Origin of the sequence: Pseudomonas sp. CFII68 (assembly GCF_000416195.1) — a bacterium.
In the GTDB taxonomy this organism is placed as follows: domain Bacteria; phylum Pseudomonadota; class Gammaproteobacteria; order Pseudomonadales; family Pseudomonadaceae; genus Aquipseudomonas; species Aquipseudomonas kilonensis.
Genome location: NZ_ATLN01000114.1, coordinates 1 through 109574 on the forward strand (window position 1 = coordinate 1; position 109574 = coordinate 109574).

The 109574-nt window shown below is 61.1% G+C and carries 94 protein-coding genes and 2 pseudogenes; 53 read left to right on the forward strand and 43 right to left on the reverse strand.

Features of this window, described 5'->3' with window-relative positions; all coding sequences use genetic code 11:
* Window positions 1-113: 113 nt before the first annotated feature.
* A complete protein-coding gene (locus CFII68_RS06565) occupies window positions 114-1697 on the reverse strand; it encodes a peptide chain release factor 3 (RefSeq protein ID WP_018611329.1) in 1584 nt (527 codons plus the stop codon).
* Window positions 1698-2028: 331 nt separating this feature from the next.
* Here CFII68_RS06565 and CFII68_RS06560 point away from each other — a divergent pair, with 331 nt between their 5' ends.
* The 6 genes from CFII68_RS06560 (at window position 2029) to CFII68_RS06535 (ending at window position 11293) form a co-directional block, all read left to right on the forward strand.
* Window positions 2029-2745 (forward strand): ABC transporter permease, encoded by a 717-nt coding sequence (locus CFII68_RS06560; RefSeq protein WP_018611332.1) that lies wholly within the window; start codon window positions 2029-2031, stop codon window positions 2743-2745.
* Between the two features lie 26 nt (window positions 2746-2771).
* Window positions 2772-3674, forward strand: a complete 903-nt coding sequence (locus CFII68_RS06555; RefSeq protein WP_018611334.1) for a glycine betaine ABC transporter substrate-binding protein — start codon at window positions 2772-2774, stop codon at window positions 3672-3674.
* Window positions 3675-3689: 15 nt separating this feature from the next.
* Window positions 3690-4343, forward strand: coding sequence for an ABC transporter permease (locus CFII68_RS06550; protein WP_018611336.1), 654 nt, complete (start codon window positions 3690-3692; stop codon window positions 4341-4343).
* Window positions 4340-5497, forward strand: coding sequence for a betaine/proline/choline family ABC transporter ATP-binding protein (locus CFII68_RS06545; RefSeq protein ID WP_018611338.1), 1158 nt, complete (start codon window positions 4340-4342; stop codon window positions 5495-5497). Before CFII68_RS06550 ends, CFII68_RS06545 begins: the two co-directional genes overlap by 4 nt.
* A 480-nt stretch (window positions 5498-5977) precedes the next feature.
* Window positions 5978-7141 carry a type III PLP-dependent enzyme gene (locus tag CFII68_RS06540; RefSeq protein ID WP_018611340.1) on the forward strand — a complete coding sequence of 388 codons (1164 nt, stop codon included), beginning with the start codon at window positions 5978-5980 and terminating at the stop codon, window positions 7139-7141.
* A 1626-nt stretch (window positions 7142-8767) separates the two neighbouring features.
* Window positions 8768-11293: a sulfite reductase flavoprotein subunit alpha gene (locus CFII68_RS06535; RefSeq protein ID WP_177325055.1), complete on the forward strand. Its 2526-nt coding sequence runs from the start codon at window positions 8768-8770 to the stop codon at window positions 11291-11293.
* Between the two features lie 153 nt (window positions 11294-11446).
* Here the strand turns inward: CFII68_RS06535 and CFII68_RS06530 are convergent, their stop codons facing one another.
* Window positions 11447-12988, reverse strand: a complete 1542-nt coding sequence (locus tag CFII68_RS06530) for an alkaline phosphatase (RefSeq protein ID WP_018611344.1) — start codon at window positions 12986-12988, stop codon at window positions 11447-11449.
* A 273-nt stretch (window positions 12989-13261) separates the two neighbouring features.
* Here CFII68_RS06530 and CFII68_RS06525 point away from each other — a divergent pair, with 273 nt between their 5' ends.
* On the forward strand, window positions 13262-14884 hold the full coding sequence (locus CFII68_RS06525; RefSeq protein WP_018611346.1) for an MFS transporter: 1623 nt from the start codon (window positions 13262-13264) through the stop codon (window positions 14882-14884).
* A 42-nt stretch (window positions 14885-14926) separates the two neighbouring features.
* Here CFII68_RS06525 and CFII68_RS06520 read toward each other — a convergent pair whose 3' ends face one another.
* From CFII68_RS06520 to CFII68_RS06505, 4 genes are all read right to left on the reverse strand, one after another.
* The gene (locus CFII68_RS06520) at window positions 14927-17404 is read right to left on the reverse strand and encodes a TonB-dependent receptor (RefSeq protein ID WP_018611348.1); all 2478 of its coding nucleotides are present in this window, start codon (window positions 17402-17404) and stop codon (window positions 14927-14929) included.
* 97 nt (window positions 17405-17501) lie between these two features.
* On the reverse strand, window positions 17502-18461 hold the full coding sequence (locus CFII68_RS06515) for a FecR domain-containing protein (RefSeq protein ID WP_018611351.1): 960 nt from the start codon (window positions 18459-18461) through the stop codon (window positions 17502-17504).
* Window positions 18458-18979 carry a sigma-70 family RNA polymerase sigma factor gene (locus tag CFII68_RS06510; protein WP_018611353.1) on the reverse strand — a complete coding sequence of 174 codons (522 nt, stop codon included), beginning with the start codon at window positions 18977-18979 and terminating at the stop codon, window positions 18458-18460. The genes CFII68_RS06515 and CFII68_RS06510 overlap by 4 nt, the downstream gene beginning before the upstream one ends.
* Before the next feature lie 103 nt (window positions 18980-19082).
* Window positions 19083-19490: a response regulator gene (locus tag CFII68_RS06505; RefSeq protein ID WP_018611355.1), complete on the reverse strand. Its 408-nt coding sequence runs from the start codon at window positions 19488-19490 to the stop codon at window positions 19083-19085.
* 243 nt (window positions 19491-19733) lie between these two features.
* Between CFII68_RS06505 and CFII68_RS06500 the strand changes: the two genes are divergently transcribed.
* Together CFII68_RS06500 and CFII68_RS06495 are read left to right on the forward strand one after the other, a co-directional pair.
* Window positions 19734-21680 carry a DNA topoisomerase III gene (locus tag CFII68_RS06500; protein ID WP_018611357.1) on the forward strand — a complete coding sequence of 649 codons (1947 nt, stop codon included), beginning with the start codon at window positions 19734-19736 and terminating at the stop codon, window positions 21678-21680.
* A 678-nt stretch (window positions 21681-22358) separates the two neighbouring features.
* The gene (locus CFII68_RS06495) at window positions 22359-22688 is read left to right on the forward strand and encodes a hypothetical protein (protein WP_014338648.1); all 330 of its coding nucleotides are present in this window, start codon (window positions 22359-22361) and stop codon (window positions 22686-22688) included.
* 63 nt (window positions 22689-22751) lie between these two features.
* Here CFII68_RS06495 and glsB read toward each other — a convergent pair whose 3' ends face one another.
* Window positions 22752-23660, reverse strand: a complete 909-nt coding sequence (gene glsB, locus CFII68_RS06490; RefSeq protein ID WP_014338647.1) for a glutaminase B — start codon at window positions 23658-23660, stop codon at window positions 22752-22754.
* A 301-nt stretch (window positions 23661-23961) separates the two neighbouring features.
* On the opposite strand from glsB, the gene CFII68_RS06485 reads away from it, so the two are divergent.
* Window positions 23962-24156: a hypothetical protein gene (locus tag CFII68_RS06485; protein WP_018611361.1), complete on the forward strand. Its 195-nt coding sequence runs from the start codon at window positions 23962-23964 to the stop codon at window positions 24154-24156.
* Between the two features lie 9 nt (window positions 24157-24165).
* On the opposite strand, the gene CFII68_RS06480 is transcribed toward CFII68_RS06485, so the two are convergent.
* The 4 genes from CFII68_RS06480 to CFII68_RS06465 form a co-directional block, all read right to left on the reverse strand.
* The gene (locus CFII68_RS06480) at window positions 24166-25185 is read right to left on the reverse strand and encodes a hypothetical protein (RefSeq protein ID WP_018611363.1); all 1020 of its coding nucleotides are present in this window, start codon (window positions 25183-25185) and stop codon (window positions 24166-24168) included.
* Between the two features lie 219 nt (window positions 25186-25404).
* Window positions 25405-26334: a ZIP family metal transporter gene (locus CFII68_RS06475; RefSeq protein ID WP_018611365.1), complete on the reverse strand. Its 930-nt coding sequence runs from the start codon at window positions 26332-26334 to the stop codon at window positions 25405-25407.
* Between the two features lie 314 nt (window positions 26335-26648).
* A complete protein-coding gene (locus tag CFII68_RS06470; RefSeq protein WP_018611367.1) occupies window positions 26649-27020 on the reverse strand; it encodes a general stress protein in 372 nt (123 codons plus the stop codon).
* Between the two features lie 342 nt (window positions 27021-27362).
* The gene (locus CFII68_RS06465) at window positions 27363-27635 is read right to left on the reverse strand and encodes a hypothetical protein (RefSeq protein ID WP_018611369.1); all 273 of its coding nucleotides are present in this window, start codon (window positions 27633-27635) and stop codon (window positions 27363-27365) included.
* A gap of 185 nt (window positions 27636-27820) precedes the next feature.
* Between CFII68_RS06465 and CFII68_RS06460 the strand changes: the two genes are divergently transcribed.
* Window positions 27821-28648: an NAD-dependent protein deacetylase gene (locus tag CFII68_RS06460; RefSeq protein ID WP_018611372.1), complete on the forward strand. Its 828-nt coding sequence runs from the start codon at window positions 27821-27823 to the stop codon at window positions 28646-28648.
* Window positions 28649-28764: 116 nt separating this feature from the next.
* Here CFII68_RS06460 and CFII68_RS06455 read toward each other — a convergent pair whose 3' ends face one another.
* Window positions 28765-29667 carry a LysR family transcriptional regulator gene (locus tag CFII68_RS06455; protein WP_018611373.1) on the reverse strand — a complete coding sequence of 301 codons (903 nt, stop codon included), beginning with the start codon at window positions 29665-29667 and terminating at the stop codon, window positions 28765-28767.
* Between the two features lie 274 nt (window positions 29668-29941).
* Between CFII68_RS06455 and CFII68_RS06450 the strand changes: the two genes are divergently transcribed.
* Genes CFII68_RS06450 through CFII68_RS06440 form a run of 3 tightly spaced genes read left to right on the forward strand, consistent with a single transcriptional unit; the run spans window position 29942 to window position 32534 of the window.
* Window positions 29942-30640 (forward strand): CoA transferase subunit A, encoded by a 699-nt coding sequence (locus CFII68_RS06450; protein ID WP_003200117.1) that lies wholly within the window; start codon window positions 29942-29944, stop codon window positions 30638-30640.
* Window positions 30641-30675: 35 nt separating this feature from the next.
* Window positions 30676-31341 carry a CoA transferase subunit B gene (locus CFII68_RS06445; protein ID WP_003180355.1) on the forward strand — a complete coding sequence of 222 codons (666 nt, stop codon included), beginning with the start codon at window positions 30676-30678 and terminating at the stop codon, window positions 31339-31341.
* A gap of 11 nt (window positions 31342-31352) precedes the next feature.
* Window positions 31353-32534 (forward strand): acetyl-CoA C-acetyltransferase, encoded by a 1182-nt coding sequence (locus tag CFII68_RS06440; RefSeq protein WP_018611380.1) that lies wholly within the window; start codon window positions 31353-31355, stop codon window positions 32532-32534.
* 244 nt (window positions 32535-32778) lie between these two features.
* Here CFII68_RS06440 and CFII68_RS06435 read toward each other — a convergent pair whose 3' ends face one another.
* On the reverse strand, window positions 32779-33492 hold the full coding sequence (locus CFII68_RS06435; RefSeq protein WP_018611382.1) for a FadR/GntR family transcriptional regulator: 714 nt from the start codon (window positions 33490-33492) through the stop codon (window positions 32779-32781).
* Between the two features lie 337 nt (window positions 33493-33829).
* Between CFII68_RS06435 and CFII68_RS06430 the strand changes: the two genes are divergently transcribed.
* Both CFII68_RS06430 and gudD read left to right on the forward strand, forming a co-directional pair.
* Entirely contained in the window at window positions 33830-35176 is a 1347-nt protein-coding gene (locus tag CFII68_RS06430) for an MFS transporter (RefSeq protein WP_018611384.1), read from the forward strand.
* A gap of 28 nt (window positions 35177-35204) precedes the next feature.
* Complete coding sequence (gudD, locus tag CFII68_RS06425) at window positions 35205-36548, forward strand: glucarate dehydratase (RefSeq protein ID WP_018611386.1); 1344 nt, start codon at window positions 35205-35207, stop codon at window positions 36546-36548.
* 153 nt (window positions 36549-36701) lie between these two features.
* Here the strand turns inward: gudD and glgB are convergent, their stop codons facing one another.
* The 3 genes from glgB to CFII68_RS06410 all read right to left on the reverse strand — a co-directional run bounded on the left by glgB (window position 36702) and on the right by CFII68_RS06410 (window position 44459).
* Window positions 36702-38936: a 1,4-alpha-glucan branching protein GlgB gene (glgB, locus tag CFII68_RS06420; RefSeq protein WP_018611388.1), complete on the reverse strand. Its 2235-nt coding sequence runs from the start codon at window positions 38934-38936 to the stop codon at window positions 36702-36704.
* A gap of 11 nt (window positions 38937-38947) precedes the next feature.
* Window positions 38948-42292 (reverse strand): maltose alpha-D-glucosyltransferase, encoded by a 3345-nt coding sequence (treS, locus tag CFII68_RS06415; protein WP_018611390.1) that lies wholly within the window; start codon window positions 42290-42292, stop codon window positions 38948-38950.
* A 169-nt stretch (window positions 42293-42461) separates the two neighbouring features.
* Entirely contained in the window at window positions 42462-44459 is a 1998-nt protein-coding gene (locus CFII68_RS06410) for an alpha-1,4-glucan--maltose-1-phosphate maltosyltransferase (protein ID WP_018611393.1), read from the reverse strand.
* 210 nt (window positions 44460-44669) lie between these two features.
* Here CFII68_RS06410 and CFII68_RS27765 point away from each other — a divergent pair, with 210 nt between their 5' ends.
* Window positions 44670-44834, forward strand: a complete 165-nt coding sequence (locus CFII68_RS27765) for a hypothetical protein (RefSeq protein WP_013692690.1) — start codon at window positions 44670-44672, stop codon at window positions 44832-44834.
* Between the two features lie 156 nt (window positions 44835-44990).
* On the opposite strand, the gene CFII68_RS06405 is transcribed toward CFII68_RS27765, so the two are convergent.
* Window positions 44991-45491: an MgtC/SapB family protein gene (locus CFII68_RS06405; protein WP_018611400.1), complete on the reverse strand. Its 501-nt coding sequence runs from the start codon at window positions 45489-45491 to the stop codon at window positions 44991-44993.
* A gap of 135 nt (window positions 45492-45626) precedes the next feature.
* Here CFII68_RS06405 and CFII68_RS06400 point away from each other — a divergent pair, with 135 nt between their 5' ends.
* From CFII68_RS06400 to mapR, 3 genes are all read left to right on the forward strand, one after another.
* Complete coding sequence (locus CFII68_RS06400; protein WP_018611402.1) at window positions 45627-45863, forward strand: DUF3203 family protein; 237 nt, start codon at window positions 45627-45629, stop codon at window positions 45861-45863.
* A gap of 288 nt (window positions 45864-46151) precedes the next feature.
* A complete protein-coding gene (ccoG, locus tag CFII68_RS06395) occupies window positions 46152-47564 on the forward strand; it encodes a cytochrome c oxidase accessory protein CcoG (RefSeq protein ID WP_018611407.1) in 1413 nt (470 codons plus the stop codon).
* Window positions 47565-47762: 198 nt separating this feature from the next.
* Entirely contained in the window at window positions 47763-49172 is a 1410-nt protein-coding gene (mapR, locus tag CFII68_RS06390; RefSeq protein ID WP_014338630.1) for a GntR family transcriptional regulator MpaR, read from the forward strand.
* A gap of 116 nt (window positions 49173-49288) precedes the next feature.
* On the opposite strand, the gene CFII68_RS06385 is transcribed toward mapR, so the two are convergent.
* Together CFII68_RS06385 and CFII68_RS06380 are read right to left on the reverse strand one after the other, a co-directional pair.
* Window positions 49289-50035, reverse strand: coding sequence for an SDR family oxidoreductase (locus tag CFII68_RS06385; RefSeq protein ID WP_003200090.1), 747 nt, complete (start codon window positions 50033-50035; stop codon window positions 49289-49291).
* 79 nt (window positions 50036-50114) lie between these two features.
* Window positions 50115-50993 (reverse strand): Dyp-type peroxidase, encoded by an 879-nt coding sequence (locus CFII68_RS06380; RefSeq protein ID WP_018611411.1) that lies wholly within the window; start codon window positions 50991-50993, stop codon window positions 50115-50117.
* Window positions 50994-51217: 224 nt separating this feature from the next.
* Between CFII68_RS06380 and ampC the strand changes: the two genes are divergently transcribed.
* Complete coding sequence (gene ampC, locus CFII68_RS06375) at window positions 51218-52366, forward strand: class C beta-lactamase (RefSeq protein WP_018611413.1); 1149 nt, start codon at window positions 51218-51220, stop codon at window positions 52364-52366.
* 176 nt (window positions 52367-52542) lie between these two features.
* Here the strand turns inward: ampC and CFII68_RS06370 are convergent, their stop codons facing one another.
* The 3 genes from CFII68_RS06370 to CFII68_RS06360 form a co-directional block, all read right to left on the reverse strand.
* Entirely contained in the window at window positions 52543-53091 is a 549-nt protein-coding gene (locus tag CFII68_RS06370; protein WP_018611419.1) for a DUF4174 domain-containing protein, read from the reverse strand.
* 267 nt (window positions 53092-53358) lie between these two features.
* On the reverse strand, window positions 53359-54144 hold the full coding sequence (locus tag CFII68_RS06365) for a sulfite exporter TauE/SafE family protein (RefSeq protein WP_014339233.1): 786 nt from the start codon (window positions 54142-54144) through the stop codon (window positions 53359-53361).
* A gap of 107 nt (window positions 54145-54251) precedes the next feature.
* Entirely contained in the window at window positions 54252-55001 is a 750-nt protein-coding gene (locus tag CFII68_RS06360) for a hypothetical protein (RefSeq protein ID WP_018611422.1), read from the reverse strand.
* A 297-nt stretch (window positions 55002-55298) separates the two neighbouring features.
* Here CFII68_RS06360 and CFII68_RS06355 point away from each other — a divergent pair, with 297 nt between their 5' ends.
* Both CFII68_RS06355 and CFII68_RS06350 read left to right on the forward strand, forming a co-directional pair.
* On the forward strand, window positions 55299-56450 hold the full coding sequence (locus CFII68_RS06355) for an aldose epimerase family protein (RefSeq protein WP_018611424.1): 1152 nt from the start codon (window positions 55299-55301) through the stop codon (window positions 56448-56450).
* 172 nt (window positions 56451-56622) lie between these two features.
* Window positions 56623-57444: an aldo/keto reductase gene (locus tag CFII68_RS06350; RefSeq protein ID WP_018611426.1), complete on the forward strand. Its 822-nt coding sequence runs from the start codon at window positions 56623-56625 to the stop codon at window positions 57442-57444.
* 179 nt (window positions 57445-57623) lie between these two features.
* Here the strand turns inward: CFII68_RS06350 and CFII68_RS06345 are convergent, their stop codons facing one another.
* Window positions 57624-59987 carry a DNA polymerase II gene (locus tag CFII68_RS06345; RefSeq protein ID WP_018611431.1) on the reverse strand — a complete coding sequence of 788 codons (2364 nt, stop codon included), beginning with the start codon at window positions 59985-59987 and terminating at the stop codon, window positions 57624-57626.
* Between the two features lie 335 nt (window positions 59988-60322).
* Between CFII68_RS06345 and CFII68_RS06340 the strand changes: the two genes are divergently transcribed.
* The 5 genes from CFII68_RS06340 (at window position 60323) to CFII68_RS06320 (ending at window position 64278) form a co-directional block, all read left to right on the forward strand.
* Window positions 60323-60763, forward strand: a complete 441-nt coding sequence (locus CFII68_RS06340) for a CBS domain-containing protein (protein ID WP_018611433.1) — start codon at window positions 60323-60325, stop codon at window positions 60761-60763.
* Window positions 60764-60832: 69 nt separating this feature from the next.
* Window positions 60833-61429 carry a paraquat-inducible protein A gene (locus tag CFII68_RS06335; RefSeq protein ID WP_018611435.1) on the forward strand — a complete coding sequence of 199 codons (597 nt, stop codon included), beginning with the start codon at window positions 60833-60835 and terminating at the stop codon, window positions 61427-61429.
* A gap of 11 nt (window positions 61430-61440) precedes the next feature.
* Window positions 61441-62085: a paraquat-inducible protein A gene (locus CFII68_RS06330; RefSeq protein ID WP_033062822.1), complete on the forward strand. Its 645-nt coding sequence runs from the start codon at window positions 61441-61443 to the stop codon at window positions 62083-62085.
* Window positions 62066-63724 carry an intermembrane transport protein PqiB gene (locus CFII68_RS06325; RefSeq protein ID WP_018611439.1) on the forward strand — a complete coding sequence of 553 codons (1659 nt, stop codon included), beginning with the start codon at window positions 62066-62068 and terminating at the stop codon, window positions 63722-63724. Before CFII68_RS06330 ends, CFII68_RS06325 begins: the two co-directional genes overlap by 20 nt.
* A 17-nt stretch (window positions 63725-63741) precedes the next feature.
* Window positions 63742-64278, forward strand: a complete 537-nt coding sequence (locus CFII68_RS06320; protein WP_018611445.1) for a membrane integrity-associated transporter subunit PqiC — start codon at window positions 63742-63744, stop codon at window positions 64276-64278.
* A gap of 104 nt (window positions 64279-64382) precedes the next feature.
* Here the strand turns inward: CFII68_RS06320 and CFII68_RS06315 are convergent, their stop codons facing one another.
* Window positions 64383-65012 (reverse strand): glutathione S-transferase family protein, encoded by a 630-nt coding sequence (locus tag CFII68_RS06315; protein ID WP_018611447.1) that lies wholly within the window; start codon window positions 65010-65012, stop codon window positions 64383-64385.
* Between the two features lie 192 nt (window positions 65013-65204).
* On the opposite strand from CFII68_RS06315, the pseudogene CFII68_RS06310 reads away from it, so the two are divergent.
* A pseudogene (locus tag CFII68_RS06310) lies at window positions 65205-65396 on the forward strand (hypothetical protein); the annotation flags it as partial.
* Between the two features lie 209 nt (window positions 65397-65605).
* On the opposite strand, the gene CFII68_RS06305 reads toward CFII68_RS06310, so the two are convergent.
* The 6 genes from CFII68_RS06305 to CFII68_RS06290 all read right to left on the reverse strand — a co-directional run bounded on the left by CFII68_RS06305 (window position 65606) and on the right by CFII68_RS06290 (window position 73156).
* Complete coding sequence (locus tag CFII68_RS06305; protein ID WP_018611452.1) at window positions 65606-66700, reverse strand: DUF1615 domain-containing protein; 1095 nt, start codon at window positions 66698-66700, stop codon at window positions 65606-65608.
* 141 nt (window positions 66701-66841) lie between these two features.
* Entirely contained in the window at window positions 66842-67816 is a 975-nt protein-coding gene (gene hemB / locus CFII68_RS06300) for a porphobilinogen synthase (protein ID WP_018611454.1), read from the reverse strand.
* 203 nt (window positions 67817-68019) lie between these two features.
* A complete protein-coding gene (locus tag CFII68_RS06295) occupies window positions 68020-68718 on the reverse strand; it encodes a glutathione binding-like protein (protein ID WP_018611456.1) in 699 nt (232 codons plus the stop codon).
* Between the two features lie 271 nt (window positions 68719-68989).
* Complete coding sequence (locus CFII68_RS27100) at window positions 68990-70156, reverse strand: alkaline phosphatase family protein (RefSeq protein WP_077506281.1); 1167 nt, start codon at window positions 70154-70156, stop codon at window positions 68990-68992.
* Window position 70157: 1 nt separating this feature from the next.
* The gene (locus CFII68_RS27105) at window positions 70158-71606 is read right to left on the reverse strand and encodes an FAD/NAD(P)-binding protein (protein ID WP_177325054.1); all 1449 of its coding nucleotides are present in this window, start codon (window positions 71604-71606) and stop codon (window positions 70158-70160) included.
* Window positions 71603-73156, reverse strand: a complete 1554-nt coding sequence (locus CFII68_RS06290) for an AMP-binding protein (protein ID WP_084483739.1) — start codon at window positions 73154-73156, stop codon at window positions 71603-71605. The genes CFII68_RS27105 and CFII68_RS06290 overlap by 4 nt, the downstream gene beginning before the upstream one ends.
* 985 nt (window positions 73157-74141) lie before the next feature.
* Between CFII68_RS06290 and CFII68_RS06285 the strand changes: the two genes are divergently transcribed.
* Window positions 74142-74816, forward strand: coding sequence for a hypothetical protein (locus CFII68_RS06285; RefSeq protein WP_018611465.1), 675 nt, complete (start codon window positions 74142-74144; stop codon window positions 74814-74816).
* Between the two features lie 136 nt (window positions 74817-74952).
* On the opposite strand, the gene mnmH is transcribed toward CFII68_RS06285, so the two are convergent.
* Together mnmH and selD are read right to left on the reverse strand one after the other, a co-directional pair.
* Complete coding sequence (mnmH, locus tag CFII68_RS06280; RefSeq protein WP_018611467.1) at window positions 74953-76056, reverse strand: tRNA 2-selenouridine(34) synthase MnmH; 1104 nt, start codon at window positions 76054-76056, stop codon at window positions 74953-74955.
* Window positions 76056-77090 carry a selenide, water dikinase SelD gene (selD, locus tag CFII68_RS06275; RefSeq protein ID WP_018611469.1) on the reverse strand — a complete coding sequence of 345 codons (1035 nt, stop codon included), beginning with the start codon at window positions 77088-77090 and terminating at the stop codon, window positions 76056-76058. The genes mnmH and selD overlap by 1 nt, the downstream gene beginning before the upstream one ends.
* Before the next feature lie 107 nt (window positions 77091-77197).
* Here selD and CFII68_RS27575 point away from each other — a divergent pair.
* From CFII68_RS27575 to CFII68_RS06265, 3 genes and pseudogenes are all read left to right on the forward strand, one after another.
* A pseudogene (locus CFII68_RS27575) lies at window positions 77198-77337 on the forward strand (nucleoside-specific channel-forming protein Tsx); the annotation flags it as partial.
* A 45-nt stretch (window positions 77338-77382) separates the two neighbouring features.
* Window positions 77383-78408, forward strand: coding sequence for a purine nucleoside permease (locus CFII68_RS06270; RefSeq protein WP_018611471.1), 1026 nt, complete (start codon window positions 77383-77385; stop codon window positions 78406-78408).
* A 223-nt stretch (window positions 78409-78631) separates the two neighbouring features.
* Window positions 78632-78913: a hypothetical protein gene (locus CFII68_RS06265; RefSeq protein ID WP_018611472.1), complete on the forward strand. Its 282-nt coding sequence runs from the start codon at window positions 78632-78634 to the stop codon at window positions 78911-78913.
* A gap of 61 nt (window positions 78914-78974) precedes the next feature.
* Here the strand turns inward: CFII68_RS06265 and CFII68_RS06260 are convergent, their stop codons facing one another.
* Window positions 78975-79577, reverse strand: a complete 603-nt coding sequence (locus tag CFII68_RS06260) for an NADPH-dependent F420 reductase (protein ID WP_033062826.1) — start codon at window positions 79575-79577, stop codon at window positions 78975-78977.
* Window positions 79578-79720: 143 nt separating this feature from the next.
* Here CFII68_RS06260 and CFII68_RS06255 point away from each other — a divergent pair, with 143 nt between their 5' ends.
* From CFII68_RS06255 to CFII68_RS06245, 3 genes are all read left to right on the forward strand, one after another.
* Entirely contained in the window at window positions 79721-80650 is a 930-nt protein-coding gene (locus CFII68_RS06255; RefSeq protein WP_018611476.1) for a LysR family transcriptional regulator, read from the forward strand.
* 230 nt (window positions 80651-80880) lie between these two features.
* Window positions 80881-81666, forward strand: coding sequence for a hypothetical protein (locus CFII68_RS06250; RefSeq protein WP_018611477.1), 786 nt, complete (start codon window positions 80881-80883; stop codon window positions 81664-81666).
* Window positions 81667-81752: 86 nt separating this feature from the next.
* Entirely contained in the window at window positions 81753-82340 is a 588-nt protein-coding gene (locus tag CFII68_RS06245; protein ID WP_018611479.1) for a hypothetical protein, read from the forward strand.
* Window positions 82341-82483: 143 nt separating this feature from the next.
* Here CFII68_RS06245 and CFII68_RS06240 read toward each other — a convergent pair whose 3' ends face one another.
* The 4 genes from CFII68_RS06240 to CFII68_RS06225 all read right to left on the reverse strand — a co-directional run bounded on the left by CFII68_RS06240 (window position 82484) and on the right by CFII68_RS06225 (window position 86018).
* Entirely contained in the window at window positions 82484-83200 is a 717-nt protein-coding gene (locus tag CFII68_RS06240) for an alpha/beta hydrolase (protein WP_018611481.1), read from the reverse strand.
* Window positions 83201-83264: 64 nt separating this feature from the next.
* Window positions 83265-84377, reverse strand: coding sequence for a M14 family metallopeptidase (locus tag CFII68_RS06235; protein WP_018611483.1), 1113 nt, complete (start codon window positions 84375-84377; stop codon window positions 83265-83267).
* A 140-nt stretch (window positions 84378-84517) separates the two neighbouring features.
* The gene (locus CFII68_RS06230) at window positions 84518-85297 is read right to left on the reverse strand and encodes an ABC transporter substrate-binding protein (protein ID WP_018611486.1); all 780 of its coding nucleotides are present in this window, start codon (window positions 85295-85297) and stop codon (window positions 84518-84520) included.
* A 286-nt stretch (window positions 85298-85583) separates the two neighbouring features.
* Window positions 85584-86018, reverse strand: a complete 435-nt coding sequence (locus CFII68_RS06225; protein ID WP_018611488.1) for a rhodanese-like domain-containing protein — start codon at window positions 86016-86018, stop codon at window positions 85584-85586.
* A gap of 101 nt (window positions 86019-86119) precedes the next feature.
* Between CFII68_RS06225 and ftrA the strand changes: the two genes are divergently transcribed.
* The gene (gene ftrA / locus CFII68_RS06220; protein ID WP_018611491.1) at window positions 86120-87079 is read left to right on the forward strand and encodes a transcriptional regulator FtrA; all 960 of its coding nucleotides are present in this window, start codon (window positions 86120-86122) and stop codon (window positions 87077-87079) included.
* Window positions 87080-87247: 168 nt separating this feature from the next.
* On the opposite strand, the gene cobF is transcribed toward ftrA, so the two are convergent.
* Both cobF and CFII68_RS06210 read right to left on the reverse strand, forming a co-directional pair.
* The gene (cobF, locus tag CFII68_RS06215; protein WP_018611492.1) at window positions 87248-88006 is read right to left on the reverse strand and encodes a precorrin-6A synthase (deacetylating); all 759 of its coding nucleotides are present in this window, start codon (window positions 88004-88006) and stop codon (window positions 87248-87250) included.
* On the reverse strand, window positions 88003-88581 hold the full coding sequence (locus CFII68_RS06210; RefSeq protein ID WP_018611497.1) for a histidine phosphatase family protein: 579 nt from the start codon (window positions 88579-88581) through the stop codon (window positions 88003-88005). The genes cobF and CFII68_RS06210 overlap by 4 nt, the downstream gene beginning before the upstream one ends.
* 299 nt (window positions 88582-88880) lie before the next feature.
* On the opposite strand from CFII68_RS06210, the gene CFII68_RS06205 reads away from it, so the two are divergent.
* The 11 genes from CFII68_RS06205 (at window position 88881) to CFII68_RS06155 (ending at window position 99016) form a co-directional block, all read left to right on the forward strand.
* Window positions 88881-89735, forward strand: a complete 855-nt coding sequence (locus CFII68_RS06205; protein WP_018611499.1) for a MurR/RpiR family transcriptional regulator — start codon at window positions 88881-88883, stop codon at window positions 89733-89735.
* Window positions 89736-89737: 2 nt separating this feature from the next.
* Complete coding sequence (locus tag CFII68_RS06200; RefSeq protein WP_018611501.1) at window positions 89738-90382, forward strand: isochorismatase family cysteine hydrolase; 645 nt, start codon at window positions 89738-89740, stop codon at window positions 90380-90382.
* Window positions 90379-91731 carry a glutamine synthetase family protein gene (locus tag CFII68_RS06195; protein ID WP_018611503.1) on the forward strand — a complete coding sequence of 451 codons (1353 nt, stop codon included), beginning with the start codon at window positions 90379-90381 and terminating at the stop codon, window positions 91729-91731. The genes CFII68_RS06200 and CFII68_RS06195 overlap by 4 nt, the downstream gene beginning before the upstream one ends.
* Entirely contained in the window at window positions 91715-92467 is a 753-nt protein-coding gene (locus CFII68_RS06190; RefSeq protein ID WP_033062818.1) for an N-formylglutamate amidohydrolase, read from the forward strand. The genes CFII68_RS06195 and CFII68_RS06190 overlap by 17 nt, the downstream gene beginning before the upstream one ends.
* A gap of 73 nt (window positions 92468-92540) precedes the next feature.
* Window positions 92541-93890, forward strand: a complete 1350-nt coding sequence (locus CFII68_RS06185; protein WP_018611507.1) for an APC family permease — start codon at window positions 92541-92543, stop codon at window positions 93888-93890.
* A gap of 110 nt (window positions 93891-94000) precedes the next feature.
* Window positions 94001-95017 (forward strand): arginine N-succinyltransferase, encoded by a 1017-nt coding sequence (locus tag CFII68_RS06180; protein ID WP_018611509.1) that lies wholly within the window; start codon window positions 94001-94003, stop codon window positions 95015-95017.
* 61 nt (window positions 95018-95078) lie between these two features.
* A complete protein-coding gene (astA, locus tag CFII68_RS06175) occupies window positions 95079-96113 on the forward strand; it encodes an arginine N-succinyltransferase (RefSeq protein WP_018611511.1) in 1035 nt (344 codons plus the stop codon).
* Between the two features lie 205 nt (window positions 96114-96318).
* Window positions 96319-97089 carry a hypothetical protein gene (locus CFII68_RS06170; protein WP_018611513.1) on the forward strand — a complete coding sequence of 257 codons (771 nt, stop codon included), beginning with the start codon at window positions 96319-96321 and terminating at the stop codon, window positions 97087-97089.
* Window positions 97086-97745: a hypothetical protein gene (locus tag CFII68_RS06165; protein ID WP_018611515.1), complete on the forward strand. Its 660-nt coding sequence runs from the start codon at window positions 97086-97088 to the stop codon at window positions 97743-97745. The genes CFII68_RS06170 and CFII68_RS06165 overlap by 4 nt, the downstream gene beginning before the upstream one ends.
* Window positions 97746-97772: 27 nt before the next feature.
* Window positions 97773-97964: a hypothetical protein gene (locus CFII68_RS06160; RefSeq protein ID WP_018611518.1), complete on the forward strand. Its 192-nt coding sequence runs from the start codon at window positions 97773-97775 to the stop codon at window positions 97962-97964.
* Between the two features lie 182 nt (window positions 97965-98146).
* Window positions 98147-99016: an oxaloacetate decarboxylase gene (locus CFII68_RS06155; RefSeq protein WP_018611520.1), complete on the forward strand. Its 870-nt coding sequence runs from the start codon at window positions 98147-98149 to the stop codon at window positions 99014-99016.
* A gap of 140 nt (window positions 99017-99156) precedes the next feature.
* Here CFII68_RS06155 and CFII68_RS06150 read toward each other — a convergent pair whose 3' ends face one another.
* Window positions 99157-100386 (reverse strand): acyl-CoA dehydrogenase, encoded by a 1230-nt coding sequence (locus CFII68_RS06150; RefSeq protein WP_018611522.1) that lies wholly within the window; start codon window positions 100384-100386, stop codon window positions 99157-99159.
* Window positions 100387-100563: 177 nt separating this feature from the next.
* Here CFII68_RS06150 and CFII68_RS06145 point away from each other — a divergent pair, with 177 nt between their 5' ends.
* From CFII68_RS06145 to CFII68_RS27995, 5 genes are all read left to right on the forward strand, one after another.
* Window positions 100564-101496, forward strand: coding sequence for a LysR family transcriptional regulator (locus tag CFII68_RS06145; RefSeq protein ID WP_018611524.1), 933 nt, complete (start codon window positions 100564-100566; stop codon window positions 101494-101496).
* Window positions 101497-101682: 186 nt separating this feature from the next.
* Window positions 101683-101982 (forward strand): DUF5629 family protein, encoded by a 300-nt coding sequence (locus CFII68_RS06140; protein WP_018611526.1) that lies wholly within the window; start codon window positions 101683-101685, stop codon window positions 101980-101982.
* Complete coding sequence (locus CFII68_RS06135; protein WP_033062821.1) at window positions 101969-103144, forward strand: lactonase family protein; 1176 nt, start codon at window positions 101969-101971, stop codon at window positions 103142-103144. Before CFII68_RS06140 ends, CFII68_RS06135 begins: the two co-directional genes overlap by 14 nt.
* A 156-nt stretch (window positions 103145-103300) precedes the next feature.
* Entirely contained in the window at window positions 103301-103480 is a 180-nt protein-coding gene (locus CFII68_RS06130; RefSeq protein WP_018611529.1) for a hypothetical protein, read from the forward strand.
* 174 nt (window positions 103481-103654) lie between these two features.
* The gene (locus CFII68_RS27995; protein WP_003180680.1) at window positions 103655-103780 is read left to right on the forward strand and encodes a hypothetical protein; all 126 of its coding nucleotides are present in this window, start codon (window positions 103655-103657) and stop codon (window positions 103778-103780) included.
* 147 nt (window positions 103781-103927) lie between these two features.
* On the opposite strand, the gene CFII68_RS06125 is transcribed toward CFII68_RS27995, so the two are convergent.
* Genes CFII68_RS06125 through CFII68_RS06115 form a run of 3 tightly spaced genes read right to left on the reverse strand, consistent with a single transcriptional unit; the run spans window position 103928 to window position 109409 of the window.
* Window positions 103928-104530, reverse strand: coding sequence for a glutathione S-transferase (locus tag CFII68_RS06125; RefSeq protein ID WP_018611533.1), 603 nt, complete (start codon window positions 104528-104530; stop codon window positions 103928-103930).
* A complete protein-coding gene (locus CFII68_RS06120) occupies window positions 104527-108168 on the reverse strand; it encodes an AAA family ATPase (protein ID WP_018611535.1) in 3642 nt (1213 codons plus the stop codon). The genes CFII68_RS06125 and CFII68_RS06120 overlap by 4 nt, the downstream gene beginning before the upstream one ends.
* Window positions 108165-109409, reverse strand: coding sequence for an exonuclease SbcCD subunit D C-terminal domain-containing protein (locus tag CFII68_RS06115; protein ID WP_018611537.1), 1245 nt, complete (start codon window positions 109407-109409; stop codon window positions 108165-108167). Before CFII68_RS06115 ends, CFII68_RS06120 begins: the two co-directional genes overlap by 4 nt.
* Window positions 109410-109574: the final 165 nt, after the last annotated feature.

The following is a 109574-nucleotide window of genomic DNA, read 5'->3' on the forward strand; positions in this document are numbered from 1 at the left end:
GCTTTCGCGAGCAAGCCCGCTCCCACAGTGAGTTATATATGCCCAGGATATGGGGCAGGCCATAAAAAACCCCGCAGCTTTCGCAACGGGGTTTCGGTTTCAACACTCAGCGCTTAGTGATGCTCGCGCGTCGCGCGGAATTTCACGTCCGGCCAGCGCTCTTCCATCAGCGCCAGGTTGACCCGGGTGGGGGCTAGGTAGGTCAGGTGACCGCCGCCGTCCAGCGCGAGGTTTTCCACGGCCTTGTTGGAGAATTCCTCGAGTTTCTTCTTGTCGTCGCATTCGATCCAACGAGCGGAATACACGGTGATCGGCTCGTAGGAGCACTCGACCTTGTATTCCTCTTTCAAGCGGCTGGCGACGACGTCGAACTGCAGCACACCGACGGCGCCGAGGATGATGTCGTTGCTGCGCTCCGGGAAGAACACCTGGGTGGCGCCCTCTTCGGCCAGTTGCTGAAGGCCCTGGCGCAGTTGCTTGGACTTGAGCGGGTCCTTCAGGCGCACGCGGCGGAACAGTTCCGGGGCGAAGTGCGGGATGCCGGTGAAGCCCAGGGTTTCGCCTTCGGTGAAGGTGTCGCCGATCTGGATGGTGCCGTGGTTGTGCAGGCCGATGATGTCACCGGCGAAGGCTTCTTCCAGTTGCTCGCGTTCCGAGGAGAAGAAGGTCAAGGCGTCGCCGATGCGCACGTCCTTGCCGGTGCGCACGTGGCGCATCTTCATGCCCTTTTCGTATTTGCCGGAACAGATGCGCATGAAGGCGATGCGGTCGCGGTGCTTGGGGTCCATGTTCGCCTGGATCTTGAACACGAAGCCTGCGAACTTCTCTTCCACCGGCTCCACGGTGCGCTCGTTGGCGACACGGGCCAGCGGGCGCGGGGCCCAATTGACCACGGCGTCGAGCACATGGTCCACGCCGAAGTTGCCCAGGGCGGTACCGAAGAACACCGGGGTCAGTTGACCGTCGATGAATTCCTGCTGGTTGAACTCATGGCAGGCGCCCTGCACCAGTTCCAACTGGTCGACGAAACGGTCGTACTCGTCGCCCAGGTGCGCGCGCGCTTCATCGGAGTCGAGCTTCTCGATGATCTTGACGTCGGTGCGCTCATGCCCGTGACCGGCGGTGTAGACGATGATGTAGTCGTCGGCCAGGTGGTACACGCCCTTGAAGTCGCGGTAGCAACCGATCGGCCAGGTGATCGGCGCGGCCTTGATCTTCAGGACCGCTTCGATCTCGTCGAGCAGTTCGATCGGGTCGCGGATGTCGCGGTCGAGTTTGTTGATGAAGCTGACGATCGGCGTGTCCCGCAGACGGCAGACGTCCATCAGCGCGATGGTCCGTGGCTCGACGCCTTTACCGCCGTCGAGGACCATCAGCGCCGAGTCCACTGCCGTCAGGGTGCGGTAGGTGTCTTCGGAGAAGTCTTCGTGGCCCGGGGTGTCGAGCAGGTTGATCATGTGATCGCGATACGGAAACTGCATGACCGACGTGGTAATGGAAATACCCCGCTGCTTTTCCATTTCCATCCAGTCGGAGGTGGCATGGCGGTCGGATTTTCGAGATTTCACCGTGCCGGCGACCGCAATCGCCTTGCCCATCAGCAAGAGCTTCTCGGTGATGGTGGTCTTACCGGCATCGGGGTGGGAAATAATGGCGAAAGTGCGGCGTTTCGCGACTTCGGCGGCCTGTTTGGTCATGGGAAATCGCCTGGCAGGTGATTCAAAAAAGGGCGGCGATTATAGCTCAACTTGTGCCAGGAACCGAACCGTTGAGCACATCCAGGGTGGCCAGATCTTCCCCAGCATGGGAACCTTTTGCCGCGTGGAGGCGTCCACCCCCCTGTTACGGCTATTCGTCAGGGGCTGAAAAATCAGCAAGTTAGCCTGACGAGGCTGCGCTCATGGCTCGATTTACCTGCCGTTTTACCGGTATGAAAAGAGCTGCTTCTCGCGAACGTTTTCCCGGCAACCCGTGATGGTTTGCCGCCCGGGAAAGCGTGCGCCGACTGAAAGACAAAGGAGTCCGCCTGTGGCTATCCGCTATGGCAAAGGGCTTATCGGGGGTGCGGTCGTCGTCGCGCTCCTGGCCCTGTTGGTCCACTGGATCGGCATCGATACGATCCAACGCTACCACGACGATCTGCTGTTCTACCTGCAAGCGCACCTGCTGCTTGTCCTGGCCTCCATGCTGGCGGCCCTGCTCGTGGGCATCCCCGCCGGCATCGCACTCAGCCGCCCCGGCCTGGTCGGGCGCGCCGAACGCTTCATGCAAGTGTTCAACATCGGTAACACCGTGCCGCCCCTGGCCGTGCTGGCCATCGCCCTGGGCATCCTGGGCATCGGCAGCGGTCCCGCCATCTTCGCCCTGTTCCTCGCCTCGCTGTTACCCATCGTGCGCAACACCTATGAAGGCCTGAAAAACGTCCAGGGCTCCCTCAAGGAAGCCGCCGTCGGCATCGGCATGACCCCGCGCCAGGTGCTGTGGAAAGTCGAGTTGCCCAACGCCGTGCCGATCATCGTCGGTGGCGTGCGCGTGGCCCTGGCGATCAACGTCGGCACCGCGCCCCTGGCGTTCCTGATCGGCGCCAACAGCCTCGGTAGCCTGATCTTCCCCGGCATCGCCTTGAACAACCAGCCGCAGCTGTTGCTCGGCGCGGCCTGCACCGCCCTGCTGGCGCTGCTGCTCGACGGCCTGGTGACACTGGCCAGCCGTCTCTGGCTGGAACGCGGTCTGCGACCGTCATAAGCCCGGCTGGATAAAGGAAATCGTTTATGAAGAAGTTGAGCTTGATACTGGGCTGCGTCCTGCTGTTCGCAGGATTCGCCCAAGCCGCTGAAAAACCGCTGATTCGCCTTGGCGCCCGGGTGTTCACCGAGCAGACGCTGCTGGCGGAAATCACCGCGCAATACCTGCGCAGCAAGGGCTACGACGCGCAGATCACCGGCGGCCTGGGCAGCAACCTGGCCCGCAGCGCCCATGAAACCGGGCAACTGGACATGCTCTGGGAATACACCGGCGTGTCGCTGGTGGCCTACAACCATGTCACGGAGAAACTCGACAGCGCCCAGTCCTACGCCCGGGTGAAAGAACTCGACGCGAAAAAAGGCCTGGTCTGGCTGACACCGTCGAAATTCAGCAACACCTACGCCCTGGCCCTGCCGGAAAAAATCGCCCGCCAATACCCGCAGATCAACAGCATCAGCCAGTTGAACACGGTGCTGCAGGCCGAAGCCGATGACAACCATCTGGTGGCCCTGGACACCGAGTTCGCCAACCGCTCCGATGGCCTGGCGGGCATGGTCGAGCAGTACGGCATGAACCTGACCCGCAAGAATATCCGGCAGATGGACGCAGGCCTGGTCTACACCGCCCTGCGCAACGGCCAGGTATTCGCCGGCCTGGTGTACACCACCGACGGCCGGTTGAACGCGTTCAAGCTGAAGTTGCTGGAAGACGACAAGCATTACTTCCCCGACTACACCGCCGCGCCGGTGGTGCGCCAGGCGTACCTCGACGCGCACCCGCAACTGGCCGCGCAGCTCAAGCCCCTGGCCGAACTGTTCGACGACGCAACCATGCGCCAGCTCAACGCCCGCGTGGACGTCAACCACGAAAGCCCTTCCACCGTTGCCGCTGATTTCCTGCGCCAGCATTCGCTGCTCTCAACCCAATGACCTGGAGGAAAAGCCATGGATTTTCTTGACGCCTTTTCCCATCTGGACTGGCCGCTGGTACTGCACCTGACTTGGCAGCACATCACCCTGGTGGGCATCGCCGTGACCCTGGCCATTGTTGTCGGTGTGCCGCTGGGCATCTTCATGACCCGCTTCCCGACGCTCGCCGGCCCATTGCAGGCCAGCGCCACGGTGCTGCTGACAATTCCGTCGATTGCCCTGTTCGGCCTGCTGTTGCCGTTCTATTCCAAGTTCGGCCAAGGCCTGGGCCCGATGCCGGCGATCACCGCGGTGTTTCTCTATTCGCTGTTGCCGATCATGCGCAACACCTACCTGGCCTTGACCGGCGTCGAACCGGGTATCCGTGAGGCCGCCCGTGGCATCGGCATGACCTTCGCCCAGCGCCTGCGCATGGTCGAACTGCCCATCGCCGTGCCGGTGATCCTGGCCGGCGTGCGCACCGCCGTGGTCATGAACATCGGCGTCATGACCATCGCCGCCACCATCGGTGCCGGTGGCCTGGGCGTGCTCATCCTCGCTTCCATCAGCCGCAGCGACATGTCGATGCTGATCGTCGGCGCCGTGCTGGTCAGTCTCCTGGCCATCTTCGCCGACCTGCTTCTGCAATGGCTGCAACGCTCGCTGACCCCAAAAGGACTCCTCAAATGATCGAACTTCAAAACCTCAGCAAAACCTTCAAGAGCAACGGCAAAGACGTCAAGGCCGTGGACTCGGTGAACCTGACCGTCAACGAAGGCGAGATCTGCGTGTTCCTCGGGCCGTCGGGCTGCGGCAAAAGCACCACGCTGAAGATGATCAATCGCCTGATCCCGCCGACCTCGGGCAAGGTGTTGATCAACGGCGAAGACACCACCGGCCTGGACGAAGTGACCCTGCGTCGCAACATCGGCTACGTGATCCAGCAGATCGGCCTGTTCCCGAACATGACCATCGAGGAAAACATCACCGTCGTCCCGCGCCTGCTCGGCTGGGACAAGCAGAAATGCCACGACCGCGCCCGCGAGCTGATGAGCATGATCAAGCTCGAACCCAAGCAGTACCTGCATCGCTACCCCCGTGAACTGTCCGGTGGCCAACAGCAACGGATCGGCGTGATCCGTGCCCTGGCGGCCGATGCGCCGCTGCTGCTGATGGACGAACCCTTCGGCGCGGTGGACCCGATCAACCGCGAGATGATCCAGAACGAGTTCTTCGAGATGCAACGGGCGCTGAACAAGACCGTGATCATGGTCAGCCACGACATCGACGAAGCGATCAAGCTGGGGGACAAGATTGCGATCTTCCGCGCTGGCAAGCTGGTCCAGTTCGATCACCCGGACACGCTGCTGGCGCATCCGGCCGACGAGTTCGTCAGCAGCTTCGTCGGCCAGGACAGCACGCTCAAGCGCCTGCTGCTGGTCAAGGCCGAAGACGCGGCGGACAACGCCCCGTCGGTCAGCCCCGAGACGCCGGTGAGTGAGGCGCTGGAACTGATGGACGAACATGACCGTCGCTACGTGGTGGTCACCTGTGCCGAGAACAAGGCCCTGGGGTATGTACGCCGTCGCGACCTGCACCGCCAGACCGGCACCTGCGGACAATACCTGCGCGAATTCAACGCCACCGCCGTCTACGACGAACATCTGCGGATCCTGCTGTCGCGCATGTACGAGTTCAACCGCTCGTGGCTGCCGGTGCTGGATGCCGAGCGGGTATTCCTTGGCGAAGTGACCCAGGAATCGATTGCCGAGTACCTGAGCTCCGGACGTTCGCGCGGGGGCAAGACCAGCATTGTCTCGCCGGCCGAGACTGCGTTGGCCTGACTGACGCCTTCGCGAGCAAGCCCGCTCCCACACTGGATCTGCGTCATCCTACTATTTTGTGGTTGGTCGCGGGCCCAGTGTGGGAGCGGGCTTGCTCGCGAATGGGGCACCACAAATATCCCTGAAACACCTAAAAAATCCCTTCAACGGGAACATCAATCTGTCACGCAGGTCGGTTACATCATGAGCTGTCGCGGGCCGCACGACGGATGTGTGCAAAAACGCGACATTTTTAGTTGATCTCAGGCCCCTCACGCCCTAAAGTTCGCGCCGAACGTCCATGCTGGAAACGATCCATCCGGCTCAAGTACTGACGACGAGACAGCAAGGCCAAGGGAATCACGCATCCCGTGGCCTTTTTGCTTTCGGCGACATGCCTTGGGAAGTAGGCGAACCAAAGTGGGGATACGGAGGACGTTCACGAGGGCTGCTTGCCCTCACACCCATTGATCCTGATGTTTGCCAGTAGGAGTCCCAAGTATGTCGATCCAGGTCGAAGATTATTTCGCGCGCGAAACCTTCCAGAAAATGAAAGCGTTCGCCGACAAGCAGGAAACCCCGTTCGTGGTGATCGACACCGCGATGATCTCCAAGGCCTATGACGACCTGCGCGCCGGTTTCGAATTCGCCAAGGTCTACTACGCCGTCAAGGCCAACCCGGCGGTGGAAATCATCGACCTGCTCAAGGATAAAGGCTCGAACTTCGACATCGCCTCGATCTATGAGCTGGATAAGGTCATGAGCCGTGGCGTCGGCCCGGACCAGATCAGCTACGGCAACACCATCAAGAAATCCCGCGACATTCGCTACTTCTACGAGAAGGGCGTGCGCCTGTATGCCACCGACTCCGAAGCCGACCTGCGCAACATCGCCAAGGCCGCGCCGGGCTCGAAAGTCTATGTACGGATCCTCACCGAAGGCTCGACCACCGCTGACTGGCCGTTGTCGCGCAAGTTCGGCTGCCAGACCGACATGGCCATGGACCTGCTGATCCTGGCCCGCGACCTGGGCCTGGTGCCGTACGGCATTTCGTTCCACGTCGGCTCGCAACAACGCGACATCAGCGTCTGGGACGCGGCCATCGCCAAGGTCAAGGTGATCTTCGAGCGTCTGAAGGAAGAAGACGGCATCGTCCTGAAGCTGATCAACATGGGTGGCGGCTTCCCGGCCAACTACATCACCCGTACCAACAGCCTGGAAACCTACGCCGAGGAAATCATCCGCTTCCTCAAGGAAGACTTCGGCGACGACCTGCCGGAAATCATCCTGGAGCCGGGCCGTTCGTTGATCGCCAACGCCGGTATCCTGGTCAGCGAAGTGGTGCTGGTGGCGCGCAAGTCCCGTACCGCCGTCGAGCGTTGGGTGTACACGGATGTGGGCAAGTTCTCCGGCCTGATCGAAACCATGGACGAAGCCATCAAGTTTCCGATCTGGACCGAGAAGAAAGGCGAGATGGAAGAAGTGGTCATCGCCGGGCCTACCTGTGACAGCGCTGACATCATGTATGAGAACTACAAGTACGGGTTGCCGTTGAACCTGGCTATTGGGGATCGCCTGTACTGGCTGTCGACCGGGGCCTATACCACTAGCTATAGCGCGGTGGAATTCAATGGCTTTCCGCCGTTGAAATCGTTTTACGTGTGATGTGTTTGGGGCTTGAATCTCCATAGTTCTTGCCCTGTTGCGTAATAAAAAACGGCGCTTTTTTCAGAAATGGAAAGCGCCGTTTTTTTTGATGGGTTGGTGTGTAGATCCGTTATTTAGGTAACGACTGCTTAGGGTTCCGCCCTGACGGCGGGTCACTTTCGAAAAGCGCGAAAGTAACCAAAGCGCTTCTGCCCCACCACTCGGTGCCTCGCTAAGGCTCGGCATGCCCTCACTCCGGCATTGCTCCGTGGGCCCGCCGCGAAGGGCCATCCATGGCCCAGCGCGGCTAACCCGGCATCCATGCCGGGTTGCCCACTCCACAATGCCTGCGTTCGGCCATCGTGGTTAACGGGGCGCCCGAGATCAACGTCCACCGCGAGGCGGCCTAGTAGCCGACCTGGTTCTTCTGGTCGTACACCCATCAGATATGTTTGAGCTGGGCCTGTGGGGGCAAAGCTTGCTCGCGATAGCGGTGGCTCAGTCAATGAAGATGTTGGATGTGCCGGCCTCTTCGCGAGCAAGCTCGCTCCCACAGAGGGGCTCTGGACACACACAAATATTGTGTCTACGGAAGATCCAATGTGGGAGCGAGCTTGCTCGCGAATGCGGTGTCCCAGTCGATGAATATGTTGGATGTGCCGGCCCCTTCGCGAGCAAGCTCACTCCCACAGGGGGGCTCTGGATACACACAAATATTGTGTCTACGGAAGATCCAATGTGGGAGCGAGCTTGCTCGCGAATGCGGTGTCCCAGTCGATGAATATGTTGGATGTGCCGGCCCCTTCGCGAGCAAGCTCACTCCCACAGGGGGGCTCTGGATACACACAAATATTGTGTCTACGGAAGATCCAATGTGGGAGCGAGCTTGCTCGCGAATGCGGTGTCCCAGTCGATGACGATGTTGGATGTGCCGGCCCCTTCGCGAGCAGGCTCGCTCCCACAGGGGGGCTCTGGATACACATAAATATTATGTCTACTGAAGATCCAATGTGGGAGCGAGCTTGCTCGCGAATGCGGTGTCCCAGTCGATGACGATGTTGGATGTGCCGGCCCCTTCGCGAGCAGGCTCGCTCCCACAGGGGGGCTCTGGATACACATAAATATTATGTCTACTGAAGATCCAATGTGGGAGCGAGCTTGCTCGCGAATGCGGTGTCCCAGTCGATGAATATGTTGGATGTGCCGGCCCCTTCGCGAGCAAGCTCGCTCCCACAGAGGGGCTCTGGATGCACACAAATATTGTGTCTACTGAAGATCCAATGTGGGAGCGAGCTTGCTCGCGAATGCGGTGTCCCAGTCGATGACGATGTTGGATGTGCCGGCCCCTTCGCGAGCAGGCTCGCTCCCACAGGGGGGCTCTGGATACACATAAATATTATGTCTACTGAAGATCCAATGTGGGAGCGAGCTTGCTCGCGAATGCGGTGTCCCAGTCGATGAATATGTTGGATGTGCCGGCCCCTTCGCGAGCAAGCTCGCTCCCACAGGATTTCGTCGCCGGGGGCGGGCAAAAGGTCCGCTCATGCAAATGATCGAGGCTTTTGGGTGTGTTTATGAATGCTTCTCGATAACACACGGCATAATGCACGCCGTGATGAACAGTAAATGAACAAGGCGAGCGACGTGTTGAAGAAAACCCTGTTCCAGTTGCACTGGTTTTTCGGCATCAGTGCCGGGCTGGTCCTGGCGTTGATGGGCGTTACCGGGGCGGTGGTGTCGTTCCAGGATGAAATCCTGCGGGCCTTGAACCCGCAGGTGCTGATGGTCGAGAAACAGCCGGCCGGCGTCCTGCCGCCTGCCGAACTGGTGGAACAGATCGAAGCCACCTCCGGCAAGACCGTCGCCATGCTCTGGGTCGAGACCGACAGCGGCAACGCCGCGCGGGTGATCTTTGCGGCGCCTGCTGGGGAAAAACGTGGCGCCATGCGCTATTTCAACCCTTACAACGCGCAGTTCATGGGCGATGTGACGGGCCAGGACTTCTTCGGCTTTATGCTCAGGTTGCACCGCGTCCTGACCCTGGATGATGTCGGTCGGCAAATCACCGGGGCCTGTACGCTGATCCTGGTGTTTTTCTGCCTGTCCGGGCTGTACCTGCGTTGGCCGCGCCAATGGAAAAGCTGGCGCGCCTGGCTGACCCTCGACTGGGGGAAAAAAGGTCGGAGCTTCAATTGGGACCTGCACTCCGTGGCGGGCACCTGGTGCCTGGCGTTCTATCTGCTGGCGGCCCTGACCGGGCTGACCTGGTCCTACGAGTGGTACAACAAAGGCGTGACCCGCCTGCTCTCCGATTCACCGAAAGAGGAACGGGTGCGCAATCGTGGCCCGGCGCCAAGCGGCCCACTGCCCGTGGCCGATTACCGGGCCATGTGGAGCAGCATCTACAGCGCCGCCGGCCCGGGGCTGTCGGCCTATAACGTGCGCATGCCGCCCGTGGCCGGACAACCGGCGACCGTGTTCTACCTGCTGAAAAACTCGCCGCACGACCGGGCGCTGAACCAGCTAACCCTCGACCCGGCCACCGGCGTCATCAGCCGGCACAGCCGCTACAGCGACAAGAGCTTCAAGGCGCAGTTGCTGACCAGTGTCTATGCCCTGCATATCGGCAGTTACTTCGGCCTGGTCGGGCGGATTCTGGTGACCGTCGCCGCGCTGACCATGCCGCTGTTCTTCATCACCGGCTGGTTGCTGTACCTGGACCGCCGCCGCAAGAAGCGCCACGTCAGAAACGCCCGCCAGGCCCTCATCGCCAACCCGGGCAACGCGCCGGCCTGGCTGATCGGCTTCGCCAGCCAAAGCGGTTTCGCCGAGCGACTGGCCTGGCAGACCGCCGGCCAACTCCAGGCCGCCGGCTTGCCCGTGAAAGTCCAGCCACTGGCCGGCGTGCGTGAGCAGGACCTGAACGACGCCACCCATGCGCTGTTTGTCGTCAGCACCTTTGGCGACGGCGAAGGGCCGGACAGTGCCCGCGGTTTCGAACGCAAGGTGCTGGGCCAGGCCTTGAGCCTGGAGCGTCTGCAGTATTCGGTGCTGGGCCTGGGTGACCGGCAATATGAACACTTCTGCGGCTTCGCCCGGCGCCTGCACGCCTGGCTGGCGGAACACGGCGGCAAGACCCTGTTCGCGCCGGTGGAAGTAGACAGCGGCGACCCTTACGCCCTGCGTCACTGGCAACAACAACTGGCCGAACTGACCGGCCAGGCACCGGTAGAGACCTGGCAGGCCCCCCGTTTCGAAAACTGGACACTGAGCCAGCGCACCCTGCTCAACCCCGACAGCAGCGGCTCGGGCGTGTACCTGCTGGGCCTCACCGCCCCCGGGCCGAGCAGTTGGCTGGCCGGTGACCTGGTGGAAATCCTGCCGCGCAATGACCTGTGGGCCATCGAACATTTCCTCGACGGGCTCGGCCTCTCCGGCCAGGCGCGCGTGCAAGTCGACGGCCTGTCCCAGAGCCTCGATCAAGCCCTGGCCACCCGCCAACTGCCGGAAAACCGCGCCCATCTGGTCGGCCTGCATGCCCAGGCGCTGGTGGATGCGCTGGCACCGCTGGCGATACGCGAATACTCCATCGCCTCGATCCCGGCCGACGGCGTACTGGAACTGATCGTGCGCCAGGAACGTCACGCCGATGGCAGCCTGGGCGTCGGTTCCGGCTGGCTGACCGAACACGCACCACTGGGCAGCGCCGTCAGCCTGCGGCTGCGCCGCAACAGCAGCTTCCACCTGCCGGCCCAGGGTGTGCCGATGATCCTGCTGGGCAACGGCACCGGCCTGGCCGGCCTGCGCAGCCTGCTCAAGGCGCGCGTCACCGAGGGCATGCAGCGCAACTGGCTGCTGTTTGGCGAGCGCAACCGCGAACACGATTTCCACTGCCGCGATGAGTTGCAGGAATGGGTGACCTCGGGCGACCTGGAACGCCTGGACCTGGCCTTTTCCCGGGATCAGAAGCAGAAAGTCTACGTCCAGGACCGCCTGCTGGAATCGGCCGCGCTGCTCAAGCAATGGCTGGCCGACGGCGCGGTGATCTATGTCTGCGGCAGCTTGCAGGGCATGGCATCCGGGGTGGATCACGTGCTCAACAACGTGCTGGGGCGCGAGGAAGTGGAGCGGCTGATCGAGCAGGGGCGGTATCGGCGGGATGTCTACTGACAGACACCCATCTTAAGTACCCCTTGTGGGAGCAAAGCTTGCTCGCGATAGCGGACTGTCAGTCAGCCATTTATTGACAGATATACCGTTATCGCGAGCAAGCTTTGCTCCCACAGAGGCTTTTCCCACAGAGGCTCCTGGCGCGACTGACAGTCAAACCGGCTGCAACTTCTTCTCGAACACCGCCACACCTTCCAGGTCCCGCAACACCACGCTCATCTCCCCGCTCTGCCCGTCGATGTTCACCTCGCCAAAGAACTGATACCCGGCGAACGGCGAGGTGTTCTGGGCCGGGGGCGCTTTCTGGAACACCACTTCCGGGCCGAAGGTCTTGTCCAGGGCATTGGGCCCGAAGCTGCCGGCGTTCAATGGCCCGGCGACGAACTCCCAGAATGGTTCGAAATCCTGGAACGCGGCGTGTTCGGGGTGGTAGTGATGGGCGGCGCAATAGTGGACGTCGGCGGTGAGCCAGACGTAGTTGCGCACCTGATGCTTGCGCAGGTAGCCGAGCAGTTCGGCGACCTCCAGTTCACGCCCCTGGGCCGCGCCCGGGTCACCGTTGGCAACCGCTTCCCAGCGCGGCACGCCGGGGCTGACTTCGCCATCCGGCACACCCAGGCCAATGGGCATGTCGGCGGCGATGACTTTCCATTGGGCACGGGACTGCTTCAATTCGCGCTTGAGCCAGTTCAACTGCTCACGCCCCAGGAACGGTTTAGCCGCGCCGAGGTTGGCGTCGTTGGCTTCGCGGTAGCTGCGCATGTCCAGCACGAACACATCCAGCAGCGGCCCGTAACCGAGCTTGCGGTAGATCCGTCCACCGCCGTCGGCCTTCTGCAGGCGCATCGGCGCGTATTCCAACCAGGCCTGTCGCGCGCGCCCCACCAGGCTGTGGATATCCTTGGTCTGGTAGCGCTCGTCCAGTTGCTTGCCCGGCGACCAGTTGTTGACCACCTCATGGTCGTCCCACTGCCAGATCTGCGGCACTTCGGCGTTGAAGCGACGGACGTTTTCGTCCATCAGGTTGTAGCGATAGTTGCCGCGATACTCATCCAGGGTCTCGGCAACCTTGCTCTTGGCTTCGGTGATGAGGTTGCGCCAGATGCGCCCACCCTCGGCGGTGATTTGCGCCGGCACCGGGCCGTCGGCGTAGATGGTGTCGCCGCTGTGGATAAAAAAATCCGGCAGGCGCAGGCGCATGGCTTCGTAGATGCGCATGCCGCCGATGTCCGGGTTGATGCCGAAGCCCTGGCCGACGGTGTCGCCACTCCAGACAAACCGGATGTTGCGCTTGAACTGCGGCACGCTGCGCAGGTGGCCGAGCCAGGGTTCGCTGGCAACCCCGCTTTGGGCGTCTTCGAAATGTACACGGTAGAAAATCGCCTGGTCGCGGGGCAGCCCGGTGAGTTCGACCCGGGCAGTGAAATCACTGCGGGCGTCGGCCATGGGCGAGACGAAGCGGCGCGGATTGCTGAACTGGCTGCGGGTGTCCCACTCCACCACCATCCGCGCCGGACGGTCGCTGCGGCTCCAGATCATCGCCCGGTCGCCCTGCACGTCGCCAGACTGCACACCGTCGGTGAGCACCGGCCGATCCTTGACCGAAGCCATCACCGCCGGCGCCAGCCCCGGCAACAACAACCCCGCCCCCACGGCTTGCATCACCCGACGACGACCCAGGTCAAATTCGCTCATGGTGTTCTCCCTTGAAATGGGAAAACTTAAGCATGGCTCTGTGAAGTGGGTGTGACAGGAATTTTATGCCCCCCCAAAAACCAAATGTGGGAGCGGGCTTGCTCGCGAAAGCGGCGTGTCAGATAACATTTTCGTCGACTGACACACCGCTTTCGCGAGCAAGCCCGCTCCCACAGGGGAAATGTGTAAGCAAAGGGAAACGTATCAAATCAGGAGGCGCCACCCCGGCGTCGCAGTGGAACAACAAAAACAATCACTGTGAGGGATACCGCTATGTCCGAGCATGTTCAGTCCCTGGAAGCCACGCGCAGCGTCGGCACCAGCCAGGAAACCCAGAAAGTCATCTTCGCCTCGTCCTTGGGGACGGTGTTCGAGTGGTACGACTTTTTTCTCTATGGCGCCCTGGCGGCGGTGATCAGCAAGCAGTTCTTTGCCGGGGTCAACGACACCACCGCGTTCATTTTCGCCCTGATGGCGTTCGCCGCCGGTTTCATCGTGCGGCCGTTCGGGGCCCTGGTGTTCGGTCGGTTGGGGGACATGATCGGGCGCAAATACACGTTCCTGGCGACCATCGTATTGATGGGCCTGGCGACGTTCTGCGTCGGCCTGCTGCCCAACTACGCCAGCATCGGCATCGCCGCACCGATCATCCTGGTGGTGTTGCGCATGCTCCAGGGCCTGGCCCTGGGCGGTGAGTACGGCGGCGCAGCAACCTACGTTGCCGAGCATGCGCCAATGGGCAAGCGTGGTTTCCATACCAGCTGGATTCAGTCCACCGCCACCCTCGGGCTGTTGCTGTCACTGCTGGTGGTGCTGGGCTGTCGCTACTTCACCGGCGATCAGTTCGAAGTCTGGGGCTGGCGCATTCCGTTCCTGCTGTCGATCCTGCTGCTGGGCATCTCCACCTGGATTCGCCTGAGCCTGCATGAGTCGCCGGCCTTCCTGAAAATGAAAGAAGAAGGCAAGTGCTGCAAGGCGCCGATCCGCGAATCCTTCGGCAAATGGGAGAACCTGAAGGTGGTGCTGATCGCCCTGTTCAGCATCAACGCCGGGCAAGCGGTTACCTTCTATGCCGCGCAGTTCTACGTGCTGTTTTTCCTCACCCAGTTCCTGAAGATGGACCCGGCCCTGGCCAACAGCCTGCTGATTGTCAGCGTGGTGATCGGCGCACCGTTTTTCATCTTTTTCGGCTGGCTGTCGGACAAGGTCGGGCGCAAACCGGTGCTGATGATCGGCCTGCTGCTGGCCACCGCGCTGTACTTCCCGATCTTCAAGACCCTGGCCCACTACGCCAACCCGGCCATCGACCAGGCGAGCCGCCAGGCACCGATCACCGTGATCGCCGACCCGGCCACCTGTACCTTCCAGTTCGACCCGGTGGGCAAGGCGCGTTTCGACAGCCCTTGCGACAAGGTCAAGACCTTCCTGGTCAAGCAAGGCCTGCCCTACAGCAGCGTGGCGGCTCCGGCTGGCAGTTCCGTGCAGGTCAGCGTCGGTGACGTGAAACTCGAAGGTTACGACGAAGCCGCCCTGCGCGGCGCCGTGACCCTGGCAGGCTATCCGCAACAGGCCGACGCCCAGCAGATCAACCGGCCAATGATCGTGGCCTTGATCGTGGCACTGATCATCATCTCGGCGATGTGCTACGGACCGCTGGCGGCGTTGATGGTCGAACTGTTCCCGACCCGCATTCGCTACACCTCCATGTCCCTGCCCTATCACATCGGCAACGGTTGGTTCGGCGGTTTCCTGCCCACCGTGTCGTTCGCCCTGGTGGTCTACACCGGGGATATTTTCTATGGGCTGTGGTACCCGGTGGTGATCACCGGGGTCAGCCTGGTGGTGGGCATGATCTGCCTGCGGGAAACCCGCAACGTGGACCTGGATACCAACTGAGGACGAAACCGTGGCGAGGGCACTGGCGCCCTCGCCAGCGGATCAGAAGCGCGCCTTCATGGTCATGGTGAAGTTGCGCGGCTCACCGTAGTAGTTACCGAAGTTCTCGGTCCCGATGGTGGTGTAGTAGCGCTTGTCGAGCAGGTTGTTGCCATTGAGGGCCACCGACCAGGTGTCATCGATGCGGTAGCCAACGCGACCGTTCCACACGGCATAACCGGCCTGGGTGATCTTCTCGCCCGTCGCCGGCGATACGCGGAAGTTGTCGCTTTGGGCATTGACCCCGGCGCCGACACTGACCCGTTCCAACGCCCCACCGAGGGCATAATCGGCCCACAGGCGCAGCACATGGCGCGGCACGTAGCTGTTGAACGAACCACCGTTGAGGCTGGTGTCAATGTCGTTGAGGGTCTTGGTCTGGGTGTAGGTGTAGCCGGCCAGCAGTTGCAGGCGCTCGATGACTTCACCGCTGATCTCGGCTTCGAACCCCTGGGCGCGAACCTTGCCGGCGTTCTCATAGCAGTAACCGTCCGAGGACGCACAACTTGAGAAGTAGTCGGTCTGGGCCTGGTCTTTCTGCAACGTGCGGAACAGGTTGAAGGCGCTGTTCAGGCGTCCCTCGAACCACTCCCCCTTGATCCCCAGCTCATAACTCTCGCCCATCAGGGGCTTGAGTGCCGAGCCGCTTGCGGAGCGATAGTTGCCCTGGGGCGTGAAGATATCCGAATAACTGGCATAGGCCGTCAGGTGCTCATTGAGGTCCAGCAACACGGCGGCAAACGGCGTGACCTGGCCCGTCTCCGTGCTCTTGGCGTGCTCCGAACCGCCGGTGAGAAACTGCGAGTCGGTCTTGGAGCGGTACCAGCTCACCCGACTGCCGACGACAAAGGTCAACGGGTCTGCCAGTTTCAGGCGCAGGGTCGAATACATGCCTTGCTGCTGGGTAATGGTCTTTACCGGGCCACCGCGCGTCGAGTTTTCGATGAAGTAACTGTCGTCCGGTTCGGGAATATGTCGATCCGGATCGAACACGTTCTGCTTCTGCGGCAAGAAGGCGACCGAGAAAAAATCGTCCTTGTCCGAACGACTGGCGTTGAAACCCACGATCAATTCATGTTGCTGCCCCAGGGCGTCGAACTTGCCGTCCAGGTAGGCGTCGAGGCCGTAATCGACCTGGTCGTAGTCGTACATGCTGCCCAGCAGGTTGGTGGTCGAGGTGCCTGGCGCCACCGAACCCGATGCAAAGGCGTATTTGATGTCCTGGGTATTTTTCGTATAGACACCGGCGACCTTCACCGCCCAGTCGTCATTGAGCTGATGCTTGAGATCGCTGAACACCGTGGTGCGCTGGCTGCGCCAGGTGTTCCACGACGGATCCAGGCAAGTGGAACGGCTGAGTTTCAAATCGCTGCCGTCCCGGTAGCGAGGAAGCCCGCCCCAGCAAGGGCTTGCATCGACGTCTTCATAGGCAACGCCCACGCCGAGCGTCGTGTCGGGCGACAGATCGAAATCCAGGGCACCGTAATAAATCTGGTCCTTGCGCCGGGCATCGTCGTAGAAAAAATGCCGGCTCTGCTCGGCGATCACCGCCCTGCCCCGCACGGTGCCGGAATCATTCAGCGGGCCACCGGTATCGACCTGCCCGCGGTAGTTGTCCCAGGTACCGCCCGAGAAGCTGAGTTCGGTCTGGGCCGTGGCCTGGCCGCGTTTGCGCACGAAATTGACGCCACCGGAGGTGCCGCCCGCGCCCTTCATCATCCCGGCGGCGCCGCGCAGGACTTCGACACGGTCGTAATAGGCCATGTCGCTGCTGAAACTGTCGGCCTGGACATAGCTGTTGCCCATGTCCAGCGGAACGCCGTCGTATTGATACTGGCCGGACATCCGGAACCCACGGGAATAGAAATACTTGCCGCCCATGGTCGAGTCGTAGACGGTAATGCCGGGGGTCTTTTCCATCACTTGATCGATGGTGTTGAGGTTCTGGTCATCGAGCATCTTGCGGGTGATCACCGTCACCGACTGCGGCGTTTCGCGCAGGGAATGCTCGCCCTTGCCGATGGTCACCGCGCCCGTCGTGTAGGAGCCACTGTTCTCGGTGGTCGCCCCGAGCATCTGAGCCTCGATGCGGGTGGCTCCCAGTTCCATGACCGAACCGTTGGCGGACAGCCGGCGCAGCACGTACGTGCCGTTGGCCTGGGGCTCAGCTTGCAGGCCACTACCGCCAAGAATGCGAGCGAAACCGTCACCCACGCCGAAAGAACCTCTCAGGCCGGGCGATTGCAAATCCTCCAGTTGCCGGGCATCAAACGACAGGGCGACACCGGCGGCGCTGGAGAAGCGGGTCAGCACATCCACCAGGCTGCCGGCGCCGATATCGTAGGCCTGCACCGAACGCTGCTGCGCCGAGGCGCCTGGAACCGGGTTGGCATTCACGGCCGTGGCGCCGGCGGTGGTAACCGCCAGCAAGCCGATTTTCACTGCAAACACCAGACGGCCTGGCGCGCTTACCCAAGGCATATTTCTCCTCCCCCAAAACGGTCGATAAAAACTCACTGAGGAAGAGCCGAACGAGGGGGGTGAAAAGTGCAGGGCCGGATTTTTTTATTACACAGCGTCACCGCCGATCGCCACCCGCGACCTGGACCCAGAATCGGCTGTAGCGGGTCACTTGCAACGAGAAACCACTTTCCAGCGCGGCCAAGGCAAGATCGGTGTTATCGACGGGAAACACACCGGACACCTTCAAGTCGCCAATCGCCGGGTCCCAACGCAGCACACCGGGGCGGTAGCGCGACAGTTCATCCAGCAGCGCCGCCAGGGGACGATCAATGGCGATGATGCTGCCCTTCTGCCAGGCACCGACCGACACATCGTTGCCACGCAACGTGCCCAGCGACCGCTCATTGAAACCCAGGCGCTGGCCGGCTTCGACCCGCCTCCTTGCTCCAGTCGCCAGCAGGCTCACCTCGACCGCTTTCTCCAGCACCGCCACTTCGCCGCCTCGCGCCTGGCCACGGACGATAAACCGCGTGCCCAGCGCAAGCACCTCGACCGGCCCCGTGACCACCTTGAACGGACGCCGCAAGGGATCGACCGCCGTCGTCACGAGCACCTCACCCCGCAACAGCTCCAGGCGCCGCTGCTGTCCATCGAAACGAACATTGATCGAGGTATCGGTGTTGAGCAGAACCGTGCTGCCATCGGCCAGTTGGAACTCGCGACGCTCGCCCACGGCGGTGCGGTAATCGCAAAACAGGTTCTGGCTTGCCTGGCTGTGCCAGCCCAACCAACCCAGGCCGCCAGCGGACGTCAGCAGCAAGGCGCTGCGCAACACCTGGCGGCGGGATCGATGGTGGGTGTCGCTCAAGGTCGGCGCGGCCAGGGCGCCCGGTACGCTTGCCATCTGCTCGGCCACTGCCGCCATGCGTTGCCAGGCCTGGCTGTGCAACGGATCGGCAGCCAGCCAGGCGTGCCAGTCGGCCCGGTCCGCGTCGGTGCTGATGCCGGAATGCAGCCGGGCGTACCACTGCGCCGCTACACGAATGGCGTTCAACTCTTCCGGGGGCAGGTTCATGAAAGTTGCAGTTGAATCTGCATCAGGCAGCAATGCTCCATGGCCTTGGCCATGTGGTTGTTGACCGTGCGTACGCTAACCCCCAGGCGTTCGGCAATTTGCGGGTACGTCAGGCCATCGAACTGCGACAGGATGAACGCCTGCCTGACCCGCGGCCCCAACCCCAGGAGCAAGCGGTCGATCTCCATCAGGGCCTGGAGCATGATCGCCTGCTCTTCCAGCGAGGGATGCTGCTCTTGCGGCATGGCCGCCAATACTTCGAGGTAGGATTGCTCCAGCGAGCGACGGCGAAACAGGTCGATCAACAGCCCTTTGGCGATCATCGACAGGTACGGTCGTGGCTCACGGATATCCAGCGCAGTGCGCGCCTTGATCACCCGCACAAACGTATCCTGGGCAAGGTCCGCGGCATCGAAGGTGTTGCCCAAACGCTTGCGCAGCCAGCCCTGGAGCCAACCGTGATGATCACTGTACAGAACGTCGACAGCACTGCGTAGGGACAGATCGTTGGCGCACATGGCAATGGAATAATTCGCGACTGATAATGACTCGCATTGTCATAGAGCCCATCGCCGCTTGCAACCCAAACATACCCGGCCACTGCCCACTCGCTGGAATGACTCAGTTCAGGGAGTGACTTTTCACCGTGCTTTCCACCAGGTCCAGCATTTGTCCCAGCGCCCAGGGCTTGGCGATGAACGAAGCGTGGTGCTTGATTCCCGCGCTTTCCGGCGTTTCGAAGCCGGACATGATCAGCAGCGGTATCTGCGGCCAGCGGTCTCCGGTCAGGTTGGCCAGGTCCGCGCCGTCGATCTTGCCGGGCATGGTGATATCGGTGAGCAACAGGTCGACGTAATCGGCGCTCTCTTCGAGAAACGTCAACGCCGCGTCGGCGCTTTCCCGAGGCTCCACGACAAACCCTTCCTCCTCGAGGATTTCACAGAGGAACTCCAGGATGGTCGGATCATCTTCCACAACGAGAATCAAACGTGTAGTCGCCTGGCCGTTGCCATTTGGCATCGAATTCATGAAAGTGACTCTCCTTGACCTCATAAAACCTTCTTTGCGGCAACAACCGCCTTGAAGTTATGAGCAATCCCCCTGCGAGAAATTCATTCTGTGTGCCAACAGGCCGCCGAATGTCACGCCAGAGCCCCCCTGGCAACGCAGCGCAACGCTTTTTATCTGTATATCCATACAGATAAAACTTGCCCTGGCTCGCATCCATGACCATGCTACAACCCCATGAAACCTGCTCAGGAAAAGGGCGCTATGCAGCTGTACCTGTGTGAAAAACCGTCCCAGGCCAAGGACATCGCCGCCGTGCTCGGTGCCACGCGCCGTGGCGACGGTTGCTGGCTGGGCCCTGGCATCACGGTCACCTGGTGCATCGGCCACCTGCTGGAAACCGCCCCACCCGACGCCTACGACGCGCGCTACAAGCGCTGGGTACTGGCCGACCTGCCCATCGTGCCGGCGCAATGGAAAATGACCGTCAAGCCGAAAACCGCCAGCCAGTACAAGGCGGTCAAGCGCCTGCTGGGGGAAGCGAAGGAATTGGTGATCGCCACCGACGCCGACCGCGAAGGCGAAATGATCGCCCGGGAGCTGGTGGAACATTGCCGTTATCGCGGGCCGATCCGGCGGCTATGGCTCTCGGCCCTGGACGAAGCATCGATCCGCAAGGCCCTGGCCGCCCTCAAGCCAGGGGCCGAAACCTTCAACCTGTATCACTCGGCGCTGGGCCGTTCCCGGGCCGACTGGCTGATCGGCATGAACATGAGTCGCCTGTTCACCTTGCTGGGGCGCCAGTCCGGCTACCAGGGCGTGTTGCCGGTGGGCCGCGTACAGACACCGACGCTGCGGCTGGTGGTGGACCGCGACCGCAGCATCGCCGACTTCGTGCCCGTCGCCTACTGGGCCATCGACGTGCAGCTCAGCCACGAAGGCACGGCGTTCACCGCCCAGTGGCGCGCCGATCCGGACGCCTGCGACGACCAGGAGCGCTGCCTGAACCAGGCCCTGGCCCGGGACGCCGCCCAAGCCATGAGCAACGCCGCCACCGCCCGGACACTGAAGGTACGTACCGAACGTCTGCGCGAAGCGGCACCGTTGCCCTTCGACCTGGGCACGCTGCAGGAAGTCTGCTCGAAGAAACTCGGCCTCGGCGCCCAGGAAACCCTGGACATTGCCCAGTCGCTCTACGAGACCTACAAGCTCATCACCTACCCTCGCAGCGATTGCGGTTTCCTGCCCTTGAGCCAGCACAGTGAGGCACCGGCCATCCTGGCCGCCCTCGCCCAGGCCGACCCAAGCCTTGCACCGCTGCGCGAGCACCTGCAACCGCAACGCAAGTCCCGGGCCTGGAACGACGCCAAGGTCAGCGCCCACCACGGCATCATTCCCACCGCCGCCGCCAGGAACCTCGACAAACTCGCGGGCAAGCAGCGCGCGGTCTATACGCTGATTCGCGCGCGCTACCTGGCGCAGTTCCTGCCCAACCACGAATACGACCGGACCCAGGCCGACTTCGACTGTGCCGGCCAGGCGCTGCGTGCCGTGGGCAAGCAGATCGTCGAACCCGGCTGGAAACGCGCCCTGCCCGAAGCGCTGGCACCGGCAAAAGGCCGTGAAGCACCGGCGCCGCAGACCTTGCCGGCGCTGAGCGAAGGTCGCGATTGCGCCGTGGACGAGGTGAAACCCAAGGACCTGTGGACCCAACCGCCCAAGCCGTTCACCGAAGGCGACCTGATCAAGGCGATGAAGAACGTCGCCAAGCTGGTGGAAGACCCGCTGCTCAAGCAAAAGCTCAAGGACACCACCGGCATTGGCACCGAAGCGACCCGGGCCTCGATTATCCAGGGGCTGCTCGACCGCGGTTACCTGGTGAAAAACGGCAAGGCGCTGTCCGCCACCCCGGCGGCCTTCAGCCTGATCGACGCCGTGCCCCGGGCCATCGCCGACCCGGGCACCACGGCCATCTGGGAGCAAGCGCTGGACATGGTGCAAAGCGGCGAAATGAGCCTGGAAGAATTCGTGACCCGGCAAGCCGCCTGGATGAGCAAGCACGTCGCCCGCTGCCAGGGTATGAGCCTGACCATCAGCGGCCCGGCCAGCCCCGCCGGGCGTGGCGCCACGCCGTGGAAAAACAAACGCAAGCCAGCCAAGCGCAAGACCAGCGGTGCACCGCGCAAGCCGAGCAAGGCCAAGGCGACCTGAGCAGCGGCTCACCGAAGACATGGAACCTGTGGCAGAAGATCTGTGGGAGCAAGGCTTTGTGGGAGCAAGGCTTGCCCGCGAAGCAGACGACTCGGTTCCAGATCGACCGTGTGTTCTTCATCGCGGGCAAGCCTTGCTCCCACAGATAAGTCCGCGCCTTCGCCGATTTTTCATACCCAAACCGTTTTGTCCGACAATATGTAGTGATCAAAAATAATCACTACAAAACCGTTGACGCCTCCGATTTGCCCTTGCATGATGCAGACGTCTCCCCGATCGGGAGTACAGGCAACTGTTTGAGCAAGCTCGTCTGACCGCCGAGCTGTTTTTTGGATAAGGGACTGCCCACAAGGCAGATTGAAGGTGCTGACCTGGCCTGACCGTCCGGTAACAAGGACGAGAAACGTCGGCGAAGATCCTCATGATGCGCGTGGTTCAACCCTCGAAAGTTGACACTGCCTGAAGATTCTTCGCTGTTTCTCTTCGTTGTAGCGCATTTGCGTAGCAGCCCTTCGATAACACTACACAACCGATGCACGACCCCGTCGAAGTTCGATGGAGGAACGCTGACGGCCTGGTTTCGGTGCTCGCCATGCAGGCACTGGGCAGGTACTTACCGAATAGCGAAGTTTTTGCGAACCACCAGACAGATCAACCAAATGGTCAAGGGGCTTACACATGAATCTGAATAATCAACCATCTATTGATGAACTGGCTCGCATATTCGCCGCACACAAGGACACGCTCGACAACCATATCCTGTGGATCAGCAAGACTGGCCAGGTGCATATGGACTGCCTGTCGCCCTACACCCGCGAAGACGAGTTCGAAAAGAACACGCAAGAGCTGGGTGCCCGGCTGAAGATGTACCGCCGTGGCCAGGGCTACGTTGGCAAGAAGGCTGCGGCAGACAAAGACTTCATCGGTCGCGTCCTGCAAACGCTGACCCAGGCCTGGCAGTCGATGCAGAGCACCTCTGAGGTCCGGGTCATCGACCGCCTCTGCTGATCACCACTCAACAAAAAGGCCCGCGCCTGGATCAGGAGCGGGCCTTTTTTTGTGAGGCCGGCTCTAGAACACCGACCAGCCGATCCGCTGGCTCATCAACTCCAGCGCCGCCATGCCGGCCAGGGAGTTGCCGGCGACGTTGAGTTCAGGCGACCAGACGCACACCGTGAACCGCCCCGGCACCACGGCGACAATCCCGCCACCGACCCCGCTCTTGCCCGGTAGGCCGACGCGATAAGCGAAATTGCCGGCCTCATCGTACAAGCCGCTGGTGGCCATGATGGAGTTGACCTGCTGGGTTTGCCGGGCGGTGAGGATCTGTTCGCCGCTGTGCTTGCAGAACCCGTCGTTGGCCAGGAAGCAGAACGCCCGCGCCAGGTCGACACAGCTCATCCGCAGGGCGCAGTGGCTGAAATAACTGCGCAGTACCGCTTCCACATCGTTATGGAAATTGCCGAACGATTGCATCAGGTACGCCATCGCCGCGTTGCGGGCGCGGTGCTGGTATTCCGATTCGGCGACCTTGCCGTCCACCATCACCTGTGGATTACCCGACAGACGGCGTACGAAATCGCGCATCGACAACGCCGGGGCGGCGAAACGCGACTGGTTGATATCGCAGATCACCAACGCGCCGGCATTGATGAACGGGTTGCGCGGTCGACCACGTTCGAATTCCAGTTGCACCAGGGAATTGAACGGTTGGCCAGACGGCTCATGGCCCAAGCGCTCCCAGATCGCCTCGCCTGAATGCCCGATGGCCTGCACCAGGCTGAACACTTTGGAAATACTCTGCACCGAAAACGCTGTTTCGGCGTCGCCGGCGCAATACAACTCGCCGTCGTTGCCATACACGGCAATACCCAACTGGTTGGACGCTACGGTGCCCAGGGCCGGAATATAGTCGGCCACCTTGCCCTGACCAATCAGGGGGCGAACCGTATCGAGGATCTCGTTCAACAGTGCTTGCATATGCGCGGGGTCCAGTCATTCCCCGTTCGAGTGCGGGGATACAGACGCTAGACGCTGGTGGGCGGGAGCAGAGCACACTGATTATCAAACTTCAGGCACACACACCTGTGGCAAGGGGCTCTGTGGGGCAGACTTTGTGGGAGCAAGGCTTGCCTGCGATGAAGATCACACGGTCTATCTGGAACCGAGTCGCCTGCTTCGCGGGCAAGCCTTGCTCCCACAGGATGCAAGCGTTTTCATGGGCGCTGGTCGTCGAATCGAGCGGTCTATAGTGCAAAGGATCAATCGGCAGGAGTAGACGATGCGTCAGGTCATGCAAAAAGAACCCTGGTGGGCCTCGCCGCCCAAGCCCGGGCAGGATGAAAGCGAGCTGGAATGGGGCTGGCTGGTGATCTACAGCGAAGGCGAGCCGCGCTTCGAATTCATCAAGGAACGCCCATCGGACGAGCAGATCCGCCAGCGCAAGGGTTGTCGCGTCACCCTCGGGTCAGAATGAGTCGGCCCGTCACGGCTTGATGTCCGGCAATGCCACCGCTCGATTGGCCAGGTCCGCCTCCACCAGGTCTCCTTTAATTGCCTCGTCCAGGTAATACACCGGTGCCATCACCCCGCTGAGGGGATGCTTGAGCGACTTGGACCACGCCTCATCGAACGCAGCGCTCAGGCTTTTGCGGATCTGCGCCTCCATTTCCGGCCGCTCGCCCTCGTGGATGATCGCGCGAATGCCCGCCACGCCCACCGAGATCAACGCCCCGGCCGCCTTCCCGGCCACGGCCGCCGCCGCGCTGGTCGCCCCACGCGTGGCAAATTGCGCCTCGATTTTTTCGCTGGTGCGTTGCGCCACCGTTGCGATCACCGCCTCCGATGGCCCGGCCCCTGTGTCAGCGGCCTTGTTGACGTGATCGATCAGGGCCGCATAAGCCGGCAGTGTGTTCAGCGGCTCGGTGTGAACCATCTCGTACAACGAAGCATCACGCGCCGGCGGCGGCCCCAGGCGGACGGCAGGAATGCCGTGCAGGCGCCGGTTCATCAATTCGTTCGGGATGCGATGGCGCAGGGCAATGACCTGGACCTGCTGATTGAGCAGGCGTAGGTAATAGCCCGTCGCGTTGGCCCTGATCGCCTCGGGATCAATTTCCACCGCCACCGGTTCCAACACCTGCTCACGATATTGTTCTTGCAGGTAGACCGCCAGGCGCCTGGCCGAGGAATCCGCCTCACCCTCGGCGCTGGCGGCGTACCAACTGACCTTCACCGCCAGCCACTCCTGGGTCCAATAGCTGCTGAACCAGGGAATGAATTCAGCCTCGGTGCGTTCATAGACCAACACACGCCAATGCTCCATCGAACCGCGGGCGTAGAGTCCGGCCTGTTCGATAGCGCTTTTCGATGCTGCGATGATCTGCTGGTCCACCTGTCGCCAAGTATCCTGGGCTATCACTACCTTGGCGACCGGTTGGCCGCGCTGTGACGTGGCGCACCCCGCCAGAACGAGCATAACGGCCAACATCAGCGAACGCAGCACAGTCGCGCCACCCCGGATTCAGGTCATCCACGGGGTTGAGTATAGGTCGCGAGAAACAGGGATCCCGGCCTAAACCAAAAACCAATGTGGGAGCGAGCTTGCTCGCGATTGCGGTGGGTCAGCAGCATTGATATCAACTGCTCCACCGCTATCGCGAGCAAGCTTTGCTCCCACAGGAACGCCCACTGGATCTGATCCAACAGGTCTTTGGCAGGGCCTTCAGCCCAGCGCCGTGTCGAGGAACATCATCACCGCAAACCCCATCATCAAGCCCAGGGTGGCCGGGGTTTCATGGCCGTTACGATGGGTCTCGGGAATCACCTCGTGGGACACCACGAAGATCATCGCCCCCGCCGCCAGCCCCAGGCTGATGGGGTACGCGATGGCGACGCCCGACGACATGCCCAGGCCGATCACCGCGCCCAGTGGTTCCATCAACCCCGAACCAACCGCGATGAGCGCGGCGCGCAAGGTGCTGATACCGGTGACGCGCAGTGCCATGGCAATGGCCAGGCCTTCGGGGATGTCCTGGATGGCGATGGCAGTGGTCAGGGGCAGGCCGACCTTGAAGTCGCCGTCGGCAAAACTGACGCCGATGGCCATGCCCTCCGGCAAGTTGTGCAAGGTGATGGCAAGCACGAACAGCCAGACGCGATTGATGCGCTCGACCTGGGGCCCACGTCGGCCACTGAGTTCGTGCTCGTGCGGCACGAAACGGTCCAGGCCGATCATGAGAACAACGCCCAAGCCCAGGCCGACCACGACGACAAATGCGGCGAGCAACTGGTTGCCACAGATGACTTGTGCCGCCTCGATGCCTGGCAGGATCAACGAGAAAGAACTGGCGGCGAGCATCATGCCGGCGGCAAAACCGAGCATGATGTCCTGGGTACGCGAGGAGATATCGCGCAGTACCACAGCCATCAACGCCCCCAGGGCGGTAGCGGCAAAGCCCGAGGTACCGCCCAGCACCGCGTAGCCCAGGTTCTGACGGTCGGCGCCGACCAGGGCGTTGTAGCCGCTGTAAAGCAGCAATGCAGTCACCAACGCCAGCCCGAGCCAGAACGTCACCCCCAGCAACAGGTTGTCTTGCACCGGGTTCAGCCAGGTGCGCCAGGGGGATCGAATCCGGGAGGTGGGCTGGTCCATCGAAGGTCCTTACGGGTCTTGACCAAAACATGGCTGATCGTGCGCCTAAACGGTGACAACGATCAAACGTAATATCCAGGCAAGGAAGCGCTGCCCTCGCCGTTTTTTTATAGTCGAAGGAAGTAACAGGATGATTTATCTTTTATTCAATAAACGAGACCAAGGGTGATTGACTCAGCGATTAACCAATATCTTTTAACGAATAAAGCGGAAAAGCTGTAAAAGCCGGCTGTAGTTTAAACCCGGCAAACTCCACTATATAAACCCGTTGGGGCCCCATGCCATGGGCACGGGGCTAGCCATGTCAGCGGGCATTATGAATCGTCGCCACGGCTGTTTTCACCGCCTTTTCTACCCGCGTTGGAGGCTTTTTCCCGATCGTTGGCAAAGTTGCCGCCCGAGGCTTGGCCACCTTTGCGGCCGGCTTCCGACGCCCGTTCAGGGTCGTTGGCAAAATTACCGCCCGAGGCTTGCCCGCCTTTGCGGCCGGCTTCTGCGGCACGCCCAGGGTCGTTGGCAAAATTACCACCCGATGCCTGCCCTCCCTTGCGCCCGGCCTCGGATGCACGCTCAGGATTATTGGCGAAGTTGCCACCTGATGCATGGCCGCCCTTTTTCCCGGCTGCCGATGCCTTTTCACGATCGTTAGCGAAATTGCCAGGATTGTTATTTCCTGTGTTAGCCATTTCATTCACCTCGTTTAGTTGATATCAACGAGCCTTGCTGGCTCGTCTTATTCGGAAAACATGACGCCGCCAAGGTTTTAAGAGAAATCTGCAAACGGCGACGAGTGGTCAATGCCGATATTTCCCCTGCTGCCTCGGCCTCTATTGCAACAGGCAGTGATTGATTAGCCGCCCTGAACACCGAAACTTCATCCAGCAAAATCCTGTGGGAGCGAGCTTGCTCGCGATGGCGGTGTGTCAGTCAATATCAATACAGGCTGATCCGACGCTATCGCGAGCAAGCTCGCTCCCACAGGGGGCCAGGTCGCGCCAGCACCCCGTTGCAGCGGTCTCGAAGGCGCGTCAGGAAGAGCCCACCATCAACTGCACCTCAAGGTTGGCCGTCGCCACACCGTGGTTTGCCACATACACATCGGCGGTCCAGCCCTTGGTCTGGTTGTGATAGGACTGAGTGCCCAAGGCCGTGCCGCTGTCCCACTCCAGGATGTCGCCAATATCGATGTCATTGGCCGAACGCAGCGCCAGCACGGTATGGCCGTGCTCCTTCCCCACATACACACCCACCAATCCGCGCTGCCTGTTGATGGCCCGTACTTCACCGATGGTCTGCTTCATAAGCCTCCTCTGCGACAGGTTCAGAGCGACCGAAACAACCCGATCGCTCTTTCACACATAAGTGTGGAGGCCCCTCCTGCAAGGAAAGTTTGCAGAACAGCGCCGCTGAGCGACGAAAGGCGTGACGCAGGCCTCGTGCTCGACAGTGCTACCCTCAACGAATCCAGGCCCACGGAGAACCCCCCATGCCGGACGATTTCCATCGCGAACCGCTCGATCAGTTGCAGGCGTACCTGGCCGGACGCCGTTTCCTGGTGCTCACCGGTGCCGGCATCAGCACCCCTTCGGGCATCCCCGACTACCGCGACAGCGACGGTGTGCGCCGGGGTCGACAGCCGATGATGTACCAGGAGTTCCTCGCCCAGGCCGAGGCACGACGGCGCTACTGGGCGCGGGCGATGCTGGGCTGGCCCCGCGTGCGGCAGGCCAGGCCGAACGCGGCTCACGAGGCCTTGGCCGAGTTGCAGGCACGGCAATGCATCACCGGCCTGATTACCCAGAATGTCGACACGCTGCATGACCAGGCCGGCAGCCAGGACGTCATCGAACTGCACGGCAGCCTGCATCGCGTGCTGTGCCTGGATTGTGGCCAGCGTAGCCAACGACAGCAGATTCAACAGTTGATGGAAACCGAAAACCCTTACCTGGCCGGCGTCGATGCGGTGCAGGCGCCCGATGGCGACACCCTGCTCGACCCGGCTTTCGAGGCGCGCTTCCAGGTGCCCCGCTGCCCTCATTGCGGCGGCGAGCGGTTGAAACCCGACGTGGTGTTTTTCGGCGAGAACGTCGCCCCCCTCACCGCGACCCGCGCCGTGCAAGCCGTCGAGCAAGCGGACGGCCTGCTGGTGGTGGGCTCGTCGCTGATGGCGTATTCGGCGTTTCGCCTGTGCCGGGCCATCAAGGACCAGGGCAAGCCGCTGCTGGCGATCAACCGGGGCAAGACCCGGGCCGATGAGCTGCTGGACCTCAAGCTGGAAGAGCCGTGTGAACAACTGTTGCCACTGTTGATCTGACACCACGCCATACCCCTGTGGGAGCGGGCTTGCTCGCGAATGCGGTGTGTCAGTCGATATCTGCGTAGCTGACACACCGCTTTCGCGAGCAAGCCCGCTCCCACAGGGGATTGTGGTTACTTCGGTATCAACTGCGCCCCCAAATCCTGATCCCTGAGCGTATCGAACAACGCCTGCGCCGCCGTCGACAGTTCATACCCCGGCTTGGTCAGCACCCCGATGGCCCGTTCGATCACCGGATCGCTCAAGGTGATGCAGCGGGCACCCAGTTCATGCATCTGCCCGACGCACAGCGCCGGCACGGCACTCACCCCCAGCCCGCTGGCGACCATCCGCCCGACGGTCGCCAACTGGTGGCTCTCGAACTCCACAGGCAGTTTCATGCCCCGGGCCTGCAGATGTTCTTCCAGCATCACCCGTACGGTGGAGGGTCGTTGCAACGTGATGAAGGGCTGTTCCAGCAAGGTTTCCCACTGGATCTCGTCGCGCAGGGCAAGCGGTGAGTCCAGCGGCACCACCGCGACGAAGCGATCGAGATACAAAGGTGTGAACGCCAATGACGAACCCTGCATCGGCTCGAACGCCACGCCCAATTCGACATGACGATCACGCACCATTTCCAGCACCTGTTCGTTGATCACGTCGTTGACCGTGACGTTGACATTCGGGTAGCGGGCGCGGAAGGTCTTGAGGATCGGCGGCAACAAGTTGCCGGCAAATGACGGCATCGCCGCCAACGTCACGCGGCCGCGCTGCAAGGTGAAGCGCTGGCGCATTTCGTCCTCGGCGTTGTCCCAGTCGGCAATCAGCCGTCGGGCCAGTGGCAGCAAGGATTCACCTTCGGGCGTCAGCGCCACGTTACGGGTATTGCGGCTGAACAAGCGACCGCCAAGGCCTTCTTCCAGGGCCTTGATGGTCAGGCTCAGGGCCGATTGGGACAGATGCAGCCGCTCGCAGGCCACGGCAAAGCTCAGGCTCTGGGCCACGGCGAGGAAGGCGCGGATTTGCTTGAGGGTCATGGGCGTCCTGTGTCCGGTTGCGTAGGAGCTGCCGAAGGCTCGGGCCGCGTTCGGACGATCTTTTGATCTTTCGCTTGGGATTCAAGCGTCTGGGGGAGAGATCGCAGCCTCGCTGCACTCGACAGCTCCTACACAGCTCCTACACAGCTCCTACAGTGGGAGGCAATTATTGAGTTTTATCAATCAATCCAACCTAAAAATCAACTTAACAAATATATGACTTGGCGCAACACTGCATTCCATTGCGACCCCATCAAGAATAAAAGAGGTGTCTATGGCAGGTTTCGACAAACGCGTGAGCTCCTATGAAGAAGCGCTGGAAGGCTTGAAGGACGGCATGACCGTCATCGCCGGCGGCTTCGGCCTGTGCGGTATCCCGGAAAACCTGATCGCCGAGATCAAGCGCAAGGGCATCCGCGACCTCACCGTGGTGTCCAACAACTGCGGCGTCGACGGTTTCGGCCTCGGCGTGCTGCTGGAAGACCGGCAGATCCGCAAGGTGGTCGCCTCCTACGTGGGCGAAAACGCCCTGTTCGAGAAGCAGCTGCTCAGCGGCGAAATCGAAGTCGTGCTCACCCCCCAAGGCACCCTCGCCGAAAAAATGCGCGCCGGTGGCGCAGGCATCCCGGCGTTCTTCACCGCCACCGGCGTCGGCACCCCGGTGGCCGAAGGCAAGGAAGTGCGTGAATTCCATGGCCGCCAATACCTGATGGAAGAATCCATCACCGGCGACTTCGCCATCGTCAAAGGCTGGAAGGCCGACCATTTCGGCAACGTGATCTATCGCCACACCGCCCAGAACTTCAACCCGCTGGCCGCCACGGCGGGCAAGATCACGGTGGTGGAAGTCGAAGAAATCGTCGAACCCGGCGAGCTGGACCCGACGCAGATCCACACCCCTGGCATCTACGTCGACCGGGTCATTTGTGGCACGTTCGAAAAACGCATCGAACAGCGCACCGTGCGTAAGTGATCCCCTGCCCCCGGCCCGAATGAAGGAATAACAACATGGCACTTTCCCGCGAACAAATGGCTCAACGCGTCGCCCGCGAAATGCAGGACGGCTACTACGTGAACCTGGGCATCGGCATTCCGACCCTGGTCGCCAACTACATTCCCGAAGGCATGGAAGTCATGCTGCAATCGGAAAACGGCCTGCTCGGCATGGGCGCGTTTCCCACCGAAGCCGAAGTCGATGCCGACATGATCAACGCCGGCAAACAGACGGTCACCGCGCGCATCGGCGCGTCGATCTTCTCGTCGGCCGAATCGTTTGCCATGATCCGTGGCGGCCATATCGACCTGACCGTGCTGGGCGCGTTCGAGGTGGATGTCGAAGGTAACATCGCCTCGTGGATGATCCCCGGCAAGCTGGTCAAGGGCATGGGCGGCGCGATGGACCTGGTGGCCGGTGCCGAGAACATCATCGTCACCATGACCCATGCGTCCAAGGACGGCGAATCGAAACTGCTGCCCCGTTGCAGCCTGCCGCTGACCGGCGCCGGTTGCATCAAGCGGGTGCTGACCGACCTCGCCTACCTGGAAATCCAGGACGGCGCCTTCATCTTGAAAGAACGTGCCCCAGGCGTCAGCGTCGAGGAAATCGTCGCCAAGACCGCCGGCAAATTGATCGTGCCGGACCACGTGCCGGAAATGCAGTTCGCTGCCCAGTGAGGAGAGATTCGATGCAAGAAGTCGTGATTGTCGCCGCTACCCGTACCGCCATTGGCAGTTTCCAGGGTTCGCTGGCTGCCATTCCCGCGCCGGAACTCGGTGCCGCGGTGATTCGTCGCCTGCTGGAACAGACCGGTTTGTCCGGCGAACAGGTCGATGAAGTGATTCTTGGCCAGGTGCTGACCGCAGGATCCGGGCAAAACCCGGCTCGCCAGGCGGCAATTCTGGCCGGCCTGCCTCATGCGGTGCCGGCGCTGACGCTGAACAAGGTCTGCGGTTCGGGACTCAAGGCGTTGCACCTGGGCGCCCAGGCGATCCGCTGTGGCGACGCCGACGTCATCATCGCCGGCGGCATGGAGAACATGAGCCTGGCCCCGTACGTGTTGCCGGCCGCCCGCACCGGCCTGCGCATGGGCCACGCGAAGATGATCGACAGCATGATCACCGACGGCCTGTGGGACGCCTTCAACGATTACCACATGGGCATCACCGCCGAGAACCTGGTGGACAAGTACGGCATCAGCCGCGAGGAGCAGGACGCTTTCGCTGCCGCGTCCCAACAGAAGGCCGTCGCCGCGATCGAGGGCGGTCGGTTCGCCGATGAGATCACGCCGATCCTGATTCCCCAGCGCAAAGGCGATCCTGTGGCGTTCGCCACTGACGAACAGCCGCGCGCCGGTACCACCGCCGAATCCTTGGGCAAACTCAAGCCTGCCTTCAAGAAAGATGGCAGCGTCACTGCGGGCAACGCGTCCTCGCTCAACGATGGCGCCGCCGCGGTGATCCTGATGAGCGCGGAAAAAGCCAAGGCCCTGGGCCTGCCCGTGCTGGCGAAAATCAGTGCCTACGCCAATGCCGGCGTCGACCCGGCCATCATGGGCATTGGCCCGGTCTCGGCCACCCGTCGCTGCCTGGACAAGGCTGGCTGGTCGCTGGATCAACTGGACCTGGTCGAAGCCAACGAAGCCTTCGCCGCCCAGTCGCTGGCCGTGGCCCGGGAATTGAAATGGGACATGGACAAGGTCAACGTCAACGGCGGCGCCATCGCCCTGGGCCACCCTATCGGCGCATCGGGGTGCCGAGTCCTGGTGTCGCTGCTGCATGAAATGATCAAGCGCGACGCCAAGAAAGGCCTCGCGACACTGTGCATCGGCGGCGGCCAAGGCGTGGCCCTGGCGCTGGAACGGGCATAACCGACACAAGTTCAACGGTGGTTGCGCGGACCCACGAATATCCGCGCAGCCACTGGCACCACCACCGGCGCAACCTCGGTTGCGCCGGTTTTTTTTGCCTGCTGGTTTTGAGCACGCCCTACCGGCCCCTTCGCGAGCATGCTCGCTCCCACAGCCTGGGTGTTCACAGATGCGGTGTCCACCACAGATCCACTGTGGGAGCGAGCTTGCTCGCGATGGCGGTGGGTCAGGCGACGATGAGCCGTCAGGAACCTGCGCCAAACCGGTCACGGCTGTTGGTCAGGTGCAGCCACATGGCGGCGCGGGCGGCGTCCGGGTCCTGGCGTTTGATGGCGTTGAAGATCGCCTCATGCTCGAGGTTGGCCAGTTGTGCCAGCTTGCCCAGGTCGGCCTGGCCGCGTTCGGCCACGTTCACTCGGGTCCTGGGGATCATCGCACTGCCCAGGTGCTGCATGATTTCGACAAAACAGGCATTGTCCGTGGCCTCGGCGATGAGCAGATGGAAGCGCCGGTCGGCCTCGACACAGCTGTCGTTGTTGCTGGACAACCGCTGATAGTCATCCAGCGCCTGGCGCATCTGCTGCAACTGGTGTTCGCTGCGACGCTGGGCCGCCAAGGCCACCGCCTGGGTTTCCAGGCCCAGGCGCAGCTCCAGGATTGCCCGCACACCCGCCGCAGTGTCGACATTGAGCCGCAACCCCGGCTCGCCGGTTTGCGCCAGCACAAAGGTGCCGATGCCGTGGCGGGTCTCCACCAGCCCCGAAGCCTGCAACTTGGAAATCGCCTCGCGCACCACGGTCCGGCTGACGCCGTGGGTCTGCACGATGGCGCCTTCCGACGGCAACTTCTCTCCTGGCTTCAACTGCCCCAACAAGATGCTCTGGCTCAGCTTCGCCACCAGGTCATGGGCCAGGTTGTGGGTACGCTTGCGCAGGGGTGCTTCGGTGTCTTGCGGCATCGCCAGGGTTCCTCGAAAAAAGGCTGATCGATCCTACCACCGGCAGGCTTGAGAGTGAGCATTACAGAACGCCAAACTTGTATGACAACACACTATATCTGGCGATTAACTTCGAAAATCAACGCCAAAAAAACCTCGACCCCTACCGCACCGCACCCCCTGCGCACAATCAAAAACCTCAACACCACCTAATAAATACGGCACAAACAAGTCCAACCGCCCATCCAGTCGCGCTAAAAAATGTCTTGTCACTCAAAAAAATCAAGTTGTATGATGTCTATCAACATCGGCACCTGCACGATGCCCCGCATAAAAATAACGAGTGGGAGAAAAACCAGTGAACACATCCAGCCTCAAGGCGAATGCCGGAGCGGATCCGGTGCTGCTGTCGGCCATTGCCAAGGTCAAGCGCCACATCCTGCCGCTGTTCGTCATCATGTTTATCGTCAATTACATCGACCGTGTGAACATCGGCTTCGTGCGTGCCCATATGGAGCACGACCTGGGCATCGGTGCCGCGGCCTATGGCTTTGGTGCCGGCCTGTTCTTCATCGGCTATGCGCTGTTCGAAGTCCCGTCCAACATCCTCTTGCAACGAATCGGCGCGCGCATCTGGCTGACCCGCATCATGCTCACCTGGGGCCTGGTGGCCGCCTGCATGGCCTTCATCCAGAACGAAACCCACTTCTACATCCTGCGCTTCCTGCTGGGCGTGGCCGAAGCCGGTTTCTTCCCTGGGGTGATCTACTACTTCACCCGCTGGCTGCCGGGTGTCGAACGCGGCAAAGCCATCGCCATCTTCCTCAGCGGTTCGGCCATCGCGTCGCTGATCTCAGGCCCGCTGTCGGGGCTGCTGCTGCAAATCAACGGCCTGGGCATGCACGGCTGGCAGTGGATGTACTTCATCGAAGGGATGTTTTCCGTCTGCCTGTGCGTCTTCGTCTGGTTCTGGCTGGACTCCAAGCCCCACGACGCCAAATGGTTGAGCCGCGAAGAACAAGATGTGCTGGTCCAGACCATCGACGATGAACAGCGCGCACGGGAAGCTGCTTCGCCGATCAAACTGTCCATCGGCCAGCTGCTCAAGGACCGCCAGATCCTCCTGTTTTGCCTGATCTACTTCTTCATCCAATTGACGATCTATGCCGCCACGTTCTGGCTGCCGAGCATCATCAAGAAAATGGGCGAACTGAGCGACATCCAGGTCGGGCTGTTCAACTCGATCCCGTGGTTGCTGTCGATTGTCGGCATGTACGCCTTCGCCTCGTTGTCGGCCAAGTGGAAATTCCAGCAGGCCTGGGTCGCCACGGCCCTGTTGATCGCGGCAGCCGGGATGTTCATGTCCACCACCGGCGGACCGATCTTCGCCTTCGTCGCCATCTGTTTCGCGGCCCTGGGTTTCAAATCCGCATCGTCGCTGTTCTGGCCGATTCCCCAGGCTTACCTGGACGCCCGGATCGCCGCCGGGGTGATTGCCCTGATCAACTCGGTGGGCAACCTCGGCGGGTTCGTCGCCCCGACCACGTTCGGTCTGCTGGAGGAGCACACCGGCTCGATCCAGGGCGGCCTCTACGGCTTGGCGGCCACCTCGATCATTGCCGCGATCATCGTGTTTGCCGCACGCAACACGCCCAAGCCCAAAGCCGTGACAACCCCAGCCGACCCGGCCGCCAGCCACGTCTGATCATTCGATTGTTCAAGGATAAGTACAGATGAGCACCCCAGAAACCAGCAAAGCCCCGATCATCACCAGCATGCAGATCGTGCCCGTGGCCGGCCATGACGGCATGTTGCTGAACCTCAGCGGCGCCCATGGCCCGTTCTTCACCCGCAACATCGTCATCCTCAAGGACAACGCCGGCCACACCGGCGTGGGCGAGGTACCCGGTGGCGAGCGCATTCGCCAGACCCTCGAAGACGCCCGCTCGCTGGTGGTCGGCAGCCCCATCGGCACGTACCAGAAGATCCTCAACACCGTGCGCCACGCCTTCGCCGACCGCGATGCCGGCGGCCGTGGCCTGCAGACTTTCGACCTGCGCATCACCATCCACGCGGTGACCGGCCTGGAAGCGGCACTGCTGGACCTGCTCGGCCAACACCTGGACGTACCGGTCGCGGCGCTGCTTGGCGAAGGCCAGCAGCGCGATGAAGTGAAAATGCTCGGCTATCTGTTTTACGTCGGCGATCGCCAGCAGACCGACCTGCCCTACCGCAGCGAACCGGACGCCGACAACGACTGGTTTCGTGTGCGCCACGAAAAAGCCCTGGACGCCGACGCCGTGGTCCGCCTGGCCGAGGCCGCCCACGCCCGCTATGGCTTCCAGGACTTCAAGCTCAAGGGCGGCGTGCTGCAAGGCGACGCAGAGATCGAAGCGGTCACGGCGCTGGCCGAGCGCTTTCCCCAGGCACGCATCACCCTGGACCCGAACGGCGCCTGGTCACTCAAGGAAGCGGTGCGTTTGTGTCGCGACCAGCACAAGGTGCTGGCCTACGCCGAAGACCCTTGCGGTGCCGAGAATGGCTATTCGGGCCGCGAGGTCATGGCCGAGTTCCGCCGCGCCACGGGCCTGAAGACCGCCACCAACATGATCGCCACCGACTGGCGCGAGATGGGCCACGCCATCACCTTGCAGTCCGTGGACATTCCCCTGGCCGATCCGCACTTCTGGACCATGCAGGGTTCGGTACGGGTGGCACAGATGTGCCATGAATGGGGCCTGACCTGGGGATCGCACTCCAACAACCACTTCGACATTTCCCTGGCGATGTTCACCCACGTGGCCGCCGCCGCACCGGGCGACATCACGGCCATCGACACCCATTGGATCTGGCAGGACGGCCAGCGGCTGACCAAGGCGCCGTTGCAGATCCAGGGCGGTTGCGTGCAGGTGCCGAAAAAACCGGGGCTGGGGATTGAGCTGGACATCGACCAACTGGCCAAGGCCCATGAGTTGTACAAGGGCATGGGCCTTGGCGCGCGGGACGATGCGGTGGCGATGCAGTTCCTGATTCCGGGCTGGACGTTCAACAACAAGCGACCGTGCCTGGTTCGCTGAGTCGATCAGAAGTGACCTGCGAATGATCGTTCCTCACGCTCTGCGTGGGAATGCGGCCAGGGACGCTCCGCGTTCCAATAGCGTGACGCAGAGCGTCACAGGAGGCATTCCCACGCGGAGCGTGGGAACGATCAGACATCCAGGCTTAGCCTTCTAACCCTCCGGCCGCAGAATCAATACCGCCAACGGCGGCAAGTTGAGTTCCAGCGACAGGGCCTGGCCATGGCTGGGCACTTCTTCGGTGGAGGCCCCGCCGCCATTGCCATAGTTGGAGCCGGCGTAGGTGTCGGCATCGCTGTTGAGCAATTCGACCCAGCGCCCGCCGAACGGCACGCCGACCCGGTAGGCCTCGCGTGGCACCGGTGTGAAGTTGGCGACCACCAGCACCGGCCGGCCCTCCTTGCTCCAGCGCAGCCAGGCGTAGACGCTGTTGAGCGCATCGTCACCAATCAACCACTGGAACCCCTGGGGCGCATCATCCTGGTCATGCAGCGCCGGTTCTTCGCGATACAGCCGGTTCAGATCGCTCACCAGTTTCTGCACGCCACGGTGCTCAGGGTATTGCAGCAGGTACCAGTCCAATTGCTGGTCGTGGTTCCACTCGCGCCATTGGCCAAACTCACAGCCCATGAACAACAGCTTCTTGCCGGGATGGCCCCACATGAAGCTGAGGTAGGCCCTCAGGTTGGCGAATTTCTGCCAACGGTCACCGGGCATCTTGTCGATCAGCGAGCGTTTGCCATGAACCACCTCGTCATGGGAAATCGGCAGGACGAAGCGCTCGGACCAGGCATACACCAGGCCAAAACTCAGTTCGTTGTGGTGATGGGCGCGGTACACCGGGTCTTGCTGGATGTAGTGCAGCGAATCGTGCATCCAGCCCATGTTCCACTTGTAGGCAAAACCCAGGCCGCCCTGCTGGGTGCTCTGGCTGACGCCTGGCCACGCCGTGGATTCTTCGGCGATGACCAGCGCACCGGGGGTTTCCAGCGCCACCACATCGTTGAGGTGCCGCAGGAAATCGATGGCTTCGAGGTTTTCCCGTCCGCCGTGGCGGTTAGGCACCCACTCACCGGCCTTGCGCGAATAGTCGCGGTACAACATCGAGGCCACGGCATCCACCCGCAGGCCATCGACGTGGAAATGCTTGAGCCAGTGCAGCGCCGACGCCAGCATGAAGCCGTGCACTTCGGTGCGGCCCAGGTTGTAGATCAGCGTGTCCCAATCCTGGTGGAAGCCTTCCAGCGGGTTGCCGTATTCGTACAGCGCAGTACCGTCGAACTGGGCCAGGCCGTGGGTGTCGGTGGGAAAATGCGCCGGTACCCAGTCGAGGATGACGCCGATATTGGCCTGGTGACAGGCGTTGACGAACGCCGCGAAATCGTCTGGCGAGCCGAAGCGTGCCGTCGGCGCGAATTGCGACAGCGGCTGATAGCCCCAGGAACCGCCGAACGGGTGCTCCATGATCGGCATCAGCTCGATGTGGGTGAAGCCCAGGTCCTTGACATACGGAATCAGCCGCTCGGCCATTTCATGCCAGTTGTATTGCCGGGCCACCTCCCCCGCCTCGTCGATTTCGCACTGCCAGGAGCCGGCGTGCAATTCGTAGATCGACAGCGGCGCACCCGGGAGCTGGCGCTCGCGACGGTGCTGCATCCACTCGTCGTCCTGCCATTCGATCTTCAGGGGTGAGGCGACTCTCGACGCCGTGTCTGGCGGCATCTGCGTGGCCAGGGCCACTGGGTCGGCCTTGAGCGGCAGGATGCCGTGGGCACCGAGGATTTCATACTTGTAACCTTCACCGGCACCCAGCCTGGGGACGAATATCTCCCACACGCCGGACGGATAACGGATGCGCATCGGATGCCGACGCCCGTCCCAGACGTTGAAATCCCCGACCACCGAAACGCGCCGGGCATTCGGCGCCCAGACCGCGAACCGCACGCCGTCGATGCCATCGACGGTGGTCAGTTGCGCACCGAGGCAGGAACTGAGATCGCGGTGATTGCCCTCGCCAAACAGGTAAAGGTCCATCTCCCCCAGCAACGGACCGAAGCTGTAGGGGTCTTCGGCAACCTGCTCGCCGCCGGCCCAACGGGTGCGCAGCAAGTACGCCTGGGCACGGTCGAAATGGCCGACGAACAGCCCCGGGGTTGCGGTGGGTTGCAGTTCCCCCAGCTCTTCGCCGCCATCGCGGGCCAGCACATGCACGCTCAGGGCTCCGGGCAGATACGCGCGAATGAACTGGCCGCCGGCGTCGTCGCCATGAGGCCCCAGGATGGAAAACGGGTCGTGGTGTTCGGCGCGCACCAGCGCGTCGATGTCATGGGGCGCCGGCAGCAACGACTCTTTGGCCTGCCCCTGTGGTTCTTTGTTCGAGACACTCATGATTCTCTCCACTAAATCGGTCCGGCTACGTCGGAAAAGGGTTGCAGCCCACTCAATAACCCGACCAGACCGTGCAACGGCACGGGCAGCCAGGTGGGGCGATTCTCGGCTTCATAGGCCACTTCATAGGCCGCCTTCTCCAGGCCGAACAACGCCAGCGCGGCGTCTTCGCCTTCAGCATCCTTCCACTCATGGGCAAGACTAGCTGCCGCCAGCCGATATGCCTCGACAAATGCCTGGCGAGCCTCTTTCAGATAACGATCGGCGACCCGTTGCCGCGCCGCATCGGCATCGGCCGTGCTGTCGACGGTGTGCAAGTGAATCGCCATGGCTGCCGCATAATCGAAGGAACGCAGCACGCCACTGACGTCCTTATAGGGGCTGTGCTTACCCCGTCGTTCATGCAATGGTCGCGCCGGCTCACCTTCGAAGTCGATCAGGTAGGCGTCGCCCTTGATCACCAGCACCTGCCCCAGGTGCAGGTCACCGTGGACGCGAATGCGCAAGCCTCCTTCAGCCTTGCCGGCCAGTGCCTGGACATGGGCCAGGACGGTTTTCTTGTGCTCCAGCAAGCGTGCGACCATGGCCTGGTCCGCGGGGTTCAATTGGCCCTGGTTCTGCTTGAGCAGGCGCAAGGCGTTTTCCACTTGGGCGACCACGTCCTTGCCGATGGCCTGGGCTTGCTTGGCGTTGGTGGCCTGCGGCGCGAAGTCCGGATCGTCGGTAGCCTGGGCCAATACCTGGTGCATTTCCCCCAGGCGCTGGCCGAGCATGCCGGCGAAATCCTTCAGTTCGCCCAGGGCGTTGTAATGCTGCTCCTGTTCGGAGACTGCGTCCGCCAGCTCATCGCGCAGGGCGCGTTCGAGGTTGTTCTGGGTCCATTCCCAGGCATCGCCCTGATTGCTCAAATAGCCCTGGGCGATCATCAGCAGCGCATCTTCACCCTGGGCGTCGCGGCGAACCACCGAACCCAACAGCGGTGAAATATTGCTGAAACCGGCAGCGGTCAGGTAGGCGCTCATTTCCAGTTCCGGGTGGACACCCGAGGCGACCTTGCGAATCAACTTGAGCACCAGGCTGCTGCCCACCACCACCGAACTGTTGGACTGTTCGGCGGACAGGTAACGCACCTCTGGTTCGTCTCCCAGGTTCAGCGCGGCCAGGCCTTCGGTGGGTTCGAAGCGCAACTCACCTTCGGCGAACGGCAGCACCGTGGCGGCCTGCATGCTGTGCAGCACGGCGCGCACGAAGCTTTCCAGGCTGAATGCATCGGTGATCAGGCCCACCTGACGCACCCGACGTACCCGCGACAACGCCAGTTGCTGCGGTAACGCCGCACCCACCTGGTCTTCGGCGAGCAGGCCGAACGGCAGTTGATAACGCAGGGTCTGGCCGCCACTGGTGACATCGATTTCACTGAGCAGCACCGGGTGCTGCGGGTCACCAAAGCGCACGCCGTAGACAATCTCGACCTTCTGGATCGCACTGTCCTTGCCGGCGAACCAGCGCCGGTTCTGCAGCCAGCTCGGCAGAATGGTTTGCTCCAGCGTGGTGCGCGATGGCGCTTCGAGTAATTCTTCCAGGCGTTTTTTCAGCACCAGGGTGGTGAAGTCCGGCAAGCTCTGGGCCGGTTCCACGTGCCAGCTCGGCATCTGGTTCTCGGTTGCCAGGGCGAACCAATAGAAGCCATACGGCGCCAGGGTCAGCAGGAAGTTCAACTGGCCGATGGGTGGGAAAGCGTTACCGCCGAGCATCTCCACCGGGACCATGCCGGCGTAGGTCGACAGATCCAGTTCGGCAGCCTGGGCGCTGCGGGACACGTTGGCCACGCAGAGGATGATTTCGTGCTTGCCGTCGGGGCCGGTGTATTCGCGGGTATAAGCCAGGATCCGGCGATTGCTCGGCGAGAGCATCTTCAACGTGCCACGGCCGAAGGCCTTGGACTGCTTGCGCACCGCCAGCATCCGCCGGGTCCAGTTGAGCAGCGAGTGCGGATCGCCCGCCTGGGTCTCGACGTTGACCGACTGGTAGCCGTATTGCGGGTCCATGATCGGCGGCAACACCAGGCTGGCCGGGTCGGCGCGGGAGAAGCCGCCGTTGCGGTCGATGGACCATTGCATCGGCGTACGCACGCCATCGCGGTCGCCCAGGTAGATGTTGTCGCCCATGCCGATTTCATCGCCGTAGTACAGCGTCGGCGTGCCGGGCATCGACAGCAGCAGGCTGTTGAGCAGCTCGACGCGACGACGGTCGCGCTCCACCAACGGCGCCAGGCGCCGACGAATACCCAGGTTGATGCGCGCCCGACGGTCGGCGGCGTAGTAGTTCCACAGGTAGTCACGCTCCTTGTCGGTGACCATCTCCAGGGTCAACTCATCATGGTTGCGCAGGAAAATCGCCCACTGGCAATTGGCGGGGATCTCCGGGGTCTGGCGCAGGATGTCGGTGATAGGGAAGCGATCTTCCTGGGCCAGCGCCATGTACATGCGCGGCATCAGCGGGAAGTGGAAGGCCATGTGGCATTCGTCACCGTTCATCCCTTGGGCGTCGACATCGCCGAAGTACAACTGGGTGTCTTCCGGCCACTGGTTGGCTTCGGCCAGCAACATGCGGTCGGGGTAGTTGGCGTCGATCTCGGCGCGGATCAGCTTCAGGACGTCATGGGTCTCAGGCAGGTTTTCGTTGTTGGTGCCGTCGCGCTCGATCAGGTACGGGATGGCGTCCAGGCGCAGGCCGTCGATGCCCATGTCGAGCCAGTAGCGCATCACCGACAGCACGGCCTTGATGACCTGCGGGTTATCGAAGTTGAGGTCGGGCTGGTGGGAGTAGAAGCGGTGCCAGAAGTATTGGCCCGCCACCGGATCCCAGGTCCAGTTGGACTTCTCGGTGTCGAGGAAGATGATTCGCGTGCCGTCGTACTTGTGGTCGTCATCGGACCAGACGTAGAAGTCCCGCGCCTTCGAACCCGGCTTGGCCTTGCGCGCGCGTTGGAACCAGGGGTGCTGGTCCGAGGTGTGGTTGATGACCAGCTCGGTGATCACCCGCAGGTTGCGCTTGTGGGCTTCGGCAATGAACCGCCGCGCATCGGCCATGGTGCCGTAGTCGGCGCTGACGCCGCGGTATTCGGCAATGTCATAACCGTCGTCACGCCGGGGCGAAGGATAGAACGGCAGCAGCCAGATGGTGTTGACGCCCAGGTCGGCGATGTAGTCGAGCTTTTCGATCAGGCCGGGAAAGTCACCGATCCCGTCGTTATTGGAGTCGAAATAGGATTTTACGTGGACCTGGTAAATCACCGCGTCCTTGTACCAGAGCGGATCTTTGATGAAGGTGGCAGACCGGGGTTTCTTCGCCATTTGCAACTCCTGATGAATTCAATAAAGCCGCGGGAGACAGGCTTGTGAGGTCTTGTTGTGTTGTGAGGCCTGCGCTTTGTGGGAGCAAAGCTTGCTCGCGATGCAGGCACCTCGATTCCTCAGGCAGACCGCACCCTCTTCATCGCGGGCAAGCCTTGCTCCCACAGCATCACGCCACGCTGATCCGCCAAATCCCGAACGGCTGGTATGCCGGGTCAATCCGCATGAACTGGTGCTTGCCGTACCAGCTCCAGCGATGTCCGTTCATCAGATCCTCGCCCTGGGTCTGGGCATCGTCGGACAGGCCCATCTCCCAGAGCGGCAACTCGAAACTGGCTTCCTGCGGGTTGTGCGGATCAAGGCTCACCGCCACCAGGATGAAATTGCTGCCGTCGGCGGTGCGCTTGCCGAAATAGAGAATGTTGTCGTTCCAGGCGTTGTAGATTTTCAGGCCCAGGTGGGTATGCAGCGCGGGGTTCTGCCGGCGGATGCGGTTGAGCTGGGCGATCTCGGCAACGATGTTGCCCGGCGCGGTGAAGTCCCGGGGACGGATCTCGTATTTCTCCGAATCGAGGTATTCCTCCTTGCCCGGCACCGGTGCCGATTCGCACAGTTCGAAACCCGAATACATGCCCCACAGGCCCGAGCCCATGGTTGCCAGGGCCGCACGGATCAAAAAACCAGCGCGCCCCGATTCATGGAGAAAGGCCGGGTTGATGTCTGGCGTGTTGACGAAAAAATTCGGCCGGTAGCATTCACGCCACGGCGATTCATTGAGTTCACTGAAGTAGGTCGCCAGTTCAGCCTTGGTGTTGCGCCAGGTGAAATAGGTGTAGCTCTGGGAGTAACCGACCTTGCCCAGCCGCGCCATCATCGCCGGCGTGGTGAACGCTTCAGCCAGGAAGATCACTTCAGGGTAGTGCGCCCGCACATCGGCGATCAGCCATTGCCAGAACGGCAGTGGTTTGGTGTGAGGGTTGTCGACGCGGAATATCTTCACGCCTTCCTTGACCCAGCCCACCACGATGTCCCGCAGCTCCACCCACAGGCTGGGAATTGCATCGGCCGCATAGAAATCAACGTTGACGATGTCCTGGTATTTCTTCGGCGGGTTTTCCGCATATTTGATCGTGCCGTCCGGCCGCCAACTGAACCAGCCCGGGTGCTGCTTGAGCCAAGGATGGTCCTGGGAACACTGGATCGCGAAGTCCAGGGCGATCTCCAGGCCGTGGTCAGCGGCCGCCGCCACCAGGCGCCGGAAGTCCTCGCGGCTGCCCAATTGCGGGTGAATGGCCTCGTGCCCGCCCTCCTCGCTGCCAATGGCATACGGGCTGCCCGGGTCGTCGGGACCGGCGGTGAGGGAATTGTTCGGGCCTTTGCGGAAACTGCGACCGATGGGATGGATCGGCGGGAAGTACAGCACGTCGAAGCCCATGTCCTGGATCATCGCCAGGCGCGAATGCACGTCGTTGAAAGTGCCGTGGCGCTGGGGATCGTCGGTGATCGAGCGGGGAAACAGCTCATACCAGCTGGCAAACTCGGCCAGCTGGCGCTCCACATCCAGCGGATACTCGGGGCTGATGCTCAAGTATGGGCGATGATCGGCCCGGGACATCAGATCGGCACTGCGCGGTGCCAGGAACAGCGCCACCTGCTCGGTCGGCAACAGGCCGGAGAGTTCATGGTGCAAGGCCGCCAGTTGCTCGCTCAGCTCACCGGTGCTGCGCTCGACGGCCATTTGCACTTGGTTGCGCCCTTCCTGCAATTCCAGGCTGATCGGCACCCCTGCCCCGAACTTCTTTTCCAGCTCGTAGCGAAAACTGGCGAACTGATCGATCCAGGCCTCGATACAAAACACATAGCGGCCTTGTTCCGGCACGTTGAACTGGCCCTGCCAGCCGTTGTTGCCCAGGTCACTCATGACCTCGCTGTTCCACACTTCATCCTGCAGCGCACGCCAGCGAATGCGCACGGCCAGCTTGTCATGACCATCGGCGAAGACTTTGCTGGTCACTGTCACATCCTGCCCAGCCACGGCCTTGGCGGCGAATTGCCCAGCGTCGATCACCGGCATGGTGTTTTCAATCGCGATACGCGGCAACAGCAAGGCTTGGGACAGCGGTAAATGCGGGTTGCAGGCCAGTTCAGTCGGGTGTTCGGCAGTCATCGAGCATCGCTCCTTTTACGCCCCATGGACGCGCTTGTGGCGGTAAAGGCCCAACGGGTCCCTGAAAAAACTCACTTAAACTCCGAACCGAATCAACGGCTAAAAGTTCAGAGGTATTTACCCCGATGCATCCGGGGATCAAAGCCGGCGCAAGGAGGTCAACAACAATAAGCACGACTCAAGCCATGTGCGTCACGGAGACCCGTCCTGATGAATATTCCCATCCCGGCCGAAACACCCGATCCGAACATCGACGACCCCACCTTGCCCCCGCCCGGCCCTGATCCGGAACCGATTCCAGAGAAGGACCCGCCGCTGGACCCACAACCGCCGCTGGGTGACCCGCCGAGCGAGGCGCCGCCGGAGCGGGTTTGAATCAAGCGTAGTAATAAAGAAACTGGATGACGAAAAACCTGTGGGAGCGGGCTTGCTCGCGAAGGCGGCGTGACAAGCAATATTTTCATTGACTGACGCACCGCTTTCGCGAGCAAGCCCGCTCCCACAGGTTGTGTTTGCAGGCTTATAGCGGTGTCACGGCTTGTCGCCCTTCTCCAAAGCCCGGACGATCACCGGCATCACACTGAAGATCGCCAGCGCCAGCACCGTACTGAGCACCGCCGTCGCCTCCCGGCCCAACCCGGCGGCGACGCCAATGGCGGCAGTCATCCAGAGGCCGGCAGCGGTGGTCAGGCCCTTGACCTGACCTTCGTCGCCGTCGGTGTTTTTCAGGATGGTGCCGGCGCCGAGAAAACCGATGCCAGCGACCACGCCTTGTATCACCCGGCTCATCGCGTCGGCCTGGGCCCCGGACATCTGTGGCACCAAGACGAACAGCGCCGCCCCCAGGGCCACGAGCATGTGGGTTCGCACGCCGGCAGCCTTGCCCTTGTGTTCGCGCTCGAAACCCAGGATGCCGCCCAGCAGCGCGGCCATGAGCAGGCGCACCGTGACCCGGGTCATCTGCTGGGCATCGGTGATGTCGGCGAATTCCGCCTGCAGGGTTACCCAGACTTCATGCCACCAGGCGTCCATGGACCGTCCTCTTGTTCAGTCGATAAACGATGGACCGCAGGCGACGCCAGAGGTGCGCCCGACCGCTGATCAGCCGCCACGAACCCTGGCTTGTTCGCGAGACCTAACGTTCATGACCCCAGAAGGAGGAACACCATGACTGTCCGTATCGATGACAACCAGACCTGCCATTTCGAAACCGCCAACGGCACCGAACAGCGCCCCGCCAGCGAGCTGACCATCATCACCGACCCGGACAAGGCCATGTCAGTCGTGGAGCTCAACGGCGACCGGGTCTACATCACCGAGGCCGAGGCCGATGCACTGACCGTGGCCGGCGCGGTCGACGGGCGCAAGCACCTGAAGGCCAGCGAAAGCGGCTCGGCGATCTGAACCGCTTGAAGCCTCTGCGAGGTCTTCAATCGGTGAGAGCAAAGCTTGCTCGCGATGAAAACAACACGAGACCTCTTGAACCGAGGTGCCTGTATCGCGAGCAAGCTTTGCTCCCACTGCCCCCTGGCCTCAACGGTATGTTCGCTCGTCCGCGGGTGCATCAAAGTGTCGCAGGGCCTGGGTTTCGCGGCATCTGATCCGGTTTTTATCGAAACACCTGAGTCTGTTATGCAAACAGTTCCATGGTCATAGTGTGCCGGCCAGATAGAGGCTGATGAGCGACCGACCATGAGCGATAGAATCCCCGTCCAGTTGATACAGACGTTCGAACCTGCGCCAACGAAGATAAAGGCCAGGAGCACCGACAACCTGATCCACACCCGCAGTTTCACCGGCTTGTTTCGCACCTTGCGTATCAGCGGTGCGGGGGTTCTGTTCCTGCTGTTCTTCGGCACGGTGTGGTTGAACTGGGGCGGTCGCCAGGCGGTGCTCTGGGACCTTTCCGAAAGCAAGTTCCACATCTTTGGCGCGACCTTCTGGCCCCAGGATTTCATCCTGCTGTCGGCCTTGCTGATCATCGCCGCCTTCGGCCTGTTTGCGATCACCGTGTTTGCCGGTCGCGTGTGGTGCGGCTACACCTGCCCGCAGAGTTCCTGGACCTGGATCTTCATGTGGTGCGAGAAAATCACCGAAGGCGAACGCAACCAGCGGATCAAGCTGCAGGCCTCGCCCTGGGGCCTGAACAAACTCTTGCGCCGCTCAGCCAAGCACACCTTGTGGCTGGCCATCAGCCTGCTCACCGGCCTGACGTTCGTGGGGTACTTCACGCCGATCCGCCCATTGGCCGAGGAACTGCTGACCCTGCAAATGGCCGGCGTAAGCCTGTTCTGGGTACTCTTCTTTACCGCAGCCACCTACCTCAACGCCGGCTGGCTGCGTGAAGCGGTGTGCATGCATATGTGCCCCTATGCACGCTTTCAGAGCGTGATGTTCGACAAGGACACACTGACCATTTCCTACGATGCGGCCCGTGGTGAGATCCGCGGCCCACGCAAACGCGAGGCAAACCCGGCCAATATTGGCCTGGGCGACTGCATCGACTGCCAGATGTGCGTGCAGGTCTGCCCCACCGGCATCGACATCCGCGACGGCCTGCAGATGGAATGCATCGGCTGCGCGGCCTGCATCGATGCCTGCGACTCGATCATGGACAAGATGGGTTACGCCCGCGGCCTGATCAAATACACCTCCGAACATCAGTTGCAGGGCGGCAAGACTCACCTGCTCAGGCCTCGGCTGATCGGCTATAGCGCCGTGCTGCTGGTGATGATCGGCGCGCTGGTCGTGGCGCTGATGCAACGGCCCATGGTGTCGCTGGATGTCAGCAAGGACCGTGGCCTGTTCCGCGAAAACAGCGCAGGCCAGATCGAGAACATCTACAGCCTGAAAATCATCAACAAGACCCAACAGCGCCAGGATTACCAACTGTCCCTGGTGGACGGCGACGGCTTCATCCTGCAAGGCAAGACCCAACTGAGCCTGGCCCCGGGGGAAATCGTCGATGTGCCGGTGTCGGTGGCTATGCTCAGCGAACGGCCCGGTAAAGGCTCCCAGGAAATGACGTTCAAGGTCGCCGACAGTGACGAGCCGGGCATCTACAGCATCGCCAAGAGCCGTTTTGTCGCACCGATGAATCGTTGAACCCGTAAGATGCCGGGCACCTGTGGGAGCGAGCCTGTGAGGGCAAGCCTGTGGGAGCAAAGCTTGCTCGCGAAGAACGATGACACGACCTTACTGTTGATTTGTGTCGCCTGTATCGCGAGCAAGCTTTGCTCCCACACGCTCGCTCCCACAGTTTAAGAAACGCAAACCACGCGTTATCCACTACTGGGCCCCACCATGAAACGCTACGAGAAATTTGCCGACGACATCGCCGAACTGATCCGCTCGGGCATGCTGGGGCCAGGTCAGCGCGTGCCGTCGGTACGCTACGCCAGCCAGACCTACGGTGTCAGCCCGTCCACCGTGTTCCAGGCCTACTACCTGCTGGAACGACGCGGCATGATCCGGGCCCGGCCGCGCTCCGGCTACTTCGTCAACACCCACGCGCCGAGCCCGTTTTCGGAGCCTGCGATCAGCAGCCAGGTGCACGAGTCCACCGAAGTCGACGTCAGTGAGTTGGTATTTTCGGTCCTCGACTCGATCAAGGACCCGGCCACCGTACCGTTCGGCTCGGCATTCCCCAGCCCGACGCTGTTCCCACTGCAACGGCTGTCCCGTTCGCTGTCCAGCGCAACACGGGACATGGACCCGCGAATGGTGGTCACGGACATGTCGCCGGGCAATCCACACTTGCGCCGACAGATCGCCCTGCGCTACATGGTCGGCGGGTTGATGCTGCCCATGGAGGAACTGCTGGTCACCAACGGCGCCCTGGAAGCCTTGAACCTGTGCCTGCAAGCCGTGACCGAGCCCGGCGACCTGGTGGCGATCGAAGCGCCAGCGTTCTACGCCAGCCTGCAAGTGTTGGAGCGCCTGAAGCTCAAGGCCGTGGAAATTCCCGTCCACCCGCGCGACGGCATCGACCTGGACGTGCTGGCGCAGACACTGGAGCGCCATCCGATCAAGGCCTGCTGGTGCATGACCAGCTTCCAGAACCCCATGGGCGCGACCATGCCCGAGGAGCGCAAACAGGCGCTGGTCGAGTTGCTGCGCCGCCATCAGGTGCCGCTGATCGAGGACGACGTGTACGCCGAACTCTATTACGGCCAGCAGGCCCCCAAGCCCGCCAAGGCGTTCGACACCGAAGGGCTGGTGATGCATTGCGGTTCGTTCGCCAAGAGCCTGGCACCGGGTTATCGCATCGGCTGGGTTGCCGCCGGGCGCTACGCGCAGAAGATCGAACGGCTCAAGCTCATGACCTCGCTGTGCGCCTCGATGCCGGCCCAGGCTGCCATCGCCGACTACCTGCAACACGGCGGTTACGACCGTCACCTGCGCAAACTGCGCTACGCCCTGGAAGAACAGCAAAGCGCGATGCTCGCCGCCATCGCCCGCTATTTCCCGGCCCAGACCCGGGTCAGCCAGCCAGCGGGGGGCTACTTCCTGTGGCTGGAGTTGCCGGAGCAGATGGATTCACTGAAATTGTTCCAGATGGCCTTGGCCCAGGGCATCAGCATCGCGCCGGGACCGATCTTTTCACCGACCCGGCGTTTCAGGAATTGCATCCGCTTGAACTATGGCAGCCCGTGGACCGAGGCCTCGGAAAAGGCCATGGAGACGTTGGGGCGGATTATTCGATCGTTTTGATATTTGGGTTGCCTGTCGGGCCGCCATCGCGAGCAAGCTTTGCTCCCACATTGGAACGCTGCCCCCTGTGGGAGCAAAGCTTGCTCGCGATAGGGCCAAAACAGCCCCCCCAGGACTCAGCGCCCGCCCCCCAGGTCCACAAACGTCCCGGTCGCATACGAAGCCTTATCCGACAGCAGCCAGATAATCGCTTCGGCCACTTCATCCGGACGCCCGCCCCGGGCCATGGGGATCGCAGATTCCAGCTTGCTGACCCGGTCCGGGTCGCCACTCAGGGCATGGAAATCGGTGTAGATATAGCCTGGGCGCACCGCGTTGACGCGAATGCCTTCGCCGGCCACTTCCTTGGACAAGCCGATGGTGAAGGTGTCCAGCGCGCCCTTGGAGGCTGCGTAATCGACGTACTCCCCCGGTGCGCCCAGGCGCGCGGCCACCGACGAGACGTTGACGATGCTGCCACCCTGCCCGCCATGCCTGGGCGACATGCGCAGCACCGCGTGCTTGGCGCAAAGAATCGGCCCCAGGACGTTGGTCTTCATAATCTTGAGAATGCGGAATTCGGACATTTCATCGAGCCGGGATTTCTGCGCGACCGTGCCGGCGTTGTTCACCAGGGCGGTGACACGGCCCAGCTCGGCGTCCACCCGGTCGAACAGGCCGATCACTTCGTCTTCGATGCTCACGTCGGCCCGCACGGCAATCGCCTGCGCGCCCTTGGCCCGGACCTGTTCGAGCACCTCCTGCGCGGCACTCTCATCGGACTGGTAATTGATGCAGATCCGATAGCCCAACTCGGCAGCCAACAGCGCCGTGGCCGCCCCGATTCCGCGGCCGCCACCGGTGATGACGATGACTTTATCCACGTTTGCTTCCCCCATTCCACGGATAGACGTGCGCTGCCAAGAATAGCGTTCACGTCACGCTTTGCAAAAACCGCTGCGCTTACCGGGCCAGGGCGCGCAGATCCAGGCGTCCATCCAGCAGCGGCGGGCACCAGTAATAGCCGCCAGTGATTGGCCGGCTCATGCGATACAGGCCATCGGTGATGCCGTCTTCCAGGCCACTCATGCGGCGCAGTTGTGCCTCGAAGGCATCGAGGGAGAAACCGAACGCCAGGAACATCAGCCCCGCACGGTCGCCTTCGATCCACGGCATGGAGCGACGGACCACGAACGCCTCCGGGGCGAAGCTTTCCTGGGCGGTGCGCTTGACGTGGGCCGACTCCGGCGCGTCGTCGAGTTCTTCGTTGTCGCTCAGTCGACGGCCCATGATGTTGTCGCGCTCATGGGGTTGCATCGCCGCGAAGCCGTCCAGATCGTGCTGCCATTGCTGGATCGCGGCGAAACTGCCACCGCGCACCCCATCGGCGCCCTGGGCCAGGGCGGCAGCGATGGCCGCTTCGTCGTGAGGGTTTTCGGTGCCGTCTTCGTAGCCGGTCAGGTCATGGCCGGTCATGTGGCGGAAGGTTTCGTTCATCTGCACCAGGCGCAGCGCCGGGGCCAGCGCCGCCTCGATGGCGCGACTGCGGTGCATCAGCTCGCCGCGGTCTTCGCCGTGCAACCAGCACCACAGCGCGTGTTGGGTCGACGGGTTGTCCACGCCCACTCCGGTCAAGGCAGGAAAGGCCCGCAGGCCTTCGACCTGGGCCCCCAGCGCCTGGACCAGCGACTCGCCAAAGCCGACCACGGCCCGGCCATCGAGCAGCAACCGGAGTTTATCTACCGCAGCCGGCAACGCCTCGACCGATTCCAAGGCAAAAAACATATGACGGGCCTGAGGCGGAACAGGGGTGGCGAGAATGCCGGGCTGGTAGTAACTCATATGAACTCCTTTAGAAAGAGCGCAAGTTTACCCGGCGGCTGCCGCTTTGTGTGGTTTGGCTTGAGGTCCGGTCGCGCCGGGAAACCGGGCCGTTTTGTGGGAAGGCTCCCGCAGCCCTGTCAGACCACTCAGAAACATGCCTCGGCCGATAGCCTCGGATTGCCGGGCAGCCAAAAACGCCCTAGATTGCCCCCCTCTAGGAAGGCCAACGAGAACGCTGCACCATGCAAATTGCCAGATCGATACTCGCCGGGACTTTTTTCCTGGTCTGCGGGACGCCCGCAGGCTTTGCCCAGGAGCGCATTGAAGACACAGTCAATGCCGTCATCCAACCGTTGATGAAGCAACAGGACATCGCCGGCATGGCCGTGGCAGTCACCTACAACGGTCAACGCCATTACTTCAACTACGGCGTGGCCTCCAAGGACACGAAAAAGCCGGTCACCGACCAGACCCTCTTCGAAATCGGCTCCGTCAGCAAGACCTTCACCGCCACCCTCGGCGCCTATGCACAGGCCCTGGGCAAGCTGTCCCTGGCCGACCCGGCCAGTCGCTTCGCCCCCGAGCTGCGCGGCAGCGCCTTCGACGGCATCAGCCTGCTCAATCTCGCCACCTATACCGCCGGTGGCCTGCCGCTGCAGTTTCCCGACGAGGCGGACCATCCGGACCGGATGTTTGGTTATTACACAACCTGGAAGCCGCTCTACCCGGTCGGCACCCAACGGCTCTATTCAAACCCGAGCATCGGCCTGTACGGCTATCTGGCAGCCCGCAGCCTGGGGCGGCCGTTTGACGAGGTGATGGAGCGCACGCTGATGCCAGGACTGGGGCTCAAGCACAGCTATGTGCGGGTGCCGCAGGATCAGTTGGGCCGATACGCCCAAGGCTATGCCAAAGACGGCAAGCCCGTCCGGGTCGGGCCAGGTGCCCTGGATTCCGAGGCTTATGGGGTGAAAACCAGCTCATCGGACCTGATGCGTTTCCTCGAGGCCAACCTGCGACCTGAAAAACTGGACGCGGATCTGAAGCAAGCGATTGCCACGACGCATACAGGTTTCTACAAGGTTGGCGGGATGAATCAGGGGCTGGGCTGGGAGTTCTACCCCGCTCCGTTCACCTTGGATGACCTGCTCGCGGGCAACACACCGCAGATGGCCCTGACCCCACAAAAAGCCGAAGCTCTCAACCCGCCCCGCCCTGCGCCGGACGGCGCCTGGATCAACAAGACAGGATCCACCAACGGTTTCGGCGCGTACGCGGCGTTCGTGCCTGGAAAGGACTTGGGGATCGTCATGCTAGCGAACAGAAACTACCCGATCGAAGAACGGGTGAAGGCGGCGCATCGGATCCTGATGGCGTTGGATGCTCAATAAAGGACGACGAGTCCCCCTGTGGCGAGGGGATTTATCCCCGCTGGGGCGCGAAGCGGCCCTAACATTCTGGCAACTCGATATGTCAGGCATATTGAGTTGACGGCTTAGGGGGGCTGCTGCGCAGCCCAGCGGGGATAAATCCCCTCGCCACAAAGGGGCCTCGGCGCTATTGGGGATCAATCATCCAGCGGCTTCGGCGGCGGCGCCGGCTTGGCGGCCTTGCCAGGCTTGGTGCCTTTCGCATCCTTGGCCGGTGCAGGCTCTGGCGCGGGTGGTGGGGCTGGGGGTGTCGCTTCTTTTTCTGCCGCAGGCAGTTTATCGACGGCATCGAAGAGGTCTTTCAATTCGATCGCCCCGGAATGCTCAAGCTTCTTTTCCCCGTCCTTGCCCACCAGGATGATCTTGGTCTGCGCACCGGCTCCCAGCTTGAGCGAGCGAATCAGCGCCATGGTGCTTTGCGGGTCCAGGTCCTTGCCATCGCGCTGCCCAATGGTATTGAGCACGGTATAGAGCACCATGTTGCGCTCGGAAAAGCCCTGCTTGCCTGCCGGCTCATCCAAGGCCTTTTTCAGGCTCACCCAGGTAGGGTCGACCGTACTGGGCGCGATAACCACAAGGGGACGTGACCTGCCTGCGTCCGCCAACAGGGGGGAATCGCCATCGGCAGCGAACAGAGGGCCGGCAATGGCCAGCAAGGTAGCGAAGGTCAACGACCGAATGAGCATGCGCCTCTCCTTTTGATATTTACGCTGTACTGAGTACACAGGGCGGCGATTGTTCCGCGTGCGTCACCCAATACTGCGCCGGCCTGACTTGAAGCTTAGGCGAGGGGGTTCATTGCGCAACCGCAAGGAGAGCGCCGAAGTCGGGAGAGACGATTGTGGGAGCGAGCTTGCTCGCGATAGCGTCATGACGGCCAACATCGAGTCGACTGACACACCGTTATCGCGAGCAAGCTCGCTCCCACACTATTGGACTTGAGGTGACCCGTTCTAAAACGCCAGCTTGAACCCGATCATCGCCAGCATCACCGCCAGGCACGGACGCAGCAGTTCGTCGGAGATGCGTCCCGACAAATGACTCCCCAGGTAGATCCCCGGCAGCGAACCGATCAGCAGGAAGCCCAGGATGTGCCAATCCATGTTGCCCATGCTCGCATGGCCCAGGCCCGCCACCAGGGTCAGCGGCACGGCGTGGGCGATCTCGGTGCCCACCAGGCGCTTGGTGACCAGGAACGGGTAGAGGATGAACAGCGCGACAGTACCCAGGGCGCCAGCGCCGATCGAGGTCAACGCGACCATCGTACCCAGCACGAGGCCAGTGATGACCGTCAGCACATTGAGGCGGACACCAGAGGGGTTGTAGTGGCCGCCAGCGCGGTCATGAGCGAATTGAAGCAGGCGCTTCTTGAACAGGATCGCCAGGGCGGTGGCGAACAACACAAAGCCCAAGGCTTGCTTGATCACCGCGTTCATGGCGTCGGGGGAGCTGTGCAGGCTGCTGAGGAACCACAGCGTCAAGCCGACCGCCGGCACGCTGCCCAACGTCAGCCAGCCGGTGATCGCCCAGTCGATGTTGCGATTTTTTGCATGAACCAGCACACCACCAGACTTGGTAATGGCCGCGTACAGCAGGTCTGTACCTACCGCCGTCGCCGGGTTGATACCAAACCACAACAGGATCGGGGTCATCAGCGAACCCCCGCCGACGCCGGTCATCCCAACGATGAAGCCGACCACCAGGCCTGCAACGACTAAACCGACATTACCGAAATCCATTAAACCCGTCTCAGCACGACCGCGTGAAAAATCTGGCCGCGAGCATAGCGATTTTTCTTATAACCCCCTATATCGATGTGATCTATCTTTATTCCTTTTCCATCACTTCACTGAACCGGCAAGAAGTTGAGGAACAGCAGGCTCTGGGCGTAATTCAAGCCGATCCGCCGGTAACGCTCATCGAGCATCTGGGTCAGCAGGTCCAATCGGGCGACGATTTTTCCAAACTCCACGGCGAAACTCAGGTTGCTGCCCTCCTCCGAAATCTCATTGGAAAACAGCAACAGCTTACCGTCCTTGTTCTGCCGCTGGCTCAGCAGCCAGGTGGCTTTTTCGATATTGCGCGCCGCGTTGCTGACGAAACGCGGGTCGATGGTGTCGGTCATGTAGAACTCGAGGCGATTGCCGTGCGCGGTGACCAGCATGCTGCCGATGGCATAGATGAACGCCCCGACCCGATCACCGAGAAATTCCGGGCTCATGGCATAACTCAGGGCCGCCAGGTCCTTCTTGCCACCCAGGGTTGGCAAGGGCTGTTGCTGCTCGATGGCCAGGCGCACCTGTTTTTCTGCGGTGCGGGCGTCGAGAAAGCCGGACTTGCGCAGTTCTTCGGGGTTGCGCAGGTAAAGCTTGCTCATCAGCAGATAGAGGCTTTGCAGGTTGTCATGCATCGACAACGTGGCCATGCGATCGACGCTGGTCTGCAAGAATTCCTGGGGCCTGGCGTTGCTGAACTGCGTGACCATGTCCTGCCCCTGCTGATGGCTACAGCCGCCGCTGAACAGCATCGACACACCAACCAACAACGCCAGGCAGCAGCGGCGCAATCTCGTCACAGAATCAAAAACACCGGCCATCGAGTCTCGGTCTGGGCATGGGGAAGCGATGGGGGTCGCCGCTTCCAGGCCCATGGATAGAGCAGCAAAAAACGCAAAAGTGCAGTGTTGGAAGAAAACCTCAATCTATCGCAACGCCTCCGCAGCCTAATTAGTCTTACTTTTTAATTGATAAATCTCTATTTATGGCTATAAATCCCTTCTCATCCATCAAATAGAAAGACTACTAATCAGAAAAACCTTCAGCGCTGTCCGACCAGTAACGGACTCGCCCCGCGTTCAAAACAACAACAAAACAACAGGAAGGAAGGTCATACCATGCTTGAATCCAGACAACTGCTCACGGCCCTCGGAGTGTCCCTGATGATCGCCACCTCGGCTTCCCAGGCTGCCGGCCTGACCAACGAACGCGGTGCGTTCGGCAAGACCGACGACGGCACGGCGGTGGAGAAATTCGTGCTGCGCAACAGCCACGGCATGGAGGCCACGGTCATCACCTATGGCGGCATCCTCCAGTCATTGAGCGTGCCGGACAAAAACGGCAAGGTCGCCGACATCGTGCTCGGTTTCGACGACGTGCAGGGTTACCAGAAGAACGGCAGCGTGTATTTCGGCGCGACCATCGGCCGCTTTGGCAATCGCCTGGCCGACGGCGCCTTCGAGCTGGACGGCAAGCGTTACCAAGTGCCGCAGAACGACCATGGCAACTCCCTGCACGGCGGGCCGCATGGGTTCGACAAGCGTGTCTGGAAGGCCCAGCCCCATAATGCCAAGGACTCGGTGGGCGTCACCCTGACCTACCTGTCACCCGATGGCGAGATGGGCTTTCCCGGTGCGCTGAAGACCGACGTCACCTACAGCCTCAACGAACAGAACGAGTTGCGCATCGAGTACAAGGCCACCACCGACAAGCCCACGGTGCTGAACCTGACCAACCACAGCTATTTCAACCTGGCCGGCGCCGGCAACGGCGACATACTCGAGCAGCTCGCGACCCTGCACGCGGCTCACTACACGCCGGTCACCGGCAAGCTCATTCCCACCGGCGAACTGGCCCCCGTGGCCGGTACGCCGATGGACTTCACCCAACCCACCGCCATCGGCACCCACATCAAGGCCGATCACCCACAACTCAAGTTCGCCGAACCGAAACAAGGTGGCTTCGATTTCAACTGGGCGCTGGACGCCAAAGGCGACGTGAACAAACTGGCCGCCGAAGTGTATGACACAGACTCCGGACGACGCCTGCAGCTCTACACCACCGAGCCTGGCGTGCAGTTCTATACCAGCAACTTCCTCGACGGCACCGTCAAGGGCAAGCAAGGCAAGGTCTATCCGCATTGGGGCGCGTTCACCCTGGAAACTCAGCACTACCCTGACTCGCCCAACCAGCCGAACTTCCCCTCGACGCGGCTTGATCCGGGCCAGACCTACACCCAGACCATGGTGTTGAAGTTCTCCGCAAAATAGAAAAGCTGCGCAACCCCCGTAGGAGCTGACGAGCGAAGCGAGGCTGCGATCTTTCCCCAGGCAATTGAGTCTGGAGCGAAAGATCAAAAGATCAAAAGATCGCAGGCTTCGCCAGCTCCTACGACTATCCTGCTGTCCATTGGATTATCGATCAGCACAACAGGAGAAAGGCATGAGGACGCTGGAATTGGCGGGGGTGTCCGTACCGGTCATTGGCCAGGGCACCTGGCGCATGGGTGAGGAACCGTCTGATCACAAGAAAGAAGTGGCCGCCCTGCGGTTGGGAATCGAATTGGGCATGACCCTGATCGACACGGCGGAGATGTATGCCGAAGGCGGTGCCGAAACCGTCGTTGGCGAAGCGATCACCGGCCTGCGCGACCAGGTTTTCCTGGTGAGCAAGGTCTATCCCCACAACGCCAGTCGCAAAGGTATTCCCCTGGCCTGTGAACGCAGTTTGCGGCGGCTCGACACCGATTACATCGACCTTTACCTGCTGCACTGGCGCGGGCAGTACCCGCTGGCCGAAACCGTCGAAGCCTTCGAGCGTCTGCGCGAAGAAGGCAAGATCGGCCGTTGGGGCGTGTCGAACTTCGATGTGGCGGACCTTGAAGAGCTGGCCGCGCCGGCCTGCGCGACCAACCAGGTGCTGTACAACCTGCAGGAGCGCGGCATCGAATTCGACCTACTGCCCTGGTGCCAGCGCCAGTCCATGCCCGTCATGGCTTACTGCCCGGTCGGCCAGGGCGGGCAGCTGCTCAAGGATCACACCCTGGGACAGATCGCCGAACGCCATCGCGCCACACCGGCGCAGATCGCACTGGCCTGGCTGCTGCGCCAGGACAATGTGATTGCCATTCCCAAGGCCGTGAAGCCTGAGCATGTGCGTTTGAATGCCGAAGCGGCCAACCTCAAGCTGGAACCGCAGGACCTGGCCGCCCTCGACCTGATATTTCCCCAGCCCCAGGGCAAGCAGCGCTTGGCGATGGTCTAACCCCCATCCAAAGATTCACGCTGATCTGTGGCGACGGAGTTTATCTGTGGGAGCAAGGCTTGCCCGCGATGAAGACGACACGGTGTCCTGGGAAAACGGGGCGCCCGCATCGCGGGCAAGCCTTGCTCCCACAGGGGATAAAACCCTGACCACGGGCTTGGTCTGAATACTGGAAAACCTCAGAACAACCCCATCTGCCCGCCCACCAACGTCGAGAAATCATCATCCACAAACGGCAGGATCGCATCCGCCACCGGCTGTAGCTGTTTGGTCACGTAGTGGTCGTAATCGATTGACGCGCTGCGGATTTCCAGCGGCTCGGGGCCGGCGACGGTGATGACGTAGCTGATCCAGCCGCCATTCTGGTATTGCCGCGGGCGGCCCTGGCGCTGGTTGAACTCATCGGCCAACCGCGCCGCCCGCACATGGGGTGGGACGTTGCGTTCGTAGTCTTCCAGCGGCCGGCGCAGACGCTTGCGGTAGACCAACCGTTCATCGAACGCACCGGACAGGGTCTGCTGCACATAATCGCGCACATAATCCTGATAGGGCTTGCGATGGAAGATCCGCCCGTACAGCTCCTGCTGGAACTGCCGGGCCAGCGGCGACCAGTCGGTGCGCACGGTTTCCAGGCCTTTGTAGACAATTTCGTCGCTGCCGTCGGCGCGAGTCACCAGCCCGGCGTAGCGTTTCTTGCTGCCCTCCTCGGCGCCGCGGATGGTCGGCATCAGAAAACGCTTGAAATGCGTTTCGAACTGCAGCTCCAGCGCACTCTCCAGCCCGAACTCATCACGCACCTGCCCACGCCACCATTGGTTGACGTGGGCCACCAACTCGCGGCCGATCCTGGCCGCTTCCTCCTGGCCATGGGCCCGGCGCAGCCAGACGAACGTGGAATCGGTATCGCCATAGATCACCACATGCCCCTGGGCTTCGATCAACTGGCGGGTGTGCTGCATGATCTGGTGACCACGCAGGGTGATGGACGAGGCCAGGCGCGTGTCGAAGAAACGGCAGCCACTGGAACCGAGCACGCCATAAAAGGCGTTCATGATGATTTTCAACGCTTGGGACAGCGGCGCATTGTGCTCGCGCTTGGCGATCTCCCGGCCTTCGGAGATCCGCGCCACGATGGCCGGCAGGCAATGTCGAGTACGGGAGAAGCGCGCCCCGCGAAAGCCTGGCACCGACTCCTGGTCATCCGGGTGGCGCAGCCCTTCGATCAGGCCCACCGGATCAATCAGGAAGGTGCGGATGATCGATGGATACAGGCTCTTGTAGTCCAGCACCAGCACCGACTCGTAGAGCCCCGGCTGGGAATCCATGACAAACCCACCCGGGCTGGCCTCGGGCGGGCGCTGGCCCAGGTTGGGCGCAACAAACCCTTGGCGATGCATCAGCGGCATGTACAGGTGCGTGAAGGCCGCCACCGAACCCCCGCTGCGGTCCGCCGGCAGGCCGGTGACGCTGGCCCGTTCCAAGAGAAACGTGAGCAGTTCGGTCTTGGCGAAGATCCGCGTCACCAGTTCACAGTCCTTGAGGTTGTAGCGGGCCAGGGCCGGCTTGTCCTCGGCGAACATGCGATTGATCTCGTCCATGCGCTGGTACGGGTTATCGATGGACTTGCCCTCCCCCAAGAGCGTCTGGGCAACGTTTTCCAGGCTGAACGAGGGGAAACTCCAGGTCGCCGAACGCAGCGACTCGATACCGTCGATGATCAACCGGCCAGCGGCCGAGGCGAAGAAGTGATTCTTGCGCGCGCCGTGCTCGCGCCATTGCATCTCTTCGCCACCACGCCCCAGGCGCAACGGCACGGCCAGGCGCCGGGCGTGTTCATGCAGCACCCGCAGGTCGAACTGCACCAGGTTCCAACCAATGATCGCGTCAGGGTCGAAATGGGCGAGCCAGTCGTTGAGTTTTTTCAGCAACACCGTGCGTGATTCGCAGTATTCCAGCTGGAAATCCACGCCGGTATCGTTGCCATTGGGCGGCCCGAGCATGTAGACCTGGCGCTCGCCGCAGCCCTCCAGGGCGATGGAATACAATTCGCCCTGGGCGGTGGTTTCGATGTCCAGGGACACCAGGCGCAACGGTGGACGGTATTCGGGCGCCGGTTTCATCTGGGCATCGACCAGCAGGCCATCGGCGGCCGGCGTACCGCCAAACCAGACCGGGGCGGTGATGAAACGCTCCATCAGGTAGCGCTCCGGCGGCCGGATGTCCGCTTCGAACACCTCCACACCGGCGCGGCGCAAGGTGCTGTCCAGGCGCATCAGTTGGGCATGTTGCTGGCAATACAGCCCCAGCACCGGACGATGCTCGAAATCCAGCAGGTCCAGGGGGCGTAGTTCTACCTCCTTCTCCCCTTGCAGCAAGGCTTCGAGCTGGCCGCGCTGGATCTGCGGCACAAAGGCCACCGACGTTTGCACGGGCAGGCGCACGCGCCGGGGACCGGCGTCGGTCGCCAGCCAGAACTCGACTTCGGTGCCGGCCGGGGTATCGCGCCAATGCCGGGTCAGGACGAAGCCCTGCTGTAAATCCACCGCTGCAACCTCGAATTCTACGTAAGCGACGATTCTACCCTGTGGCGAGGGGATTTATTCCCTTGTGGGGGCAAGGCTTTTGTGGGAGCAAGGCTTGCCCGCGATGCGGTTCAACTGCTAGACCGCGTCATCGTTCATCGCGAGCAAGCTTTGCTCCCACAGGATTGCTCCCACAGAGAGACGCCCCTCGCCACAAAGGTGGATGACATCACATCGAAGGAGAATTTCCGGGCAATGACGCTTTTGGACGACTGGCCGCCGCTTTACCGCTTGCTCTGCGCCGTTGGGTCTACGATGCTTTAACCACCAGCAAAAACAACACCTGAGGCTCCCCCATGAAAACCGTCGCGCAGTTGCTCCGGATAAAAGATGAGAAGAACCAGCAAGTGCACACCATCTCACCGGACGACATGGTATTGCAGGCCCTGATGCGCATGGCCGAGAAGAACGTCGGTGCCTTGCTGGTGGTGAAGAACGACGAAGTGCTGGGGATCATCAGCGAGCGCGACTATGCCCGCAAAATGGTCTTGCGCGGGCGCTCATCGGTGGGCACGAAGGTCAGTGACATCATGGTCTCCCCCGTGATCACCATCGACCCGCACCAGAACGTCGAGACCTGCCTGAGCATCATGACCGAAAAACACCTGCGGCATTTGCCAGTGGTAGAGGACGGCAAACTGGTCGGCCTGCTGTCCATCGGCGACCTGGTCAAGGAAGCCATCGCCGAACAGGCCGATCTGATCAGACAACTGGAGCAATACATTCGCGGGGAATGATCCATTCGGTCGGGTTGCTCATTCCCAAGGCACTTCTATATTGAAGGGGTTGTTCCTGCGAGCATCCCGATGGCCGACACCGACCGATTGATCATTTGTGAACATTGCGATGCGGTGTACGAACCGGCGATGCTCGCTGCGCACCAGAAAGCCTCGTGCGTGCGCTGCCACGCGGTGATCCAGCGCCACAACGGCCTGACCATCGAGCAGCGCCTGGCCTTGAGCGTAACGGCCGCGGTGTTGTGGGCCTTCGCCAACATCTACCCGATCATGAGCATCCGCCTCCAGGGCCTGAGCAACAGCGCGACGTTATGGGATTCCATCGTGGCGCTGAGCCAGGGGCCGATCACCTTCATCGCCCTGGTGACGGCGGTGGCAATCATTATCGCGCCGGCCTTCCAACTGGCGCTCCTGATCTGGGTGCTGGGCCATGCCTACCTCCAGCAGCGGGCGCCGGGGTTCAACCTGTGCATGCGCAGCCTGGAAACCCTGCGCCCCTGGAGCATGCTGGAAGTGTGCCTGCTGGGCGCGCTGGTGGCGGTGATCAAGCTCGCCGGCCTGCTGGACGTGCTCCCGGGCATCGGCCTGTTCGCCCTGGCGGCCTTGAGCCTGCTGATGATCCGCATTGCCGGGCGCGATGTCCGCGACCTGTGGGACAACCTGTGAACGGCCAGCCGCTGGACACCCCGCCAGAGGCCCGCGACCTGGACCTGTGCCTGTGCCACAGCTGCGGCCTGGCCTGCGACATGACCAACGAACCCGAAACCTGCCCCCGCTGCGACGCCGCCCTGCATCGACGCAAACCCGACGCCATCACCCGTACCTGGGCCTACATGCTGGCCGCGCTGGTGTTCTACATCCCGGCCAACCTGCTGCCGGTCATGAATACCCAGATGCTCGGCGAAGGCGCCGACAGCACCATCATCAGCGGCGTCATCGAGTTCTGGCAAAGCGGCGCCTGGGACATCGCCCTGATTATCTTCATCGCCAGCATCGCGGTGCCCGGCATCAAGTTCGTGGTGCTGACCCTGCTGCTGGTGACCGCACAACGGCGCAGCACCTGGGCCCAGGTCCAGCGGGCGAAGCTGTACCGGCTGGTGGAAGTCATCGGCTACTGGTCGATGCTCGATGTGCTGGTGGTGGCCCTGGTGGCAGCCCTGGTCAAGTTCCAGGCATTGAGCGACATCGAACCACGACCGGGCATCCTGTTCTTCGGCCTCGTGGTGCTGTTCACCATGCTGTCGGCCATGAGTTTCGACCCCCGGCTGATCTGGGATACCCAACCATCCGAGGAGGTTATGGATGAAGTCGCAAGCCACTGACGGGCAACACCCCGCACCCGGCCGCGCCCACGTCACCACCCGCCGCTGGACGGTGTCGCTGGTATGGATCGTGCCGATCATCGCGGTGCTGGTGGGCATTTCCCTGGTGGTCCACAACTGGCTGCAGGAAGGCCCGACCATCACCATCACCTTCAAGACCGGCCAGGGCCTGACCGCCAACAAGACCCAGGTGAAATATCGCAACGTGGTCATCGGCCAGGTCACCGACGTGCAACTGAGCCACGACCAGAAGAACGTCACCGCCACGGTCAAGCTCGCCAAGACAGCCGACACCTTCACGCACGAAGACTCGGTGTTCTGGGTGGTTCGGCCGCGCATCGGGGCCGGCGGTATCTCGGGGATCGACACCTTGCTGTCCGGGGATTTCATCGGGGCCGACGCCGGCCAGTCGAAAGTGCGCGCCAAGTCCTTCACCGGCCTGGAGAACCCACCCCCCATCACTTACGGCGAACCGGGCAAGCGCTTCACCCTGCACTCCCAGGACCTCGGCTCGCTGGACATCGGCTCGCCGGTGTACCTGCGCAAGATCCCGGTGGGCCAAGTGGTGTCCTACGCCCTGGACGCCGAGGGCAAAGGCGTCAACATCGACGTGTTCGTCAACGCGCCCAATGATGTGTACGTCACCGAAAACACCCGGTTCTGGAACGTCAGCGGCGTGGACGTGAACGTCGGTGCCAACGGTTTCGCGGTCAAGACCGAATCGCTCTCGGCCCTGCTGCTGGGCGGCATCGCGTTTCGGGCGCCGGAGTACAGCCCCAACGACGTCCCTGCCAGCGAGGACAAGACCTACGAGCTGTTTGCCGACCAGCAGAGCGCCCTCGCCCCGCCCGATGGCAAGGCGCAATACCTGGCCCTGCGCTTCGACCAGGCCCTGCGCGGCTTGCGCGTCGGTGCGCCGGTGGAGTTCCTGGGGGTGGAAGTTGGCAGGGTGGTGGCCATCAATCTGGATTTCGATGAGAAACAGCGCAGCTTTCCGGTCAACGTCGGCGTGGTGATCTACCCACAGCGCCTGGGCAAGGCCCATGAGAAACTGCTCAAGGCACTCAATCACGACCCGGAGGACGAAGCCGCCTCTGCCCGCCTGATGGGCAGCTTTGTCGATCGGGGGCTGCGTGCCCAGGCCCGCAGCGGCAACCTGCTGACCGGGCAGTTGTACATCTCGCTGGATTTCTACCCCAAGGCGGAAAAAGTCGCCTTCGACCCCACCGCCCGGCCTGTGCGCATACCGACCATTCCCGGTAGCCTCCAACAATTGCAGGAACAATTGCAGGCGATGGTCGAGCGAATCAACAAACTGCCGCTGGAAAGCGTCGCCAGCAACCTGAATGGCAACCTGGTGGAGTTGCGCAAAGGCCTGGCCCAATTCAATAGCAAGACGCTGCCAAGTGTGCAAAACACCTTGCAGGACGTCAGCAAAACCCTGCAATCGGCCAACTCGACCCTGGCCGAAGACTCACCCCAGCGCGAACAACTGACCCAGACCCTGGACGACCTGGGGCGCATGTCGCGCTCGCTGCGCGAGCTGTCGGACTACCTGAGCCGCCATCCCGAATCGCTGCTTCGCGGCCGTCCCAAGGACGCACCGGCGCAGAACCTCACATTGCCGGTGAAAGAATGATCACAGGAGCGCGCCCCATGCCACTCACGCTGAAACTCACCCTGGTTGCCGTGGCGTTGCTGCTCGGCGCCTGCCGCAGCGATCCGATCCACTACCACACCTTGAGCCCCGCTCAGCCGGCGGGCCTGTCGCGCTCCGGCGTGGACATCCAGATCGAACAGGTGAGCGTTCCGCCCCAGGTGGATCGCACCCAGATGGTCATTCGCCAGGGCAACAGCGGGTTGGCGATCCTGGAAACCGAATGGTGGGGCGCCAGCCTGGCCGACGAACTGCACAGCAGCCTGGACGAACAACTGAGCAACCCCGGCGCACCGAAATCATTGCTGCGGGTAGACGTGCAACGCTTTGACTCGATCCCTGGCCGCTATGCCCGCATGGATGTGCAATGGCGACTGCGCAGCCTGGGCGGCGACGCTCGCCCCCTCACGTGCCGCAGCAGCCTGCAGACACCGGCGGGAACCAACATCGACGACCTGGTGACGGCGCACCAGCAGAATGTCCGGCAATTTGTCGACCTGGTTGAGCAGGCGGCTGCACGCAAAGCCTGTCCTTGACCCTGTAGGAGCTGCCGAAGGCTGCGATCTTTTGATCTTTTGATCTTTCGCTTGAGACTCAAGCGTCAGGGGAAAGATCGCAGCCTCGCTTCGCTCGGCAGCTCCTACAAAGGCCAATGCAGCGACAGCACCGGCGCCACGCGTGGATGGCGGTCGATGCGTTCCAACAATTCGTAGAACGCCGGACGGGCGCTCAGCATCGCCTCCCGCGTGTTTCTCCACTTCGTGATCACGGCCGCCAGGATATCCAGCGCCCCCGGTTCCTCACCGCCTAGAAAAGCTCGGGTCGAGAACTGGTCGGCAAACAACGCCCAGTTGCGATACAGCCGTTGCTGCGTGCCGGATACCAAGCGCTGCCGAGTCGCTTCATCCGCGTCGTCCAGCCAGCGCTCCGGAAAATCGATAATGCCGATGGGCGTGTAGCAATTGGCCGCGATGTAGACCAGGCCCCGTATGGCTTGCGCACGCAGGGCCGGGTCTTGCGGGAGCAGCTTCGATGCGGGGAAGGTCAACCCGAGGTGAATCAGGATCGCCGCCGCTTCGGTCAGCACCGAGCCGTCCGGCAACTGCAGGGTCGGCACCTGCTTCAGAGGATTGAGTGCCTCGAGCGCTTTCGCCGCATCGTTGTCTTGCGTCGAATAGGCATCGACCCGCCGATAAGCCACCTCACAAAGACACAGGGCAACCTCCACCGCCGAAGAGCCGGATTGCCTGCAACCGAATAACTGATACATGAACCTACCTCCTGCATAAGGGTTAGCCGGTAGAACCCCCGAGTCCATCCGTGTTCCATCAAGCTGACCGGTAGCGGGCCAACGAGCTATCACTGCCGTCGATGTTCACCATCATGCCAATGAAGTTCTCTTGATGATCGCCCGGGACAACAATGGCCCCACACAAACCACTGCACCCCGGAGCACACCATCATGAAACGCCAAATCATCCTCAGCCTCGCTTTCTCCGTACTGGCCGCCAACGTATTTGCCGCCTCGTCCCAACCCGTCGTCGCCGAAGGCGGTTCTGATCGCCTGATCGAAAACCGCGTCGCTGAAGGCGGTGCCGATCGCCTGCTGGAACGTCGTGTCGCTGAAGGTGGCTCCGATCGCCTGATCGAAAACCACGCATGAATTGCTTGAACGCAACAAATGATCGGCAACACACCTCGTGGCGAGGGAGCTTGCTCCCGCTCGGGCGCGCAGCGGCCGCAACAATCACCAGGCCGCTGCGCAGTCCACCCGATACACCGCTTAAGACTGATCCCGCACCAAACCCATCCCCCTAAAAGCCCGGCCTCATCCACCGGGCTTTTTCATGCCCCAAAGCCTGGCTAACGCCCCGACGCCCGCCTCATGCATCGCTGATAACGCTCATCCACCCGCTTGGCAAACCACGCCGTGGTCAGCTTGCGCGTGATCTTCGGGCTCTTGAGCACGATTCCCGGCAATACCGCCCGAGGCAACGCCTTGCCCTCGGCCCGCTCTGCCAGTTCGAACACACGCTTGTAGAGCTTGCTGTCCTCGAACGCCAGGCTGTCGCCCAGCTCCAATTGATTGCGAATGGTCGGGTTGCGCATTTCCAACGACTTGCCCAACGTGCGCACAGCCAGTTCCGTGCTGCCTGGCATGATGGAATCATGGGCAATCAGATCACCGTCCAGCGCCAGGGAAATGCCCGACGCCACACTCACCGCATGCTGGAAAGCCGCGTTGCGGCTGGCGTACCACCCCGCATTGAAATCGGCAAAACGATACAACGGCTCGGTGTAGCTCACCGGATAGCCCAACAAATGCGCGATACCGAAATACATCCCGCCACGACGACTGAACACTTCGCGACGAATCGAGCCATCCACCGTGTAGGGATAATTGCGCGCATTAGCCTGTGCAAACGCGATACTGACCTGCATCGGCCCACCGGTATGCACCGGATTGAAACCGCCGAACAGTGTCTTGCCCAACGGCACCATGCCGATGAAATCATCGAAGATCCCACTCAGCTCTTTTTCACTACGCGCCGCGTTGAGCCGATCGCTGTAGCTTTTACCGTTGGGCGAGCGCACCTGAAGTGCACCACTGACCAGCAGCTCCGGAATGTGCACCTTCGCCGCACGACGGTTGATCTCTTGACGAGCGATCTTGCCCAGCCCCGGCACCGGTGGGTCAGACTGGAACGTCGATTCCTGTTCGGTCACCGCCAGGACAGCACAGATGTTCTGCGTCGTAGAGGGAATCTGCTGGGCCGCAAAGGCCACGTAGATGTCAGTCGCCCAGCCTTCGCGATCCACAGTCTTGGCCGGCAACAACTGTACGATCTGCTTCTTGACCTCAGCGGGCGAACGCTCAGGCTCCTGCGCCTGACGGCTACCGCAACCAGCCAAAGCCAGCAGCGCAGCAAGGCTGATCATCAATCGGTTGAATTGCATGGTGCTCCATCGAGTTCGTTATTCCGGAGCAACCATACGATCAAAAGTGGATGCGGGCTATGCCCAATGTGGGAGCGAGCTTGCTCGCGATGAATGGTGGTGAAGATGGATCTCACACCCAACCCCGGGAGCAGCGCTGGATCAGATCCCGCTCAGCGCCAGGTCCATGGCAAAGTAGGTGAAGATCAGGTCTGCCCCCGCCCGCTTGATTGCGCCAAGGCTCTCGCGTACCACGCGGGCTTCGTCGATGGCGCCAGCCTGGGCGGCGAACTTGATCATCGCGTATTCGCCACTGACCTGATAAGCCGACAGCGGCAGGTTCGAAGCCTGGCGAATGTCGCGGATGATATCGAGGTAGGCACCGGCCGGCTTGACCATCAGCGCATCGGCACCTTCCTGTTCATCGAGCAAGGACTCGCGCAGTGCTTCGCGGCGGTTCATCGGGTTCATCTGGTAGCTCTTGCGGTCACCTTTCAACGCGCTGCCACCGGCCTCGCGGAACGGGCCATAGAGCGCCGAAGCAAACTTGGTGGAATAGGCCATGATTGCCGTCTGGCTGAAACCGGCTTCATCCAGGGCCCGGCGAATCGCCTGGACCTGCCCGTCCATGGCCGCCGATGGCGCGATCACATCAGCACCGGCGCGGGCCGCCGCTACGGCTTGCTTGCCCAGGTTGACCAGGGTCCGGTCGTTGTCCACTTCATCGCCGTGGAGCACACCGCAATGACCATGATCGGTGTATTCACAGAAGCAGGTGTCGGACATCACGATCATTTCCGGCACCGCGTCCTTGCAGATCCCGGCCATGCGTGACACCAGGCCGCGCTCGCTCCAGGTGTCGCTGCCATCGTTGTCCAGGTGGTGGGACACACCAAAGGTCATCACCGACTTGATGCCGGCACGGGCGTAGCGCTCGATCTCACCGGCCAGCTTCGACTCAGGGATGCGTACCACGCCCGGCATGCTCTTGATCGGCACAAAATCATTGATTTCCTCTTCGACGAAAATCGGCAGCACCAGATCGTTCAAGGTGAACTCGGTTTCCTGGAACAGGCTGCGCAGGCTTGCATTGCGACGCAGACGGCGTGGACGTGCTTCGGGGAACTGACTGGACATGGGACTCCTGGGCAGAAATGGGTGCTCGATCATAAGGAGCAAAGCTTATGCCCTGGCCGGCCAGGGCACAAACGTCGACTGGAAAACAGCGTGTTACCGGCCGGGCAATCATCTACTCACAAGGTCAGCGAGTCATTGATGCACGTCACCCGGCATTCAGGCTGCCGGTGGCTTGTAATCGAATCGGTGAGTCGTCGGGTGACTCATTCCGGAATCTTCAACCCACGCGCTACAGCCGGTCGAGCCAGGAAACGCTCCAGCACCCGCGTCACATTGGGGAAGTTCTGGATCCCGACCAAATCACCGGCCTCGTAAAAGCCGATCAAGTTGCGCACCCAGGGGAACGTGGCGATATCAGCGATGGTGTAGCGCTCGCCCATGATCCAGTCGCGCCCTTGCAGACGCCCATCGAGCACCTTGAGCAGGCGCTTGCTTTCCTCGACGTAGCGATCGCGCGGCCGCTTGTCCTCGTAGTCCTTGCCGGCGAACTTGTTGAAGAACCCCAACTGCCCGAACATCGGCCCGATCCCGCCCATCTGGAACATCAGCCACTGGATCGTCTCGTAGCGCGCCGCCGACTCCTGGGCCAGCAGTTGCCCGCTCTTGTCCGCCAGATAAATCAGGATCGCCCCCGACTCGAACAACGCCAACGGCTGGTCGCCCGGCCCATGGGGATCGAGAATCGCCGGGATCTTGTTGTTGGGGTTCAGGGAAAGGAACTCGGGCGACAGTTGGTCGTTGCTGCCAAAGTCCACTTTGTGGGGCTCGTATGGCAGGCCGATCTCTTCCAGCATGATCGAGACCTTCACACCGTTGGGGGTGGGCAGGGAGTAGAGCTGAATCCACTCCGGGTACTGGGCAGGCCATTTCTCGGTGATGGGGAATGGGGTCAGGTTGGGCATGAGGTGGATTCCAAGTGCTATTTAGAAAGCTGGAGCATAAATCAGATGACTGAGCTTTTGGATCCGGGATCATGCTGGCTACACATGGCTATTCAAAAAGCCGAAAGGGAAGGAGAACAGGTGAAAGTCCCTACCGGGTGCGAATTAAGCTGCCTGACCGCGGGTTAAAAATACGCGTCGCCAACGCCTGCGAATTTTTTGCATCAAAACGGCCTATCGTTGGTTGAATTGCTAGGTCCGTGGCTCTGAGGGCGAGCCACGGCCTATGGGATCATCCTTTGGAGTAAATCAGAAGCGGAGAAAGCTGATCCTCTTCAGTCAGAGCCCCGTGATGCCCTTTCCATGACATTTGGTTTTTTTCCGTAAGGCTCTGTACGATGCCACCCCGTCCTGTCGGATATACAATCAGATCTCCCAAACGCTGTTCAAAGGAGACTCTCACAGTCCCCCCGAACAAACCCTCGTTAACCGCTTGGCTGCGAGAGAGCACCATGAAATCGTCACCGAGCTTGTTCTTCCAGCGCTCCAATGCAGCACACGTTTTTCCAGCCTCTGTGTAAATGTGCCGGGCACGAATATCACCCGCAATCCACGCCACGCCCTCTTGAAGACCAGCGTCGGTATCAAAGTCGAAAATGGCTTCGGACGAAAGGGTTGTCATGCCGTGGTCGGCAGCGACTAGTAGTTTTGTTCCTCGAGCAAGCGCGCTGGCCGTTGAGGAAATCAGAGTGTCCACCTGCCGCAGGCTATCGAGCCAGGCTTCTGAGTTCGTGCCATAGACATGACCCGCGTAATCCAACTCACCCAGATAAACGTAAATCAACCGTCGCGATGACTTTTTAAGCGCCCCCCTGATTTTAAAACCACAGTGCCAATAGTCCATATAGGGAGTAATTGTGGCTCCTTTATAAATAGCTTTACTGTAACGGGAGTTAGCTATTTTTAACGGGAGTATACATTCTATGTTCAGACCCAGTTCGCTGGCAGTTTCCCAAGCAGTCTTTTCGATTGCAAAAATCGGCGGATCAACGGAATGAGTGCCGCTTGTTTGATTACGACAAAAACCGCCCATTTGCCATGACAATGGGGAAAATTCGGTCCGATTATTCAACGCAAAGCGGCTCCCAACTATACCGTGCTGGCCGCTTCCTTGCCCGAGAGCAAAGGAAGCCAAACTGGTCGCGGTAGTGGCAGGAAATCCGACTCCGAAAGACTGACCTGTGCAAAGCAGTGTTTTCAGGAATGGTGCATGGGACTGATGCTCGTCGAGCAATAGCTGCCCCAATCCATCAACGATGAAAATGACCAGTCCATTTGTAGGCTGGAGGTCGAATCCAGAGTCAAATGAGGGAACACCCAAGCTCGCCAAAATGGCATGTGACAGTTGAGTCAGTCCGGACTTCGGAGCGTGACTCGCGTTTTGAGTCGAGATCTTCATGTCAGCGGTTTCGCGAAAGGATAGCGGAACTGGCAGCGACGCTATGCATTACGTTGCGTACTACATCGGTGGTCGCCAGAAACTCTCCCTTTGTCAAATCACCCACAACAAAAAGCCCGGGAATTTCATTATGACGATTGGAAAGTGCTTGATAAGTTAGCGAATTAATGGAAACACCGCCCAACGGGTGGGTCGTGATCGAGCCATTGGCTAACATATTCTTCAACAAGGGTACTTCTTTGAGATCCATCTCCCCATAACCAACACCACGTCCATCGATCAAATACTGGACATTTAAGCACTCGTTTCGACCATGATAAATATCAAAGCCCTGCTCAGTAGCCTCGACCCCCTGTAAATCAGAGTAAATCTCTAATTGTTCACCTTGCATTAATTGCAGTATACGTACGGCGCTAAACACAGGGAACGCCGCTAGATACGTCATCCAAGGTCCATAGTATTTTGTCATGAACTCGGCTTTCTCTGGATCACTTAGTCTCGCCCACAATTTATCTATGACCGAATAAGAGGCCAACAAAACGCTTTGCCACAGGTGATTACCCCGCGAGCAACTGCTTATTTCTCGCTCAAGTTCCTCGGTTCGTGTCGCTCCGGGTTTTGCTAGGGCATCCCAGTCAATGAGACCATTTGTGACCCTATCGAGTTCTTTTTTATGGTGCGTAAGAATGGACTCAAGTGTTTGGTTTTTTTCATTAAGCAGAGCTGTGATAAACGTGCTTGGATCATAGCCAGAGTGCTCAGCAATAACCTTGGGTAGTTTGCCAGTTCTGGACACCATTGTTATTCTTCCAATATGGCCTTTTTCTTGGAGTGCCAGTGCCGCATCGATCGCCGTTAACCGAGAACCTATAATCCCCACCGTGGCATGGATCGGTATGTCCATAGCTTGATAGGGAGAGCAGAAAAACTTTTGGGGGGCATTGGATAGCAACGGAAACCTAGGTGCATGCCCGATACAAATAATAACTTTGTCAAAAATCTCTTTGGTGCCGTTGCTAAACTCCACGGAAAACTTACCAACAGACTGAATAGGTGTCACACAGGAAACCGACGTATTAATAAGTTCCGCAAAGGAGGCGCCGTTCAATGCTCGTTGCAACTGATGACCTACATACAATCCAAATAAGCGCCGCGACGGAAACTCTGACCATGCCTGTTCTTCATCTGGGAAATATTCTTGCCACAACGATTGATTTTTTGCGCGCCACTCGACGAATTCTAGAGGGTTATCAGGATTAATACTCATGACTGAAGCAGGCAGATTGATAAGATGACTGTTATAGCCAGTACCAAAAGCTAGACCTGAGCCCGGTTTTCGCCCATCGGCTATAACGTACTCAAGTACGGAATACTGTGTTTCGAGCTGAGAGTGTAGCCGAATGAACAGACTAACTCCCGTAGGCCCCGCACCGACTTGAAGAATTCTCACTTGGCCACCCCCGCTTGCAATGTGATGGCTATCCTATTCGCTTCAACTCGATCTATCTTCCCGCTCATGGTCACCGGCAAGTCCTTGGTGAAGTAAATATCGTTACTGCTGACAGGATAATCCTCAAGATTGGAAACATGCTCGGCGATTGCTTCGCGCTTAAACTTGGCACTAGTCGGCTTGAGCTTTATCAGCAGAAGTATTTTTTTATTTAAATCGTGCCGCGTTGTGGTGGCGACGCACTCCAATATATCTTCATGGGCGCGCAAGTGCGCCTCTAACTCTGTGAGATCTATGAGTTTTCCGTGTACTTTAATCCGAGCATCGGCGCGGCCATGAAGATTGAAATTTTGCCCATCATATGAAGCCAGGTCGCCCGTCCGATACCATCGAGCATGGCGGCCAAGCGGTAGACGACGCAGATATCGACCTGATGTTCTGACGTCATGGTGCAAATACCCCTGACCAACACCACCTCCGCCAATGTAGAGTTCTCCCACCTCATGGAGATCAGTATGCGTACCGTCATCCTTTAGAATCGTAATTAAAGTGCACGGAAAGGGCACACCAATAGGAAGAGGAGCATCATTTTGGAGCTTACTTAGCGCTTCATGGGTAGCCTCAAAATAGGTGCTATCTATGGTTGTTTCGGTCGTCCCATATGAAAACACCAAGCGACAGTCGTCAGAGATTATTTTACGAACATCCTTAAACTCCCTAACACGCATAACATCAGACCCAGCAATCAGCAGTTTAAAACTACTCAGTTTTACGTTATTTCTTAACGCATAACCGTAGAGCTCCCTAAGAATAATTGGAGTAAACTCAGCACACTCTATCTGGTAGGTGATAATAAATTCAGCCAAGTTTTCAACAACATATTTCTCGGATGAAGTAGGCACGTAGATTATGGCCCCAGAGCAAAGCCCACGAAGCCAGTCACCAGCAAACACGTCAAAGGAAAGGCTGGCGAACTGGAGATGCCTTTTGAGTTTTTTCAATTGATAGATCTCGTCCCACCCCCTGAATATTTCAATCAGATTGGCGTGCCCAATAGCTACTCCTTTGGGGTCTCCAGTTGAGCCGGAGGTGAACATAATGTAGGCCAAGGGATGGTAACGTTGTGTGAGCGCAGCGTAGGAAGCAGGTATAGGCAGTTCCTTATAGTGGACAAACTCAGGATCATCGCTTTGCCAAATATAAGGAAGGTCTTGTTCGGATAGAACAAACTCGACATTAGCTACGGCCAAGGTACGTTGTATTTTTGCAGGAGGCAGAGAGGCGTCTATTGGACAGTAAATGCACCCCGCGTGTAGACATCCCAACATAGAAGCAAGCGCATCGCCAATATTATTTTGCATAATAGCGATGACGCTGCCGACCTCCACACCTCTGCCTTGAATATAAGTAGACACCTTATAAATTTTATCTCTTAGCTCTTGATATGTGACAACACTATCACCTATCACAATAGCTGCCGTATCGGGTGAGGAATAGCAGTGACCCAACACAAGATCAAGTATCGAATCATGAGGAACTGCCTGAGACATAAAAACCCCTTATATTTATAATTTTGGCGCATCAAGCTTTAAGCGTGATGCTATTAACCAAAGAGCACCTTGACCTAGCAATTAGAAACAAGGCACACCAGCGCCGGGCATAATTTCACTGGAGGCATACCTGAATCAGCTATTTCGTGCGAAATATAAATTCCGAAGGCCGCAGCAAATTATCCACCACTGAGAGTGGTGAACCCGTAGACACACACCGAGGTAAATAATTAGGGAGACAGTTTGTTAAAACAACAAACATACGCGAGACAAAACCCAGGCGTTATCCTAATCATTTTCCGCCTTCCTTGGCTGTCATCTGAACCCAATGTTTAGCGGTTGTTGTTTTTCCTGTCAACCCTCACCTATTTGTTTAGGCCAACTAACCTTGCACAGCGGGCATTTCAAAGTCATTCGCAAAAGCTACAAAATGTAACGACGCCTTCGCAAGCAGCTGAGAAGCTGCCACTCCCATACAACAAAGATATATCTAAAGTACGCACTATAAAAAAGTACGACTCCAATATTTTGTAGCTCTACTGAGACATGACTTCACTGGGCAAAAAATTCTTGTCAGACAAGAATGTCAGATATCTAAACAGGCGCGCTTTTCAGGGGCTGACATACAGGAACCTTGCGGTGCCGGGCGAACACGAGACTTTGTCAACGGGGCGGGGTCAGGGAGAGAAGCGATGAACGTAGAGCGATTCGCTAAATTCAGATGCCCATGAACCCGTCACGGAATTCACATCGGCCCTTCTTAAATCCGCAACATCCTGTCGTTAACGTTCGTCCCATCTCCTGACGGAGATCGCTAGAGTGCACCGGGACCAGCCAGGATCGAACCAAAGGACTTGAAGAGACTCTGAGCAATGCCCCCGAGGATTCGACGCGGCGTAATGACAGGGAAACCACCCGAGGCCAACCGCTTCGCGGTGCCAGGGTTTGTCAGCCTGACTCAAGAGTGCTGAAGAAAAACTATTCGATGATGAACCCACTGAATTTCGCCAGGCGCTTCAAACACCGTTCGTGGCTGGTGCTGCCGACGCTGCTGGTGGTCTGTGGACTGGTGCTGTCGCTGGAATCCAGCGTCAGCCGCGCCCAGCCGGCCGACGGCGTGCAGACGTTGGTGTTCCTGCGCCACGCCGAGAAACCCGCCGGAGGCCTGGGCCAGCTCAACTGCCAGGGCCTCAACCGCGCCATCGACCTGGCCACCCTGCTGCCGGAAAAATTCGGCAAGGCCGACTACGTGTTCGCGGCCAACCCGACCCGCAATGTCGAAGAGGGTGAGCTGGACAATTCCTACAGTTATATTCGCCCGCTGATGACCATCAGCCCCAGTGCCATCAAGCTCGGGTTGCCGGTGAACATCAATTATTCAGCCAACGACACCAGCGACCTCGCTGATGAACTGCTGGACGACAAGTACCACAACGCCACCATCTATACCGCCTGGTCACATGGCTACCTGCCAGAGTTGATCAACAAGGTCGCCGGGGAGGCCGTGGGCAAGAAGCAGACCATTACCGATGACTGGGCGTCAGGCGATTTTGATTCGCTGTACGTGCTGACCCTGACCTGGCACAACGGCAAGGCCAGCCTCTCTAGTCAGAGCTACAAGCAAGGCTTGGATAATGGCCAGGAGACCTGCCCGACCTGATCAGTCGCTATTTCCCTTTGTGGGAGCGAGCTTGCTCGCGATAGCGTCAGACCCATTGATATTGATGTGACTGAAATACCGCTATCGCGAGCAAGCTCGCTCCCACAGGGATTGACAGTGGATATCAAACCTGTGGTCACCCGCCCCGGGCCGCCCGCTCCCGCAGATATTCCAACACCGCCGCCTGTTCCCCCGAGAACTCGATCCGCAAGCCCTTCTTTTCCCGCTGGAACACGTACATCGGGTCGTAATACTCACGCAACAAGCCTTCGATCCAACCGCGATGCAAGTCGACGGCGCCGCTGTTGGCCTGCTCGGCCAGGGCGGCTTCCAGAATGTTCATCAAACGCCGGTGACGGTCGCCGCCCAGGCGCTTGTGGATGTTGTCCAGGCTGGCCAGCAACCGCTCGGAAAACAACGAGAAACCTTCGTCGCCATGTACAGCGACAAATTCCGCACACAGGTCGATGACGTAATCCTGCAGGATCCGCTCGACCCGATGCTCCAGGCTGTCTTCCAGCCAGACCATCGGAACCTGCTGCATGCGCTGGTACAAAGGCAGCGGCAAGGCGCAACTGCCGACCGCACGACTCTCATCTTCCAGCACGAATTGTTCGATGCCGGCGGCGCGTTTTTTCAGTACGTCCACGGCCAGGCGGTTTTCAAAATCGATGTTGGAAGGCTGGCCGGTGGCGCGTTTGCCGAAGCTGGAACCGCGATGGTTGGCATAACCTTCCAGATCCAGGCTGTTGCTCAGTTGGCCCAGCGCTTCGGTCTTGCCGGTGCCGGTCATGCCGCCCAGCAGCACCAGGTCGCACTGGGCAACCGCCTGCTCGACCGTGTCCAGCAAGAAGGTGCGCATGGCCTTGTAGCCACCGCCGACCCTGGGGTAATCAATGCCCGCTTCGTCCTTGAGCCATTGCTGGACGATCTGCGAACGCAAGCCTCCGCGAAAGCAATACAGCAAGCCGTCGGGATGGGTCTTGGCGAACTCGGCCCAGGCCTGGATGCGCTGGGCCTTGGTTTCGCCGGACACCAGTTGATGCCCCAGGACAATGGCGGCCTGCTGCCCCTGCTGTTTGTAGCAGGTACCGACGCGTTGCCGTTCGCTGTCGGTCATCAACGGGAGATTGACCACGCCGGGGAACGCCCCCTTGATGAATTCGATCGGGGCGCGTGTGTCCATCATCGGCCGGTCATTGAGGAAGATGTCGCGGTAATCGGTGATGTCATGGCTCATCAAGACACCTCGACCGCGTAACTCTGTCGCTCGACCAGTTCGCCGATAGGTTCCAGCGCCAGCCCGAGTTCAGCGGCCACCCGCAGGAACTCGATCTCGCCTTCAGGGGTGACGGCAATCAGCAGGCCACCGCTGGTCTGCGGGTCGCACAACACGCGCTTGTGCAGTTCCTGGACCCGACCGACCTTGCTGGCGTAGCTGTCGTAGTTGCGCAGCGTACCGCCCGGTACACACCCCAGGTCGAGGTAGTACTCGACGCCCGGCAGGCGCGGCACCGCGTCATAGCGGATGCGCGCGGTCAGTTGGCTGCCGTCGGCCATTTCCACCAGGTGCCCGAGCAGGCCGAAACCGGTGACGTCGGTCATCGCCGTCACCCCTTCGAGCTTGCCGAAGCGGCTGCCGGGTTTGTTGAGGGTGCACATCCAGTCACGGGCCAGGCCAACATCGGCGGCGCGCAACTTGCCTTTCTTTTCCGCCGTGGTGAGGATGCCGATGCCCAAGGGCTTGGTCAGGTACAGGCGGCAACCGGCGGTGGCCGTGTCGTTGCGTTTCATGTGGCGCTTTTGCACCAGGCCTGTGACCGCCAGGCCGAAAATCGGCTCGGGCGCGTCGATCGAATGCCCACCGGCCAGGGGGATACCGGCCTCATCACACACGGACCGACCGCCGCGAATCACGTCCCGGGCAATTTCCGGGGCCAATACGTTGACTGGCCAACCAAGAATCGCGATGGCCATCAGCGGATCACCGCCCATGGCGTAGATGTCGCTGATGGCATTGGTGGCGGCGATGCGTCCGAAATCGAAGGGATCGTCGACAATCGGCATGAAAAAATCGGTGGTCGAGACCACGCCACGCTCCTCGTCGATGGCGTACACCGCCGCATCGTCCCGCGAAGCATTGCCGACCCACAGCTTGGGATCAAGGTTCTGCGCACCGCTGCCGGCCAGGATCACTTCCAGTACCTGGGGCGAAATCTTGCAGCCGCAGCCGGCGCCGTGGCTGTACTGGGTCAGGCGAATCGGCTCGCTCATGGGCATACCTCTGGTCAGTCAAGATGGCCGATTCTATCAGCAACGCCGCCGACCCAGTGCCGCGTCGAACATTCACCGCTGCCAACAGAACAAGACCAACGCCTGAATTGCGTTTTACGCTGGTGGGCCGCTACTTTCACAACGGCGGCAACTGGCAGGACGGCAGTGAGCTAACTTTGGCGATGGCCACTTCCGCGCCCGCTCCGACGGCTGGGGATACTACGCCGGGGTTGGCTATCAATTCTGAGCACACCGTAGAAGCACACTTCGAATCCATGGAGGTCACGAATACATGATCAATCGCCTGTCTATTTCAATCGGCCTGGCCTGCACGGCCCTGTTCTGCTCGACCGCCGGGGCCGCACCGCCGCTTCAGCCCAAAGTCCTGCTGATCACGATGTTCGCCCCCGAGGCTCAGAACTGGATCGATCGCCTCGAACTCAAGACTGAAATCCGCGTGCCGGGACTGTCCGCCGAATACCCGACGATCCGCTGCAATGCCGAGCGGGTCTGCCTGCTGATCACCGGCATGGGCCAGACCAACGCCGCAGCCTCGACACTGGCCCTGGCGCTCTCCCCCACCGTCGACCTGCGCAAAAGCTATTTCCTGGTGGCCGGGATCGCCGGCATCAACCCACACCACGGCACGCTTGGCACGACGGCCTGGGCCCATTACCTGGTGGAGTTCGGCACCCAATGGGAGCTGGATTCGCGGGATGTGCCCGAGGACTGGCCCACCGGCTACCTGGGCATCAACACCAAGGGGCCGAATGAAAAGCCGCCGCTGGACTACAAGACGGAAGTCTTCGAACTCAACCCGGCCCTGCAAGCCAAGGCCTTTGCCCTCAGCCAGAAGGTGACCTTGGCGGAAAGCAAGGAATCGGCGGCCTGGCGCTTGAAGTATCCGTACGCTCCGGCCAACCAGCCGCCGGTGGTGACCCGCTGCGACACCCTGGCCGGCAACACCTGGTTCTCCGGTACCCGCCTGAGCGAGCGCGCCGAAGTCTGGACTCGCCTGCTCACCGACAACAAGGGCGTCTACTGCACCACCCAACAGGAAGACAACTCAACCTACGAGGCCTTGCTCCGGGCCAGTCGCGAAGGTCGGGTGGACATCAACCGGCTGGCCGTTCTGCGGGCCGGGTCCGACTTCGACCGTCCCGAGCCCGGCGGCAACGAAGTGGACAACCTGCTCAAATACGCCGACCAGGGCGCGTTCGTCCCTGCGTTGGAAAACCTGTTCCGCACCGGCAACCCGCTGGTGCAGGACATTGTGAAGAACTGGTCGGCGTGGAAAGACGGCGTGCCTGGCGCTTGATCACCAGCCGTGCCGGCTCTTGGGGAGAAGGAGGCGATCTGTGGGAGCAAGGCTTGCCCGCGATGAAGTCGACGCGGTCCTTTGTGAACCGAGGCGCCTGCATCGCGGGCAAGCCTTGCTCCCACAGGTTGGGGCTAATCTCTACAGATCACCCAATGGAATTTTCCATTGCGGGAAGAATCACTTGAACATCAGCCGTGCGTACCCATCCAGGAGACCGCCGATGTCCCTCGACCCTGCTGCCGACAGCACTCACCTTGATTACGGCCTCGACACGCTGTTTGGTCGTGACACCAAAAGTGTCGACTGCGAGTTCGACGTCAAACGCCTCGATGACGGCGAACCGCCCTGGTTCGCGCTGCACGTGCGACCACCACTGCCGGCGGATCTGGATAAAGCCCAGATCGTGGTGTTCAACGCCGAAGGCCGGCGCATCAGCGGTATTGTCCGGCGAACCGAGCGCCTGGCCGACGACAGCCTGCAATTGGACGTGGAACCCGACTGAGTGTTTCAGGCCGGGCTCCCTCGCTGGTCGAGCGCTTCCTTACACGTATGCGGCGAAGTACTCAGTCGAACTTGACCAGGTTCAGCACCGGTAATGGCCCACCCGGGAATTGAGTCAAGCGTGCGCCAACGCTCAATGGGCCCAGGTCCACACCGAAGAATCCCAGCCGATCGATCAACTGCGCGACTTCCCCACGGGCCTGCTCATCGTCGCCAGTCAGGAATAGCACGCGCTTGCCGCCTTCGGACGCTGGATCAGCCTCCAGCAGGCGCGCCAACATGTGGTTGAACGCCTTGACCACCCGTGCCCCCGGCACCCATTCGCTGAACACCTCGGTAGAAGCCCGGCCTTGCAGATCAATCGCCTCGAACTCCGGGACTTTGATTGCGTTGTTGGCATCGATCACGATTCGTCCGGCAAAGTCCGGCAAGCCATTCAGCGCCTGGGGCAACTTCGGCCAGTTGACGGCCACCAGCACCATGGGTTGGGCAGCGGCTTGCTGCACGGTGCCGGCGCGGACGGTGGGGCCGAGCTCGGCGACCAACTCGGCCAGGCTTTCGGGGCCGCGGCTGTTGGCAATCACGACGTTGATGTTCTGACGGGCCAAGGCCCGGGCAAATGCACTGCCAATGGCGCCTGCGCCGATGATGCCGATGGTGTCGATGCTGCTCATGTCGTATGTCCTCACAGTTGGATAACCCTGGGCGGTGATGTCCGCCGTTGAGGTGCATATTGCCCTTGCTATTACGTGATGATTAGCCAGTAATACGTTGAATCATTTTCAAGCATTACTATCAGGTCACTTTGATGGAAAGCCTCGCCAATCTCGAATGCTTTGCCCGCAGTGCCGAAACCGGCAGTTTCTCGGCGGCCGCCAGGTTGCTGGCCCTGACGCCCGCGGCCGTGAGCCGCAATGTGGCAATGCTGGAGCGAAACCTGGGGGTGCGGCTGTTCCAGCGCTCGACCCGCAAGCTGTCCTTGACCGAGAACGGCGAACACTTCCTGGCCAGCATCGGCACGCATCTCGAAGCCTTGCAGGCCGCCATCGGCGCCGTGACCACTGAACGTGGCGAGCCGGCCGGGGTATTGCGCCTCAGCCTGTCACCAAGCTTCGGCATCGGCCATGTGCTGCCGTTGATGCCACAATTTCTGGCCCTCCACCCATTGATCCGCCCGCAATGGCATTTCGAGAACCGACGGGTAGACCTGATCGCCGAAGGTTTCGACGCAGCGATTGGCGGCGGCTTCGAACTGACGCCTGGCGTGATCTCGCGAACCTTGGCGCCGGCACATCTGGTCGCGGTAGCCAGCCCAGCCTACCTGGCCGCACGCGCCTGCCCCGAGCACCCGGAAGATCTGGCCCACTTCGATAACATCGTGCTGCGCTCCAGCCTCACCGGGCGCGTACGTCAGGCCACGATGCGTAACGCCGCCGGTTTCGAGTCGGCGTTGCGGCTGCCTGAATCCATCATTCTCAACGACCCGGTCGCCATGCGCGAAGCCACCTTGCTGGGCCTGGGCATTTCGCTGCTGACCGTGCCGGACGTGCTGCCCTGGCTGGAGCGCGGCGAACTGGTACGGCTGCTGCCGGACTGGTACATGGACCTTGGCGTGATTTCCCTCTATTACCCCAGCCGCACGCTGATCCCGGCCAAGACTCGCGCCTTTATCGACTTCATCACCGAACACTTCGAGCGTGAGGGATTGGCGCAGCGTTTCAGTGCTGCGCGGGGTTGAGCCTTAGGGTCTTTCGTGCCAGTTCTGCCGCCATCGCGAGCAAGCTCGCTCACAGAGGGCTTGTGTCGAACCAAATATCGAGACCAGCCCCCCACACTGTGTGCGAGCTTGCTCGCGATAACGTCAGCCCAGCCTCCCCCAACCTCGTGGCGAACAAGCTCGCCCCCACAGTGGGTTTGCGACGCGGGCGGTGCTAACGTGGCGCCTCGAGGACTGACAAGGATGACCGCGTGCTGCTGCTCAAATTGCTGGTGATTCCCGCGTTCCTGCTGCTGATTTCCCTGGCGGGCAGGCGCTGGGGACCGAGTGTGGCCGGCTGGCTCTCGGGGTTGCCAGTCGTGGTGGGGCCGATTCTGTTGTTCCTGGCCATAGAACAAGGCGAGCTGTTTGCCGCACAGTCGGCGACCGCGGCGTTGGCAGCGATGTTCGCGATGATTGCCTTCTGCGTGGTGTACGCCCAGGTCGCCCAGCATCGCAACTGGCCCTGGGCGCTGGGCATCGCGCTAGGCGTCTGGACCCTGGTGGCGTTGATCCTGTCCTGGCTACCGGCTTCGCTGCCGTTGTCGAGCCTGATCGCCCTGGCCGCGCTGCTGGCGGCGCCGTATCTGTTCCCCACGGTCCGGCCGGTGATGAACGGGCCGGCGGCCAAATCCGACAAACTGCTGCTGCGCATGATCGCCGGCGCGCTGTTGACCCTGGCGGTGACGCTGCTGGCCAGCACCGTGGGCGAACGTTGGAGCGGGTTGCTGGCGGTGTTCCCGGTGCTGGGCAGTGTCATGGCGGTGTTCTCCCAACAAACCCGGGGGCCGGCCTTCACCGCCGCGCTGCTGCGGGCGACGGCCACCGGCATGTATTGCTTCGCCGCCTTCTGCCTGACCCTGGCCCTCGCCCTGCCGGTGCTGGGCATGCCCGCCTTTGCCTTGGGCGTCGCGGTGTCGATGGCCATGTTGCTGGTGACCCGACGGCTGCTGGTGCGGGCACCGCCCGGCGACACCGCACACCTTTCACCAAAATGACGGTCTCTTCTGCACTGGCGCTGGAGTCAGGTGCGACGCCCGTGGGATGATCGGCCTCCAGGCACGACCATCTGTGGAGCGTTTCAATGTCATTGCTGAGTAAACAAGCCGCCGCCCTGTTGCTGGGGGCCATCGCCAGTCTGGTCGTGGTATCCGCCCAAGCGGCCCCGGCCAAACCTGCCGGCGATGCACCGGCGCAGAAAGTGTCGATGCTCGGCGGCAAGTTCACCTTCACCTTGCCCAAGGGCTTCACGGCGACGCCGCTACCCGCCGGTGAAGTGGCCCAGGGCACCGCTGGGGCGACAGGGACGATGTACAGCAATGCCACCAGCAGAACCGTGGTGATTGCCGCGGAGAACACCATCGTCAACGGTACGAATGTGAAGGACGATGATGGTGCGTTCCTCGACACCACCATGGCCGACTTCGCCGCCCAGCGCATCAAGGCCCTGCCGGACGCCAAGATCCTCAGCGAAAAAAGCCTGAAGCAAAAAGGCACCGGCCTGGGCCTGCGCCAGCTCGACACCAGCGCGACCCAGGGCGGCGGACCCACCCTCGACACCACCTTGCTGGGCGCCTCCGGCACGCGCATGGCCGTGGTGCAAATCATCTCCCGGGCCAGCGACAAGGCCGGTCATGAAGCGTTGGTGAAACAGATCGCCAGCGGTAAGTAACAAGCACCCTGTGGGAGCGAGCTTGCTCCGGGCGGCGATCCGACGATGGCATCGGCACATCCTGGCATTGATGCAAGCTGATCCACCGCTATCGCGAGCAAGCTCAGCTCCCACAGGGTTTCGCCCACAGGGACTTAAGGTGGTCAGGGATTGAGCCGTTCCAGCCAGGCTCGCAGGTCCTGCACTTCCAGGGCGCTGATACTGTGGCCGACGCCCGGGTAGGCATGGAATTCCGGTTCCAGCGCCAGGGTCTTCAGGAAGGTGTTGGCCTCGGTGCCATCGTGGTAGGGAATGATCGGGTCTGCCGTGCCATGGCCGATGAACACCGCCAGTGCCCGGCGCGATTCATTGGGGGTCAGTTCCGCCCGCAACACCGACAGGACCCGCCCGCCCATCGCGGCAATACCACCGACGGCTTCGGGGTGTCGCAACGCAACTTCGTAGCTCATCATCGCGCCCTGGCTGAACCCTACCAGGTAGACCTTGCTCGCGTCGGTCGAGTACTTGGCCCGAGCCTTGTCGATGAAGTCCAAGAGCATCTGGCCGCTGGCCTTCAAGTCCGAGGTGTCACCGTCATAGGCACCCTCGCCCTTTTTCGCGAACCACTGATAACGGTCCTGTTCCATGCTCTTCGGTGCCCGCACCGAGAGGTAGTTGTAATCCCGGGGCAACTCGCCCTTGAGTTCGAACAGGTCCTGTTCGTTGCTGCCGGAGCCGTGCAGGAAGATCACCAGTGGGCGGTTGCCGGCTTGCTCATCGGCTTGGGCCAGGTAGTTGAGCGGCAAGTCCGTGTGCAGCGAGGGTTGGGCCTGCAACCCGGACGAGATCAGCAATAGAAACAGAGCGAGCGCTTTAAACATCAACCTTCCTCCATCGTTCGATAGCCGCACGACAAGAAGCGTGCGGTGAGGTAGACAGCACTTATCAGTCGTTGCTCAATTTCCCCGTACGGATCGGCTCACGCCCGGCGACTTTTGCCTGCCAGATGCCTGGCTGGGTGTAGCGCCCGCGGTCCAGGGCGAACAGCACGCCACTGGTGCCAGCCCGCACGGTGGTGACCCGATCACTCAACGGATCGACCACTTCGAACAGCGGATCGCCCTGCTCCACCCATTCGCCAGCCTCGCGCAGAAAGCTCACCACGCCATGGTGCGGCGCGAACAGGTATTGAGTGCCTTCGAACGGAAAGCCTTCGCAGCACTCGGCGGGTGCGGATGGCCAGTCCCCGGCGATAAAACCCTGCTCGGCCAAAAAACCGAGAATGGCTTCACAATTGGCCTGGGCCTGTTCCACCCGGGTGTCGCCCATGCTGCCCAGCTCCAGCGTCGTCGCCAGGTTCGCCGCTGGGATCGCCGCCGCAGGAAAGGCTTTAGCCAGGCGCAACCAGGGTGAAGAGCAGGACTCGTCGAACGAACTGCCACCGGAATCTTCACTCAGCAACGCCACCCCGGCCTTCAGGCGTGCGGCCAGGGAGCGCCATTGCGGCCATTGTTGCGGCAAGGCATACAAATGGATCGCGGCCTCGAAATCGCAATGCAGGTCCAGGGTGATGTCGGCGTCGCAGGCATGGCGCAGCAACAGGCGATGCAGCGCTTCAAGCTGCGAAGGCGGCGCCGGCAGGTCGTCGAGAACCTGAGCCATGGTCTGGCGGATCAAGGTGATATTGGCGGCCGGGTCATCACCCAGGCGATCAGCGATGCGTTGCGCCACCGGGGCACTGAGTTCCACGAAGGCGCGGTTGAAATTCTTGCCGCTGCCCAGTTCGAAACGCCCCATGTGGGCGCTTTGCAGATGTTGATCCAGGCCGATGGGATTGGCCACCGGCACCAGTTCGATCACCCCTTTGAGCAGGCCTTGCGCCTCGAGGTCGTTGAGCCGCCGCTTCAGCTCCCAGGCAGTACGCATGCCCGGCAGTTCGTCGGCGTGCAGGCTGGCCTGGATGTAGGCCTTGCGCGGGCCATGGCCATAACGAAACACACTGAGCCGGCGCTCGGTGCCCAGGTGGCTCCATGGCAGGGTATGGTCGATGCGTTGCATGAAATCTCCGAATGACTGGGCGTAGGAGCTGTCGAGCGAAGCGAGGCTGCGATCTTTTGATCTTTCGCTCTGGACTCAACTGGCAGTGGAAAGATCGCAGCCTCGCTTCGCTCGGCAGCTCCTACAGCAGCGCCTACCGATTAATGCCCGTAGACATCAAAAGCGAAGTATTTGTCCTGCACCTTCTTGTACGTGCCATTGGCGCGGATTTCGCTGATGGCGGCGTTGAATTCATCGGCCAGGGCCTTATCGCCCTTGCGCACCGCAATGCCGGCGCCACCGCCGAAGTATTTCGCGTCTTCATAGGTCGGGCCCACGAAGGCAAAGCCTTTGCCGGCATCGGTCTTCAGAAAACCGTCGTCGAGGTTGACCGAGTCGGCCAGCATGGCGTCGAGACGACCGGCGACCATGTCCAGGTTGGCTTCCTGCTGGGAGCCGTAGCGCACCAGGTTGATCCCGGCAGGCACCAGCACTTCGGTGGCGAAACGGTCGTGGGTACTGGCACGTAGCACACCGACTTTCTTGCCCTTGAGCTCGGTCAGCGGGTCCTTGACCTCGGAGCCTTCCTTCATCACGAAACGCGCCGGGGTATGGTAGTACTTGATGGTGAAATCGACGTTTTTCTTGCGGTCGTCGGTGATGGTCATGGACGACAGGATCGCATCGATCTTCTTCACTTTCAGCGCGGGGATCAGGCCATCGAACTCCTGCTCGACCCAGGTGCACTTGACCTTCATCTGCTCGCAGAGGGCGTCGCCGATATCGACATCGAAGCCGGTCAGCTTGCCATCGGCGGTTTTCATCGAAAACGGCGGATAACCGGCCTCGATCCCGAGGCGGATCGGCTTGGCGTCTTCGGCCACGGCCGACAGGGACAATACGGACAGTGCCAGGGCACCGAACATGGCTAGCTTGTTCATTTTCGCTCCTGAGTGCGCAGGGTATTTTATTGATCGTTATAGGCAGATTCGTAGGCAGCGTTCGGTCAGGAAAAACCGAAGTGGCCGGAGTCTAGAGGGGCACTCGGGAGGGGAATTATGTTGAGGCGACAAATACTTATAAAAAGCCACTAATGCCGTGTTGTAACGCCGAAGTTCTGTAGGAGCGAGCTTGCTCGCGATCGCGGTGCGTCAGCGTGCCTCAATGCCAAATGTGCCGCCGTCATCGCGAGCAAGCTCGCTCCCACAAAAAGCTGTTTGCGCTGTCTCAGCAGTCGCAGCTGATCGCCTCGTCCGCCATACGCTCCACTGTGCCGCTCAGGCGAAAGCCTTCATCGAGCCAGCCCATGACGCCGCCGATCATTTCCTTGACCGGGTATCCCAACGTTGCCAGGCGCACTGCCGCCTTGTTCGCGCCATTGCAATGCGGGCCGGCGCAATACACCACGAACAGGGTGGTCTTGGCATAGGCGGCCAGTGCCTGGGCGGTGAGAGTGCGGGTTGGCAGGTTGATCGCCCCGGGTACGTGGCCGCGTTCGTAGGCCAGTGGTCCGCGTACATCCACCAGCACAAAATCGATGTTGCCGGCCTGTTGGCTGGCATGAACGTCGGAACAATCGGTTTCGAATGTCAGGCGACGGCTGAAATGCTGCAGGGCGATATCGGAGGGGGCAGCAGGCACTTCGCGAACCAGGCTGGTCATGGGCGTGTACTCCAGGATAGATAAGGCGTGAAGAGACTTTATCCCCCCAATGCTTACCGCTACAGTGGCGCACAAGACACTCTGTGGGAATTTTCCGCCAAATGCAGCCTAACCCTGGTCTGGTCGCGATCCTCGCCTACGACGGCCTGTGTACTTTCGAATTCGGTGTCGCCGTCGAGATCTTCGGATTGGAGCGACCGGAATTCGATTTCCCCTGGTACACGCATCGGATCGTCGCGGTCGATGACGGCCCGATGCGCGCCATGGGCGGCTTCCAGGTATTGGCTGATGGCGGCATGGAACTGCTCGAAACCGCCCGGACCATTGTCGTGCCAGGCTGGCGCAACCGCAGCGAGCCACCGTCCCCGGCGTTGCTCGAGGCACTGCGCAGGGCCCACGCCCGTGGTGCGCGCCTGCTGTCGATCTGCTCCGGTGCCTTCGTACTCGCCGCCGCCGGGCTGCTCGATGGCCTGGGCGCCACGACTCATTGGCGCTACACCGACGAACTGGCCGCAAGCTTTCCGGCCGTGCGAGTAGACCCGGATGTGCTGTACGTGGATTCAGGACAGGTCATCACCTCGGCGGGCAGCGCCGCCGGTATCGATGCCTGCCTGCACCTGGTGGCACGGGACTACGGCGTCCAGGTCGCCAACTGCGTGGCACGTCGGTTGGTGATGTCGCCGCAACGTACGGGCGGCCAGGCGCAGTTCATTCCCTCACCGGTCAGCCGCACGCCACGCAGCGACCTGTCGAGTGTCATGCAATGGGCCCGCGAACGCCTGCACGAACCTCTCGGGGTGCGCGAACTGGCCAGCCAGGCGGCCATGAGCGAACGCACCTTCCTGCGCCATTTCACCCAGGCCTGCGGCGTGTCGCCCAAGGCCTGGCTGCAACATGAACGCCTGGCCCGGGCCCGCGAGTTGCTGGAAAGCACCGGGGACAACACCGACAACATCGCGCAACTGTGCGGCTACCGCTCGGTGGAAAGCTTTCGCGTGGCGTTTCGCAGCGTCGTGGGGTTGGCGCCGTCGGTGTATCGGGAGCGGTTTGGGCGGGGGTAAAGAGCCTACTGGTGATGAAGCTGTCGAACGCTGCTGTGGTGAGGGCATTTATGTGGGAGCAAAGCTTGCTCGCGATATGAGCACCTCGATTTCTGGAAGACCGCATCGCCTGTATCGCGGGCAAGCCTTGCTCCCACATACCTCTCGCCACAAGGTGATGTGCAAGCATCATTGAGGCTTGCGCAACAAATAAGTATCCATGATCCAGCCATTGGCCTTGCGCGCGGCCTTGCGGGTGCGCTCGATGTCATCGGCCACATCCCCCAGGCGGCCGGCGATAAGGATTTCATCCGGCGTCCCCACATAGGCTCCCCAGTAGATCTGCGTCTCGGGATCGCTCACCTGGCGATAGGCGTCCTCGGCATCGAGCATCACCACCAGACTCGCCGCGTCGCCCACCTGCCCCGCCGCCAACCGGCGTCCGGTGGTGATTTCCAGCGAACCGCCAATGCTGTTCAACGGCACTTTATGCCGGGCGGCCAGGGCCTGGACGCTGGTGATGCCGGGGATCACCTCGAATTCGAAGGCGCAGCGGCCCGCATCGAGGATCGCCTGCAGGATGCGCACGGTACTGTCGTACAACGCCGGATCGCCCCACACCAGAAAACCACCCCGTTGACCGTCGGACAGTTCTTCATTGATCAAGCGTTCGAAGGTGGCCTGTTTAGCCCGGTTCAAGGCTTCGACGCTGTCCTTGTAGTCCAGGCCGCCGCGTTGGCGTTCCGGGCTGTAGGCTTCGACGAAACGGTAGGTGCGATCAACGATGTAGCGCCGACAGACTTCGCGCCGCAGGTCCAACAGTTTGTCCTTGGCCGGGCCCTTGTCCATGAGGAAGACCACGTCCAAGCGGTTCAAGGCTTTCACTGCCTGCATCGTCAGCTGATCCGGATCGCCGGCCCCAATGCCAATGACTGACAACGTCTTCATCGCGGCGACTCCTGGTCAGGTCCCTGGGTGCGTAATCGCCATACGCCGTTGAAACGCAATTCGAGGGTGGACAACGGTTCAATGTCGATCCGGTTGAATGTGGCGGCCGGGCAGCCCAAGACATTCACCAGGGCTGCGCGGATCACGAAGGGGTGGGTGACGGCCAGCAGATGTCCGGGCCGGGTTTCCAGACTGGCCAGCCAGTCCCCGACACGGCGACACAACTGGGCGACAGATTCACCGCCATGTGGGGCCGCCTCGACATCATCGAGCCAACTCTGCAGGGCTTGCGGTTCAGCCTGGAGCAACTCATCGATGGACAACCCGCGCCAGCGTCCCAGATCGCAATCGGCCAGGGCCGGGTCCTGCTCGGGCTCGTCGCCGAACAAGGCGGCGGTCTGGCGCGTGCGCAGTTCCGGCCCGCACAGCAGTTGCCGGACATTTCGGTAGTGGTGGTCGATCTGCGCGCGGCGTGCCAGCCAGTCGGCGTCCAGCGGTTCGTCCAGGCCAAAGCGCGCCTGCTTCTGGGCGGTGGTGCGGGCGTGGCAGATCAAGGTCAGGCGAGTGGCTTGCACACTGGATTCTCAGGCAATCGGAAGGGTCGCACGGGCGGGATATTCACGCACTTAGCTGTACAGCACCTTATACGAAATCAAATAGGTGAGACAAAAAGGCGTTATGTCCGACATCGTCAGAAGCATCGACTGACATACCCGGTCTACCCAGCCGGGACCAACTCCTACAAGGGTTTCGCACAATATTGGAGCATTTTAAACGGAACGTAAAAACCACTGGACATGTAGCACCAGCTACATAAATACTGTTTTCAGGAGTTATGAAAGAAATTCAACACCCATCCTGGCAAGGAGCACGGATGCCACCTCTCAGAGACCTGATCACCGATCCCGGCCTGGTTTTGACGCCGTCGGAACGCAAGGTCGTACGTGCCCTGCTCGATCACTACCCACGCAACGGCCTCGGCCCGATGTCACGCCTGGCAGACCATGCCGGCGTCAGCGACCCGACCATCGTGCGGCTGGTGAAAAAACTCGGGTTTGGCGGTTACGCCGAATTCCAGGATGCACTGCTCAGTGACATGGACCATCGCCTGCGCTCCCCCCGCACCCTGTTGAAACCGCGGGCCAAATTGCAGCAAGGCGATACCTGGAGCCAGTACCTGGCCGCCAGTCAACGCCACCTCATCGACACCCAGGCCCTGACCCAGCCCGAAGACGTGCGCATTCTCGTGCAGTGGTTGCTCGACAGCCGCCATCAGGTGCATTGCTTCGGCGGGCGTTTCAGCAGCTTCCTGGCCCACTACCTGCTCAACCATTTGCGGCTGTTGCGCGCCGGCTGTTTTGCCCTGGAAGACAACGCCCAACTGCCTGACCGGCTGTTCGACGTGCAGCGCCAGGATGTGGTGCTGATCTTCGATTACCGCCGCTACCAGGCCCAGGCCCTGCGCGTGGCCAGCGCGGCCAAGGAACGGCACGCCCGGGTCGTTCTGTTCAGCGACGTCTACGCCTCGCCATTGCGCGAGCTGTCCGACCTGATCATCAGCGCCCCGGTGGAATCGATCTCGGCCTTCGACAGCCTGGTGCCGGCGCTGGCCCAGGTCGAGGCGCTGATTGCCTGCCTGACCCTGCAATGCCCCGAGCTGGCCGAACGCCTGGAAGGCATCGATGCCTTGCGCACGGAATTCAGCACGCACCTGTTGGAGGAAAAATAAGGATGTTCTCGCTCCCCCACCGCTCGCCCCGGGATTTGCCGTTCACCTGCCAGCACACCGCCTTGCTGCTGGTGGACATGCAACGCGCCTGGCTGGAACCGCAATTCGATGCCCACCTGCACACCCAGGAGGCCGAGTATTTCATCCAGCGGGCCCGCCAGCAGGTCATCCCCAACCAGCAGCGCTTGCTCGGCGCGATGCGCGAAGGGCTGCACAACGTGTTGCACACTCACATCGAAAGCCTTACCGCCGATGGCCGCGACCGCTCCCTGGATCACAAGCTGTCGGACATGCACCTGCCCAAGGGCAGCCCCGAGGCGCAGATCATTGCCGAACTGGCGCCGCTGAAAAACGAAATCGTGCTGCCCAAGACCTCCTCCGGGGTCTTCAATTCCACCAACATCGACTACGTGCTGCGCAACCTGCAGACCCGCCACTTGATCGTTGCAGGCATCGTCACCGACCAGTGCGTCGACATGGCCGTGCGCGACGCCGCCGATCGCGGCTACCTGGTCACACTGGTGGAAGATGCCTGCGCCACCTACACCGAACAACGGCACCTGGCGTGCCTGAACGCAATCAAGGGTTATTGCTGGATCACCGATACCGACACCGTGCTCGCGCGGTTGCAGGAGATGCAGCCATGAGCCGCCTCGATCCTGCCGCCGTCCTCGCCCCGCTGCCCGTCACGACCCTGGTGACCACCGACCTGATCGGCGTGACCCGTGGGCGCTCGTTTCCCAGCGATGAATTGCCCCACTACGTCACCGCGGGCTGTGGCTGGGTGCCGGCCAACAGCGCGCTGACGCCCCAGGACATCATCGCTTCGGCCAACCCCTGGGGCGCTTATGGCGACCTGCGGCTGGTGCCGGACCTGTCCAGCCGGGTGACCGTCAACAACGGCCCCGACGCCCAGGCGCCTGCCCTCGACTTCATCCATTGCGACATTCGGGAGACCGACGGCCGCCCCTGGAGCGCCTGCCCGCGCACGCTGTTGCAGGACGAAGTGGAGCGTTATCGCGGCGAACTGGGCTTGCAGGTTTTCGCCGCGTTCGAGCATGAATTCAACCTGTTTGCCACGCCTGCGCAGCCTGATCGCCTGGCCTTCAGCCTCCAGGCCCAGCGCCAGCAGGCCGAATTCGCCGGGTGGTTGCTCAGTGCCCTGCGGGCCGGCGGTGTCGAGCCGGAAATGTTCCTGCCGGAATATGGCCAGCATCAATACGAAATCACCTGCCGCCCGACTTTGGGCGTAGCCGCCGCCGACCGGGCCGTGAACGTACGGGAAATCACCCGCGAGATCGCCCGGCAAATGGGCCTGGACCTGAGCTTCGCCCCCAAGACCGCGGAACACGCCGTGTGCAACGGCGTGCATTTGCACCTGAGCCTGCAAGACCTGAGCGCGGACCCGGTGCTGCATGACGCCGCCAGCAGTAATGGCTTGTCCAGCCTCGGCCAGCATTGGGCTGCTGGTGTGCTGCACTATCTGCCGGCCCTGTGTGCGCTGACCGCGCCGACGCCGGTGTCCTACGAGCGCCTGCAACCTCATCACTGGAGCGCATCCTATGCGTGCCTGGGACAGCGCAACCGCGAAGCGGCGCTGCGCATCTGCCCGACCGTGAGCCTGAGCGGCAAACCGCTGGCGAACCAGTACAACCTGGAGTTCCGCGCCATGGACGCCACCGCCTCGCCGCACCTGGCGATGGCGGCACTGCTGATTGCCGGGCGACTGGGTATCCAGCAACGGCTGGCCTTGAACGCTGTCACCGATGAAATACCCGATGAGCTGGATGAAGCACAACGTCGTGCCCGTGGCATTATCGCCCTGCCGACAACCCTGGCCCAGGCACTGGACTGCCTGCGCCACAGCGGGGCGCTGCTCGAGACCCTGCCCGGTCCGCTGGTCGAAACCTACTTCGCCTTGAAGGCCCAGGAGCTGGCCTTGACCGAGGCGCTGTCACCTGCCGAGCGTTGTGAGCACTATGCACGAATCTATTGAATGTGCTGAATCAGGCCTCTACACCAAGCCACCCTACCGACTGGCCCGGGAGGACTCCGAACACCCGGTGCTGCTGGTGTGCGAGCACGCCAGCCGCTTCATTCCCGATGCGCTGAACGACCTGGGCCTGGATGAAACCGCGTCCCAGGAGCACATTGCCTGGGACATTGGCGCCCTGCACCTGGCCGAACGCCTGTCCGAAACCCTCGGCGCGACCTTGCTGGCTGCCAATTACTCACGGCTGTTAATTGACCTCAACCGGCCGCTGCATGTGCCGGACAGCATTCCGGCCCAGAGCGAGATCTACCAGGTCCCGGGCAACCATGACCTGGACGAGGCCACGCGCGAATATCGCCAGCAGTGTCTGTTCCATCCCTTCCATGATCGGTTGCGGGCATTGATCGACCAGCGCCTGGCCGCCAACCGGCCGGTGCGCGTGGTGGGCATCCACAGTTTCACCCCGGTGTTCTACGGCCAGCCGCGCGCCCTCGAAGCGGGCGTGCTGTTCGGCGAAGCCAAGGAATACGCCCAGCACATCGTCGACGGGCTAGGCCGGCATTCGCTGCGAGCAGCGGGCAACCAACCCTACAAGATCAACCCCCTGACCGACATGACGGTCCCGGTGCACGGCGATGGCCGCGGCCTGGACTCGGTGTTGATCGAAGTGCGCAACGACCAACTGCGCAGCCCCGAGGCGGTGCGGACCTGGAGCGCCTACCTGGCACCCCTGCTGTAGCGCGGCAGCGGCAAGTTCCCCGCGACAGACAGCAAGCAAGCGCAACCCACACAGCTGAAAAGGAAAACGGCTCATGAGCATTGAGGCATTTGGCTACAAACAGGAATTGAAACGCGGCCTGTCGCTGACAGACCTGGTGGTATACGGGATGATTTTCATGATCCCCATCGCCCCGTTCGGCGTGTATGGCTATGTCAACGCCGAGGCACCGGGGATGGTGCCGCTGGCGTACATCATCGGCATGGTGGCGATGCTGTTTACTGCCTTGAGCTACGGCAGCATGGCCCGGGCCTTTCCGGTGGCAGGTTCGGTCTATTCCTACGCGCAACGGGGCCTTAACCCACACGTCGGCTTCATTGCCGGCTGGCTGATGCTGCTGGACTACCTGCTGATCCCGCCGCTGCTCTATGTCTACGCCGCCATGGCGCTGAACCATTTGTACCCGGACATCCCCAAGGTCGGTTTCATCCTGGCCTTCCTGGTGAGCGCGACGTTCGTCAACCTGCGGGGCATCACCTTCACCGCGCGGATGAACATCATTTTCCTGCTGGCGCAGCTGGTGGTGCTGGGGATTTTCCTGTTCTACGCCTGGAATGCCCTGCAGGGCGGGGCCGGTAACGGCCAACTGACCCTCGCGTCGCTGTACAGCCCGGAACACTTCAACTTCGCCCTGCTGATGCAAGCCGTGTCCATCGCGGTATTGTCGTTCCTGGGCTTCGACGCCATTTCCACCCTGGCTGAAGAGATCAAGGGCGACCCGGGCCGCAGCGTCGGCAAGGCAGCCCTGGTGACCTTGCTGGTGATGGGGGCGATCTTCGTGGTGCAGACCTGGATCGCCACGGACCTGGCCGCTGGCATGGGTTTCAAGTCCGCCGACACCGCATTCTATGAAATCGCCGAATTGGCAGCCGGCAGTTGGCTAGCCACCTTGACCGCGGTTGCCACGGCCCTGGCCTGGGGCGTGGCCGTGGCGATCACTTCGCAGGCGGCGGTGTCGCGCCTGTTGTTCGGCATGGCCCGGGACGGCCAGTTGCCCAAGGTGCTGGCCAAGGTCCATCCGAAACACAACACCCCGTATTTGAGCATCTACCTGGTAGCGGTGCTGTCGCTGTTGATCTGCTACCTGTTCATCGACGCCGTGGACACCCTCACCTCCCTGGTCAATTTTGGCGCCCTGAGCGGCTTCATGTTGCTGCACATCACCGTCATCAACCATTACTGGCGCCGCCAGCAGTCCGGCCAACTGATTCGCCACTTGATTTGCCCACTGGTCGGCTTCGTGATCGTCGCGGCCATCATGTACAACATGGGTGTGGCTGCGCAGAAGCTCGGCCTGATCTGGATCGCCGCGGGCGTGGTCTACCTGTGCGTACTCAACAAATTCGGCAACCCTAGCGCCGTGCCCGATCCGGCCGGCCAGTGAGGGTCGGCAGTCGAATGATTCGGCCAACCGTGGTTACAACGCGTGGACATCGACAGTGATCGTCAAGCCCGGTGCTGGTCACCGGGCTCTCTGGAACAGGAGTGCAATCCATGCTGGCCTTACGTCCAGTTCAATTAACCGATCTGCCGCAACTGCAACAACTGGCCCGTGACAGCCTGGTGGGTGTCACGTCGCTGCCGGACGATACCGCGCGCCTGGAGGAAAAGATCCTCGACTCGTGCGCCTCGTTCGAGGCCGATGTGCAGGGTCCTGGCGCGGAGAATTATTTCTTTGTCCTGGAGGACCTGGCATCCGGGCGCCTGGTCGGTTGTTCGGAAATTCTCTCCAGCACCGGTTACAACGAACCGTTCTACAGCCTGCGCAATCGGCCGTTTTCCAGCGAGTCCCGGGAGCTGAATATCCAGCATGGCGTGCCCGCGCTGTCACTGTGCCAGGACCTCAACGGCCAGACGCTGCTGCGTGGCTTCCACATCGACGCCGAGCGGGTACGCACACCGGCATCGGAACTGCTATCGCGGGCCCGGCTGATGTTCATCGCCGCCCATCCCCAGCGCTTTGCCGAATCGGTCATCACCGAAATCGTCGGGTTCAGCAGCGAGGACGGTCAGTCGCCCTTCTGGGACGCCATCGGCCAGCACTTCTTCGACCTGCCCTACGTCGAAGCCGAACGGTTGTGCGGCTTGCAGAGCCGGACCTTTCTCGCCGAGCTGATGCCGCAATACCCGATCTACGTACCCATGCTGCCGCCAGCGGCCCAGGCCTGCATCGGCCGGGTGCATCCCGACGGCCAGGAAGCCTTCGACATCCTGGCGCGCGAGGGTTTCGAGACCAACAGCTACGTCGATATCTTCGACGGAGGGCCGACCTTGCATGCCCGTATCGCCAACATCCGTACCATCACGCAAAGTCGGAGCGCCACGGCCCGGCAAAGCCTGCAGATCGATGCCAGAGGCCGTTACCTGGTGAGTAACGACCGTCTTGGAAACTACCGCGCCATCGTCGCCGAGCTGGACGTCAACGCCGAGGGCCCCGTGGCCCTGTCGCCCGACATGCTCGCAGCCCTGGGCGTCATGGATGGCGAGCGGATCCGGGTGGTTGCCCTATGAACCTCACTCGATCCCGTGGCACGCATCAGCGCTTGGACCGACACAATGAAGGAGCTGCAGCATGATTGTCCGTCCGGTCGCCATTACCGATCTGCCCGCATTGCTGGACCTGGCCCGTTGCGCAGGCCCCGGCTTCACCAGCCTGCCGGCCAACGAAGAGCGCCTGGCCCATCGTATTCGCTGGGCCCAACGGACCTTTGCCGGACAAGTCGAACGTGCCGACGCCGATTACCTGTTCGTGCTCGAAGACGATGATCGGCAGGTAGTGGGCATCAGTGCCCTGACCGGTGCGGTCGGGCTGCGCGAGCCCTGGTACAACTATCGGGTCGGGCTGACGGTCAGCTCGGCGCCGGAGCTGGGGATCCAGCGGCAGATCCCGACGCTGTTCCTCAACAACGAGATGTCCGGGCAATCGGAAATCTGCTCGTTGTTCCTGCACCCCGAGCAACGTCGCGGTCATAACGGCCGCCTGCTGTCCCTGGCGCGCCTGCTGTTCGTGGCCGAATTTCCCCAGCTGTTCGGCGAAAAGATGATCGCCGAACTGCGGGGCCATGCCGACGAACAGGGCTGTTCGCCGTTCTGGGATAGCCTGGGACGGCATTTTTTCAAGAAAGACTTCAGCTACGCCGATCAGTTGTCCGGCATGGGCAACAAGTCGTTCATCGCCGAACTGATGCCACGCCAGCCGCTGTACACCTGCCTGCTCACCGAACAGGCCCAGGCGGTGATCGGCAAGGCTCACCCGAACACCGAGCCGGCCATGAAAATCCTCAGCGCCGAAGGTTTCAGCCATAAGGGCTACATCGACATCTTTGACGGCGGTCCCGTGATCGAGGCGCCAGTGTCGAAGATCCGCACGGTGCGCGACAGCCAGACGCTGACCCTGATCATTGGCACCCCGGACGAACAGGCACCGGTCTGGCTGATTCACAATCGGCGCAGGGAAAACTGCCGCGTCACCAGCGCTCGCGCGCACCAGCATGGCCACAAGCTGCTCGTCGATCGCCTCACCGCCAAACGCCTGCAAGTGCAACCGGGTGATACGGTGCGCGCCGTGGCATTGCTCAAGCAGGCCCGGCAGGCTGTGGCGGCGTAACTCCCCGACTTCCCGTCCTGGCACTTTCTTCCCCTCGCGCAATGTGAGGATGAAGTGTTTCAAGCAGATAAAACACAACTTTTCTTACGCGCCATAAAGGCGCCGTGATCGTCGACCAGCAATACTTATCGACAATTGCAACGTTGCTCTCCCACCTACCCAACACCATACTTTCCAACACCGAGCCACTGCAACGAAAACGATCATGATAAAAACTTTAATCACCAAGAAGTTTTCGCCCGCCTATATAGCGGAAACAATTAAAACATTGGACATGACGTCAGAAACAAAACAATTGATTTGCCAGTTAATCGACAAACCAGAGTTCTCCAGGAAATCCTTCCAGAGGGCGACAATCATGAACATCACCAATGCGCATACCGGAACCCTGATGTTGCATCAGACGAACATAGGCAATATCTGTATCAAATCCGCCACATTTGACTCTCGCTCGTCAGCGCTGTACTCGGTACCAGGCCAAAGCATTTTATTTGCGCTTGATCGACCCTTCGAAATCCAGCGATATGCTGTCAATGAGCATCGTGTCGAAAAAGCAGACAGGGTTATTATCGACAAGAGAAATCCGTTAATCATTGACGGCCGAGACACTTTATTCGATCACATACAAACCTGCCGTCAGCCGGCCAAGCTGACAGGTCGAATCAATCTGCCTGACAGAGCTGCCGACATCAGCGTATTTGATCGTATTACCCTGCGCAAAATAGCCTGGTTGCCCCACGACGAAAGCGCTGCCCGCTATTTGACCAGCCTCGAACTGCTCGAAACAATCCAAGACCCCAACAGTGTCAAAGTCGCCGAGGAACTGGTCTATCACTATCACTGCGCCGTGGTGTGGAAGGCCTTCCAGATACTCTATCGGGCCGACCGCCACAAGGCGTTGACGTACGTTCCGCTGTTAAAAAAACACAAGAGTGCGCGCCTCGACCGTTTGCTTCATCCACTGGAGGCGGCATGAAACTGGACACCTTCATAGAACGCATAAAAACATACGATCTACTGCGAGACAAAGCCGATGTCGTTGAAGACTTGCGCCAGCTGGCCTCGAATCGCTCTATTCTGAGCCAACATCTTCATGCCGTGATCCAGGCGGACGGATTCGCCATTCGCAACAACCTTTACAACGCTTATGCGTTTGTATTGCACAGCAATGATGAGTTCACCCTCCGCCTGGGATTCTGGGCCCCGGTAGAAACCCATGACGAGAGCGAAACTTTCATTTACAACCTCAACCACAGTCATGATTTCGACATGTATGCGGTCGGTTATAGCGGAGATGGCTACACGACAATCATTCGTGAAATTCTTGATAAACTTCCGTTACAAATGGGCAAGGCGCCACGACTGGGCAAAGAGCGAAGCGTAAAACTGGCGCCAGGCGAAGTCATATTCATGCCCGCCTTGCGGGAAATTCATAGACAGATTGCGCCTCGGTCAATGTCCGCATCATTGAGCTTGCTTATTCATCCAGAGCGTTCAATCAGAGCCGACGAAGCCTGGTGCTTCGATAATAATTACACGCCGCTTTACCCCGGCATGGCTTCGCAAGAAACAGCGCTATTTACCGATACGCTGTCCTTGCTCAACCCCGGGCAACCATTGGCTGCCCTATAACCTCAGAGAACAAAAAAGGAAAACCTAATGAGTCAGAATATGGATAATTTGAATGATTGGGATAAAGCCCCTTTGCTGCGCGCAGGCATTAATGTAGTGGATACCGCGACAAAGCTAACGAGCGAAGCGCCGTGTCAGCTTCCCGAGTGGACATTACGCTTCAACGTCGGGAACATCCATGAGATCAAGCAAATCCTGAGCATGCCTACCCAAGATTAATAATATGTAAGCACCCTTCTGCCAGGCTGCAGACTTCCCGGTCTGCGGCCCTCTTTTGGTGCAATGAAAAGCATAGCCCATGCGCATTCGTCATCATCTTTATCGCCGCCACGTGATAGCCTTTGGATCTTTCGGCGTTGACACTTTTGCTCAAGCCTTTCCATTCCATTGGTGGAACTCATATGTCCAGGCTTTCCCATCAAGATTTGCGTCGTAACTTTCGCCAATTGCTGGCTTCCAACACCTGCTACCACACCGCCTCGGTGTTCGACCCGATGTCGGCGCGCATTGCCGCCGACCTGGGTTTCGAAGTAGGCATCCTGGGAGGTTCGGTGGCGTCGTTGCAAGTATTGGGCGCGCCGGACTTCGCCCTGATCACCCTCAGCGAATTTGCCGAACAGGCCACCCGCATCGGCCGCGTGGCCCAACTGCCGGTGATTGCCGACGCCGACCACGGCTACGGCAATGCCCTGAACGTGATGCGCACCATCGTCGAACTGGAACGGGCCGGCATCGCGGCGCTGACCATCGAGGACACCTTGCTGCCGGCCCAGTTCGGGCGTAAATCCACCGACCTGATCGGCGTAGCCGAAGGCGTCGGCAAGATTCGTGCGGCGCTGGAGGCGCGAGTCGATCCGGAAATGGCGATCATCGCCCGGACCAACGCCGCGATTCTGCCGGTCCAGGAAATCATCAGCCGTACCCGACAATATGAGCGTGCCGGGGCGGACGGGATTTGCATGGTGGGCGTGCAAGACTTCGATCACCTGGAGAAGATCAGCGAAAACCTGACCGTGCCGCTGATGCTTGTCACTTATGGCAACCCGTTGCTGCGCGACGACAAGCGCCTGGCCGAATTGGGCGTACGCGTGACCATCGACGGCCACGGCGCCTATTTCGCCGCGATCAAGGCGACCTACGACAGCCTTCGCGAACAACGGCAGATCTTCACCCAGGCTTCGGACCTGAGCGCCACCGAACTGACCCACACCTACACCCAGCCCGAGGACTACATCCGCTGGGCCGAGGAGTACATGAGCGTCAAGGAGTAAGCGGACTCGCCCCCACAGGATTAGCCTGTGGGAGCAAAGCTTGCTCGCGATGGCGGTGGCACCTCCCACATTGATGCAAGCTGACCCACCGCTATCGCGAGCAAGCTTTGCTCCCACAGAGGCCCTTGATGGGCCAGATCCTAGCCCTTGCTACGCAGCATTTCTTTTGGCACGTACTTGCCGATCTCGAACTTGCCGATGGCGGCGCGGTGGACTTCATCCGGGCCGTCGGCCAGGCGCAGGGTGCGTTGCATGGCGTACATGTAGGCCAGCGGGAAGTCGTTGGAAACCCCGGCACCACCGTGGATCTGGATTGCCCGATCAATGACCTTCAAGGCCACGTTCGGCGCGACGACCTTGATCTGGGCGATTTCGCTCTTCGCCACTTTATTGCCAACCGTGTCCATCATGTACGCCGCCTTCAACGTCAGCAGGCGCGCCATGTCGATTTCCATCCGCGAGTCGGCAATCTTGTCGATGTTACCGCCCAGGCGCGCCAACGGCTGACCGAACGCAGTGCGGCTGACGGCACGCTTGCACATCAATTCCAATGCCCGCTCGGCCATGCCGATGGAACGCATGCAGTGGTGAATCCGGCCCGGGCCGAGGCGACCCTGGGCAATTTCAAAGCCGCGTCCTTCACCCAACAGGACGTTTTCGTACGGCACCCGCACGTTCTCGAACAGCACTTCGGCATGCCCGTGGGGCGCATCGTCGTAGCCGAACACCGGCAGCGGCCGGACGATCTTGACCCCAGGCGTGTCCACCGGCACCAGGATCATCGAATGCTGGGCATGGCGTGGCGCATCGGGGTTGCTCAGGCCCATGAAGATCAGGATCTTGCAGCGCGGGTCGCAGGCCCCTGAGGTCCACCACTTCTTGCCATTGATGACCCACTCATCGCCGTCGCGCTCGGCACGGGCGGCCATGTTGGTGGCGTCCGAGGAGGCCACGTCCGGCTCGGTCATGGCAAAGGCCGAGCGGATCTCGCCGCGCAGCAGTGGCTCGAGCCAGCGTTGCTTTTGTTCTTCATTGGCATAGCGCACCAGCACTTCCATGTTGCCGGTGTCCGGCGCCGAGCAATTGAACGGCTCCGGCCCCAGCAACGAGCGCCCCATGATCTCTGCCAGCGGCGCGTATTCCAGGTTGGTCAGGCCGGCACCCAGTTCGGATTCAGGCAGAAACAGGTTCCACAGGCCTTCTGCCTTGGCCTTGGCCTTGAGCTCTTCCATGATGGCCGTGGGTTGCCAGCGGTCGCCTTCGGCCACTTGCCGTTCGAACACGGCTTCGGCCGGGTAGACGTAGGCATCCATGAACGCCGTGACGCGTTCACGCAGTTCCTGAACCTTGGGGGAATAGGCAAAATCCATGAGCAGCACCTTCTTGGCAGAGGTTGTTTTAGGTCATGAAATCGATGCTAGTTCAGCTACGAAAATTTACCTAACCTATTCTCGGCGTGTATTAACATTCATCACCGATATATGTTTCACTGATTCTCATCGCCACCCGGCACCTCACAACAAGCCCAAGAACAAGAGTGCAGCGCCATGAATCTGAGCAAGGTCGACCTCAACCTTTTCATTGTCTTCGATGCGATCTACACCGAAGCCAACCTGACCCGCGCCGGGCAGATCGTCGGCATCACTCAGCCGGCCGTGTCCAATGCCCTGGCGCGTCTGCGCGAGACCTTCAACGACCCGCTCTTCGTGCGCACCGCCCAAGGGATGGTGCCGACGCCCATGGCCCAGAACATCATCGGTCCGGTGCGCAACGCCCTGTCGCTGCTGCGGGTATCGGTGCAGGAAAGCCGGATCTTCAACCCGTTGCAGGCCGTCAAGACCTACCGCATCAGCATGACCGACCTCACCGAAGGCGTGATCCTGCCGCTGCTGTTCCAGCGCCTACGTCGCCTGGCACCCACCGTGGCGATCGAGAGCTTCCTCTCCAAGCGCCGTGAAACCACCAAGGAACTGGCCGCCGGCCGCCTCGACTTCGCCGTGGATGCACCGCTCAACACCGACCCGCAGGTGCGCCACGTCAAGTTGATGGAAGACCGCTACGTGTGCGCCATGCGCAAGGGCCATCCGTTGGCGGGCAAGGAAAAGATCAGCCTCGATGATTACCTGGCGCAGACCCACGTGCATATTTCCAGCCGCCGCAACGGGCTGGGGTATGTCGACCTGGCCCTCGGTAAGATGGGTATCCAGCGCAAGATCGCCCTGCGCTCCCAGCATTACCTGATGGCCTCCCAGGTGCTGCAACAAACGGACATGGTCATGACCGTCCCCGAGCGCTTTGCCCGTCGTCACGATCTGCATGCCTTCCTGTTACCCGTCAACGATGTGCCGCCGGTGGAAACCCACCTCTACTGGCATGAAAGTACCGACCAGGACCCGGCCAACCGCTGGATGCGCGAGCAGATGATCGAGCTGTGCCAGCAGGTGACGGCCCATGAGAAGAAGCTCGATAAGGTGGTGTAAGGCTATAGACCGCGTCATCGTTCTTCGCGAGCAAGCCCGCTCCCACATTGGAATGCGTTCCCATGTGGGAGCGGGCTTGCTCGCGAAGGCGATCTACCAGTCGAAATGGCTTTCGAACCTTATGGCCCAAGGCCCACGCCCACATTGGGTTATCATGATGACTTTCCCAATGAACGACTGATCGCCATGACTGCCGTAACCGACACCCTGCTGCACGCCCTCGAATCCTGCGACATGCTGATTATCGATGGGCTGCACGCGTTCGATTTTTCTCTCGACGAGCAGGACCAGTTGCACGTCGAGTGCATGAACGGCCGCACCCTCGAGCACTGGCGCTTCACGCCAGCGCAGATGCAGGCCGCGATATTCGACAAAACCCTGAACCACTGGATCATCACCAGCGATTCGGGCGACCACCACTTGGAGTGCGTGGAGGCTACCAGCGGCCACGACGATGAGGACGACGAAGAAGATGAAAATGCGTAGTCTCTGGCCGTTGTTGATGGCCGGCAGCCTGGGCGCCATGGGCGTCCAGGCGGACACTGAAGAACGCCATCAACTGCTGGTGGGCTCCTACACCGCCGGGCAGAGCCAGGGTATCTACCGGTTGCAGTTCGACAGCCGCACCGGCCAGCTCGATGCCAGCCCGTTGCAAGTGATCAAGACAGACAACCCGTCGTGGCTGACCCTGTCCAAGGACATGACCCGGCTGTTTGTGGTCAACGAAAACGGGCCGGGCCAGAAAGACCCGGTGGGCAAGGTCAGCAGCTACGCCATTGACCCGAAGACCCATGAACTGAGCCTGATCAACCAGGTGCAGTCCCTGGGCAACGAGCCAACCCATTCAAGCTTGAGCCACGATGGTCAGCATTTGTTGGTCAGTAACTATTCCGTCCTGGAAAACCCGGGCGGCACCTTGGTGGTGTTGCCGGTGGGGCCGGACGGCAAGCTGGCGCCGGTGGTCCAGTCGGGTAGCCATCAGCCGAGTCGGGTCAATCCCGAGCGGCAGAAATCCGCTCATGTGCATTCCGCGGTGCCGTCACCGGACGGCAAATACGTGTTCGCCAATGACCTGGGGGCGGACAAGGTGTTTGTCTACCGCTACGACCCCAAGGCCAACCCCGAACTGCCGTTGACCCCTGCCGATCCGCCATTCGTGCAACTGCCGCCGGGCAGCGGGCCGCGCCATCTGTTGTTCAGTGGTGATGGCAGGCACGCCTGGTTGACGATGGAGATGACCGCTCAGGTCGCGGTATTCGATTACCAGGACGGCCGCCTGACGCCGCGCCAGTTGGTCGATCTGGTCGAGGCAAAGCCCCAGCCGGGTAAAGCGGCGGCAGCGTTGCATGCTTCCAGGGATGGCAAGTTCCTCTACGTCAGCAACCGTGGCACCACCAACGAAGTGCTGGTGTTCGCCATCGACCCGGCCGCTGGCACGCTCAAAGAGCTGCAGCGGCGCTCGGTCGAAGGCGATCATCCACGGGAATTCAGCCTCGACCCGAGCGGGAAATTCCTGCTGATTGCCAACCAGAAGAGCAACCAGATCGTGGTGCTCGAGCGCGATCCGAAGACCGGCCTGCTGGGTAAAACCGTGCAGAAAATGCCGATGGATGCGCCCAGCGATTTGAAGTTCATGGTCCGTCAATAGACCGCAGGCCCCGTTTTTCGGGGCCTGCGCCGTTGTATCAACGGGACTGATATTCGCAAGTGATGCAAAGCATTTCAACGCAGGACGCCTCGGCGCGTAAGTTTGCTTCACGGCCCCACCGGGCAAGTCAGCCAACTGAATCCGAGGTCTACCGCCATGAACCTGAATCTCTTCTCCGTGATCGCCGCTTCCGCCATCTCCGCCACGGTGGCATTGCCAGCCAGTGCCAGCATCGAGATCAGCGACAAGAAAAATCGCACCCAGAGCTACACCGAGAAATACCTGCAACAAAGCGCCAACTTCTATGCGGCGTTGGACCACAAGACCCAACACTGAACGATCGCGCAACAACTGAAGCCTGCGATCTTTTCATCTTCACTGAACATCAGGTGAAAGAGAAAAGATCGCAGGCTTCGTCGTTTCCAGAGAAATCCTGCTGTAATATCACTTGGCCATGTGTTTAAATTTGACGCTGACAAATTGACTCCTTTACCGATAAGGATCGACACCATGGCGATGCGTCTGGCAGTGATGCTGCTGTTCCTCTATTCCACCCCGATTGTCTCCGCGGCCCAGCCGGATTCCGGCGAGTTGGAAGTGGCGCGTGAGCGATTGTTGAGCTTGCTGAGTGACTGATCGGCTCAGGCCAGTTATTGATATTTTGTGGGAGCAAGGCTTGCCCGCGATGAAGGTGATGCGGTCCTTCAGAAATCGAGTCGCCTGTATCGCGGGCAAGCCTTGCTCCCACAGAAATCCCCTCGCCACAGGGGTGGGTGCAAATGGTTACTTGGCCATGATCGCCACGAACAGCTCGCCATCCAGAAACCTCTGCAACCAGTCCTGTAGCCGAGGGTAGGGCGCCTGGGCAAACCAGTCGCGATCGACATGGGCGAACTGGCGTATGAAGGGCATCACTGCCACGTCGGCCAGGCTCGGGTGATGCGCCGCCAGGAACGGCCGGGTTTCAAGCAGGGCCTCCAGCTTGCGCAGAAAGCTTTCACCCTCGCTACGGTAATGTTCCTTCGGGTACTCAGGATGACGCTCGGGGTATTTGTAGCGATTCAAGTGCAGCTTGAACACCTGGTCGTTTTCCTCGATCAACGCCGCCGTCAGCGCCTGGCCTTCAGGGTCGTCCCGTAGCCTCCAGTCTTGCGGATCGTGCTGGGCCAAGGCCCAGCGCATGATCTCCAGGCTTTCATCGATCACCCTGCCATCGACCTGCAGCACCGGCACCGTGCCTTTGCTGGAGAGTGCGAGCATCTCGGCTGGCTTGGCCTTCAGGCTGACTTCGACAATCGCCACCTCGACCGCGCTGTAGCGCAAGGCCATGCGCGCCCGCATCGCATAGGGACAGCGGCGGAAGGAATAGAGCGTGGCGTGGCTCATTTCACCTCCACTGTGCTCAAGCCGTTGCCCTGGCGACGCACCTGGATCTGCACCGGAATCCGCTCGTGCATTTCCTGTACGTGGGAAATCACCGCGACCTTGCGGCCCTGGGCCTGCAGTCCGTCGAGGGCGTCCATCGCCAGTTGCAGCGACTCGGGGTCGAGGCTGCCGAAGCCTTCGTCGATGAACAGCGATTCGATCTTCAGTGTGCTGGACGCCATCGAGGCCAGGCCCAAGGCCAGGGCGAGGGAAACCAGGAAGGTTTCGCCGCCGGACAACGAATGCACCGAGCGCAGTTCATCGCCCATTTCCGTGTCCATCACCAGCAGCCCGAGCATGCTGCCGCCGCGCTTGAGCCGGTAGCGGCGTACCAGTTGCCGCAGTTGGGCATTGGCGTGGTGCACCAGCAAGTCGAGGTTGTAGGCCTGGGCCAGCTTGCGGAAGCGGTCGCCGGTGGCCGAACCGATCAGGGCATCAAGGCGTGCCCAGCGCTGGTATTCGGCGTAGGCCTGTTCGATCTGCTGGGCCAGGGCCTGGTTGGCGTTCTGCCGGCGCTGGTCCTCGGCCTGTTCGGCACGCAGTTCGGCGCAGTGCTGTTCGCTGGCGGCGAATTGGCCTTGCAGTTCGGTGAGGGCTTGGGCGAGTTGCTCGGGCGCCAGGTTGCCGTTGTGTTGGGCCTGATGGTTTTGCAGGCGCTGCTCGCGTTCGGTGAGCAGGACGCGGGCCTGCTCGATGGCTTTTTCGCTATTGAGCAAGCGCTGGCGCAACTGGCTGACGTGGTGGTCGTCCAGGCCGAGCAGGGCCTCGAGGGCGGCATCGTCCAGTTCCGGATGGGTGGTGCGCCATTGCGCGATACCGGCGGCCAGCGCCTGGCGTTCGTGGTCCAGGGATTGCGCCTGTTCCTGGCGGGCCTTGAGTTCGGCGGCCAGTTGCACCAGGTCGTTGCGCAATTGCTGCAACTGCTGATTGGCCGTCGCCTCGGCATCCCGCGTCTGTTCCAGGCGCTGGTCGAGTTGTTGCTGCCACTGTTCGGCGCTGGTGTGCTCGCCGAGCAGTTGCGTGAGTTTCTCCTGGCAGGCCTGTTGTTGCTCGCTCAGGGCGCTGAATTGCAGGCGGGCCGCTTCCAGTTGCTGGAGGCGGGTCTGCTGGCGGTCCTGCTCTTTCTCCAGGGTCTGCTGGCGCTGGAGCTGTTCGCCCAGTTCGTCGCGCTGCTGTTCCAGTTGCTCCAGGCGCTGGGCGATCTGCCGGTCCAGTTGCAGGAAGGTTGCGGCGGGCTCGCTGCGCAAGGCCTGTAGGGTGTCAGCGGGTAGCAGGGTGCTGAAGTGGCTCAGCTCCTCGTCCAGGCGCTGGCGGTCGCGGGCCAGCTCCTGCTGCTGGTTGCCCAGGTGCCGTGACGCCTGTTGGCTGGCTGCCTCGGCTTCACGTAGCCGCTGTGCGATGCGCGCGGCGTCTTGCTGCAGGGTCAGCAGGGCGGTTTGCCGTTGTTCGTCCTGGCTGATGCGCAGGTTCAGTTGGCTGTTTTGCTGGGTCAGCCAGGCGTCGCGCTTGTTCGCATCCTGGGTCAGCAGTTGCGCCGACAACGGGTGGGCTTCAAGGCTGGGCGTCAGGCTCTGTTGCTGGCTGGCAAGCTGTTCCTGCTGCTGTTTGAGTTCCTTGAGCTGGGCGATGACTCCGCTGTATTGCGCCCGCAGGTCGATGACTTTTTCATTGAGCAGGTCGACGGCCTGGCGGGCGTTGGCCTCTTCGGTTTCATCGAAGCGCCCGAGGTTTTCCAGCAGGGCTTCGGGCTGATGATAAGGATGCTCGACGCTGCCGCACACGGGGCAGGGCTGTTCATCCTGCAACTGTGCGCGCAGTTGCTCGACGCTTTCGCTGCGGGCCAGGCGCTGGCGCTCCAGCAGTTCACGGGTAACGGTCAGGGTCTGTTCGGCAATGGTCAGTTCGGCCTTGGCTTCGCCGCCTTCGCGCACCAGCCGGTCGCGTTCCTGCAACGCTCGTTGCTGGCGTTGTTCAAGCTCGGCGCCACGTTTGTCCAGCTCTTGCTGACTGGCCCACAGCCGGGTCAGGTCTTCGAAGGCGCGCAATTGCTTGCGGTTGTCTTGCAGCAGAGTGCCGAGCAACTGGATCTGTTCGGCCACAGCCTCCGGCTCGGCGCCGGCTTCCTTGTAGAGCACTTCGAGGTCTTGCCGGCGGCTGGCCAGTTCCTCGGCGGCGCGGGTGGCGCCTTGTTCCAGCGTGGCGAGTTCGGCCTGGCCCTGGTTCAGGCGATTGCCGATCAGCATCAGTTGTTGGAGGCGATCGCGATAGGCGTTCCAGGCATCGCTCAGCGGTGCCAGGTGCGTGCTTTGCTCAAGCTCCCCGGCGATGCGCTGCAAGCGCTCGGCCACCCGCTTTTGCTGTTCGAGCAAGGTATCGATGGTGCGCTGGCCTTCGGTGCAGGCCTGTTGCGCCTGTTCCTGGCGCTCGGCGCCCTGGCTGGCGTCCCTGGCGAGGCGGGCCAGGGTGCTTTGCTCTTCAAAGGCCTGGCGCAGCAACGGCGCGCTGTCGCTGCTGTGTTGCCGGGCCGCAGCCAGCGCCAGTTGCGCGGCGCCCAGGCTTTTTTCCAGTTCGGCCTGCTGGTCATGGAGATTGAGCTGCTGCTGGGTAAGCTGCTGGATCTGCGCGGCCAAGGGGTCGAGCTGTCGACTCAGTTCGGCCTGGCGGATGAACTGATGGCGTTGGGGCGCCAGTTGTTCCAGGCGGACCAGTTTCAGGCGTTCGTCGGCCAGGGCGTTCCAATCGGCCTGGGCCTGTTGCAGCTGTTCGGCGGCGCTGGCGTGTTCATCCTGCAACAGGCCCAGGTCGCGCAGCCAGGTGTGCTGCTGCTCCAGTTGCTTGAGTTGCGCCTGTTGGGCCTTGAGTAGTTGCTGGGCGTCGTTGAAACGCTGGTCCAGCTCGGCCCGGGCCTCGGGGGCCAGCGGCGTGACACCGGTGGCCTGGTCCTGCAACTGCCGGTGGCTGTCCTTGGCTTGCTTGGCCTTGTCGAAGGCGCGGCGGCCGAGGCGGGTATACAGGGCAGTGTCGGTGAGTTTTTCCAACAGTTCGCTGCGATCGTTGTCATCGGCCTTGAGGAACGCGCTGAACTCGCTCTGGGCCAGCAGCACGGCACGGGTGAACTGTTCGAAGTTCAGGCCCAGGGCCGCTTCGAGCTGGGTCTTGTATTCGCCTTTCTGGCTCGCCAGCAGTTGATCGTTGTCCAGGTCCCGCAGGCTCTGGCGGCTGGCTTGCAACTTGCCGCCGGCCTTTTCCCTGGCGCGATTGGCTTCCCAACGGGCCCGATAGCGGCGTCCGTCGATGCCGCGAAAATCCACTTCGGCATAACCGTCGCCGGTGCCACGGCGCAACAGCGTGCGTGGGTCGCCGGTGGCAATCTCGCCATCGACGTCCGGCACCTTGGCGTCGCGTCCGGTGTTATTGAGGCGCGGCACGGCGCCAAACAGCGCCAGGCACAAGGCGTCGAGCAACGTGCTCTTGCCGGCGCCGGTGGGGCCGGTAATGGCGAACAGCCCGGCGCTGGCCAAGGGTTCGGCGGTGAAATCGATTTCAAACGGCCCGGCCAGGGATGCCAGGTTCTTGAGGCGGATCGCGAGGATCTTCATGGCTGCTCGCTCTCCATCTGCACGTCTTGCAACAGCACGGAAAAGTCCTTGAGGGTCTGTTCGTCCACTTCGTTGCCGTAGGTGTCCTGCCAGGCGCGGCTGAACAACTCTTGCGGGCTGAGTTGATCCAGCTCCACCAGCGCGCTGCCGTCATCGGCACTGCCGGCGCCCCCGTTGCCGGCGTACTCGGCGCCGATCCGCACCAGGCGTACGGCCTTGCCTTGCAGTGCGGTTTCAACCTGGTGACGCAGGTCGGGCTGCGGTTCGTCGAGGCGCACCCGTACTTCCAGCCAGGGTTGGCGCTGGACATCGGCCAACAGGTCGATGTCGGGCAGTTCCTTGAGTTGCACCAGGAGATCGGCCAGGGGCGCCGGGCCCAGGCGTTGCAGGTTGACGGCCCGTGGGATCAGGCGCGGCTCGACCTTGACCAGGGCCTCGCCGTCCAGGGTGATGTCGAGGATCTGATGCTGATAGCCGATCTCCGAAAATGACAGTGGGATCGGCGAACCGCTGTAGCGGATACGCTCTTCACCGTTGACCTTCTGCGGCTTGTGCAAATGGCCGAGGGCGACGTAGCTGATGCTCGGGCCGAACAGGCTGGCGGGCAGGGCCTCGGCGTTGCCGATGATCAGGCTGCGTTCGGAATCCTCGGACACCGAACCGCCGGCCATGTGCGCATGACTGATGGCGATCAGCGCCTGGCCTTTCTTGCGCTTGCTGTTGGCCGCGGCGATCAGCCACTCATGCACTTGGCCGATGCCTCGCAGGTAGTCGTCGCCCAGTTGCGCTCCGGTGACTTCGGCAGGGCGCAGGAACGGCAGGGCCAGGCACCACGCCTTGACCTTGCCTTTGGCATCGGGCAACGGCAACAGCAGGCGCTCGACATCCAGTTGGCCGTCGTCCAGCCACAGCACCCGGCCCAGGGCATGGGTGCGCAGGCGTCGCATCAGCGGCGCAGGCAGTTCGATACGCGAGCCGGAGTCGTGGTTACCGGCGATCATCACGATGGTCAGGTTGGCGTTTTGTTCATGGGCGCTGACGATGAAATCGTACAGCCGCTCCTGGGCTTTGACCGGCGGGTTGACGGTGTCGAAGATGTCGCCGGCGATCAGCAGCACGTCGGGTTTTTCGTGGGTCAGTTGACGCAGCAGCCAGTCGAGGAAGCAGGCGTGTTCGAAATCGCGTTCCTGGCCGTGCAGGTTTTGCCCCAGGTGCCAGTCGGAGGTGTGAAACAGACGCAAGGCAAACTCCAGAAAACAGATGATGGCCGCGGTGAAGAGAAGGGCGGCTAAAAGAGGGAGAGTTTACTGGGAAACCGGGGGGAGGACTTGTTCAACTTCGTTGGATCCATGAGCACCGATCCTGTGGCAAGGAGATTTATGTGGGAGCAAGGCTTGCCCGCGATG

Coding starts and splice junctions, on each gene's coding strand:
- ampC (WP_018611413.1), top strand. CDS start 51,218: ATGCAAATTGCCAGATCGATACTCGCCGGGACTTTTTTCCTGGTCTGC.
- CFII68_RS06305 (WP_018611452.1), bottom strand. CDS start 66,700: ATGCAATTCAACCGATTGATGATCAGCCTTGCTGCGCTGCTGGCTTTG.
- ccoG (WP_018611407.1), top strand. CDS start 46,152: ATGAGCGATAGAATCCCCGTCCAGTTGATACAGACGTTCGAACCTGCG.
- CFII68_RS06525 (WP_018611346.1), top strand. CDS start 13,262: ATGTCCGAGCATGTTCAGTCCCTGGAAGCCACGCGCAGCGTCGGCACC.
- CFII68_RS06120 (WP_018611535.1), bottom strand. CDS start 108,168: ATGAAGATCCTCGCGATCCGCCTCAAGAACCTGGCATCCCTGGCCGGG.
- CFII68_RS06200 (WP_018611501.1), top strand. CDS start 89,738: ATGTTCTCGCTCCCCCACCGCTCGCCCCGGGATTTGCCGTTCACCTGC.
- CFII68_RS06515 (WP_018611351.1), bottom strand. CDS start 18,461: ATGAACCTGCCCCCGGAAGAGTTGAACGCCATTCGTGTAGCGGCGCAG.
- CFII68_RS06170 (WP_018611513.1), top strand. CDS start 96,319: ATGATAAAAACTTTAATCACCAAGAAGTTTTCGCCCGCCTATATAGCG.
- CFII68_RS06400 (WP_018611402.1), top strand. CDS start 45,627: ATGACTGTCCGTATCGATGACAACCAGACCTGCCATTTCGAAACCGCC.
- CFII68_RS27100 (WP_077506281.1), bottom strand. CDS start 70,156: ATGAAGATCTCGACTCAAAACGCGAGTCACGCTCCGAAGTCCGGACTG.
- CFII68_RS06150 (WP_018611522.1), bottom strand. CDS start 100,386: ATGGATTTTGCCTATTCCCCCAAGGTTCAGGAACTGCGTGAACGCGTC.
- gudD (WP_018611386.1), top strand. CDS start 35,205: ATGAGCACCCCAGAAACCAGCAAAGCCCCGATCATCACCAGCATGCAG.
- cobF (WP_018611492.1), bottom strand. CDS start 88,006: ATGAAGACGTTGTCAGTCATTGGCATTGGGGCCGGCGATCCGGATCAG.
- CFII68_RS06295 (WP_018611456.1), bottom strand. CDS start 68,718: ATGCCCAACCTGACCCCATTCCCCATCACCGAGAAATGGCCTGCCCAG.
- CFII68_RS27995 (WP_003180680.1), top strand. CDS start 103,655: ATGGCGATGCGTCTGGCAGTGATGCTGCTGTTCCTCTATTCCACCCCG.
- glsB (WP_014338647.1), bottom strand. CDS start 23,660: ATGCAAGCACTGTTGAACGAGATCCTCGATACGGTTCGCCCCCTGATT.
- CFII68_RS06495 (WP_014338648.1), top strand. CDS start 22,359: ATGAATCTGAATAATCAACCATCTATTGATGAACTGGCTCGCATATTC.
- CFII68_RS06315 (WP_018611447.1), bottom strand. CDS start 65,012: ATGTATCAGTTATTCGGTTGCAGGCAATCCGGCTCTTCGGCGGTGGAG.
- CFII68_RS06440 (WP_018611380.1), top strand. CDS start 31,353: ATGCAAGAAGTCGTGATTGTCGCCGCTACCCGTACCGCCATTGGCAGT.
- CFII68_RS06165 (WP_018611515.1), top strand. CDS start 97,086: ATGAAACTGGACACCTTCATAGAACGCATAAAAACATACGATCTACTG.
- CFII68_RS06470 (WP_018611367.1), bottom strand. CDS start 27,020: ATGGCTAACACAGGAAATAACAATCCTGGCAATTTCGCTAACGATCGT.
- hemB (WP_018611454.1), bottom strand. CDS start 67,816: ATGTCCAGTCAGTTCCCCGAAGCACGTCCACGCCGTCTGCGTCGCAAT.
- CFII68_RS06530 (WP_018611344.1), bottom strand. CDS start 12,988: ATGAGCGAATTTGACCTGGGTCGTCGTCGGGTGATGCAAGCCGTGGGG.
- CFII68_RS06155 (WP_018611520.1), top strand. CDS start 98,147: ATGTCCAGGCTTTCCCATCAAGATTTGCGTCGTAACTTTCGCCAATTG.
- CFII68_RS06410 (WP_018611393.1), bottom strand. CDS start 44,459: ATGACTGCCGAACACCCGACTGAACTGGCCTGCAACCCGCATTTACCG.
- CFII68_RS06230 (WP_018611486.1), bottom strand. CDS start 85,297: ATGAACAAGCTAGCCATGTTCGGTGCCCTGGCACTGTCCGTATTGTCC.
- CFII68_RS06370 (WP_018611419.1), bottom strand. CDS start 53,091: ATGCTCATTCGGTCGTTGACCTTCGCTACCTTGCTGGCCATTGCCGGC.
- CFII68_RS06380 (WP_018611411.1), bottom strand. CDS start 50,993: ATGAGTTACTACCAGCCCGGCATTCTCGCCACCCCTGTTCCGCCTCAG.
- CFII68_RS06540 (WP_018611340.1), top strand. CDS start 5,978: ATGTCGATCCAGGTCGAAGATTATTTCGCGCGCGAAACCTTCCAGAAA.
- CFII68_RS06545 (WP_018611338.1), top strand. CDS start 4,340: ATGATCGAACTTCAAAACCTCAGCAAAACCTTCAAGAGCAACGGCAAA.
- CFII68_RS06365 (WP_014339233.1), bottom strand. CDS start 54,144: ATGGATTTCGGTAATGTCGGTTTAGTCGTTGCAGGCCTGGTGGTCGGC.
- CFII68_RS06195 (WP_018611503.1), top strand. CDS start 90,379: ATGAGCCGCCTCGATCCTGCCGCCGTCCTCGCCCCGCTGCCCGTCACG.
- ftrA (WP_018611491.1), top strand. CDS start 86,120: ATGCAGCCTAACCCTGGTCTGGTCGCGATCCTCGCCTACGACGGCCTG.
- CFII68_RS06140 (WP_018611526.1), top strand. CDS start 101,683: ATGACTGCCGTAACCGACACCCTGCTGCACGCCCTCGAATCCTGCGAC.
- mapR (WP_014338630.1), top strand. CDS start 47,763: ATGAAACGCTACGAGAAATTTGCCGACGACATCGCCGAACTGATCCGC.
- CFII68_RS06240 (WP_018611481.1), bottom strand. CDS start 83,200: ATGTTTAAAGCGCTCGCTCTGTTTCTATTGCTGATCTCGTCCGGGTTG.
- selD (WP_018611469.1), bottom strand. CDS start 77,090: ATGAGCGAGCCGATTCGCCTGACCCAGTACAGCCACGGCGCCGGCTGC.
- CFII68_RS06130 (WP_018611529.1), top strand. CDS start 103,301: ATGAACCTGAATCTCTTCTCCGTGATCGCCGCTTCCGCCATCTCCGCC.
- CFII68_RS06505 (WP_018611355.1), bottom strand. CDS start 19,490: ATGAATTCGATGCCAAATGGCAACGGCCAGGCGACTACACGTTTGATT.
- CFII68_RS06185 (WP_018611507.1), top strand. CDS start 92,541: ATGAGCATTGAGGCATTTGGCTACAAACAGGAATTGAAACGCGGCCTG.
- CFII68_RS06520 (WP_018611348.1), bottom strand. CDS start 17,404: ATGCCTTGGGTAAGCGCGCCAGGCCGTCTGGTGTTTGCAGTGAAAATC.
- CFII68_RS06160 (WP_018611518.1), top strand. CDS start 97,773: ATGAGTCAGAATATGGATAATTTGAATGATTGGGATAAAGCCCCTTTG.
- CFII68_RS06475 (WP_018611365.1), bottom strand. CDS start 26,334: ATGGACCAGCCCACCTCCCGGATTCGATCCCCCTGGCGCACCTGGCTG.
- CFII68_RS06565 (WP_018611329.1), bottom strand. CDS start 1,697: ATGACCAAACAGGCCGCCGAAGTCGCGAAACGCCGCACTTTCGCCATT.
- CFII68_RS06125 (WP_018611533.1), bottom strand. CDS start 104,530: ATGAGCCACGCCACGCTCTATTCCTTCCGCCGCTGTCCCTATGCGATG.
- CFII68_RS06205 (WP_018611499.1), top strand. CDS start 88,881: ATGCCACCTCTCAGAGACCTGATCACCGATCCCGGCCTGGTTTTGACG.
- CFII68_RS06255 (WP_018611476.1), top strand. CDS start 79,721: ATGGAAAGCCTCGCCAATCTCGAATGCTTTGCCCGCAGTGCCGAAACC.
- CFII68_RS06405 (WP_018611400.1), bottom strand. CDS start 45,491: ATGGACGCCTGGTGGCATGAAGTCTGGGTAACCCTGCAGGCGGAATTC.
- mnmH (WP_018611467.1), bottom strand. CDS start 76,056: ATGAGCCATGACATCACCGATTACCGCGACATCTTCCTCAATGACCGG.
- CFII68_RS06325 (WP_018611439.1), top strand. CDS start 62,066: ATGAAGTCGCAAGCCACTGACGGGCAACACCCCGCACCCGGCCGCGCC.
- CFII68_RS06450 (WP_003200117.1), top strand. CDS start 29,942: ATGGCAGGTTTCGACAAACGCGTGAGCTCCTATGAAGAAGCGCTGGAA.
- CFII68_RS06435 (WP_018611382.1), bottom strand. CDS start 33,492: ATGCCGCAAGACACCGAAGCACCCCTGCGCAAGCGTACCCACAACCTG.
- CFII68_RS06510 (WP_018611353.1), bottom strand. CDS start 18,979: ATGTGCGCCAACGATCTGTCCCTACGCAGTGCTGTCGACGTTCTGTAC.
- CFII68_RS06235 (WP_018611483.1), bottom strand. CDS start 84,377: ATGCAACGCATCGACCATACCCTGCCATGGAGCCACCTGGGCACCGAG.
- CFII68_RS06555 (WP_018611334.1), top strand. CDS start 2,772: ATGAAGAAGTTGAGCTTGATACTGGGCTGCGTCCTGCTGTTCGCAGGA.
- CFII68_RS06190 (WP_033062818.1), top strand. CDS start 91,715: ATGCACGAATCTATTGAATGTGCTGAATCAGGCCTCTACACCAAGCCA.
- CFII68_RS06455 (WP_018611373.1), bottom strand. CDS start 29,667: ATGACCCTCAAGCAAATCCGCGCCTTCCTCGCCGTGGCCCAGAGCCTG.
- CFII68_RS06335 (WP_018611435.1), top strand. CDS start 60,833: ATGGCCGACACCGACCGATTGATCATTTGTGAACATTGCGATGCGGTG.
- CFII68_RS06245 (WP_018611479.1), top strand. CDS start 81,753: ATGTCATTGCTGAGTAAACAAGCCGCCGCCCTGTTGCTGGGGGCCATC.
- CFII68_RS06460 (WP_018611372.1), top strand. CDS start 27,821: ATGCCGGACGATTTCCATCGCGAACCGCTCGATCAGTTGCAGGCGTAC.
- glgB (WP_018611388.1), bottom strand. CDS start 38,936: ATGAGTGTCTCGAACAAAGAACCACAGGGGCAGGCCAAAGAGTCGTTG.
- CFII68_RS06285 (WP_018611465.1), top strand. CDS start 74,142: ATGATGAACCCACTGAATTTCGCCAGGCGCTTCAAACACCGTTCGTGG.
- CFII68_RS06135 (WP_033062821.1), top strand. CDS start 101,969: ATGAAAATGCGTAGTCTCTGGCCGTTGTTGATGGCCGGCAGCCTGGGC.
- CFII68_RS06500 (WP_018611357.1), top strand. CDS start 19,734: ATGCAGCTGTACCTGTGTGAAAAACCGTCCCAGGCCAAGGACATCGCC.
- CFII68_RS06355 (WP_018611424.1), top strand. CDS start 55,299: ATGCTTGAATCCAGACAACTGCTCACGGCCCTCGGAGTGTCCCTGATG.
- CFII68_RS06485 (WP_018611361.1), top strand. CDS start 23,962: ATGCGTCAGGTCATGCAAAAAGAACCCTGGTGGGCCTCGCCGCCCAAG.
- CFII68_RS06350 (WP_018611426.1), top strand. CDS start 56,623: ATGAGGACGCTGGAATTGGCGGGGGTGTCCGTACCGGTCATTGGCCAG.
- CFII68_RS06290 (WP_084483739.1), bottom strand. CDS start 73,156: ATGTCTCAGGCAGTTCCTCATGATTCGATACTTGATCTTGTGTTGGGT.
- CFII68_RS06360 (WP_018611422.1), bottom strand. CDS start 55,001: ATGGCCGGTGTTTTTGATTCTGTGACGAGATTGCGCCGCTGCTGCCTG.
- treS (WP_018611390.1), bottom strand. CDS start 42,292: ATGGCGAAGAAACCCCGGTCTGCCACCTTCATCAAAGATCCGCTCTGG.
- CFII68_RS27765 (WP_013692690.1), top strand. CDS start 44,670: ATGAATATTCCCATCCCGGCCGAAACACCCGATCCGAACATCGACGAC.
- CFII68_RS06265 (WP_018611472.1), top strand. CDS start 78,632: ATGTCCCTCGACCCTGCTGCCGACAGCACTCACCTTGATTACGGCCTC.
- CFII68_RS06465 (WP_018611369.1), bottom strand. CDS start 27,635: ATGAAGCAGACCATCGGTGAAGTACGGGCCATCAACAGGCAGCGCGGA.
- CFII68_RS06180 (WP_018611509.1), top strand. CDS start 94,001: ATGCTGGCCTTACGTCCAGTTCAATTAACCGATCTGCCGCAACTGCAA.
- astA (WP_018611511.1), top strand. CDS start 95,079: ATGATTGTCCGTCCGGTCGCCATTACCGATCTGCCCGCATTGCTGGAC.
- CFII68_RS06270 (WP_018611471.1), top strand. CDS start 77,383: ATGATCAATCGCCTGTCTATTTCAATCGGCCTGGCCTGCACGGCCCTG.
- CFII68_RS06445 (WP_003180355.1), top strand. CDS start 30,676: ATGGCACTTTCCCGCGAACAAATGGCTCAACGCGTCGCCCGCGAAATG.
- CFII68_RS06145 (WP_018611524.1), top strand. CDS start 100,564: ATGAATCTGAGCAAGGTCGACCTCAACCTTTTCATTGTCTTCGATGCG.
- CFII68_RS06550 (WP_018611336.1), top strand. CDS start 3,690: ATGGATTTTCTTGACGCCTTTTCCCATCTGGACTGGCCGCTGGTACTG.
- CFII68_RS06340 (WP_018611433.1), top strand. CDS start 60,323: ATGAAAACCGTCGCGCAGTTGCTCCGGATAAAAGATGAGAAGAACCAG.
- CFII68_RS06225 (WP_018611488.1), bottom strand. CDS start 86,018: ATGACCAGCCTGGTTCGCGAAGTGCCTGCTGCCCCCTCCGATATCGCC.
- CFII68_RS06320 (WP_018611445.1), top strand. CDS start 63,742: ATGCCACTCACGCTGAAACTCACCCTGGTTGCCGTGGCGTTGCTGCTC.